General features: G+C 56.1%; 75 protein-coding genes and 1 tRNA gene (1 of these 76 running past the window's edge). 38 read left to right on the forward strand and 38 right to left on the reverse strand.

Annotated features, from left to right (window positions below; translation table 11 throughout):
• Together ACR0L4_RS16360 and ACR0L4_RS16365 are read right to left on the reverse strand one after the other, a co-directional pair.
• Nucleotides 1-600, reverse strand: partial view of a sulfatase-like hydrolase/transferase gene (locus ACR0L4_RS16360; protein WP_480514210.1) — the 5' portion only. Its footprint begins 1041 nt before the window's first position; only the first 600 of its 1641 coding nucleotides appear in the window; it begins with the start codon at nucleotides 598-600; the stop codon falls past the left edge of the window.
• A gap of 24 nt (nucleotides 601-624) precedes the next feature.
• On the reverse strand, nucleotides 625-867 hold the full coding sequence (locus tag ACR0L4_RS16365; protein ID WP_480514211.1) for a hypothetical protein: 243 nt from the start codon (nucleotides 865-867) through the stop codon (nucleotides 625-627).
• Nucleotides 868-1104: 237 nt separating this feature from the next.
• On the opposite strand from ACR0L4_RS16365, the gene ACR0L4_RS16370 reads away from it, so the two are divergent.
• On the forward strand, nucleotides 1105-2349 hold the full coding sequence (locus ACR0L4_RS16370; protein ID WP_480514212.1) for a tetratricopeptide repeat protein: 1245 nt from the start codon (nucleotides 1105-1107) through the stop codon (nucleotides 2347-2349).
• Between the two features lie 1561 nt (nucleotides 2350-3910).
• On the opposite strand, the gene ACR0L4_RS16375 is transcribed toward ACR0L4_RS16370, so the two are convergent.
• The gene (locus tag ACR0L4_RS16375; protein ID WP_480514213.1) at nucleotides 3911-6193 is read right to left on the reverse strand and encodes an adenosylcobalamin-dependent ribonucleoside-diphosphate reductase; all 2283 of its coding nucleotides are present in this window, start codon (nucleotides 6191-6193) and stop codon (nucleotides 3911-3913) included.
• A gap of 115 nt (nucleotides 6194-6308) precedes the next feature.
• On the opposite strand from ACR0L4_RS16375, the gene ACR0L4_RS16380 reads away from it, so the two are divergent.
• Nucleotides 6309-6740 carry a DUF1489 family protein gene (locus ACR0L4_RS16380; protein ID WP_480514214.1) on the forward strand — a complete coding sequence of 144 codons (432 nt, stop codon included), beginning with the start codon at nucleotides 6309-6311 and terminating at the stop codon, nucleotides 6738-6740.
• Here the strand turns inward: ACR0L4_RS16380 and hisG are convergent, their stop codons facing one another.
• The 3 genes from hisG to hisS are packed head-to-tail and all read right to left on the reverse strand — an operon-like array spanning nucleotide 6741 to nucleotide 10006.
• A complete protein-coding gene (hisG, locus tag ACR0L4_RS16385; RefSeq protein ID WP_480514215.1) occupies nucleotides 6741-7430 on the reverse strand; it encodes an ATP phosphoribosyltransferase in 690 nt (229 codons plus the stop codon).
• Nucleotides 7427-8515 (reverse strand): ATP phosphoribosyltransferase regulatory subunit, encoded by a 1089-nt coding sequence (locus tag ACR0L4_RS16390; protein WP_480514216.1) that lies wholly within the window; start codon nucleotides 8513-8515, stop codon nucleotides 7427-7429. Before ACR0L4_RS16390 ends, hisG begins: the two co-directional genes overlap by 4 nt.
• Before the next feature lie 3 nt (nucleotides 8516-8518).
• On the reverse strand, nucleotides 8519-10006 hold the full coding sequence (hisS, locus tag ACR0L4_RS16395) for a histidine--tRNA ligase (RefSeq protein WP_480514217.1): 1488 nt from the start codon (nucleotides 10004-10006) through the stop codon (nucleotides 8519-8521).
• Nucleotides 10007-10132: 126 nt separating this feature from the next.
• Here hisS and ACR0L4_RS16400 point away from each other — a divergent pair, with 126 nt between their 5' ends.
• Together ACR0L4_RS16400 and ACR0L4_RS16405 are read left to right on the forward strand one after the other, a co-directional pair.
• Entirely contained in the window at nucleotides 10133-10327 is a 195-nt protein-coding gene (locus tag ACR0L4_RS16400; protein ID WP_480514218.1) for a SlyX family protein, read from the forward strand.
• Nucleotides 10287-11024, forward strand: coding sequence for an imm11 family protein (locus ACR0L4_RS16405; protein ID WP_480514219.1), 738 nt, complete (start codon nucleotides 10287-10289; stop codon nucleotides 11022-11024). Before ACR0L4_RS16400 ends, ACR0L4_RS16405 begins: the two co-directional genes overlap by 41 nt.
• A 16-nt stretch (nucleotides 11025-11040) precedes the next feature.
• Here ACR0L4_RS16405 and ACR0L4_RS16410 read toward each other — a convergent pair whose 3' ends face one another.
• The 3 genes from ACR0L4_RS16410 to dnaE all read right to left on the reverse strand — a co-directional run bounded on the left by ACR0L4_RS16410 (nucleotide 11041) and on the right by dnaE (nucleotide 15209).
• Nucleotides 11041-11418 (reverse strand): hypothetical protein, encoded by a 378-nt coding sequence (locus ACR0L4_RS16410; protein WP_480514220.1) that lies wholly within the window; start codon nucleotides 11416-11418, stop codon nucleotides 11041-11043.
• Nucleotides 11415-11618, reverse strand: a complete 204-nt coding sequence (locus ACR0L4_RS16415; protein ID WP_480514221.1) for a glycine zipper 2TM domain-containing protein — start codon at nucleotides 11616-11618, stop codon at nucleotides 11415-11417. The genes ACR0L4_RS16410 and ACR0L4_RS16415 overlap by 4 nt, the downstream gene beginning before the upstream one ends.
• A 90-nt stretch (nucleotides 11619-11708) precedes the next feature.
• Nucleotides 11709-15209: a DNA polymerase III subunit alpha gene (dnaE, locus tag ACR0L4_RS16420; protein WP_480514222.1), complete on the reverse strand. Its 3501-nt coding sequence runs from the start codon at nucleotides 15207-15209 to the stop codon at nucleotides 11709-11711.
• A 342-nt stretch (nucleotides 15210-15551) separates the two neighbouring features.
• On the opposite strand from dnaE, the gene xdhA reads away from it, so the two are divergent.
• The 8 genes from xdhA to ACR0L4_RS16460 all read left to right on the forward strand — a co-directional run bounded on the left by xdhA (nucleotide 15552) and on the right by ACR0L4_RS16460 (nucleotide 25809).
• Nucleotides 15552-16910: a xanthine dehydrogenase small subunit gene (gene xdhA, locus ACR0L4_RS16425; RefSeq protein WP_480514223.1), complete on the forward strand. Its 1359-nt coding sequence runs from the start codon at nucleotides 15552-15554 to the stop codon at nucleotides 16908-16910.
• The gene (gene xdhB, locus ACR0L4_RS16430; protein ID WP_480514224.1) at nucleotides 16907-19309 is read left to right on the forward strand and encodes a xanthine dehydrogenase molybdopterin binding subunit; all 2403 of its coding nucleotides are present in this window, start codon (nucleotides 16907-16909) and stop codon (nucleotides 19307-19309) included. Before xdhA ends, xdhB begins: the two co-directional genes overlap by 4 nt.
• Nucleotides 19309-20244 carry a xanthine dehydrogenase accessory protein XdhC gene (gene xdhC, locus ACR0L4_RS16435; RefSeq protein ID WP_480514225.1) on the forward strand — a complete coding sequence of 312 codons (936 nt, stop codon included), beginning with the start codon at nucleotides 19309-19311 and terminating at the stop codon, nucleotides 20242-20244. Before xdhB ends, xdhC begins: the two co-directional genes overlap by 1 nt.
• Complete coding sequence (locus tag ACR0L4_RS16440; RefSeq protein WP_480514226.1) at nucleotides 20241-21758, forward strand: ABC transporter ATP-binding protein; 1518 nt, start codon at nucleotides 20241-20243, stop codon at nucleotides 21756-21758. Before xdhC ends, ACR0L4_RS16440 begins: the two co-directional genes overlap by 4 nt.
• A 36-nt stretch (nucleotides 21759-21794) precedes the next feature.
• On the forward strand, nucleotides 21795-22877 hold the full coding sequence (locus ACR0L4_RS16445) for an ABC transporter permease (protein WP_480514227.1): 1083 nt from the start codon (nucleotides 21795-21797) through the stop codon (nucleotides 22875-22877).
• A 2-nt stretch (nucleotides 22878-22879) separates the two neighbouring features.
• Nucleotides 22880-23800 (forward strand): ABC transporter permease, encoded by a 921-nt coding sequence (locus ACR0L4_RS16450; RefSeq protein WP_170753333.1) that lies wholly within the window; start codon nucleotides 22880-22882, stop codon nucleotides 23798-23800.
• A gap of 31 nt (nucleotides 23801-23831) precedes the next feature.
• Nucleotides 23832-24905 (forward strand): BMP family ABC transporter substrate-binding protein, encoded by a 1074-nt coding sequence (locus ACR0L4_RS16455; RefSeq protein ID WP_480514228.1) that lies wholly within the window; start codon nucleotides 23832-23834, stop codon nucleotides 24903-24905.
• Between the two features lie 145 nt (nucleotides 24906-25050).
• Complete coding sequence (locus ACR0L4_RS16460; protein WP_480514229.1) at nucleotides 25051-25809, forward strand: nuclear transport factor 2 family protein; 759 nt, start codon at nucleotides 25051-25053, stop codon at nucleotides 25807-25809.
• Between the two features lie 15 nt (nucleotides 25810-25824).
• On the opposite strand, the gene ACR0L4_RS16465 is transcribed toward ACR0L4_RS16460, so the two are convergent.
• Together ACR0L4_RS16465 and ACR0L4_RS16470 are read right to left on the reverse strand one after the other, a co-directional pair.
• Nucleotides 25825-27057: an HlyD family secretion protein gene (locus ACR0L4_RS16465; RefSeq protein WP_170753338.1), complete on the reverse strand. Its 1233-nt coding sequence runs from the start codon at nucleotides 27055-27057 to the stop codon at nucleotides 25825-25827.
• 3 nt (nucleotides 27058-27060) lie between these two features.
• Nucleotides 27061-27486, reverse strand: coding sequence for a hypothetical protein (locus ACR0L4_RS16470; protein WP_480514230.1), 426 nt, complete (start codon nucleotides 27484-27486; stop codon nucleotides 27061-27063).
• A gap of 158 nt (nucleotides 27487-27644) precedes the next feature.
• Here ACR0L4_RS16470 and ACR0L4_RS16475 point away from each other — a divergent pair, with 158 nt between their 5' ends.
• Together ACR0L4_RS16475 and ACR0L4_RS16480 are read left to right on the forward strand one after the other, a co-directional pair.
• Nucleotides 27645-28712, forward strand: a complete 1068-nt coding sequence (locus ACR0L4_RS16475; RefSeq protein WP_480514231.1) for an NAD(P)/FAD-dependent oxidoreductase — start codon at nucleotides 27645-27647, stop codon at nucleotides 28710-28712.
• Complete coding sequence (locus tag ACR0L4_RS16480; RefSeq protein WP_480514232.1) at nucleotides 28709-29362, forward strand: DUF938 domain-containing protein; 654 nt, start codon at nucleotides 28709-28711, stop codon at nucleotides 29360-29362. The genes ACR0L4_RS16475 and ACR0L4_RS16480 overlap by 4 nt, the downstream gene beginning before the upstream one ends.
• A 49-nt stretch (nucleotides 29363-29411) precedes the next feature.
• On the opposite strand, the gene ACR0L4_RS16485 is transcribed toward ACR0L4_RS16480, so the two are convergent.
• From ACR0L4_RS16485 to ACR0L4_RS16510, 6 genes are all read right to left on the reverse strand, one after another.
• Nucleotides 29412-31919, reverse strand: coding sequence for a GcvT family protein (locus ACR0L4_RS16485; protein WP_480514233.1), 2508 nt, complete (start codon nucleotides 31917-31919; stop codon nucleotides 29412-29414).
• A 136-nt stretch (nucleotides 31920-32055) separates the two neighbouring features.
• Complete coding sequence (locus ACR0L4_RS16490; protein ID WP_480514234.1) at nucleotides 32056-33294, reverse strand: hypothetical protein; 1239 nt, start codon at nucleotides 33292-33294, stop codon at nucleotides 32056-32058.
• A 92-nt stretch (nucleotides 33295-33386) separates the two neighbouring features.
• Nucleotides 33387-34796, reverse strand: a complete 1410-nt coding sequence (locus ACR0L4_RS16495) for an FAD-binding oxidoreductase (protein WP_480514235.1) — start codon at nucleotides 34794-34796, stop codon at nucleotides 33387-33389.
• Nucleotides 34797-34883: 87 nt separating this feature from the next.
• The gene (gene ggt, locus ACR0L4_RS16500) at nucleotides 34884-36677 is read right to left on the reverse strand and encodes a gamma-glutamyltransferase (protein WP_480514236.1); all 1794 of its coding nucleotides are present in this window, start codon (nucleotides 36675-36677) and stop codon (nucleotides 34884-34886) included.
• Between the two features lie 101 nt (nucleotides 36678-36778).
• A complete protein-coding gene (locus tag ACR0L4_RS16505) occupies nucleotides 36779-37174 on the reverse strand; it encodes a GFA family protein (protein WP_480514237.1) in 396 nt (131 codons plus the stop codon).
• A 20-nt stretch (nucleotides 37175-37194) separates the two neighbouring features.
• The gene (locus tag ACR0L4_RS16510; protein WP_480514238.1) at nucleotides 37195-38181 is read right to left on the reverse strand and encodes a 2-hydroxyacid dehydrogenase; all 987 of its coding nucleotides are present in this window, start codon (nucleotides 38179-38181) and stop codon (nucleotides 37195-37197) included.
• Nucleotides 38182-38352: 171 nt separating this feature from the next.
• Here ACR0L4_RS16510 and ACR0L4_RS16515 point away from each other — a divergent pair, with 171 nt between their 5' ends.
• From ACR0L4_RS16515 to ACR0L4_RS16525, 3 genes are all read left to right on the forward strand, one after another.
• A complete protein-coding gene (locus tag ACR0L4_RS16515) occupies nucleotides 38353-38841 on the forward strand; it encodes an SH3 domain-containing protein (RefSeq protein ID WP_480514263.1) in 489 nt (162 codons plus the stop codon).
• Between the two features lie 81 nt (nucleotides 38842-38922).
• A complete protein-coding gene (locus ACR0L4_RS16520) occupies nucleotides 38923-39912 on the forward strand; it encodes an NADPH:quinone reductase (RefSeq protein ID WP_480514239.1) in 990 nt (329 codons plus the stop codon).
• 93 nt (nucleotides 39913-40005) lie between these two features.
• Nucleotides 40006-40080 (forward strand) — tRNA-Gln (locus ACR0L4_RS16525).
• Between the two features lie 220 nt (nucleotides 40081-40300).
• Here ACR0L4_RS16525 and ACR0L4_RS16530 read toward each other — a convergent pair.
• Nucleotides 40301-40528 carry a hypothetical protein gene (locus ACR0L4_RS16530; protein ID WP_480514240.1) on the reverse strand — a complete coding sequence of 76 codons (228 nt, stop codon included), beginning with the start codon at nucleotides 40526-40528 and terminating at the stop codon, nucleotides 40301-40303.
• A gap of 288 nt (nucleotides 40529-40816) precedes the next feature.
• Here ACR0L4_RS16530 and ACR0L4_RS16535 point away from each other — a divergent pair, with 288 nt between their 5' ends.
• The 5 genes from ACR0L4_RS16535 to ACR0L4_RS16555 all read left to right on the forward strand — a co-directional run bounded on the left by ACR0L4_RS16535 (nucleotide 40817) and on the right by ACR0L4_RS16555 (nucleotide 54200).
• On the forward strand, nucleotides 40817-44659 hold the full coding sequence (locus ACR0L4_RS16535) for an SIR2 family protein (protein ID WP_480514241.1): 3843 nt from the start codon (nucleotides 40817-40819) through the stop codon (nucleotides 44657-44659).
• Between the two features lie 536 nt (nucleotides 44660-45195).
• A complete protein-coding gene (locus ACR0L4_RS16540; RefSeq protein ID WP_170753413.1) occupies nucleotides 45196-45837 on the forward strand; it encodes a hypothetical protein in 642 nt (213 codons plus the stop codon).
• A 272-nt stretch (nucleotides 45838-46109) separates the two neighbouring features.
• Nucleotides 46110-47585, forward strand: coding sequence for a hypothetical protein (locus tag ACR0L4_RS16545; RefSeq protein ID WP_170753415.1), 1476 nt, complete (start codon nucleotides 46110-46112; stop codon nucleotides 47583-47585).
• Between the two features lie 24 nt (nucleotides 47586-47609).
• Nucleotides 47610-50360 carry a hypothetical protein gene (locus tag ACR0L4_RS16550; RefSeq protein WP_480514242.1) on the forward strand — a complete coding sequence of 917 codons (2751 nt, stop codon included), beginning with the start codon at nucleotides 47610-47612 and terminating at the stop codon, nucleotides 50358-50360.
• Between the two features lie 15 nt (nucleotides 50361-50375).
• Entirely contained in the window at nucleotides 50376-54200 is a 3825-nt protein-coding gene (locus ACR0L4_RS16555) for a hypothetical protein (RefSeq protein WP_480514243.1), read from the forward strand.
• Between the two features lie 491 nt (nucleotides 54201-54691).
• On the opposite strand, the gene ACR0L4_RS16560 is transcribed toward ACR0L4_RS16555, so the two are convergent.
• Complete coding sequence (locus tag ACR0L4_RS16560; RefSeq protein WP_170753421.1) at nucleotides 54692-55354, reverse strand: GntR family transcriptional regulator; 663 nt, start codon at nucleotides 55352-55354, stop codon at nucleotides 54692-54694.
• Between the two features lie 121 nt (nucleotides 55355-55475).
• Between ACR0L4_RS16560 and ACR0L4_RS16565 the strand changes: the two genes are divergently transcribed.
• The 4 genes from ACR0L4_RS16565 to ACR0L4_RS16580 all read left to right on the forward strand — a co-directional run bounded on the left by ACR0L4_RS16565 (nucleotide 55476) and on the right by ACR0L4_RS16580 (nucleotide 59525).
• On the forward strand, nucleotides 55476-56474 hold the full coding sequence (locus ACR0L4_RS16565; RefSeq protein ID WP_480514244.1) for a TRAP transporter substrate-binding protein: 999 nt from the start codon (nucleotides 55476-55478) through the stop codon (nucleotides 56472-56474).
• A gap of 78 nt (nucleotides 56475-56552) precedes the next feature.
• A complete protein-coding gene (locus tag ACR0L4_RS16570) occupies nucleotides 56553-57038 on the forward strand; it encodes a TRAP transporter small permease (RefSeq protein WP_480514245.1) in 486 nt (161 codons plus the stop codon).
• 10 nt (nucleotides 57039-57048) lie between these two features.
• A complete protein-coding gene (locus ACR0L4_RS16575; protein ID WP_480514246.1) occupies nucleotides 57049-58332 on the forward strand; it encodes a TRAP transporter large permease in 1284 nt (427 codons plus the stop codon).
• 47 nt (nucleotides 58333-58379) lie between these two features.
• Nucleotides 58380-59525 (forward strand): alpha-hydroxy acid oxidase, encoded by a 1146-nt coding sequence (locus tag ACR0L4_RS16580; protein WP_480514247.1) that lies wholly within the window; start codon nucleotides 58380-58382, stop codon nucleotides 59523-59525.
• 24 nt (nucleotides 59526-59549) lie between these two features.
• Here the strand turns inward: ACR0L4_RS16580 and ACR0L4_RS16585 are convergent, their stop codons facing one another.
• The 13 genes from ACR0L4_RS16585 to ACR0L4_RS16645 all read right to left on the reverse strand — a co-directional run bounded on the left by ACR0L4_RS16585 (nucleotide 59550) and on the right by ACR0L4_RS16645 (nucleotide 70266).
• Complete coding sequence (locus ACR0L4_RS16585; protein ID WP_480514248.1) at nucleotides 59550-60029, reverse strand: methylglyoxal synthase; 480 nt, start codon at nucleotides 60027-60029, stop codon at nucleotides 59550-59552.
• Complete coding sequence (locus tag ACR0L4_RS16590) at nucleotides 59944-60462, reverse strand: 2,4'-dihydroxyacetophenone dioxygenase family protein (protein WP_480514249.1); 519 nt, start codon at nucleotides 60460-60462, stop codon at nucleotides 59944-59946. The genes ACR0L4_RS16585 and ACR0L4_RS16590 overlap by 86 nt, the downstream gene beginning before the upstream one ends.
• Nucleotides 60463-60472: 10 nt before the next feature.
• Nucleotides 60473-61174 carry an SDR family NAD(P)-dependent oxidoreductase gene (locus tag ACR0L4_RS16595; RefSeq protein ID WP_480514250.1) on the reverse strand — a complete coding sequence of 234 codons (702 nt, stop codon included), beginning with the start codon at nucleotides 61172-61174 and terminating at the stop codon, nucleotides 60473-60475.
• The gene (locus ACR0L4_RS16600; protein WP_170753437.1) at nucleotides 61171-61797 is read right to left on the reverse strand and encodes a 2-dehydro-3-deoxy-6-phosphogalactonate aldolase; all 627 of its coding nucleotides are present in this window, start codon (nucleotides 61795-61797) and stop codon (nucleotides 61171-61173) included. Before ACR0L4_RS16600 ends, ACR0L4_RS16595 begins: the two co-directional genes overlap by 4 nt.
• Entirely contained in the window at nucleotides 61794-62714 is a 921-nt protein-coding gene (locus ACR0L4_RS16605) for a 2-dehydro-3-deoxygalactonokinase (protein ID WP_170753439.1), read from the reverse strand. Before ACR0L4_RS16605 ends, ACR0L4_RS16600 begins: the two co-directional genes overlap by 4 nt.
• Nucleotides 62695-63384, reverse strand: a complete 690-nt coding sequence (locus ACR0L4_RS16610; RefSeq protein ID WP_058275456.1) for an RraA family protein — start codon at nucleotides 63382-63384, stop codon at nucleotides 62695-62697. Before ACR0L4_RS16610 ends, ACR0L4_RS16605 begins: the two co-directional genes overlap by 20 nt.
• Nucleotides 63385-63396: 12 nt before the next feature.
• Nucleotides 63397-64428, reverse strand: a complete 1032-nt coding sequence (locus ACR0L4_RS16615; protein ID WP_170753441.1) for a C-terminal binding protein — start codon at nucleotides 64426-64428, stop codon at nucleotides 63397-63399.
• Complete coding sequence (locus tag ACR0L4_RS16620; RefSeq protein ID WP_058275454.1) at nucleotides 64421-64915, reverse strand: lactoylglutathione lyase family protein; 495 nt, start codon at nucleotides 64913-64915, stop codon at nucleotides 64421-64423. Before ACR0L4_RS16620 ends, ACR0L4_RS16615 begins: the two co-directional genes overlap by 8 nt.
• A gap of 22 nt (nucleotides 64916-64937) precedes the next feature.
• Nucleotides 64938-65726, reverse strand: a complete 789-nt coding sequence (locus tag ACR0L4_RS16625; RefSeq protein WP_170753443.1) for an SDR family oxidoreductase — start codon at nucleotides 65724-65726, stop codon at nucleotides 64938-64940.
• A 1-nt stretch (nucleotide 65727) separates the two neighbouring features.
• Nucleotides 65728-66729, reverse strand: coding sequence for an ABC transporter permease (locus ACR0L4_RS16630; RefSeq protein ID WP_170753445.1), 1002 nt, complete (start codon nucleotides 66727-66729; stop codon nucleotides 65728-65730).
• Nucleotides 66726-68249 (reverse strand): sugar ABC transporter ATP-binding protein, encoded by a 1524-nt coding sequence (locus tag ACR0L4_RS16635; protein ID WP_480514251.1) that lies wholly within the window; start codon nucleotides 68247-68249, stop codon nucleotides 66726-66728. The genes ACR0L4_RS16630 and ACR0L4_RS16635 overlap by 4 nt, the downstream gene beginning before the upstream one ends.
• 87 nt (nucleotides 68250-68336) lie before the next feature.
• Complete coding sequence (locus ACR0L4_RS16640) at nucleotides 68337-69371, reverse strand: sugar ABC transporter substrate-binding protein (protein ID WP_170753449.1); 1035 nt, start codon at nucleotides 69369-69371, stop codon at nucleotides 68337-68339.
• A 25-nt stretch (nucleotides 69372-69396) separates the two neighbouring features.
• Nucleotides 69397-70266 (reverse strand): SMP-30/gluconolactonase/LRE family protein, encoded by an 870-nt coding sequence (locus ACR0L4_RS16645; RefSeq protein WP_480514252.1) that lies wholly within the window; start codon nucleotides 70264-70266, stop codon nucleotides 69397-69399.
• Nucleotides 70267-70375: 109 nt separating this feature from the next.
• Between ACR0L4_RS16645 and ACR0L4_RS16650 the strand changes: the two genes are divergently transcribed.
• From ACR0L4_RS16650 to ACR0L4_RS16675, 6 genes are all read left to right on the forward strand, one after another.
• Nucleotides 70376-71047 carry a GntR family transcriptional regulator gene (locus ACR0L4_RS16650; protein ID WP_170753453.1) on the forward strand — a complete coding sequence of 224 codons (672 nt, stop codon included), beginning with the start codon at nucleotides 70376-70378 and terminating at the stop codon, nucleotides 71045-71047.
• A 127-nt stretch (nucleotides 71048-71174) separates the two neighbouring features.
• The gene (locus tag ACR0L4_RS16655; protein WP_480514253.1) at nucleotides 71175-72737 is read left to right on the forward strand and encodes a sugar ABC transporter ATP-binding protein; all 1563 of its coding nucleotides are present in this window, start codon (nucleotides 71175-71177) and stop codon (nucleotides 72735-72737) included.
• A 2-nt stretch (nucleotides 72738-72739) separates the two neighbouring features.
• Nucleotides 72740-73726: an ABC transporter permease gene (locus ACR0L4_RS16660; protein ID WP_480514264.1), complete on the forward strand. Its 987-nt coding sequence runs from the start codon at nucleotides 72740-72742 to the stop codon at nucleotides 73724-73726.
• 51 nt (nucleotides 73727-73777) lie between these two features.
• Nucleotides 73778-74773: a substrate-binding domain-containing protein gene (locus ACR0L4_RS16665; RefSeq protein ID WP_480514254.1), complete on the forward strand. Its 996-nt coding sequence runs from the start codon at nucleotides 73778-73780 to the stop codon at nucleotides 74771-74773.
• 52 nt (nucleotides 74774-74825) lie between these two features.
• Nucleotides 74826-75722, forward strand: coding sequence for a hypothetical protein (locus ACR0L4_RS16670; protein WP_480514255.1), 897 nt, complete (start codon nucleotides 74826-74828; stop codon nucleotides 75720-75722).
• Nucleotides 75710-76519, forward strand: a complete 810-nt coding sequence (locus tag ACR0L4_RS16675; protein ID WP_480514256.1) for an NAD-dependent epimerase/dehydratase family protein — start codon at nucleotides 75710-75712, stop codon at nucleotides 76517-76519. The genes ACR0L4_RS16670 and ACR0L4_RS16675 overlap by 13 nt, the downstream gene beginning before the upstream one ends.
• A gap of 856 nt (nucleotides 76520-77375) precedes the next feature.
• Here ACR0L4_RS16675 and ACR0L4_RS16680 read toward each other — a convergent pair.
• The 4 genes from ACR0L4_RS16680 to ACR0L4_RS16695 form a co-directional block, all read right to left on the reverse strand.
• Nucleotides 77376-78353: a 2-dehydropantoate 2-reductase gene (locus tag ACR0L4_RS16680; protein ID WP_170753465.1), complete on the reverse strand. Its 978-nt coding sequence runs from the start codon at nucleotides 78351-78353 to the stop codon at nucleotides 77376-77378.
• A gap of 4 nt (nucleotides 78354-78357) precedes the next feature.
• A complete protein-coding gene (locus ACR0L4_RS16685; protein WP_480514257.1) occupies nucleotides 78358-79893 on the reverse strand; it encodes an acyl--CoA ligase in 1536 nt (511 codons plus the stop codon).
• Nucleotides 79894-79952: 59 nt separating this feature from the next.
• Nucleotides 79953-80636: a fumarylacetoacetate hydrolase family protein gene (locus tag ACR0L4_RS16690; protein ID WP_170753469.1), complete on the reverse strand. Its 684-nt coding sequence runs from the start codon at nucleotides 80634-80636 to the stop codon at nucleotides 79953-79955.
• 194 nt (nucleotides 80637-80830) lie between these two features.
• Nucleotides 80831-81511: a FadR/GntR family transcriptional regulator gene (locus ACR0L4_RS16695; RefSeq protein ID WP_170753470.1), complete on the reverse strand. Its 681-nt coding sequence runs from the start codon at nucleotides 81509-81511 to the stop codon at nucleotides 80831-80833.
• 141 nt (nucleotides 81512-81652) lie between these two features.
• Here ACR0L4_RS16695 and ACR0L4_RS16700 point away from each other — a divergent pair, with 141 nt between their 5' ends.
• The 5 genes from ACR0L4_RS16700 (at nucleotide 81653) to ACR0L4_RS16720 (ending at nucleotide 86395) form a co-directional block, all read left to right on the forward strand.
• Nucleotides 81653-82567 carry a fumarylacetoacetate hydrolase family protein gene (locus ACR0L4_RS16700; protein ID WP_480514258.1) on the forward strand — a complete coding sequence of 305 codons (915 nt, stop codon included), beginning with the start codon at nucleotides 81653-81655 and terminating at the stop codon, nucleotides 82565-82567.
• Nucleotides 82568-82685: 118 nt separating this feature from the next.
• Nucleotides 82686-83654 carry an ABC transporter substrate-binding protein gene (locus tag ACR0L4_RS16705; protein WP_480514259.1) on the forward strand — a complete coding sequence of 323 codons (969 nt, stop codon included), beginning with the start codon at nucleotides 82686-82688 and terminating at the stop codon, nucleotides 83652-83654.
• The gene (locus tag ACR0L4_RS16710; protein WP_170753476.1) at nucleotides 83651-84460 is read left to right on the forward strand and encodes an ABC transporter ATP-binding protein; all 810 of its coding nucleotides are present in this window, start codon (nucleotides 83651-83653) and stop codon (nucleotides 84458-84460) included. The genes ACR0L4_RS16705 and ACR0L4_RS16710 overlap by 4 nt, the downstream gene beginning before the upstream one ends.
• Nucleotides 84457-85329, forward strand: a complete 873-nt coding sequence (locus tag ACR0L4_RS16715; RefSeq protein WP_170753478.1) for an ABC transporter permease — start codon at nucleotides 84457-84459, stop codon at nucleotides 85327-85329. The genes ACR0L4_RS16710 and ACR0L4_RS16715 overlap by 4 nt, the downstream gene beginning before the upstream one ends.
• Nucleotides 85319-86395 carry an Ldh family oxidoreductase gene (locus ACR0L4_RS16720; protein WP_480514260.1) on the forward strand — a complete coding sequence of 359 codons (1077 nt, stop codon included), beginning with the start codon at nucleotides 85319-85321 and terminating at the stop codon, nucleotides 86393-86395. Before ACR0L4_RS16715 ends, ACR0L4_RS16720 begins: the two co-directional genes overlap by 11 nt.
• Nucleotides 86396-86437: 42 nt before the next feature.
• Here ACR0L4_RS16720 and ACR0L4_RS16725 read toward each other — a convergent pair whose 3' ends face one another.
• Nucleotides 86438-87115, reverse strand: a complete 678-nt coding sequence (locus ACR0L4_RS16725) for a GntR family transcriptional regulator (RefSeq protein WP_170467812.1) — start codon at nucleotides 87113-87115, stop codon at nucleotides 86438-86440.
• A gap of 9 nt (nucleotides 87116-87124) precedes the next feature.
• The gene (locus tag ACR0L4_RS16730) at nucleotides 87125-90130 is read right to left on the reverse strand and encodes an FAD-binding and (Fe-S)-binding domain-containing protein (protein WP_480514261.1); all 3006 of its coding nucleotides are present in this window, start codon (nucleotides 90128-90130) and stop codon (nucleotides 87125-87127) included.
• Between the two features lie 5 nt (nucleotides 90131-90135).
• Here ACR0L4_RS16730 and ACR0L4_RS16735 point away from each other — a divergent pair, with 5 nt between their 5' ends.
• Nucleotides 90136-91299, forward strand: a complete 1164-nt coding sequence (locus ACR0L4_RS16735; RefSeq protein ID WP_170753484.1) for an aminotransferase class V-fold PLP-dependent enzyme — start codon at nucleotides 90136-90138, stop codon at nucleotides 91297-91299.
• Nucleotides 91300-91411: the final 112 nt, after the last annotated feature.

The raw sequence follows: 91411 nt of genomic DNA on the forward strand, positions 1-91411 counted from the left end.
CATCAGACTCAGCTGAACCTGCTGATGCAAGGGAAAAGCCGCCCAATCGAAGCCCTGATTGTGGGGGTAGGCCTGTTCAATATCCCCCTGATGCCATTTCCCGACATGGGCGGTGTTGTACCCCTCTTCCTTCAGGATTTCGGCTATCGTCACCTCTTCGGACGCAAGACCTTCGCCGACAAGCGCGACTTTGACCTCTTCGACGCCCGCGCGCACGGGATGACGACCGGTCAGCATCGCCGTTCGTGTCGGCGTGCAGGAAGGTTCGGTGTACATTCTCATCAAAGACATGCCTTCCTCAGCAAAATCGTTGATGTTGGGCGTATCGTAGCCGGTGACATAGTTCATCGTCCGGTTGCCCATCTGACCAAAACTCACATCGTCGATCAGGATGTAAAGGATGTTAGGTGGCTTGCCGTCGTTGGCGTCACGGATGTCTGCAAGCTTTGCGTCGATTTCCGTATCCTGCGCCTCCCATTGCTCGCCGAACTGCGCGCGCAGAAACTCGAACTCTCCATCATGAATGATAGGTGCGTCCTGAGCAAAAGTCGCGCTTGCCATCAACATCATGGCCGAGGCGGTTTTCAAAATGGTTCTCATTGGTGTTCCTTCCCCAAAATCGAATTACATCTTTCCAGCGCGTCGCAGCGACTGGGCGATTTCATCCCGAAGACCGTCCAGGGTTTCGCGAATATCGCAGGTAAACTGGTATGATTGGCTTCCCGGAGCAGACTCCACTAAGAGATACTCGTCGCTGAGAAGCTGGTAGTCCCGGCAGATTTCATCGAACACCATGTCCGCACGCCGTAAGTCCGCAATCGCGGCTTGATGGTCAGGAAACAAGGTATCAAGTTTATAGCCTTTCAATTGCGACGGCCTGTTCGATGGATCAGCAGATTTCTTGATTGTTTATTGAATTCACTTCTCACAATAGGTTTATCAGGGCATAATACGGTGTAGTCAGCGACTTAACCTGCGGAAAAGATGGATTTATCCAAACGCACATCATCCCTGTTGAATGAGGGCAGTAGTCCCACTTCTAAGGATGTGCGAGCCGCACTTCAGCGGCTTGTCGGGTCTTCGACTTTCGCGGGTTCACGGCGCTTGCAGGACTTTCTTGTCTATGTGGTCGAGGAAACGCTCAACGGCAGGGCCGATAACATCCGCGCCAAAACAATCGCCATGGATGTCTACGGTGGGACCGTTTCCGAAATGGCGCGCCGTGAAAACGTGGTACGGGTGGACGCCGGTCGCCTGCGTCGCAAACTGGCCGAATATTATGTCGAAGATGGTCGCGATGAAGTCACTGTTTTCGATCTTCCAAAAGGCGGATACGCACCTGAGATTTCGACTAGGTCGCCCGGGACGGATCAGCGCAGAGTACCCGACACGGATACCAAGACGTACACCTGGCCGCGCCGGTTCATTGGGATTGTCGGGGTTTTCCTTATTATCTGTGTTGCTGTGGTAACTGCGTTAGTTTCGACAAATCGTGAGACTCCAGTCGGCCTGCCAATCGATAGCTTGAGCCAAGATGAGCGCAGCGCCATATTTGATGCGTCCCCCATGCGGCTTCAGGCCGTGAACCTGGCCAACTCGGGCCGCGATTTGATCTTTCCGGCCCTGCAGCCCGCGCGACTGAACGGAGCCCTGACAATATTCAAAGGGGCAATCGAAAACGACGACAGCTATTTCGGAGGCCATGCAGGGGCCGCGCAGGTTGCAGCAACGATAGCGCTGGTTGCACCAGACGCTGATCCGACCGGCGACATGCTGCGTTACGCAGACACACAGGCCAGCAGGGCGATTGAATTGGCACCTGAAACGGGGTGGAGCCAATCTGCAAAGGCCTGGGTCGAATTTGCCAAGGGGAATTGGCCTGAAGCTATGGAGTTTTCGTACAGGGCACAGCGTTTGGCACCAAACGACGTGCACGTGCTGGAGTTCGTCTCACTGATCCTGTTGTACTCAGGTGAGTTCGAAGAAGTCGTGGCGATCAGCGAAGATGCACTGTCGAAAATAGATTTGGACCGGGGTTATGTGTTTCAGAACGCAATGGGGTCTGCAAAGTTTCATCTGAAGGATTTCGAAGGGGCCGTTTCCGCCTTTGAGCAGGTGACCGAAAAGGGCGGCCCCGTCGGTCCTGTTTCTGTTGCCTATCTGATGGCAGCTCATCAGATGCTGGGCAACGAAAGTGAAGCTCAGGCCTTGTCGGACAAACTCTCGCGTGAGTGGCCTGACAGTCGGGTGGATATTTTGTTTCAGAGACTGTTCGCAAACCCGGAATACGGGGTTGAATTGGGCGACGCGATGAAACAAGCCAATTGGAAGCCAATTGTTAACGAATGAAGTCAATGTTTCGGCTATCGGAGCCTTTCCAGTATGAATTGACCACAGTGGTTGTTCGTCCATACATCATTCTCAGCGGCGTAGCGGTATAGGCCCCTGCTATACTGCCCGGTTCTCTAAAGACTCAGCCCGTTGCAACATGCGAACGACATTGCGCAGGCTCAAGCAATGCCCTCACTCCTCCATGGAATATTCGATTGCCCCTCAATTGCGGCCGATGAATCCTTCGACAAGCCCATTCGGGGAGCTCAATGGCGTGCAAATCCCTTCAGTTGACAACTTGAGAGTGCTTGTAACTCGATCACCGTGCATCGGTTGACCAAGGGCTCTGACACCCGAGAAACATCGTTGGCGGTCAATACCCAAGAAATGTAGGACATATCAAACTTGGTTCGGTAATACGGGCATTCCCAAGCAACAGCGGTCGCAGGTTCCAGAAAGCTCAGCAATGAATCCGAGAGTGCGTGATGGGCACCACTGTCTGACGTGCCTGATTGCGCTTTGCAGATTTCATCAACGACAATTAGAGGGTTCCCAACGCAGTGCTATAGGATCGTTTCAAGTGGCCTTCCTGGTTGTGCCGACGACCACCCCCTTTCCGTTCCCGCAACACTGAAACCCACGCCACCCAGGCTCGCATCAATCTCGCATCTGGGAACTTCAAGCAGTTCGGATAGCCTTCTGGCCCACACCGATTTACCAATTCCTGGCGGTCCATTCAGCAAGAGATTTGGCAACCGGATTGTACCTTTGGCACTAGCGATGCGCCGCAACGCATGCCAAACCTCATTAGTGGCGGCGGACATCCACGGCATTTCTTCATGTAATACAGATACTGCCTCGTCCACCCAGTGCTCACCTCTCGGCTCCACCAATGGAACCTCATTCATTAGTGGGCGCACTCGTTGGATTTCTTTTTCCGAGAGATGCCCAAGACCTGAGGCTTCAGTCTTGTGTTGTAGAATGCACTGAACTCGTTTTTTGATGCGCCGTTTGTCATCCCAAGTTAGCAAGACACCATCCGATAGTTCGCAAGCGACTTCATCGATATCATCTCCACCTAGGTCAGCCGAGTGCTCATCATCTCCGATGAGTTCTTTGGCCAGTCGCGTTTTGCGCAAATTTTCAAATATTCAGTAAACCGGTGCGTAAGAGCACCTTTTTCCAAGTTGGGATCAGTGGCGAGTAGGAGTTTGATGGTCCTCATAGCAGTTCCCTCATCTATCAAGTGAGACAAACCGACCGATAACGTGCCAAGGAGAAGAGAATTGAGAAGCAGCCAACGGTCGGCCCTAAAGGGGCAGATCAGAAAAACCGTATGAGAAAGATATGCTGCGATGTCGTCATAGATTAAGACAGCCCCATTACTGGGTGCACGTCAATACCTTCGATTTATTGATGCTGACAGAGAAAGCGTCCGATTAGAAAATCAGACGCTATCCCACCACTATGAAAACATGGGGATTTTGATGCTTGGGCGACAAAGACCTTGTATTTGGGCGAAAAATACGCCGAATTGGGTCTCAATTGCTTGGTGCATCACCAACCCCGCTACTGCCGTTCACCCACATTTTGAGTGTCCGCAGCTTCTGCACGTCATGCACCCCTCGATCATCACCATATCGTATTGACCACAGGACGGGCAGGCTTGGCCGCGGGGGCCTCCCAGATTGACCACTTGCGCCTGGGGGTCAGATTTCAGCCCCATCCCCTCGCCCTCGAGAAATCCGATATTGATCAGATGTTGCTCGATCACCCCACCTATAGCGGCCAAGATCGAGGGGATGTATCTACCTTTCACCCAGGCTCCGCCACGGGGGTCGAACACCGCCTTGAGCTCCTCGACCACAAAGGACACGTCCCCGCCCCGACGGAACACGGCCGAGATCATACGGGTCAACGCAAGCGTCCATGCGTAATGCTCCATATTCTTCGAGTTGATGAAGACCTCAAACGGGCGACGACGCCCGCCAATGACGATGTCATTAATGGTCAGGTAAATCGCATGCTCGCTGTCGGGCCATTTCAGCTTATAGGTCGAGCCTTCAAGCGATTGTGGCCGGTCCAGTGGTTCGGACATGTAGACAACTTCGCCGCCATCGACCTCGTGAGGTGCGTCAGCGCTTTCGCCGGGTGCTTTGTCATCACTCTCGGACACGGTCAGGACCGATCCCGTCACATCATTCGGCCGATAAGTAGTGCAGCCCTTGCAACCCTGATCCCAGGCCTGCATGTAGACGTCCTTGAACGCATCAAAGCTGATATCCTCGGGGCAGTTGATGGTCTTGGAAATCGAGCTGTCGATCCATTTCTGCGCCGCCGCCTGCATCTTGACGTGATCGGACGGAGGCAACGTCTGCGCATTGACGAAATAGTCGGGCAGTTCGACATCACCATACTTGTCGCGCCACATCTGAACGGCATAGTCCACGACCTCTTCTTCGGTGCGCGAGCCATCCTTTTGCAGCACTTTGCGGGTATAGGCATAGGCAAAGACCGGTTCGATCCCTGATGAGACGTTGCCCGCATACAGGGAAATCGTCCCCGTCGGGGCAATCGACGTCAACAGAGCGTTGCGGATGCCGTGTTCGCGGATCGCGTCCCGTACGTCGTCATCCATCTGCAACATGGTACCACTGGCCAGGTATTTCTCGGCTTCGAACAAGGGGAACGCCCCTTTCTCCTTTGCCAAATCGACCGACGCCAGATACGCGGCGCGGGCGATTGCGTGCAACCAGCGCTCGGTCTGACGCGCCGCCTCGTCCGAGCCATAGCGCAGCCCCAACATCAACAGCGCATCGGCCAACCCCGTGACGCCCAGACCGATGCGGCGTTTGTCTTGCGCCTCGGCCTCCTGTTCGGCCAACGGGAATTTCGAGGCATCGACCACATTGTCCATCATCCGAACAGCGGTGGCGACCAGTTCCTGCAACGCCGCCTCATCCAAACGGGCAGCCTCTTCAAAGGGATCGGCCACCAGACGCGCGAGGTTGATCGAGCCCAACAGACAGGCGCCATAGGGCGGCAAGGGCTGTTCACCGCAGGGGTTCGTCGCCGCGATGGTCTCAACATAGCTCAGGTTGTTGGCCGCATTGATCCGGTCGATGAAGATCACGCCCGGCTCGGCATAGTCATAGGTGGCCTGCATGATCTTGTTCCACAGATCGCGGGCCTGAATGGTGTGATAGACCTTGCCGTCAAACACCAAATCCCACGGGCCATCGGCCTTGACCGCCTCCATGAAGGGATCAGTCACCAGCACCGACATGTTGAACATGCGCAGGCGTGCGGGGTCGGATTTGGCGGTGATGAACTGTTCGATATCGGGATGATCGCAGCGCATGGTCGCCATCATCGCCCCGCGGCGCGAGCCTGCTGACATGATCGTGCGGCACATCGCGTCCCACACATCCATGAAGCTCAGCGGCCCCGAGGCATCCGCCGCCACCCCGTGTACATCCGCTCCACGCGGACGAATGGTTGAGAAATCATAGCCGATCCCCCCACCCTGTTGCATGGTCAGGGCGGCCTCTTTCAGCATGTCGAAAATACCGCCCATGCTGTCTGGAATTGTCCCCATGACAAAGCAGTTGAACAGGGTCACCCGGCGTGCGGTACCAGCACCGGCGGTGATGCGCCCGGCGGGCAGATATTTGAAATCCTCCAACGCCTCAAAGAACTTGTCCTCCCAATGGTCCGGGTCCTTTTCCACGCGCGCCAGATCGCGGGCGATGCGGCGCCAGCTGTCTTCGACCGTCTGGTCGATGGGCGTGCCATCCGCCTGTTTAAAGCGGTATTTCATGTCCCAGATCTGCTCGGCGATGGGGGCGGCAAAGCGGCTCATTGGTGATTCCCTGTGCTGAAAGAGGAATACAGACTACCACCCACTACACCTTGATGAAAGTGAATACCGAGCTACAATATCAAGCACGGCCTTGGGACGACTCTGTGGGAAAGCTGTGGATAAGTACATAAACCTCATAAAACTGTCAGTCGGATCAGAAAGCGTCGACTCGCTGATCGCATGGCAGGAGAGTCGCGCGCCTTTGTACGAGGACGGCTTGCCGCGTCACGTCACCCGCATGTGGCCCAAGCGCGAGGCCGAGATTTTGAATGGCGGATCAATCTATTGGGTGATCAAAGGCGTTGTGCAATGCCGCCAGCGCATCCTGCGAATGGACGAAGTGATCGGCGATGACGGCATCCGCCGCTGTGCCATCATTCTGGAACCCGAGATTCACCGCACCCAGAACGCTCTGAAACGCCCCTTTCAGGGCTGGCGTTACCTCAAACCCGAGGACACCCCCGCAGACCTGCCGAAAAACCGCGCGCAGGACGATGCCCTGCCCGATGATCTGAACCGCGCGCTGGCCGATATCGGCGTTCTGTGATCAGGCCAGACGGTCCAGCATCTCAGTCAGAACAGCCTTATCTTTGTCGGTATATTTGGCCACCCGGCTGCGCCACAGCGTTGCCTGCGATTGCAGGATCAGCCCGTCGGTCAGGATTTTCAGGTGGTTGGCCCGCAGGGTTTCCCCGGTTGAGGTGATATCGGCAATCGCCTCGGCGGTTTCGTTCATTACCGTGCCCTCGGTCGCACCCTGGCTGTCGACCAGCGTATAATCGGCCACGCCTGCATCGGTCAGAAACTCGCGCACCAACCGGTGGTATTTGGTGGCGATCCGTAGACGGTGGCCATGGGCCTTGCGAAAGGCCGCAGCCGCCGCGTCCAGATCGTCCAGCGTGTCCACATCCACCCAGCAGGCTGGCGTCGCGATGATCAGATCGGCCTTACCAAACCCCAGCGGCGCCACCTCTTCGACCTGCTGTTCCCAGCGCGGCAGTTTCTCATGCACCAGATCAATTCCGGTGACGCCCAGATGGATGCGACCAGCGGCCAACTCGCGCGGAATTTCCCCAGCTGACAACAGGATCAGCGAGACTCCCTCGATCCCCTCGACCTTACCGGCATATTCGCGGTCCGATCCGCTGCGCGACAGGGTGATGCCGCGCTTTTCGAACCAGGAGAATGTCTTTTCCATCAACCGGCCTTTTGAAGGCACGCCCAGTTTCAGGCTCATTGCGCGTCCTCCTCAATCTCCAGCATCAGGTCCGGGCGGATCACGCCGCCAACGGCTGGAATTTCTGCCCCTTTGCCCAAGTGTCGAGTCAGCGCGTCATAGCGGCCCCCGGTGGCAATGGGCGGCAGGTCGGGGCGGCCCTCGGCGTAGAACCCAAAGACGAACCCGTCATAATATTCCATCGAGGTCCGGCCATAGGCCGCCTCAAAATCCAGCCGATCCACATCAACGCCGCGCGCTTGCAGGGCGGCAATCCGCGCCTCAAGCCGGTCCAGCGCCGGGGTGATTTGCGGCAAGTCCACCGCAACATCGCGCAGCTGTTCCAGCGCAAAGGGCATTGTTTCGCGGACGTTCAACAAGGTTTCCAGCCCCGCCAGCTCATTGTCGGAAATCGGAGGCGTATCGCGATCCTCGCGCAGGGCATCGATCCGCGCCTCGATCTCTGACGCACGGCGCTTGCCGATCATCGGCGCGTCGGTTGCCAAGGGGTCGGAGGCCTCAAGCAGCGTGACGCGCCCCTCGGGGCCCGGTTTGCGCCCAGCGAAACGGTCCAGCAAAACGCGAAAACGGCGGGGCCGCCACAGATGGCGCATCAGTGCCGCCTTGCGCCGGTCGGTCGTCCGCAACCCCTGAACCGCAGCGGTCAGAATGCCAATATCGCCGGTCGCCGCCCGCAGGGGCAGCCCGCGCAGTTGCAGCGCAAACAGCGAGAATACCTCGGCATCAGCACTGGCCGGGTCGTTGCGATCAAAGACCTCATACCCGACCTGAATATATTCGTTCGAGCGGTCGGGGTCGTGTTCCTGCCGCCGAAACACCTCACCCGAATAGGTATAGCGCGCCGGTTCGGCACCGTCGGACATGTGCATCTGCACCACAGGCAGTGTGAAATCCGGGCGTAGCATCTGTTCGCCGCGCAGCGCATCCGAGGTCACGTAAGCCCGCGCACGAATGTCTTCTCCGTACAGGTCCAGCAGCGTTTCAGCCGGTTGCAGCAGAGGGGGATCAACAACCCGGGCACCGGCGGTCTCGAAACGCACGCGCATCATCGCGGCACGCGCCTGTATCTGAGTACGCTTGGCCATGGCTCAGTCCTGACTGTCCAGAATTTCGCGCACCTTGGCGACCAGATCGCCGCGCGGCACCTCGAACTGGCTGGGGCGTTCTTTCCATTCCTCCAGCGTTGCGCTTTCGGCGATCTTGGCACCAAGGATCAGGTCCTTGATCTGCACGATGCCGTTCGCCTTTTCGTCGCCGCCTTCGATCACCGCGATGGGTGAGTTGCGCTTGTCCGCGTATTTCAGCTGATTGCCGAAATTCTTGGGGTTGCCCAGATATACCTCGGCCCGGATGCCCGCATTGCGCAGCTCGGCCACCATGGCCTGATAATCCGCCATGCGGTCGCGATCCATGACGGTGACAACCACCGGCCCCTTGGCCTGTGCGTTGAGCCGCCCCTTTTCACGCAGGGCGGCCAGCAGACGGTCAACCCCGATCGAGACCCCGGTCGCGGGCACTTCCTGCCCGGTGAACCGCTTGACCAGATCGTCATAGCGCCCGCCGCCAGCGACAGAGCCAAACTGGCGCTTGCGGCCTTTCTCGTCAAAGATTTCAAAGGTCAGTTCGGCCTCATAGACCGGGCCGGTGTAGTAGCCGAGGCCACGCACGACAGATGGGTCGATCTCGATCCGATCCGCGCCATAGCCACCCGCATCCAACAGCGCGCCGATCTGTTCCAGCTCAGCAATGCCATTCGCGCCGATTTGGCTGTCGCCGACAGCGGCGCGCAAATTGGCCAGCGTTCCGGCGGTGTCCGCCGCTTTCGAGGTCAGGAAAGCAATGACCGGCTCGGCCTGATCATCGCTGAGACCAACGCCGTCGATAAAGGCGCCAGAGGCATCCAAACGGCCCTTGGTAAGCAACTCGCGCACGCCTGCTTCGCCCACCTTGTCGAACTTGTCGATGGTGCGCAGCACGTTGTCACGGGCGGCGGCGTCTTCGCCCAGGCCCATCGCCTCAAGCACGCCGTTCAGAACCTTACGATTGTTCACCCGCACCAGATAGTCGCCGCGCGGGATGCCGACGGTTTCCAGCGTGTCCGACAGCATGGCGCAAATCTCGGCATCCGCCGCCATCGAGGCCGTGCCCACCGTATCCGCATCACATTGATAGAACTGACGATACCGCCCCGGCCCGGGCTTTTCGTTGCGCCAGACCGGGCCCATCGCATAGCGACGATAGGGTGTGGGCAGATCATTACGGTGCTGCGAGTAGACGCGGGCCAAAGGCGCGGTTAGGTCATAGCGCAGGGCCATCCAATCGCCCTTGTCGTTTTCATCGAATTCCTGCCAGGCAAACACGCCTTCGTTCGGGCGGTCGACATCGGGCAAGAACTTGCCCAGCGCCTCGACCGTTTCGACCGCGCTGCTCTCCAAAGCGTCAAAGCCATAGCGATGATAGACGCCCGCGATGGCCCGCAGCATCTCGGTGCGCTGCGTGACTTCCTGGCCGAAATAGTCGCGAAACCCTTTCGGCGTTACGGCCTTGGGGCGGGGCTGTTTCTTGGGCTTGGCCATGTGGGGCGTCCTTGGGCGTCTAGTGTTCCGCGCGCGGTCTATCCCATGGCCCGCATCGGGGCAAGGCGCGCTTTCGCTGGTCTTGGCTTTGTAGGCCCGCTATGACCATCCCCGAAGGAGACCCCCATGCAGCATCTGGAAGAACAGATCGCCCATCTGACTCGCACGGTTGAGGAACTGAACACCGTGGTCACAAATCAGCAGGATGAGATCGACCGCCTGACCCACCGGGTCGAGATGCTGATGCGACGAGAAGGCGAACGCGAACAGGAGGGTTCGGGTGGCGTGGTTCTGGGCGACGAACGCCCGCCGCACTATTGAGGGATTGGGGATGGAGCGTATCGAAACGGAAAACGCCTGCGCGTGGATTGCAACCACGATGAACGGCATCAACACTCAGGCGGTGATCCGTAGAGAGTTTATGCGGAGTTGGAGGGAAAAACGCTCAGCGGAAGATGTCGAATGGTCCAAACGCATGGATCAAGAGTCGGATATCGGATGGAAACGTGGACATTCTTTGACGAAAGAGCAGGTTGGCGACGTCTGGCTTTTCAACTCCAAAGCCGAATACCATACAGATCCGTTCATCATTGGCGGGGGATACCCGCTTGTCTCCGAAACCACAAAAGCCGTTTTAGAGCAGTTCGATCTGGGTGAGACGGTGTTTCATGCCTTGAAGCTCTTGGATCCGACAGAAACGGTGCCGACGACATCAGAGCCTTACTACCTTCTGAACGTATGTAACACGCGGTCCATGGGAAACTGTGAGGCTTTGGGGCCTGAAGGAGAGCTTCGGGCACCTCTAAACTGTCGAGGGGGCGGCATTAGATATCTGCCGCGAGGCGGCCAAGAAAAGGAGTTGGTTGTTGTTCCCGAAGCTCTGGATGGCCCCGACATTTGGTTGGATCCTAAGGTTCCGGGAATTCTGTTTCTCTCCGAGACCCTCGTGTCCGGCTTAAAAACCGCCGGAGTGGACAAAGGCTGGGGTTTGGTCCGAGTGCCGGTCGGCACACTTTAGCGCCGCCGCCCCGAACTCATAACCCCAGAGCCGATTTCACTGCGTTGTCGACCACACCGCCCAACAGCGCATCCTTATCCTCGGCGCAGCCCTCTCTCAAAGCAGCAATGAAAGTCTCACGCAGCTGCGCATTATCCTCATCCGAGGTCGCGTGGTCATTGATGTCGATCTGACGATTGTAGATCGATAGGGCCGTCATTTTCTCGACCACATCCAGAACGTATGTGTCATCCCCGTCCGACTCTTCGATGACCGAAGCACAGGTGTGATACATCACCGGAAGCGCATCCTGAACCATCTGCTCGGCAGCCTCATCGGCGAATAGAGCAACAGGCATCATCACGGCAGCGACAAGTGTCACGGGTTTGAACATGTTAAATCGCATCGTGCTCATTTCCAGTTATGTCCGATGATCGCCCCGACAATCGCCCCGGCCGCCGCACCCTTGCCGTCATGGATCAAGGCACCGACACCTGCACCAATCAACGCACCCTCAATCGTATTCTTTTTCCTCTTGTCATCTGCCAGCCCCGCTGAAGCAGAGACCAAAGCAAGCGACGCCACCGCCGCAAATGTAAGCGTTTTGAAACCCATGAATGCAATCCTCATGCCTCTACTCTCTTGCTTTTGAGGTGATGCGTTCAGCCTAGCCGGGGCCTTGGTCCGAGGCAACAACCGGGTGGTTCAGATTTCCTCAACAGACATCACGCCTTCCAGAGATTTGATCGCCCCTTTGATCTGCGGGGTGATCGGGAAGGTCTGACCCAAATCCATTTCAACCTCGCCAGGCAAACCGGGATCCATCAGACACAATTGGATTGACCCTTTCGATGCCCCTTTGGCAGCACTGGTGGCATCTGCCAGAACTGTTGCAACTGTCGGCAAGACCTGCGGGTGTTCAACGAAAACGCGCAACCCTGTTGCACCCGCTTCGGCCACTACTGAATCGACCGGCCCAACAGAGCGCCCGAGCAGCTTGAGCTGATCCGCTTCCATCGTGGCTTCGGCGGTGACGACCACCTGTGCCCCTGTTTCCAGAAACTCACGGGATTTCTCCAGCGTCTCGGAAAACAGCGTAACCTCATAGGCTCCGGTCGGGTCAGACAGCTGCGCAAAGGCAAAGCGATTGCCCCGCGCGGATTTACGTTCCTGTCGCCCGGCAACAACGCCGGCCATCTTGGCAATCAGAGGGCCCGAGCGGGCCCTTTCGGTTACCTCGTCGAGTGTCAGCACCTGTTTGCGCCTGAGCGCAGGCATGTAGTCGTCCAGCGGGTGCCCGGACAAGTAAAACCCGATAGCCTTGAACTCTTCGCTCAGACGCTCGGCGGGCAACCAGTCCGGTGTTGGCGACAGGCGCGGCTCTGGCAGGTCATCGCCCGCCTCGCCAAACAGCGACACCTGGTTCGAGTTCTTCTGGTCGTGGATCGCAGCCGAATACTGGACCAGCGGATCAAGGCTTTCGAACACGCGGCGGCGGTTCTTATCGAGTTCATCAAACGCACCCGCGCGTGCCAGCATTTCCAATGGCCGCTTGCCGACCTTCTTCAAATCGACCCGACGGGCAAAGTCGAACAGGTTGACGAAAGGTTTGCCTGCACGTCCTTCGACCACAAGGTTCATCGCCTCGACGCCCACGTTTTTCAGCGCGCCCAGCGCGTAAACCAGATGCTGATCCACTACATCAAACGTGGACTGCGAGCGGTTCACGCAAGGCGGTATATAGGGCAGTTCCAGCCCTTTGCGGACTTCCTCGAAGTAAACCGCCAGCTTGTCGGTCAGATGGATATCGCAGTTCATGACCCCGGCCATGAACTCGACCGGGTGGTTCGCCTTTAGCCAGCCGGTCTGATAGCTGACCACCGCATAGGCGGCGGCGTGGGATTTGTTGAAACCGTAATTGGCAAACTTGTCCAGCAGGTTCCAGACCTCGGTCGCCTTGGCCTCGTCCACGTCATTCTCGGCAGCGCCTTTCAGGAATTTGGGCCGCTCGGCGTCCATCGCCTCCTGGATTTTCTTACCCATCGCGCGGCGCAACAGGTCCGCACCGCCCAGGCTATAGCCCGCCATTTCCTGGGCGATCTGCATCACCTGTTCCTGGTAGACGATGATGCCCTGGGTTTCGTCCAGAATATGGTCGATGGATGGGTGCAACTTGTCCCGCTTGCTCTGCCCGTTCTTGACCTCGCAAAACTTCGGAATGTTCTCCATCGGGCCCGGACGGTACAGCGCGACGAGGGCGATGATATCCTCGATACAGTCCGGTTTCATGCGCTTGAGCGCATCCATCATGCCCGAGCTTTCCACCTGGAACACTGCCACCGTCTTGGCTGCGGAATAGAGCTTGTACGTCGCCTCATCATCCAGCGGGATGGCGTTGATCTGGTTCTCGGCCCCGTCGGCGGGTTCATAAAGTTCGGTCCCATCAGCGGCGACATGCAGGTCCCGCCCGGACCTGAAGATCAAGTCCATCGCGTTTTGGATCACGGTCAGCGTCTTCAGGCCCAGAAAATCGAACTTCACCAGCCCGGCCTGTTCCACCCATTTCATGTTGAACTGGGTTGCAGGCATGTCCGAGCGCGGATCCTGATACAGCGGCACCAGTGCATCCAATGGCCGGTCGCCAATCACCACCCCCGCCGCGTGGGTCGAGGCGTTGCGCAGCAGCCCTTCGACCTGCTGGCCGTAATTCAGCAGCCGATCCACGACCTCTTCGTTGCGGGCCTCTTCGCGCAGGCGGGGTTCGTCTTTCAACGCCTTTTCGATGGAAACCGGTTTAACGCCTTCAACCGGGATCATCTTGGACAGGCGATCCACCTGCCCGTATGGCATTTGCAGGACCCGCCCGATGTCGCGCACCGCGGCTTTGGACAAAAGCGCACCAAAGGTGATGATCTGCCCCACCTTGTCGCGCCCATATTTCTGCTGCACATAACGGATCACCTCTTCGCGGCGGTCCATGCAAAAGTCGATATCGAAGTCGGGCATCGACACCCGTTCAGGGTTCAGGAAGCGTTCAAACAGAAGGCTATAGCGCAGCGGGTCAAGGTCGGTGATCGTCAGCGCATAGGCCACCAGTGATCCCGCGCCCGAACCCCGCCCCGGCCCAACCGGGATGTCATGGTCCTTGGACCATTGGATGAAATCGGCAACGATCAGGAAATAGCCGGGGAACCCCATGCCTTCGATGATGTCGAGTTCGAAATCCAGCCGCTCCTGATATTCTTCGGGCGTCACCGCATGCGGGATCACGGCCAGACGCTTTTGCAAACCGTCATTGGCGATGCGGCGCAGTTCGGCCACCTCATCATCCGCGAATTTCGGCAGGATCGGATCCCGCCTGTAGGCCATGAAGGCGCAGCGCTTGGCGATCTCGACTGTGTTCTCGATCGCTTCGGGCAGATCGGCGAACAAGGTCGCCATTTCCTGTTGCGATTTGAAATAATGCTGCGCGGTCAGGCGGCGGCGACCGTCCTGTTGGTCGACATAAGCGCCCTCGGCAATACAGATCAGCGCATCATGCGCTTCGTACATGTCCGTGGTTGGGAAGTAGACATCGTTGGTGGCCACCAATGGCAGGTTCTTGGCATAGGCCATTTCAACATGGCCACGCTCGGTCAGGCGTTCGGCCTCGGGCTGACCACCCTCGCCCGGGTGGCGCTGAAGTTCGATATAGAGGCGATCCGGGAACATGGCCGCAAGGCGATCCACCAAGGCCTCGGCCGCCGGGCGCTGACCTTGTTGCAACAGCAACCCCACCGGCCCATCCGGCCCGCCCGACAGGCAGATCAGGCCCTCTGATCGGTCAGCCAACTCCTCCAATGTGACTTGCGGCAACTGCCCACCCTTGTCGACATAGAGACAAGAGCTGAGCTTCATCAGGTTCTCATACCCGACCTCGGACTGCGCCAACAGCACCAAGGGCGCGGGTGACTTGGGCTTCTCGCCCGGCTGCGCCTGCACATAAGTCAGGTCAACCTGACAGCCCATGATCGGCTGAATCCCGGCACTGCTCGCCGAGACGGAAAACTCCAAGGCCGAAAACATGCTGTTCGTGTCGGTGACGGCGACTGAGGGCATCTCCATTTTCTCGCACAGGCCCGGCAGTTTTTTCAGCCGCACGGCGCCTTCCAGCAGAGAATATTCGGTGTGAACGCGGAGGTGAATGAATCGAGGAGTACTGCTCATGCCACCCAAGCTATCCCAGCCAGCAGCGCGGCAAAAGCGGGAACCGACACTTCGGGTCGCCTAAAAAATCAGCGCTGATTGTTCGGTTTTTTCAGAAGGTGCTTCGGGAGCCGCCGTGCAGCAAAATCAGAAAGCGCTTTAATTTCAACACCCTCAACACTACAAGAGGTCCATGTTTTTGCGCCGTCCAGACGTATTGGTACATCATATAGGCAGTTTTTCTTGCCAGAGAAGCCACCCTGTTCCTAACATCTGACGGCAAGCTATCCGCCCGCCTCTCTTTCTACGTCGCATCGAAGGAGGGCCAAAGGGCGCAACCGGGTAAGGCGACGGGTTTCTCGAATGAATATCACGTTTCTTCTGAACGGAGAGACAGTGGAGTTGGCAGACACTGATCCAACGGCCACCCTGCTGGACTGGTTGCGAGAGGATCGCGGCCTGACCGGCACCAAGGAAGGCTGCAATGAGGGCGACTGCGGGGCCTGCACCGTCATGGTGACGGATGAAGGCGGTGCCAAGGCGCTGAATTCCTGCATCCTGTTCCTGCCCCAACTGCATGGCAAAGCCGTCCGAACCGTCGAAGGCGCCAGCGGGCCACAGGGCGAAGCCCACCCCGTGCAACAGGCGATGGTGGACCTGCATGGGTCTCAATGCGGATTCTGCACCCCCGGTTTTGTGATGTCGATGGTCGCCAGCCACGCCAATGGTGCGACAGATCACGACACCCAGCTTGCAGGTAACCTGTGCCGATGCACCGGTTACGCTCCGATCATTCGTGCCGCCGAAGCGGCACAAGAACACCCGGTGCCCGTCTGGGTCAAAGACAAGCCTGTCGTTGTACCGGCTATACGGATGCTGCCGGGGTCGTCGGATGAACTGGCCGCTCTTTATGCTGAGAACCCCGACGCCACGCTTGTTGCCGGGGCAACGGATGTCGGGCTTTGGGTCACCAAGCAATTGCGCGATCTGGACCCTGTAATTTTCCTGAACCGCTGTGAGGATCTGAAAGACATCGCAATCAGCGATACCGAAATCCGCTTTGGTGCCATGGTTGACATGAACCGCATGGGGGACGCGCTGTCCGATTTGCACCCCTCATACGCCGAGATGATCCGCCGCTACGCGAGCGTTCAGGTGCGCCACGCAGCCACGGTCGGAGGCAACATCGCCAATGGCTCGCCCATCGGGGACAACCCGCCTGCGCTGATCGCGCTTGGAGCAACCTTGCATCTGCGCAAAGGCGACGAGCGCCGATCCATTCCCTTGGAGGAATTCTTTGTCGACTACGGCAAACAAGACCGCGCTCGTGGTGAGTTCGTCGAAGCTGTCAGTTTCCCGCGTCAGCCTGACAGGCTGAAGGTGTACAAACTCAGCAAACGGTTCGATCAGGATATCTCGGCCGTGTGCGGCTGTTTCAATATCACCGTTTTGGAGGGAACCGTCACCCAAGCGCGCATAGCGTTTGGTGGTATGGCGGGCATTCCGAAACGAGCACCCCATGTCGAGGCCGCGTTGATCGGCAAGCCGTGGGCGCGCGACACTATCCAAGCCGCGCTTCCCGCTTTTGCCGACGACTATTCACCACTCACGGACATGCGCGCCTCGGCCACCTATCGACTTGAAACCGCCAAAGCGATGCTTGAGAGGTATTTTCTAGAAGATCAGGGCCACGTGACCAACGTGCTGGAGGTGTCGGCATGAGCGTGACAAAACCTCTCCCGCATGATGCCGCACCTCTGCATGTCGCTGGCGCGGCTCGGTATGTGGACGACATCCCGACGCCAAAGGGCGCGTTGCATCTGGCCTTTGGTCTCAGCCCGATTGCCAAGGGCACGATCACCGCGATGGATCTGTCTGCGGTGAAAGCAGCTGATGGGGTCGTGATGGTGATGACGGCTCAGGATCTGCCTTTTGCCAATGATGTTTCGCCGTCGATCCATGACGAACCGCTGCTGTCGGATGGCACGGTTCACTATATCGGTCAGCCGGTGTTTCTGGTCGTGGCCAGCAGCCACCTTGCCGCACGCAAGGCCGCGCGGCTGGGCAAGATGGATTTTGACGAAGACACGCCGATCCTGACAATCGAAGAGGCACTCGCCGCCAACAGCCGGTTCGAAGACGGCCCGCGCATTTATGCCAAGGGCGACGCGGATGCGGCCATTTCAGGCGCGGCCCATGTGATCGAGGGGGCCTTCGAACTGGGCGGGCAGGAGCATTTCTATCTGGAAGGTCAGGCTGCGCTTGCGGTGCCGAATGAGGGCGCGGACATGCTGGTACACAGCTCGACCCAGCACCCGACCGAAATCCAGCACAAAGTTGCCGATGCGCTGGGTGTTCCGATGCACGCCGTGCGTGTTGAAACCCGCCGCATGGGCGGCGGCTTTGGCGGCAAGGAAAGCCAGGGCAACGCGTTGGCCGTTGCCTGCGCCGTGGCGGCGCGTGCGACGGGCAAAGCCTGCAAGATGCGCTACGACCGCGACGATGACATGATCATCACCGGCAAACGCCACGCCTTTCGGATTTCGTACAAGGCCGGGTTCGACAAAAACGGCCACATTCAGGGCGTGTCCTTCCTGCATCACGCCATCTGCGGCTGGGCACAGGACCTGTCTCTGCCTGTCGCCGACCGCGCGATGCTGCACGCGGATAACGCCTATTTGTTGCCCCACGCCCGGATCGAAAGTCACCGGTTGAAGACCAACACCCAATCCGCCACCGCCTATCGCGGGTTCGGAGGCCCTCAGGGTATGGTGGGGATTGAACGCGTGATGGACCATGCCGCACATGAACTGGGACTGGATCCGGTCGAGCTGCGCCGTCGAAATTATTATGAGCCCGCGCACAAAGCGGTTGAAAATGCCCCAACCGAAAAACCTCTGGGTCACCCTGATCCGCACGAAGACCTGACCAGCCGTGGTGCGGTTGCAACCGGGGATGCCCCGGTGCGTGCCCTGCCTACCGGCGGCAACACAACTCCCTACGGCATGGAGGTCAGCGACTTCGAGTTGCATGGTATGACCGCAGCGCTTTTAACATCCAGCAACTATGTCGCGCGCAAAGCGGCCATTGATGAATGGAACGCCACGAATGGCGTGATCAAAAAAGGCATCGCCTTCTCGCCGGTCAAGTTCGGGATATCCTTCACGTTGACCCACCTTAACCAGGCGGGTGCGCTCGTGCATGTCTATCAGGACGGCTCGGTCCATCTGAACCATGGCGGCACCGAGATGGGTCAGGGCCTGTTTCAGAAGGTTGCACAAGTGGCTGCTTCGCGCTTTGGCATTCCGCTGGATATGGTGAAGATCACCGCAACCGACACGGCCAAGGTACCCAATACCTCGGCCACGGCGGCCTCATCGGGCAGTGATCTGAACGGCATGGCAGTAAAAGCGGCCTGCGACACCATACGCGACCGGATGGCCGACTATCTGGCCGAGCGGCATCAGGCCGATCCGTCTTCTGTCACCTTTGCCAACGGCTGCGTCTCGGTTGGCGCGGAACGCTATACCTTCGCCGAAGCAGCCGCGCTGACCTATCAAGGGCGCATCAGCCTGTCTGCGACCGGCTTTTACAAAACCCCCAAGATCGAATGGGATCGGATCAAAGGCAGGGGGCGGCCGTTCTTCTACTTTGCCTATGGCGCAGCGATCACCGAAGTCGCCGTGGACACCCTCACTGGCGAAAACCGGATTTTGCGCGCAGATATCCTGCACGATGCCGGTGCCTCGCTGAACCCTGCGCTGGATATCGGTCAGGTCGAGGGCGGTTACGTCCAAGGCGCTGGCTGGCTGACGACCGAGGAACTGGTCTGGGACGGCACAGGCAACCTGCGTACCCATGCGCCATCGACATACAAGATTCCCGCCTGTTCCGACCGGCCCGACATTTTCAACGTCGCGCTGTGGGAGGCCGAGAACCGCGAAGACACGATCTATCGCTCGAAAGCGGTCGGAGAGCCGCCGTTTATGCTGGGGATTTCCGCGTGGCTGGCCCTGTCGAATGCGGTGGCCGCTTGCGGGGACGGCTACCCAGCCCTCAACGCGCCCGCCACCGCCGAAGAAGTCTGGCGCGGCGTCCAAAGGATCAAGGGAGACGTCTGATGGGGTTTGATCGAGAGGCTTTGAGGGAGGCGGTCAAAACCCACGGGAAAGTCACCCGCGTGGTCATTGCTGCAATCAAGGGGTCATCCCCGCGCGAGGTCGGCGCAGCCATGCTGGTCTGGGAGGACGGGCAATCCGGCACGATCGGCGGTGGCACGCTTGAGTTTCAGGCGGCTGAGGCGGCACGATCGCAGACCCTGCGCGCCAAACTGACGCATCACGCGCTTGGACCCGAGCTGGGGCAATGCTGCGGTGGTGCGGTGTCTCTTCTGAGCGAGCTATATGATCACAGCACTTTGGACACTCTGGATGACACGGTCATAGCGCGCGCGCCCTCGGGCAAGGATATGCCACTGACGGTCAAGCGCGTTCTTGCGGCAGCAAGAGGTCAGGGGATATTGCCCCAGCCGCAACTGATCGATGGCTGGATGATCGAGCCGGTTCACAAGCCTTCGCGCAACCTGTGGATCTGGGGCGCAGGCCATGTAGGGCGGGCTCTGGTCGATGTCCTCTCACCCCTGCCCGATCTGGCGATCACCTGGGTCGATACCGGGCCTGAGCGGTTTCCGGACTGTTCTCCAGCAGGTGTGATGGTGGTTCCAACAGCCAAACCAGCCGAACTGGTCCGTCACGCGCCACCTGATGCCGAGCATCTTGTGCTTACTTATTCACACAATCTGGATTTCGAGCTGTGCAACCGGCTGCTTTTGCATGATTTCCGCTTTGCGGGGCTGATTGGCTCGGCTACCAAATGGGCGCGGTTCCGGTCGCGGATGGCAGCGCTTGGCCATTCACCCGAACGGATAAGCCGGATCACCTGTCCCATCGGCGATCCAACACTGGGCAAGCACCCGCAGATGATTGCCGTGGGCGTCGCAGCGCAAATGCTGCGCCCGGTCGTGCAAAACACTTTGAAGAAGGACCTGAGCGCGTGACCACTCCACTGCTAAGCCTACAAGGGCTGACCAAAGCCTATCCCGGCGTCGTGGCCAATGATCAGGTGTCCTTTGACATCGGTGAGGGCGAAGTTCATGCCCTGCTGGGTGAAAACGGTGCTGGAAAATCCACGCTTGTGAAAATGATCTATGGCTTGGTCAAGCCCGACAGCGGCGCCATGCTGTTGCGCGGCCAACCCTTTGCCCCGGCCGAACCGCGCGCCGCGCGCGCAGACGGAATCGCGATGGTGTTCCAGCATTTCTCGCTGTTCGACGCGCTGAACGTGGCCGAGAATATCGCATTGGGGATGGAGAACCCACCGCCGATGGGCGATCTGGCCTCGCGTATCCGCGAAGTGTCCGAAACCTATGGCCTGCCGCTGGACCCGTTCCGCACCGTGGGCGATCTGTCCGCCGGGGAACGCCAGCGGGTCGAGATCATTCGCTGCCTGCTGCAGGACCCCAAGCTTTTGATCATGGACGAACCGACCAGCGTTTTGACCCCGCAAGAGGTGGAAATTCTATTTGAAACGCTGAACAAGTTGCGGTCCGAAGGCACCTCGATCCTGTATATCTCGCATAAGCTGGAAGAAATCCGCACGCTATGCGACCACGCGACGATCCTGCGACTGGGCAAGAATGTGGGCGAATGCGTGCCCTCCGAAACCTCGGCGCGCGACATGGCCGAAATGATGGTGGGTTCCACCTTGCAGACGCCCGAGCGGTCTGGTCGTGAATTTGGCGAGGTGGCGCTGGATGTCAGCGGCTTGTCGGTGCCGTCGCCTTCGGAATTCGGCACTGCGCTGAAAAACGTCCATATGACCGTCCGCAAGGGTGAGGTTCTGGGCATAGGCGGTGTCGCCGGAAACGGACAGGACGAATTGCTGGGCGTGCTGTCCGGTGAAATCACGACGGCAGCCGATGCGGTCAAGTTTAACGGCCAGCCAATCGGCAAGCTGGGCCCGACCGCCCGTCGCAAGCTCGGCGTGTTGACCGCGCCGGAAGAACGGCTGGGTCACGCTGCGGCCCCGGATATGAGCCTGACCGAAAACGCCCTGCTGACCGGGTCCGTCCGCGAAAGGCTTGAGAACAATGGCTTTTTGAAATGGGCCGATACCAAGAGCTTCGCCGAGAAGATTATCAGCGCCTTTGATGTGCGCACGCCGGGTCCGGAGAATGCGGCCCGATCTCTTTCGGGTGGAAACCTGCAGAAATTCGTAATTGGTCGCGAGGTCTTGCAAAACCCAGATGTGCTGGTGGTGAACCAACCGACATGGGGTGTGGATGCGGCCGCGGCAGCTGCGATCCGGCAGGCGATTCTGGATCTGGCAACCAAGGGAACCGCAGTCATTTGTATCTCGCAGGATCTGGATGAGTTGATGGAAATCTCGGACAGCTTTGCTGCCCTGAACGAAGGCCGCCTGAGCGCCCCGCGTGAAACCACGGGCCTGACGGTTGATGAGATCGGCCTGATGATGGGCGGTGCGCATGGCATGGAGGTGGCCCATGTCTGATGCAAAACAAAAAAGAAACGACGGGGGTGTGAGCAGATGATTGTGTTGGAGAAACGGCCTCAGCCGTCCAAAGCGTGGTCATATGCGACCCCTTTGGTCGCGGTTTTGGCGACAATGGTGTTTGGGGGCATCCTGTTCGCCATCCTGGGCAAGAACCCGGTTGAGGCGATTGGTACCATTTTCTGGGAACCTCTGTTCGGCGAATTTGCCTTTTATTACCGCCCGCAATTGCTGGTTAAAGGTGCCCCGCTGGTGCTGATCGCGATTGGCCTGTCGCTGGGCTTTCGCGCCGGTATCTGGAACATCGGGGCCGAGGGGCAGTATATCATGGGTGCTATCTTTGGCGCCGGTGCGGGTCTGGCCTTTTACCCCTTGGATGCCTGGTACATCTTTCCCATCATGGTGATGGCTGGTGCCGTTGGCGGCTGGCTCTGGGCCTCGATCCCGGCCTTTCTGAAAGTGCGCTTTGGCACCAATGAAATCTTGGTCTCGCTGATGCTGGTCTATGTGGCCGAGCAAATGCTGGCCTCAGTCTCGCTAGGGCTACTGAAAAACCCCGAAGGGTTCGGCTTTCCGGGCTCACGCAATCTGCAATCCTATGACAGCGCGCACAATGCCGAGCTGATCGCAGGATCAGGGATGCATTGGGGCGTCGTGACAGCGCTGATTGCGGTGATCTTTGCCTATGTCCTGCTGAACCGGCACATGCTGGGCTTTCACATCCGCCTGACGGGTGAAGCCCCGCGCGCAGCCAAATTCGCCGGTGTGAACCCGGCCCGCCTGATCCTGTTCTGTCTGGGCCTGTCCGGCGCTCTGGCCGGTCTGGCGGGGATGTTCGAAGTCTCAGGCCCTTCGGGTGTGGTCAGCATCGACTTCAACGTGGGCTATGGCTTCACAGCGATCATCGTAGCCTTCCTTGGCCGCCTGCACCCGGTGGGCATCTTGCTGGCCGGTGGTCTGATGGCGCTGACCTATATCGGCGGTGAAATTGCGCAGTCTCAGCTGGGCCTGCCTGCCGCTGCCATCCAGGTATTCCAGGGGATGCTTCTGTTCTTCCTGCTGGCCTTCGATCTTCTGACAAACTACCGCATCCGTGCGGCCCGTAGCGAGGTGGCGTAACCATGGACCTTGGTGAGATTAATCCCGTACTTCTGGTTGCCTCGCTCATGGTGGCCGCGACCCCCCTGCTGTTGGCCGCGATCGGAGAGCTGGTTGTCGAAAAGGCCGGCGTTCTGAACCTTGGCGTCGAGGGCATGATGATCGTGGGCGCAATCAGCGGCTTTGCGATCTCGGTCGAGACCGGCTCGCCGTGGCTGGGCTTTGTCGCGGCGGCCATTGGCGGGGCGGTACTGTCGCTGTTGTTTGTGCTGTTGACGCAGGTGGCGCTGGCCAACCAAGTGGCCAGTGGCCTGGCGTTAACCCTGTTCGGCCTTGGGTTCAGTGCGCTGATGGGTCAAAGCTATGTGGGCGTCAAACCCCCCAGCATGGGGGACATCCACATTCCGGTGATCAGTGATATTCCAGTCATCGGGCCGATCCTGTTCCAGCACGACCCGATCCTTTATGTCGGCATTGCTTTGACAGCGGCCGTCTGGGCCACACTGAAATACACCCGCGTCGGCCTGATCCTGCGCGCGGTAGGCGAAAACCACGATGCCGCACATGCGCTAGGCTACAAGGTCATCAAGATTCGCATCATGGCGATCCTGTTCGGTGGCGCCTGCGCAGGCCTCGGCGGGGCCTATATCAGTCTGATCCGCGTACCGCAGTGGACTGAGGGTATGACTGCGGGTGTTGGCTGGATCGCCCTGGCGCTGGTGGTCTTTGCCAGCTGGAAACCCTGGCGCGCATTGCTGGGTGCCTATTTGTTCGGCGGCATCACCGTGTTGCAGCTGAATTTGCAGGCAGCGGGCGTTGCCATTCCTGTCGAGTATCTGGCAATGTCGCCCTACATCATCACGATCCTTGTGCTTGTGATCCTTTCGGCCGACAAGAGCAGCGCACCTGCCTCACTGGGCCGGATTTTCCACGCCTCGCACTAGGGGCCAACTAAACCAACTTGGGGAGTAACACATGAAATTCACGACACTTCTGGCAAGCGCCGCCATGGCGCTGGGTCTGGCCTCAGGGGCCATGGCCGAAGACAAGACCAAGGTCGGTTTCGTCTATGTCGGCCCTGTCGGCGACGGCGGCTGGACCTATGAGCACAACAAGGGCCGTCTGGCCGTGGAAGAGCATTTTGGCGACAAGGTTGAGACCGTATTTGTCGAGTCCGTTCCCGAAGGTCCGGACGCCGAGCGCGTGATGACCCAGATGGCGCTGGAGGGTGCCGACCTGATCTTTACCACCTCGTTCGGCTACATGGACCCGACCATCAACGTGGCCAAGAAATTCCCGGATGTGAAATTCGAGCACGCAACCGGCTACAAGACGGCCGACAATGTCTCGGTCTATTCGGCCCGTTTCTATGAAGGTCGCGCGGTTCAGGGCCACATCGCGGGTAACATGACCAAGTCAAACATCATTGGCTACATCGGGTCTTATCCGATCCCCGAAGTGATCCGTGGCATCAACTCGGCCTACGTCCACGCCAAGAAGGTGAACCCGGATGTCGAGTTCAAGATTGTCTGGGCCTACACCTGGTTCGACCCTGCAAAAGAAGCTGATGCGGCCACCGTTCTGATCGAACAGGGTGCGGACGTCATCCTGCAACACACCGACTCGACCGCGCCGCAGGCCGCTGCACAAGAGGCAGGCAATGTCGTCACCTTTGGCCAAGCCTCGGACATGAGCGAGTACGCTCCGTTCCCGCGCGTGTCGTCGATCATCGATGACTGGGCGCCCTACTATATCGCACGGACCCAGGCCGTCATGGATGGCACATGGGAAAGCGCCAACACATGGGATGGCATCCGCGAAGGCATGGTTGCAATCGGCGAGATCTCGGACGCGGTTCCTGCCGACGTCAAGGAAGAGGCGCTGGCGCTGAAAGCAGCCATGGCAGCAGGTGAATACCACCCCTTCACCGGACCGCTGAAAAAGCAGGACGGCAGCGATTGGCTGGCAGAAGGCGAAACCGCCGATGACGGCACGTTGGCTGGCATGAACTTCTACGTCGAAGGGCTGGAAGGTGAGATTCCGCAGTAAGCCGGATCAGTCAGAACAAGGAAAAGCCCGCCCAGCGCGGGCTTTTTTGATCTATGCACCGCACTTATGGCACTCTTGATCCTCGATAGCCCGAGGTCAGAGCTATGTGCATAGATCGAAAACCCTAACGATTGACGAGGACCAGATGAGTTCCAAACGCAAGCTGCTTATGAAACTGCTGAAGGGTATCGAAACCGGGGACGCCGACGCGGCAGCCGTGGTCAACGAAGCGAAGTACGTCCAGCACAATCCCCAGACCCATGAAGGCAGCGAGGGTCTGGCCGCGTTGTTTGCCCGCCTGTCGAAAACCAACCCCAAGGTCAGGTTTGTTCGCGTATTTGAAGATGGCGATTTCGCTTTTGCCCATAACGAATACGACTTTGCCGAGGTCAAAGCCGCGTTCGAGGTATTTCGCTTTGAAGATGGCAAAGCGGTCGAACACTGGGACAATATTCAGCCCCTGCGCGGCCCCAACGCCTCGGGTCGTGCTATGCTTGATGGCCCGACTGAAATCACTGATCTGGACAGAACCGAGCATAATCGAGACTTCGTAAGCCGCTTTGCGCAAAAGGTGCTTGTCGATCGCCAGACCAACCTGCTGCCCGAGTTTATCGATGCAGCTCTCATTCAACACGACCCGGACAGCATAGACGGGATCGACGCCTACCGAGAACGACTGGAACACAAATCCGACGGGCAGCTATCCACGCTGTATCACCAAGTTCACCGCGTGCTGGCAGAAGGGAATTACGTGCTGAGCATGAGCGAAGGAAGCAGACAGGGAAAGCACACCAGCTTTTATGACCTCTTCCGCGTCTCAGACGCCAAGATCGTCGAGCATTGGGGCACTATGGAACCCATAGCGCCCCGAAGCGAGTGGAAAAATAACAACGGCAAGTTCTGACGTGCGCGGGCGAATTCAGTGCCCGCTCAGCACCAGCGTGTTCACCGGCATCAGGATCAGACGCAGTCGCAGTCCTGCCGCGTGGACCACACCGATTGTATCCACGACATGCAGGAAGGACTTTTCCCAGAACCCGAGGTTTTCATCCTCAAGCTTGTGATGGTTATCGGTGTAGACATTGGCCAGACAATTGCTGCCCGGCGGAATCTCATCGGCCATACCTTTGTAAAGCGGCTCCATATACACCAGAATCGAACCCGGCACTTTGTTATGCTGCACGTCTCGCAATTCATCCGACGGACGGATCTGGCCCGAGGGGATAACGTCCTGCACCTCGACCACGACCATCGGGATAACCGTAAAAGGTTTGGTCATGCAGCCAAGCTCTCCGATCATGCCCGGTTTGATCACCTGAGCCGAGAGCTGATTGAACGCCGCCTGGAACCGATCATGGCCCGAGTTTGAAGGCACAAGAATACCCGCCGGACGCAACAACGGGCTCACGTAGTCGCCGACCTGCAACCCGAACTGTTCGACCCGACCTGTCACACCGGCATAGATCACGGTCTTGTCCAGCTCGGTCAGCGCCGCGTCAAGTTGCGCATTGGCGCTGGCCAACTGGGCCGGGATCAGTTCTTCGATCTGCTGCACCACGGCTGCTCGCTGCGACTCGGCAGCTGTGACCTGTGCTTCGCGTTCGGCAACAAGATTCTCCAACCGTTCAATCTCGGCCAGCCGCACAGCGCTGGAGCCTTCGTCGCGCAGGGTGGTGTTCCGCTCAAGATCTTCGACCGACTGTGCCAGAGCGGCGCGCGCGCCAGCGATTCCGGCATCGGCTTCGGCCAGATCGGTTTCAGCCACCTTCAGCGAGGCCTGAACCTGAGCGACCTGCGCATGGGCCGCCTGAACCTGCGCCTGTTGAGAAAAATCCTCGATCCGGAAAATCGGCTGACCTGCGGTCAACAGCTCGTTGTTGCGGACATAAACCTCGGATACCCGACCCCCCAGTTGCGGCAGGATCGTTACGGTGCGGAAATACGATGCAGCATTGCTGGACGCCGGGTGAAAATAGAACAATGTGGTGATCACGGTCAGCGCCAGAATGGCACAGGTGGTCAGACCCCAGCGCAGCTCGTACCACATGGTAAACAACGTGATCTCATGCCCGATGCGCTTGCCTTGGACAAATCGACGGAACAGATAATCCGGCAGCACTGTGATCAGTGCGCAAAGCATTGTCTCGATCATGGATTATTGCTCCGACGCGTTGTTGGTATCCGCAACAGGCGCGGCTGGCGGGACGATTTCGGCTGCTGGTCTGGAACTCGGTGATTGTCCAAGCGACCGAATGGCGTCGGCGATGTTCTTCATCGGGGTTGCAAAATCGGGAAACTGGAACCCGGCAACCAGAATAGCCGCAATCCAGAATAACCCGTTATGCGTGAACAGGGCCAACAGCGCCAGAATACCGACCAGCTGAAACTGGGGGTGGTTGTTTTCGTGCGCCATTTTTTCCGGAACCGAATGCAGTGTCAGGTATCCGACACCAATCAACACGACGATGACAACAAAGAAGACGACCATCGCGGAAAACAGGTAATCACTCCCATCGGCCGCGACGATGTATCGTGGAATATGGCCCGTGGCCATTGGATGGAGGTCCGCTACAGTCACCATATTCTCCTTGTTGGCTTTGCTACTTCTTTGACCGGGTTGATACGTAAATTCAAGCCTGCTTATAGTCGCCGTGCAGTTCCAATGACTTTCCAGACAGGCTGACATCCGATGAAACTCAATCCGTTTCCAAAAACACCGGTCCCGTGGGCAACGGCCTCATGATAGATTTCCTCGTCGTCGGCGGAGGTATAGCCGGTCTCAGCGCCGGTGCTCGTTTGTCAGAACACGGTTCAGTCTGCGTTTTGGAGGCCGAAGACGCGCTGGGATATCACACCTCGGGTCGATCAGCAGCGATGTTTCTGGACAGCTACGGCCCCGCGACGGTCCGTGCCCTGAGCCGCGCCAGCTTTGACTACTACAGTAGTGGCGGATATCTGACACCACGCGGTTTGATGTTGATCGGAAAGCGGGATCAGGGCGAACAGTTTGACGCAGATGCTGCAGAGATGGGTTTGCCCCGCATTTCTGTCGCCGACGCGCTTTCACATGTGCCGATCCTGAATCCCGAGGTCGTTGGCTACGCCGCCTACGACCAGTCAGGGTTGGACATCGACACGGACCGGGCCCTGCAGGATTTTGCCCGCGCAATCCGGCGCAATCAAGGAAGGGTTCAAACCAAGACCAAGGTAACCGCTATACGGAAGGATCGACACTGGATTGTCGATGCTGGTGACGTGTTCGAAGCCCGCGTTCTGGTCAACGCCGCCGGGGCCTGGGCAGATGAGGTCGCTGCGTTGGCGGGTGTTGGCGCGATAGGCATCACGCCCCGCCGCAGATCAATGGCGCGCATTCCGGCACCGGGTGGACATGATGTATCTGGCTGGCCCATGATGCTGGGCGCGGGCGAGTCATGGTATGCCAAACCTGACGCAGGAAAGCTCTTGGTTTCACCCTCCGAAGCCGATCCCGTTGCCCCGCATGACGCCTATGCAGACGATATGGTGCTGGCCGAAGGGCTGGCGCGCTATGAAGAGGTTGTGACCGAGCCTGTAACACGACTTGAGGCCAACTGGGCAGGTCTGCGCAGCTTTGCACCGGACGGGACCCTTGTCTTGGGGCCGGACGCTAAAGAGCCTTCTTTTGTCTGGGCCGCAGGTCAAGGGGGGTATGGGTTCCAGACCGCACCTGCGGCGTCAGCCCTGCTGGCCAGCCTTGTGGCCGGAACACCATCTGAAATGGATGCCACCATCATCGCGGCACTGTGTGCGAAAAGGCTAGGCGCATGACGAAACGCGCACTGCCTGCAAGTGCAAGCGTCGCAACGCAGGGCGCAGGGTCTCGCCTGGTCGCCCCGGCCGCCACCCGCAACGCCGCAGCGCTCTGTGCGCTTTTGGTCGAAATGGCCCCCTCCTCAGGGCATGCACTGGAGATCGCCAGTGGCACCGGCCAGCATGTGGCCGAGTTCGCAAAAACCTTGCCGGATGTGACTTGGCAACCTACCGAAGTCGACCCTGAGCGCCGCGCCAGTATCGATGCGTACGCTGCAGACTATCCCAACATTGCGCCTGCCGCGGAATTGGATGCCAGCGCTCCGGGGTGGCACAAGCAATTCGGTGGGCAGGACCTGATCGTTCTGATCAATCTCCTGCATCTCGTCTCATGGCCCGAAGTTGAAGCCTTTCTGCAAGAGGCCGCTCTGGCCCTTGGCCCCGGCGGTCGTTTGATCCTGTATGGACCATTCATGCGCAATGGCGCGTTGACCAGCTCGGGAGATGAGAGATTTCATGCGGCACTCGCCTCGCAAGATCCAGATATCGGGTACAAGAACGATACCGAGATCAAAGCGCGCCTGCACCACCACGGTTTGCAGGTCCATCACATTGTCGACATGCCTGCAAACAATCTGGCCTTTGTCGCCGAACGGCCTTGGCCCTGAAAAAAGCCCGCCGAAGCGGGCTTTGATCTGCTGTTCTTAACCTTGCAGGTCAGCCGTCCTTGCGGATGACCTCGTTTTTCGGGTCATAGGGGCTGTCGCAGGTGACGACCGCATCCCACAGCTTGTCCTGAATTTTGACCTTCAGCTTGGTGCCTTCGACCGCCAGTTTCGGCGGCACATAGCCCATGCCAATGGATTTCTCGAAGGCCACCGAATACCCGCCCGAGGTCAGACGACCGACACGCGCGCCTTCCGGCGTATACAGCGCCTCGCGGCCCCATGGATCGGCATCCGCTGGTCCGTCGATCAGCAGCGTACAGCACTTGACCCGCACGCCGGTCTCTTCCAGCTTGGCCTTGCCGTAAAAGTCCTTGGACAGATCGACAAAGCGCGGCAGGTCAGCCTCGAGCGGGGTCGCGTCGCGGCCCAGTTCGGTGCCGAAAGCGCGATAGCTCTTCTCTTGCCGCAGCCAGTTCTGGGCGCGGGCCCCGACCAGCTTCATACCGTGCTTTTCACCGGCTTTTTCCAGCAGATCGAACAGATAGTTCTGCATCTCGATCGGGTGGTGCAGTTCCCAGCCCAGCTCACCCGTATAAGCCACGCGGATCGCATTGACCGGGCACATGCCCAGTTCGATCTGGCGCGCCGACAGCCACGGGAAGCGCTTGTTGGACAGTGCGGTTTCCGGATCGGCGTCGTTGATGACCTCTTTCAGAACATCGCGCGATTTTGGTCCGGCGATGGCAAAGACGCCCCACTGAGTGGTCACGTCCTGGATTTCGATGTAGCCGAACTCCTCCATCTTGTCCTCGGCCGCTTTGCGCAGATAGTCGGCGTCATACTCGGTCCAGGCACCGGCGGAGACGATGTAGTAGTTATTCTCGCCATTGCGGACGATGGTGTATTCGGTCCGGGTGGTGCCATGCGAAGTCAGCGCATAGGTCAGGTTGATGCGGCCGATCTTGGGCAGCTTGTTGCAAGTGAACCAGTCCAGGAACTGGGTGGCACCGGGGCCTTTGACGACGTGTTTGGTAAAGGCCGTCGCGTCGATCAGGCCAACGCCTTCGCGGATTGCTTTGGCTTCGTCGACCGCATGTTGCCACCAGCCACCACGACGGAACGACCGGCTGTCCTTGTCAAAACTGTCCGGCGCGTCCAGCGGGCCGAAGTAGTTCGGACGTTCCCAACCGTTGACCCAGCCGAACTGCGCGCCACGGGCCTTTTGCCGATCATAAGCCGGGGCGGTCCGCAATGGGCGGCAAGCCTCACGCTCTTCATCAGGGTGGTGCAGGATATAGACGTGCTCGTAGCACTCTTCGTTCTTGCGCGCTGCAAACTCGGTGGTCATCCAGTTGCTGCTGTAGCGTTTGGGGTCCAGCGAGGCCATGTCGATCTCGGCTTCGCCATCGACCATCATCTGCGCCAGATAATAGCCGGTGCCGCCTGCGGCGGTGATCCCGAACGAGAAACCTTCGGCCAGCCACATGTTGCGCAGACCCGGCGCCGGGCCAACCAGCGGGTTGCCGTCAGGCGTATAGCAGATTGGGCCGTTGAAATCGTCCTTCAGGCCGGATTCAGCGCAGGAGGGCACACGCTCGGCCATCGCCATATACTGATCCGCAATCCTGTCCAGATCCAGCGGGAACAAGTCCGCGCGGAAGCTGTCAGGCACGCCATGTTCGAACCGCGCAGGTGCGCCGTGTTCATAGATGCCCAGAATCCAGCCGCCACGTTCTTCGCGCGCATAGGATTCGTTGTCGGCATCACGCACAACGGGGTGCTCCGGGTTACCTGCCTCGCGCCATTTGACCAGCTCGGGGTCTTTGTCCATGACGATGAAGGTATGCTCGACCGGGATCGCGGGCATCTTGATGCCCAGCATCTTGGCTGTGCGCTGTGCGTGGTTGCCGGATGCGGTCACGACATGCTCGGCGGTGATCACCACCTTCTCGTCGCTTTCGACAAGGTTGCCGCCCTTTTCCACCATCTTGGTGCAGGTGACTTCCCAATGAGTGCCGGTCCAGTGGAAGGCATCGGCCTGCATCTTGCGCACGATCTCAACACCGCGCTGACGGGCACCCTTGGCCATCGCCTGGGTCACATCTGCGGGGTTAATATAGCCGTCCTCGGTGTGATAGATCGCGCCCTTCAGGTCAGAGGTTTCGATCAGCGGCCAGCGTTCCTTGATCTGGTCCGGGGTCAGCCACTCATAGGCGACGTCACAGGTCTCGGCGGTGGATGCGTATAGCATGTATTCGTCCATGCGTTCCTGCGTCTGCGCCATGCGCAGGTTGCCGACCACGGCGAAACCCGCGTTCAGGCCGGTCTCATCCTCGAGCTGCTTGTAGAAATCAACCGAGTATTTGTGGATGTGGGTCGTCGCATAGGACATGTTGAACAGCGGCAGCAGACCCGCCGCATGCCAGGTTGATCCGGATGTCAGCTCATCGCGTTCGATCAGCATGACGTCGTCCCAGCCTGCCTTGGCCAGATGATAGGCAATCGAAGTGCCGACGGCGCCGCCGCCAACAACCAGTGCTTTGACTTGGGTTTTCATAGCCGGGTGTCTCCCCTTGGAATCTGTTGCTGTCCATATGGCGCAATTGACGCCACACGCGCGACATTCATCCGACCAGTGATATGAAAAAAACGACCCGTGTCAGGCACAGGCCGTCGTTTTTTGCCGTGTTGGCTCAGTTGCTACCGATGGAACACCGCTTGGCATTGCCAATCACGGCGCAAGAAGAGCCGCCCGCCCCGCCTTTGCTGACGGTGACCGCCGAACTGACCGCAGCAGGCGTTTTCCGTTCACTCTTAAAAAATCGGGCGAAGAAGCCTGCGGCCGAGGATTTCGGCTGGAGTGCAGGATCGGACTCGGGCGCGGGATCCACGGCCTGCAACACTGAGGTCAGCAACATGTCCTGAGTGCGATTGTACGTCATCTGCATCAGGTCCTGATTTTCAAACACCTCGCCACCGGTGATGTCGACAATTCCATCGGTGTGATATCCCGACCCGGCAAGCGCGTTGATCAGGATTGCTGACGTGTCGATGTTCTTGATCTTTTTCTGCGCCAGTTCGTTCTGCTTGATCATCAACGCGTTGTACACCGACATCATCTGATCGGCGATTTCGGGCTGCCGATCCAAGGGGACCTCGATCCCATTGCCGACGACCGACGCAGGCAGGGCCAGCAGTGCGTTTAACCCTGCATAGTCGATTGCATTCAACATATCGCGGATCGCGCCATCTTCGGCGGTTGTGTGCAGACGGATGATCACCTCTTCATCGAACCCGATACGGCCCGTGAACGTACGATACTTCTGCGCTTCGTCGCGGTTTTCCAGGTGCTTTAGCTCTTCGACAAAGGCAACCCCGTCCACGACCGCATAACCCTCTTTCTTCTTCATCGATTCCATGACGGCGGTCTGACCGCTCATGGCCAGTCCGGCCACAGTATTGCGGGACGATTTCTTTTTGAGCGTGACGTTCAGCAAAACAAGATCGGATCCGTTGGCATAAAGCGTACTGGTTTGTTCCAACTTGCGCATCTTGCCTTCATTTCCGATCTCCATCAGCCGGACAAGTTCGGGCGGAACGTCATCGAACGAGATCTTGGTCGGCTGGAAAAACAGGGACCGTGCGGTCGCCACAACCTCTTGATCCCTGTCCGAAAGGGCGTATTGGGTCCAACCCGGCAGCGGTTTGGGGAAATAGGGCTTTGGCCCGTTGTCCCAGCGTTTCTGGCGCGCGCGGGCTACCTCTTTGGCCTGCTGTTCGTCCTGATGCCGGTCGAAACGATGATGGATACTGTCAACGTAGCCGTTCAGCGACAAACGCTGGTCAGTTTTTTTGTCCTGCTGAAAATAATCTAGTCCGAGCACAACGATCAGCGTGACCACTATGAATCCCAGTAAGCGAAAACCTTCCATTCTCCTGAACCTTTGGTGAAAACTGCTCGGGTACGGCTTTTGTCACGAGATTTGGGCGAGGTTATGACACCCTTGCGCCTCACGCGAAGATTTCACGTCACCGGCAGGTCGATAATCTTTCCTGGATTCATGATGTTATGGGGATCAATCGCTTGTTTGATCGCCGCCATATACTGCGTCGCAGCCCCCAGCTCTCGGATCAGATATGCGCGCTTGCCCTGTCCGATTCCATGTTCTCCGGTGCAGGTGCCTTCCATCGCAATAGCCAGATCATTCAACCAACCAACAAATTCATCGGCCCGACTGACTTCATCGTCGTTTTCCATGTCGATCAGTGGCAGGCTGTGGAAATTGCCATCGCCCACATGACCCACGATCGGAGCGATCAAACCCAGCTCGGCCGCTTTGGTCTGAGCCGCACCAACAGCCTCGGCCAGCCGAGAGATCGGCACACAGACATCTGTGGAGATACCTTTTGCACCGGGGCGCAGCTGCAAGCTGGCCCAATACATATCATGGCGTGCCTGCCATAGCCTATTGCGCTCTTCCGTGGTCGAGGTCGCGGCGAAATCAGTGCCACCGAAGTCCTCTGCGATCTGACCGAACGTCTCAGCCTGTTCGGCGGCGCTGGCGTCTGAACCATGAAACTCCAACAGCAGTAGAGGCGTTTCCGGCAAGGTCAGACCGGAATAGGCGTTGGCCGCCTTGACCGACAACTCATCCAGCAACTCTATTCGCGCCACAGGCACACCATACTGAATCGTCGTCATCACGGCCCGGCAGGCGGCATCAACGGTTGGGAATGAGCACCGCGCAGAGCTGATGGCTTCGGGGATGCCGTGCAGGCGCAGGGTCAGTTCCGTGATGATGCCTAGCGTGCCCTCTGCCCCAATCAACAGCCGCGCCAGATCGTAACCCGCCGAGGATTTGCGGGCGCGGTGGCCAGTTCGGATGATCTGGCCATCGGGCATCACGGCCTCAAGGCTCAGCACGTTGTCCCGCATGGTGCCATAGCGTACCGCGTTGGTGCCGGATGCTCGGGTCGCCGCCATACCACCCAGAGACGCATTGGCCCCGGGATCGATTGGAAAGAACAAACCCTGATCGCGCAAGTATGTGTTCAGGTCTTCGCGTGTAACACCGGGTTGCACGACACAGTCCAGATCCTCGGCGTGAACCTCCAGCACGCTATCCATTTGTGATAGGTCAATCGAAATCCCGCCCGCTGGTGCGTTTACATGACCTTCCAGCGAGGTGCCTGTGCCAAATGGGATCACCGGAACCCTATGCGCGGCGCAGGTTTTGACGATCTCGGCGACCTCCTGGGTGGACCGGGGAAACACAACTGAATCCGGGCTTTGGTTGGTGATCCAAGTCGTTGTGTGACCATGTTGTTCACGGATCGCACCACTGGTTTGCAGCCGATCACCAAACCGTTGCTTCAAAATACCTATGGCCGTTTCGATCCCGGCCTCGTTTCGCGGCAAAACCGTTGCCTGCACCTTTTTGATCCTCCCCTACCCGCCGCGACCTACGGGCCTTCCAGAACATGACTAAAAGGCCCACCAGGACAGGACAAGACCCAAGCGCTATTCGCCCAGCGCGATCCCCTCACGCCGATGGTCCGCGCCACCGCTGAGACCTTCGCCGATTTCAATGGCATGCAACCCCGAGGTCAGATCGCGGGGGTTCACTTCGAACCCGATCTCGGCCAAAGCGTCCGCATACCCTTCGGCAGCAGTGTCCAACTCGACGTCATAGGTGCCGAAGCGGTTGACCAGATGCGGCAGCGAGACCGCCTGCTGCACATCCATGCCCCAATCGGCCCAGGCAATGATCGACTTGGCGACGTAACCGATGATCCGGCTGCCCCCCGGCGAGCCGATGGCCAGAACCGGCGCACCGTCCTGCATGACGATGGTCGGGCTCATGGACGAACGTGGGCGTTTGCCCGGTTCCAGCCGGTTCGCGATCGGCACACCATCGCGATGGGTCCGGAACGAGAAATCGGTCAGCTCGTTGTTCAGCAAAAACCCGTTTGTCATCAGTCGCGAGCCAAAACCATTTTCAATTGTCGTCGTCATCGACAACACGTTGCCATAGCTGTCCACAATCGAGATGTGCGAGGTCGATGGCAGCTCAAGCGATTCATCGTCGGCCCAGTTGAAGGCATGGTCGAACTCGGGGTTGCCCGGAGCGACCTCGGTCAGTGCCCCTTCGGCATTCAACAACTCTGCCCGTTGCGCAAGGTAGTCAGGATCGACCAAGCCAGCCGTGGGCATTGGCACAAAGTCACTGTCGGCCATATAGCGGCCCCGATCTGCAAAGGCGAGGCGCGAAGCCTCTCCGATCAACCGCCACGCCTGCATACTGTCGGGGCCCATCGCGGCCAGATCATAGCCGTTCAACATGCCCAGGATCTGACCAACGGTCAGCGCACCGGAGGAAGGAGGGCCCATGCCGCAGACCTCATAGGTGCGATACGCCGCACAGACAGGATCGCGCTGAAGGACCTGATACAAGGCCAGATCGGTGGCGGACAAGACACCGGGATTGCCCGCCGCCGTACGAACAGTTCTCACGATATCTGCGGCAATCTCGCCGCCATAAAATCCTGCGGACCCTTGTGCTGCCAGGGCCCTTAGCGTTTCGGCATAATCCGGGTTCACCAGCCGCTGCCCCTGTTGCAAAGGCTCTCCTTCGGGCAGGAAATAGTCAGCTGTCGCCGGGAACCGCGACAAACGTTCGGCGTCGCTGGCAACCATACCGGCCAAGCGGGGCGAGACCAAAAAACCCTCATCCGCCAGACGGATGCCGTCGGTGAACAGGCCGGGCCAAGGCGAACGGCCCCAACGTCGGTGCGCCTCTTCCAGCAAGGCGGGCGTGCCGGGCGTGCCAACCGAAAGCCCTCCGACTACGGCATCGAAGAACTGCAAGGGCTCGCCCTTTTCATCCTGAAACAGCGTTGGTGTCGCCGCCAGCGGAGCAGTCTCACGCCCGTCCAGAGTGGTGAGCTGGCCGCTGCCCGCATCATACCAAACCAGGAATGCCCCGCCGCCGAGGCCAGAGGATTGTGGCTCGACCAGACCCAGAACAACCTGCACGGCAACCATCGCATCCGCAGCCGACCCGCCCGCGCGCAGCACTCTTGCACCGGCCTCGACAGCAAGGGGATTGGCGGCTGCGACCATCCAGTTCTCGGATTGCACGGGCACACCGTTTGTTTTTGCCTCAAGCGCAGCTATCACTTCGGCAGTCAGTGCCTGCACCTGACCCTCGGTCGCGCCTTCTGGTGCGACTGCGTCAGCGGTTTCCTGGGCAAAGACCGGGGCCGAAAAGGCAATGGCTGACAATACCAGTCCTGAAATCCGATGAACACGCATTCTATCCTCCAATTCAATTGGTGCATTGACACTGTACTGACCCGCCACCCGCAACCACTAATGAGCTGGGCAGCGGCAGAGTTTCGCTGTTTGCGCGCGCCCTACGCGCTGTGATCAGCTGTTCCATCGGGCCGGTCGCGCAGGAAACTTTGCATCTCCGGAAACTGTGGCAACCAGCCCTCGCGCCGAGACGACCAGCATTCGTAGGTTGGTGTCAACTGGTCGGGCGCATCAAGGCAACCGAGATGTATTTCAATCTCTTCGCCTGATTTGGCGAATACAGATGATCCGCAGGTTGGACAGAAGAACCGCCCCTCATAACTGCGTGTCTCTCCTGTAACGGTGGCCGCGTCGTGTGCAAAGATGGCCGCCGCGTAGAATGTCGCCCCATGGTGTTTGCGGCAATCCAGGCAATGGCAAATCCCGACCCGCAAAGGGCGACCCGTCACTGAAACACGTAGCTGACCGCACAGGCATCCGCCCTCTATCAGTTCCATCGCCGTCCCTTTCTGGCGAACTACAACATGGATGGCACCACCTGATCCGGTGGCCGGTGACCATCTTCGAAGGTTTTGATGTTGATGATCACTTTTTCACCCATTTCGATCCGGCCTTCCAAAGTGGCGGACCCCATATGCGGCAGCAAAACCACATTCGGCAATTGCCGCAAGCGCGGGTTCACTTGGGTGCCGCGCTCATATACATCCAGTCCGGCCCCGGCAATATCGCCTGACCGGATCAGACGTGTCAGCGCGTTTTCATCGATCACTTCACCGCGCGAGGTGTTGATGACCACCGCCGAGGGCTTGAGCAGCTTCAACCGGCGCGCATTCATCAGATGAAACGTCGAGGGGGTCGAGGGACAATGGATTGACAAAACATCCATCCGCGCAACCATCTGATCGAGACTTTCCCAATATGTGGCTTCCAATTCCTGCTCGATTTCGGGGCGCAACCGGCGACGGTTGTGGTAATGCACCTGCATCCCAAAGGCGCTGGCACGGCGCGCAACGGCCTGACCAATCCGCCCCATGCCCAGAATGCCCAGACGTCGCCCGCCGATCCGACCGCCCAGCAAAGCAGTCGGTGCCCAACCGGACCAGTCCCCTTGCTGCATCAGGGCAACGCCTTCTGGGAACCGCCGTGTAACGGCCAGGATAAGCGCCATGGTCATATCGGCGGTGTCGTCCGTCAAAACACCAGGCGTGTTCGACACCAGAATGCCGCGTTGCCGAGCTGTGGCGACGTCAATATTGTCAACACCAGCCCCGTAATTGGCAATCAGACGCAAGTTTTCACCGGCTTGTCCCAGCACCCCTCCGTCAATGGCATCTGTGACGGTTGGCACCAATACGTCGGCTTCTTTCACCGCATCAACCAGTTCTTCAAGGCTCATTGGGGTATCGTCGTCACGCAGACGGACATCGAACAGTTCACTCAGCCGGGTTTCCACCGCTTCAGGCAACCGTCGCGTAACAACAACACTCAGACGTTCTCTTGGCACTTCCGCCCTCCCACTGCTTTGCAATCGCGCTTGCGTCATGGCATCGTGGCGCAGGATAAGGCGGGGCACAAGAACCCCAAAGCCATTGAGGCGACCTTTTTTCGAAAGCAGATCAACAGGCACAAGAGCAGGCAGTCAGTGAGTGGTCTTCTACCGGTGAAACGCCTATGTTTGGCGATCCTAACCGTGTTTCTTGTTGCGTCCGCCCCCATCACGGTCGCGGCCCAAGACGCCCGTGGGCCGGTTACAAATCTGCCACTGCCACGTTTTGTCTCGATGAAAGCAGCTGAAGGAAACGTGCGCCGGGGTCCGTCCCTGACGCATCGAATCGACTGGGTGTTCAAGCGACGCGGGATGCCGCTGCAGATCACGGCGGAGTACGGAAACTGGCGCAAGGTGCAGGACCGGGACGGTGCCGGAGGCTGGGTTCACTACGCGCTTTTGTCCGGTGTGCGCACGGTCCTGATCGAATCCGAAATGCTGCCCGTTTACGCGCGACCGGACCCGAACTCGCAAATCAACGCGCATTTTGAAACCGGAGTCGTCGCCCGGCTTGGTGCCTGCTCATTGGACTGGTGCCGGATTTCGGCGGGCGGATACCGAGGCTGGACACTCAAGTCCAACCTGTGGGGCGTCGATCCCGCAGAAGTCCGCGAGTAACTTTGAGATCCAAGACACCGGCCGTTCTGGCATTCACGCTCGGCCAGGCTAAGGTTGCTGGTGCAAAGAAAAAGGGCTGACATGAAAGCTGTGACCTATTCATCCTTTGGCGACGCGGAGGATGTTCTCAAAATAGAAGAACTTGCGCCAATCCCACCAGGGCCCGGAGACGTCATGGTGGATCTCGCCTTTTCAGGGGTGAACCCGTCAGACGTTAAAGCGCGGGCCGGGTCCAGACCTGGGGTCACGAAGCCTCCTTTTCCCACAATTATTCCGCACAGCGATGGTTCTGGGGTCATTGCCGCAGTTGGGGACGGCGTATCTGCAGCCCGTATCGGCGAACGGGTCTGGGTTTGGAACGGCCAGTGGAAACGTGCCTTTGGCACGGCGGCGACACACATCACCCTGCCCGCGGACCAAGCTGTCCCTCTTCCGCGGGACGTGTCGCTTCAAACGGGTGCGGTACTGGGCATCCCAGGGTTGACCGCCAGCCACGCGGTCTTTTCGGGTGGCGACCCCGCGGAACAAACTGTCCTTGTTCACGGCGGTGCCGGCACGGTAGGGTTTCTGGCGGTACAATTGGCAAAGTGGGCTGGTGCGCGGGTGCTCAGTTCCGCCAGCCGCGACAAATTCGATCTTGTGCGCGCGGCAGGTGCCGAAGCAGTTTTTGACTATTCCGATAGCAACCTTGCCGCGCATGTCCTCGCAGCCAATGGCGGGAAACCCGTTGATCGAATCATAGATGTCGAGTTTGGCCAAAACGCCGAAACCAACGCTGCAGTCATTGCCGAAAATGGTCGCATCAACGCCTTTGGTTCAGCCCGGAACATGGCACCTACTCTGCCCTTCTACCCGCTTATGTTCAAAGCCGTCACGCTTGAACTGATCCTGATCTACATCCTACCCAAACCAGACCGCGCGCGCGCAATCGAAAAACTACACCAAGCCTTGGCAGCCAAGGCCCTGATTTGCCCGGTTCAAGATGTCTTTCCCCTAGAGCAGTGCGCGACCGCCCATACATGCGTGCAAGCGGGAAAGCGCTCTGGTGCAATCCTGTTGGAAACCACGTGAGAACCCGTCCGAAAAATTTTTTCAGCGGGCCGAAATTTTTACCCAAAAGCCCTTGAACCCCGCCGACAACAATCGTAGACAGCCGCTCACCGTTGGGGTGTAGCCAAGTGGTAAGGCAGCGGTTTTTGGTACCGTGCATCGTAGGTTCGAATCCTACCACCCCAGCCAAAACTTTCCTATTTTTTACAATACCTTATGATTGTCGCTTTTGTGCGACCTCTCGAATCCAAGCGGAAATTACTGTGGAAAACTGTGGAAAAACTGTGGAAATGGCCAAAATTTTTCCGAAATTATACCATTAACACATTGTTTTAATTATAAAAATAAAACCTACGATGCACGGTAACTAGAAACGCTACCCATAGTTTGCCCATCCCTAGTACGTCCACTAGCGATCAGCGTCGCGATACCAACGCATTATCATCTTCTCCAAAACGTCCTCACGAATTCGGCGATACTTCCCAACTTTTGTGCAAGGTAGTTGCCCCCGGTCGATACGGTTATTGACCCAAGTCACGTTGACATCAGTCATCCCAATCCCGTGCAATTTTTCCAAGACTTGGTCCGCGCGCAGTAGCCGGACTCCTTTTAGATCGGCATTCTTTTTGTAGCTCATGGTAAATCGCCTCCTTGCAATTTACCCACATCAAAGCTGGTCTCGGCGTTATCATCTAGGTAAGTCTCGCTGACACTACAAAGTGAAGCTTGAGGGACACACAGGCATCTATCGCTATCACCAAAATAAACACTTGGGGCATTCCAGCCCGCGCGTCGCGGCATTTTGAATCACTCCGAGTTTAATGGCCTTGGCGGTTCGACATCTCGGCCTTACAGTACTTGAAAGCCCCTATAACACACGGCAAACCTTAAGTTTTTTCAAATCAAGATATCCGCGAACGTTGAAATGCGATTTATACAAAATGGCCCAAACATCCCAGACGAACTCTTGCACGCTTTGGACGAAGGAAGAGTGGTGTTTTTTTGCGGGGCTGGTGTCTCTAGAGCCAAAGCCCAGCTTCCCGACTTTTTTGGGCTGGCTGAGCAAGTCCTTGCGTCTCTCGGCGTAGGGGCCGACAGCCCAGCGACCAAGATTCTAAAAGCTGCGAAGGATATGGAAAGTCAAACTGGGGTGCCGGGTCTCATCTCTGCGGACAGGGTTTTCGGTCTTTTGGAACGGGATTTCCTGTCGGCTGACATAGATCGAGCCGTGGCGAAGGCTCTTATCCCGAAAGATGACGTGGACCTGTCAGCACACGAGCTCCTTCTTGATCTTGCCACATCAAACGGGGGGGTGACAAAACTTGTCACCACTAACTTCGACAGGCTTTTCGATGATTGCGGACGTGAACTTGAGGTCTGGCAACCTCCGCGCCTACCAAATCCGGCGCGCCCCGGCGAACTCAATGGTGTCGTGTATCTCCACGGTCGCGCAACAGAAAGGTATGACGGGTCAGAAGGTGATGGGTTTGTTCTGTCTAGCGCTGAGTTTGGAAGAGCCTATTTAGCAGAGGGGTGGGCAACAAACTTTTTCAAGGATGTAATCGATCGCTATGCAGTTGTCTTTCTTGGCTATGCCGCCGACGATCCACCCGTGCAATACCTGCTTGAGGCTTTGAATAAGTCACGTGGACGCTTGGACGAAGTTTATGCATTCCAATCGGGCACGGACGACGACGCTAATGCGCGCTGGCAGCACAAGGGCGTGGCTGCTATCCCGTACGCAAGTGACAACCAACACGAGGCGCTTTGGATCACTCTCTCAGAATGGGCCAACCGTGCGAGGGAACCTGAAGCATGGCAAGACCGCACAGTTGAGCTCGCTCTGCGCGGTCCAGAAGCACTAACGCCGATTGAACGCGAGCGAGTTGCGCACTTGGTCTCGACAAAAGAAGGCGTCAGAAAGTTCTTTGAAAGCGATCCGACCCCGCCAGCAACTTGGCTGTGCGTGTTTGATAGAACGATCCGCTATTCTCCGCCTCGCAGAGTCCGCTTCGGTGATGACGAAGGCAAGTTCGTTGATCCGTTCTTGTTGTATGGTTTGGCCACGGATCAGGTTCCACCCCCAGTAGATCCAGATGAATTAAGCCCGAAACGAGAAGTCCCTTCCACGGCATGGGACGCGTTTACGTTGAACCGGAAGGATAGAGCTGGGCTTAGAGACGATCATGTAACTTTGCTGCGTGGTGGAGCTTCCCTTAAAGCAGGCCTCTTACCCGACCGGATAAATCTGTTGGGCCTTTGGTTGTCCAAGGTATCCGATCAGAACGCGGCAGTTTGGTGGGGCGCAAGGCAATATGGATTACATGAATGGATTCAACAAAAAATCCGGTGGCACGTTGGGAGTGCTCAAACGAAATGTGAGCCGCACATTTTTCAGGCTTGGTATTACCTTTTTGAGCACTGGCGTTTCGCGAGCGACGACGACAGGTTGGATTGGTATAGGTTCTCAGATGAATTGAAACTCGTCGATTGGAGCAAGGCCACCGTACGGAAATTCGAAACCCTTTCGCGCCCCAGATTAGCCGCTACGCACAATTACTTCGGGTCGGTGGTACCCCCTCAAATCGAGGAGAAAACCAAACTTGGTGATCTGGTTCGGTTAGAGCTCAAATACCTTGAGGACGCTCCCGAACTTGACATCCCGGACGAGTGGCTTGCTGACGTAGTCTCCGCTTTGAAACGCAATCTAGATATTGGCATTCAGCTAGAATCCGAGAGAGGTCACTACAAGTGGCTAGACATTCCTCCGATTATCCCATCTGAGGACCCAGACATCAGTGGCTACGCAAGAAACGAAGGTTTTCGGGGCGCGGTCTTAAAATACGCAACCTTGTTTCAACGACTGGTCGACCTGAACGCTCAAAGGGCACGCCAAGAGGTGGCGACTTGGGCTACCGAGGATGACACAACGTTTGCTAGGTTACGGATTTGGGCCAGCCGATTTAGTGAAGTCGTTCCAAACGATGAATTCGAAGACTTTTTCGAAAAAGTGACTCGAAAAGCCTTTTGGGACATTCATCATCAGCGAGACCTGCTTTTGGCTCTGAAAGAGCGATGGGCTTCGCTACCCATACCAGCGACGAGAAGAATTGAGCAGCGAATTGTTGAGGGGCGAGAACGTTGGGAAAATGAGCCCGATCATGAGTTTGTAGTTCGACGCGCTTGGGGAATCGCCGACAGAATTCACTGGCTGCGCTCCAATGGATGCAATTTAAACCTCAACTATGAAGCTGAGATCGAACGACTACAAAAGATAGCACCAGAGTGGTCTCCAGAACGTGGAGAAAGGGCTGATGAATCTCTCGAAAGCCGTGGTGGCATGGTTCGCACGCATACCGATTTTGATGAGCTATTGGCCGAACCTTTGACCAACATTCTGGCCAAAGCTCAGGAATTGTCGAATAAGTCCGCGTTTGGTCTTGATGAACGAGACCCATTCTCAGGCTTGTGTACAAAACGGCCAGTCTTAGCGATTTCTGCTCTTCGTCTAGAAGCTAAGAAAGGTATCTTTCCTGAATGGGCTTGGCGAAGGTTCCTAAATCGAGAGAGCCGGAAAGAGGACTGTATTCGGCTTAAGAACATCATTTCCGAAGTCTTGTTAACGGCCAACGATGAAGCTCTAGGAGGTGTCATTTATCCTGTTTCCGACTGGCTGCTAAATGCCTCGAAGGAACTTTCCCACGAATGCGTGCCGATTTTTGAACGATTGACTTCAAGACTATTAGATACCCTTACCAATCACCCCGATGTAGGCGGTTCTGGTATTGTGAGGAGCGGCAACGAACCAGATTGGGCATCTGAAGCGCTAAACTCGCCAGCAGGTAAAATCGCTCAGGCTTTGTACAACGATCCACGGCGAAACGACTTGGACGTAGGGCAAGGGCTACCTAACGAATGGAGGGTGCTTGTTGAAAGAGCATTGTCCTTGCCCGGAGACGACGGTTGCCTTGCCTTGGTTTTTGTCAGCAACATGCTGCATTGGCTCTACGCTATTGACCCAGAGTGGGCGGATGAAAAGTTACTAAGTGTTTTGAATGGGGATTCCACTGCCAAAATCGACGCTTGGTGGACAGGCTATCTTTGGGGCGCCAAGAGCATTCCCAGCTTCGAATTATCCGAAAAACTTAAACCTCACCTATTTGAGAAAGTGGCCAGTAGAGCGACCGACGATCAAGAAAACAGAGACGGTTTAGTGGGACTCGTACTGGCGAGCTGGGTGTACTCAGACGGTGCCAAAGGGGAAGTGCGGATAAGCGACGCCGAACTTCGTCATTTGTTACTTAGCGCAGGGGATTCATTTCGAGCGCAAGTGCTTTGGCAGTTGGAAAGACGTGGCAAGGGTGATGACGACGATTCCAAGCATTGGAAGTCTATGCAAGAGCGCTTCCTGCAGAACGTCTGGCCAATTCAAATAGCCGCTCGTACACCAAAAAACACAGCGAGATTGATTGAGTTGGCTTTCTCCAACTCAGATACTTTCATGGAAACATCCAAAGCTATCTTACCACTCATCGGCCCAATCGAACGCGACCATATCATCCTGCCTTCTATTCGACGAAGCGAAGGCAATATCGTCGACAAGCACCCTGAGCGAGTTCTAGAAATCCTCTATATCGCCCTGCCCGAGGACGCCAACTCATGGCCTTACGAGATTGATGCCGTATTGGAGCGGATAGTAGTGGCGAATTCAGAACTACGCGCCAGCCCTAAGTGGGTTGAGTTAATGCGTCGTTGGAATTCGAGGTAACGTCATCGAATAGGTCAGGCAGGTGAATAGAATCGGCCACGCAACTGTGGAAAATTTCCACAGCAATGGACGGCCTGTGAGGATTTGTGATGTGCGCTGCAATGGAAACACGGCACGATCTACAAAAATGTAAGTAAAAGTGCACAAAGCACGTCTTTTGACCATGCAAGCTTCTGTACTTAAAGTAAAAAATGTAAGGCAAAAGTAGCACCCGGTAAGGCATTTTTGCATTTTGGTACCGTGTATCGTAGGTTCGAATCCTACCACCCCAGCAACGATTTTCCCATAACATTTTGATTTTCAATGTTATTTTCCAATTTCGCTTCGTAATTGTTGCGGGATGACGCAAAGTCCCGCAACAATTTTATAGTTGCTTGCACCCGGCGCTTCCACCAAGGCTTTGAAATAATTGAGTAGTCCTTTTTTGTTCGAGGCAATATGAAATACGTTTCACCGTCGATTGAAGAAACCGCATTCAACTGCCCACACTGCAGCGTTTTGGCCAAACATTTTTGGTATACGCATACGCGGATCCAATGAGAAAAGACGATTCACCTCAGATTTGGTCGGATGAAGAGGCAAAGAGCTTCGATCTGAGCGAGGAAGACCCTGACGAGCGGGAAAAAATTCGCTCTCGTTTGATACGTTTCGCGCAAGGTATTCCTTATATTGAAAGTGGACGCGCTAGCCGGGAAGGCTTGGTATCCAATTTATGGTTATCCAGATGTTTTGACTGCGAAAAGGTAGCAATTTGGGTTTACGACAAACTACTTTACCCAATCTCGGGCGTAGTAATTGCACCAAACCCAGACCTGCCCCCAAAAATACGCCGAGACTATGACAAGGCCGCAGCGATTTTGGATAAATCTCCGCGAGGGGCGGCGGCACCAATCAGACTTGCTAACCGAAACATAGTAGACCGGGTGCGCACTCGCCACGACATGAACCCTGAGCGGCTGATCGCAGACACGGCCTATGGTTCTGGACTGATGCTGAGTTGGCTCGTCGACTTGACCTTTGGCGCTGAAAACGATGCCTATACTTGTCCTGCTGGCAAGGAACTCAAACTGTATCGCCGAGCCTACAAAAAAATGAAGGAGCCCAAACCGGACAAGGACGGCATACTTCACTACCACGCTCGTAAACTCGACTGTGAGGCCGGTGCCTTGAAGAGCTGATGCTGTCAGAAAGAGCCACAGCGCAAGATGGCACGGTTCATCCATGAACCATCCCGAAACATTGCTCGTACCTTCGCTCAAGTCTAAGGTTGATTGCCCCTAGAAGCGAGCTTTGTCAGGGAAACCGAGAGAAAACCTGAATTTTAAGTGTACTTTTCTCTCAAAAACTTCAAACTCATTAACATTGGTAAGTGTATTGGTTACCAAGTGCTGTCGCAGGTCTTGCCTTCCGTCGGCACCGTCGCGTTAAAGAGCGCTTGGGGAGGCACAGGATGGGTCTGGACAAGGTCCAACTCAAGGAATTGACGGGACAGATTTCGGCAGCTCGAAAAAGGGACCTGAATTTCGCAATCTGTCTGGGTAAAAAGACGGATACCACCGTATTTTTGCTAGACCGGATAAAAGCCCCGGACCTACTTGGCCGGAACGCCAAAAAGTCAGGAGATACCGCCAAGATTGCCTTCGGAACGTGCAATGCAGACGGCAACAAGCTCAATCTGACCTGTCAATCTGATGTACTTGCCGGGCTTGCCAAAAAAACACGAGCCTTTCTTACGCTCGTCAAACTTCCCATGAAGGTATGCGTGTTTGATGCCCAGGGCATCCTGATTGAAGAAGATGGGGCCCGTGAAGATGCAAAGGTTGAAGATGGTAAGGCCGCAGCCCTCGATCCGCTGCAAGCGAAATGGGAACAGTTGAAATCGACCGTTGAGCCCAAAGTGCTGCAGTTCCTCAAGACCTCGACCGGCGACGTGTCCAAGATTAGGGCCGCCTGGACCTATGCGGTGCGGATCGGCGATGAAGAAACGGATTACGCAGGGGCGATCAAAGTCACCAAACGCGTGATGCAGTCGATGGCCGCCGCAGATCAGCAACGCAAGGAAGCGCCGGCATCCATCGATCTGAACGAAAAGAAATGGCAGATCGGCTCGGCCAAATTTGAGCCCGTCCTGAAAAAAGCGATCGAGGCGGGCCGTATCGACGGCGGCAAAGCCAACGCGGCCTGGGCCAAAGCGATGGCCGAAGGCGATGCGCGCAATTTCGAGAAGGCGTTGAAAATCCTCAAGGCTCTGTCCAGCCAGATTCAGGCGGGGAGTGCTGCCGCGCCCGAAGCCAACCAGGCTGGGGCACCGGCCGACAAGGAAAAATATGAACAGGAACGCGCCCGGATTGCGCCAATGCTGGCAGCGGCCCTGAAACGGGATGCGACACAGTTCGCAAAGCCCAAAAAGATATATGCGCAGGCAGTTGCGCGGGCCGAGGCCGGGGACTACCCGATTGCGCTGAAGGCGCTGGCGATGATTGAACAGGAATTGGCCCGCAGCAATACGGCCCCAGCGGGCCTTGATCCCGGCCCGATTGGTCGGGAAACCGCCAAACGCGTGCGCGATATCTGGGACGCGGCTTGCACTCAGGCCAATGGACAGATCGAAGCCTTGCGGCAGGAGCTGGCGGGTTTTCCAGATCCGAATTGCCAGATCCTCGCTGATAATGGCCTGACCGGATTTTCAAACAACCTCTATACCCGGTTGAACGCCGCCTTTCTGGGCCTTGAAGGCGCGAATGAGGACAAGCTGTCCGATGCCAAAACGGATGCGCAGAGTGTGTTTGACGATATGGGCCAGTTCCTGAATACGAACGAGGCCATTCAGATCATGGACGGTAATGATCTGAGCGTACCAATGAGTTTGGCCGATACGCTGGGTGGGGCGGTCGAAAAGATGAAACAGGCCTTGAGCACCAGTTAAAAAGGTCCGTTGGGGGGAAAGCAAATGGCCGATGGCGCAGAAGTTCAGGACGTTGATGAACAAATAGACCAGAAAAAAGCCGAACGGGCGCGCGACTTTGCTGCCAAGTTGATGGCCGCCTTAAAACTGAAATCCGTTGTCGTGCCTGATCGGCCCGACGGAACGTCCATCGAAGAAAAAATTAGTCAGGCGGCAGCTCAGCTTTACGGGATGACCCAAGAGAAAGCCAACCTGTCCGAATTCGATTCCGAGCTGTTCACCTTCACCGATCACGAGTTGGAATCATTCAAGCTTTCCACCCAGGAGGTCAAACTGCTCAAGGCCTGGCGGCATCCGATAGATTTCCGCGACCACCAAAAGGACAAGAAACTTCGCGACAAGAAAGTTGCAGCGCTCAAGGCCTCGATCGACCTAAAGCTAAAAACTCTGCGCAGCGATCTGGCCGATCTGAAAGACCAAAAGGCGAAAAAGGGCGACGATGACGACGATCATGACAAGTTCGCCCGCCGGGCGCAGCGCGTTCTGAAACGGGCGGCAATAGTGGCCGAGAAACTTTGCGCAAAAGGGGAATATTCTGATGCCCAAGCGGTTTTGAATGGTCTGCTGTATCTTGAGACGCTGGAAAAGATTGCCCTGTCCGAGAAACAGGCTGCCGAAGCCCCGAAAGGCGAGATTTTGGGGAATGAGGATCAGGACTTCGAACAGGCGGTCTCGGACCGGAAATCGACCGAGGATCTGGCCGAAGAACCCGATGCTGCCCGGCTGGAGCGACTGGCGCGCGAGGTGGTCGAAACTTCGGCGCATATGAAGGATATGATGTCTACGGCAAGCTCGATGCGTGCTAGATACAAGCGCAGATATGAGGGCAAAAAGAACAAGCCCTACGAGGCGCTGGCCAAATTTGACGAGACTTTGCCCAGCTATGTGCGCTTGACCAAGACAAGCAAAGCCAAGTCCGAATTCAACAACGATGTAGACAAGATCCTCGCCTGGCAGAAAAAGGCAGCAAAGGAAGTTGCCGCAGCCGAAAAACTGCTGAGCGCTTTTTTCAAGGAATGTGCCAAATTTCATGAGAAAAAGCTGGCCAAATATCTGGCCATTTCCGGTCACGAGGTCGAACAGGAAGGCGCCGATGCCACCGGCCACGGAGAGTTGCAGACCCGGCGCGCCATCCCACTTATCCGGCGCGGCTTGACCGGCGTTCCGCAGGAAGTGCTGCGCCCGCTGGCCGCAAACCTCGAGGTCATGCAGCTAATTGCAGGTTCCGAAGAATTGGGCCGGGCGGATCTGGAGCTGTTGCGGACATTCGAACACGAGATGGCAGGTGATCTGGACGTTCTGGAAGAAAACGTCGATGACTATATCGCTTATGAAAAATGCGCCCAGCGGTGGCAGACTCTGTTGGATAAGGGTGTTTTGAAATACACTGCGGCCTTGAAAGAGCATTATCAGGACAAGTTTGATGATGCGAATGAAAAGGTCAAAGACCCCGCAAACCTGCCCGAGTGCCTCAAAACCCTGAATTATTTTGAAAAGCATCTTAGTGCTCAAGTCGATACTGCGGAAGGTCATCGCAAGCTCTACAAGGATTTTGAAAGCCGCTTCAAATCTGCGCGAAAGGACAAGACCAAGGCCTATGTAAAGCAGTTCAAGGCCACGTTGCAGGCTTTCGCGAAAAAGCTGGATACCAGTGGCAAGGGCGACAAGGTCGAGGGTCTAAAAATCGACGCGAGTTTGCTGAAGTCGTTAGAGGCCGCCGCCGATCGCAAAGACTATGTCGGAACCTTCGATGTCGAGTTTGCAAGAATTTGGGGCATGGTCGAGATCGGCGATCACACGACCTACGAATACGATGCCAATCCCGAGTTGAACAAGCTCATCGCCCGAATTGACCGCCAAATCAATTTTCTGAGCCAGGCGGAAAAGGCCTTCAAAGGAATTTCGGACAAGGACACCGCCTCAGGTCTGGTTGCCGAGATAAAGGGATCGGGCAGCACAGCCTTCAAGGAGGCGCTTCAGGATCTGCACTCATCGGGCGATCAAAACGAAAAGACCGAGAAAGCCAAGGCCCGCTACAAGCAGGCCCGCGACCGGTTCGACAATCTTATCAAGACGGAGAAAAAACACCTCAAAGGGGCTGCGCGGGACAGTTTCGAAAGCAATGAGACCCTACTGAAAGCGCTGAAAAGCCGCGCGAAATCTGCGGTCTCGGCAGATGACTGGGACGAATTACGCGACGAAGCGCTGCGTCTGATGGAAGAGGCGCGCGAGTTTGCGGACGCAAATGTCACGCTGGACCTGAGCGGCAAGCCGCCCGCCGAGAAATTTGAGATGATCCTGACCCGGCTGATCGACAGTCTGGCGCCTTATTTTCAGGGAATGGACGACTTCTATGGCAAGCATGTCAAGTCTGTTGCTGCCAAGGCCCGCAATGCGGATGATGAGGATAAAACGGCCCAAAACGTCGTGGCCCTGATCGACAACAACGAAAAAACGATCACGTCCGTCGCCAAACAGGTTAGCTTGAAGATGGATCTGTCGGACGAGTGTCGCAAGTTGATTGCTACTGCCAAGGATGCGGAAATGCCGGAACTGATTGCGCTGCGGGAACAGGCCTTTGCCATGATCCGCCGCAACAGGCGGTTTCTGGACGAAAGCAAGATCGGCGCGCTTTATAAGACCAACCCGTTTGACGATGGGCGACCTGTGCGCAGGTTCCTCTATTTCCTCGAAAAAACCGAAGCCGATCTTCTAGCCGAAGTCAAACAGACGTAACCGGGGGCCACGCAAATGGCATTTGAAAAAGAACATGAGTGGCTCACGCAAGTTTGCGGTGACAATGACACTTTGGCCCCCGATCTTGCCAATGAGCTGCACGATTTCGAACAGCGTCAGAAATTCATTGATGCGACGTTGAACACAGAAGAGTTCGACAAGATCAAGGCCGACCTCAAGGCGCAGCTGTCGCAGATGGACTTTGTCATCAAGACCCATGACAAGGATCTTGCAAAAAAGCTGGGGATGAATCCGGTGGTCGACTTTGCCTGGAAGAAAGCGGGTATCAAAACGCCCAAACGCATACAGGTGCTTGCCAATGTGGGCGACAAGAAGATCCCGGTCGAGATCGAGAATACAGAATGGGACAGCTATGCCGACCGCGCGGGTGAGTTCAAAAGGCTGAAACTGGGCGATGAGGAGTTCTCGTTTTCGTCACCCGAGGCGGCAGCAGCCATCCGTGATATGTACGCCATGCTTGAACCGCTGATCGAAAAATCCAATGATTTGGCCAAGCTGCTTGGCAAAGATGGCAAGCGGTTGTTCAGCGACCGCGATATCGAGAAAGAGCTTTGGACCCCTTTGGTGCGCGAAGGGGTTATTCCCTCGAACCTGGTGCCCGACAGTTTCTCCGAAGGGCTGAACGCATTCAGCAACGCCACCGCGATCTATACAAGGTTGATGGCGGAAGAAGACGGGCAGGAAATGGGTGGCTCAAAGCTGGGTAAGGGTCTGAGAAATGCGAAATTGCTGATCGGTGCAGCCAATCTGGCGTCCTCGGAGGCCTTGCACTATGCCAATCTCTCAATCACCGAGGCCAGCCGCGACGATTTGGCAGAATTCATGAAGTTCAAGGGCGCGGATGTGATCGAAGGCAATGTCGTGCCGGTGGACGATATGCCCGACGAATATGATGATCTGGTGATTGACGGCAAAACCATCGCCGAGATCAGAAAGATGGACGAAGAAGATCAACCCGAGATCACCCAGTCCGACCTGACCGAAGCGCGCTATGCCAAGGCCCATCCGGACGGAGCAACGAGCTACGAGGATTGGCTGGCGCAGGAGGAAGAAACCCTTGTTGCGCAGATCGCGACGGAAAAAGACGAAGAAAAACTGCTTGAGTTGCGGAATGAACTGGACGGCGTGTCTGTCGAACAGAACAAGCTTGAATACAACGCCCTTGAGATCAGGGACGGCATGACGCTGTCCGAACTGGCCGAGGACGAGGCCAAGGTTACGCAGTTGCAGCTGACGCAGGCGCAGTTTGAAGACTACAAGGCAGGCGGCGGCGACGAAGATTACGACGACTGGCTGGCAGACGAAGAAAAGCGGATTCTGACCGAGATGAAAACCGCATCGGACGCTGACAAGGCTCAGCTGGAGCGCGATCTGGAAAACATCAAGGCCGCCCAGATGACACAGTCCTACGGTGAGTTCGTGCGGCAGGATGCCGCCCGTAAATGCGCCGTCGCGGCCGCAATCGGTTTGGTCGATGCGGTCGAGGGTGCGCGGGACAAGAAGAAAAAGAAACGCGAGGTGGCGATAGGTCTGGCCGGGGCAATTGCGGATTCCTTTGCCGCAGGCATGACCGCCGACAGCACCGCCAAGGAACTGACCAGCGACGCCGATACGCAGAACCGCGAACACAAGACCAAGTTCGGGATTCTGGCGGGAAAGGCCGGGATGCGGGCGGTGTCGAAGCTGAGCGAGCTGGCCGAAGCAAAGGCCAAGGGAACTCTGCGAGACCCGCGTGCGCTGGTGGTCGAGGCCGTTGCCGATCTGTGTGATGCGGCGGGTGAAAGCATGTCAGCCAGTGGCACCAAAGGTGAAGATGGGGGCTGGGGCGATACTGGTAAGGACAGCCGGGACGAGGCCGCCTCGTGGGGTATGCTGGCCAAGGCCGTCGGGATGTCGACCCAGATGATTGACAAGATGGTGGCTGCCGCCCAGAAGGGCGATTGGGACACGTTCGCCAAGGAATTGGCCCTGTTACCTGTGGCGGCCAGTTTCGCAGGCACCGCTGGTTTGCAGGGGGATGCATCGCGCGTCGACAGAGATGCCCGTGATATCGAGGCCGGTTGGGGCGGTCACGGCAGCGACTCGCCCTTTGCCACCAACCCGTTCGAAGAAGAACTCCATGCCGGGGGCCAAGCCGATTTTGGCATGAGCGGCAACATGGCAACCGTAGCCGATCAGCGCGCCGTCATGGACGAAGCGCGCGAGCTGTCTCAGCAAATCGCAGACGAAAGCTTCATGAAGGACCGGGCCAATGTGAAGGCTGCAATGGATAAGTGCCGTGACATGATCGACAAATACAAGCTGCCTGCCGACCAGAAGGATGTGAAGCTCTTCCTGGCGCTGGACCCGGACAAGGTCGAGCCCGAGGCGGTGATGAATGCACTTATGAATATCGACCGGATTTTCGAAAGTATGGTGTCGCCGGATGTTCGCGAAGTGGCCGCGCTTGGCTTGTCCTCAGAAGAAGAAGAGGAACTGGACAAAAAACTGTTCTCTATGATCGACAAGATCGACGCGATTGAGGAACGGCCTGCCCGGAACAACAATAAGCTCGAAGCCGAGGTGCGGGTTCTCTATGACGACGTGACCGACACCCTGTTGAAAAACCCCAAATTTGTCGCCGCAGTCGAAGCGGATATCGACGAAGAGGACGAATGGCTTGAAAAGCTGAAAAAACAGGCCGATCTGACCCGATTGGACCAGTTCACCGATCCAAAAATCTATGCCGAAGAATATGAGCGGGCGATGTCGGCGGTCGAGGAACTGACCTTGCAAGTCAAGAAAACCGAACAGCGCATCAAGATGATTGATCAGGCGACCAAAGGTGCAACCGGCATCCTGCTGGCCGCCGTACCGGGTGCGGCGCTGTTGGGCAAGATCCGAACCCTTGTGGCGGACAGCATCAAGCTGCATCGCCGCCGCAAATCGCTCAATAAATGGAGCCGTGAGATGAAGGCGATTGCCGGAACTTATAGCCCATACGAGCCGGCCGTTGTGGGCGAGCGCGACGTGCTGGCGGCCGGAACCCTGCATGATGCGGCGCAGGTCGCCGCCGATGCTGCGGGCGTCGGGGCCGAGTTCGCTCGGCTGACCGATGCGACCCATATCGGCGCAGCGGTCCTGACCAGCATTGAGAAAATCGGCAAATTCCTCAACAGTTTCTGGTTCGAACACCATTCGCGCGAACAGGTGAAAGAAGGGTGGGAGCTGTTCGTTTTGGCGAGGGAACAACCCAAGAACCGTCGCCTCGCGCGCGAGGCGATCAAGGTCAATACCACTCTTGGTAAATGTGTTCTGGCCTATGGAGCCTGCATAGACGGCGATGCACAGGCCAGACGGGCTTTGCAAAGTTGCGGACTAACACCCAAAGTGTTCGAGGATCGCGCGGATGTTTGTCAGGGAGTTGTCGCCTATTTGCGCGAAGCTTTGCAGGACAAGGAATTCGAGACGATCGGATCGCACGCGGATGTGGATTGGTTGCCTTGTGACGTCGAACTTAACTTGAAATCATGGTCCATGATCAAGGCAAGCGCAGTGAAATCAAAACCGGGCATGGATCCGCGATATTTCAAGACCCCCGATATCAACAAGTTGCTTGATGGTTTTCTTGTGCCCGACGACACCGCCAACCAAAGAGAGCTCAGGGCTTTCACTGTAAAAGGCAAAGAGCTTTCGAAGGCGCTGAACGGGTATCGTCCTCTGGACACTGAAAAGAACCCCCATGCGGCGATGATTGTTGTTGCGCAGCAGCTCAAACACCAGGTCGATGTGGCCGGTGATCAGGCTGCGACAAGGCTGGCAAAAGACTTGGCCGGTTAGAATTCGAGCGGATGATCACTGTTCTGGTCTTGAGTTGTTTGAGAGAATTGGAGACCACGATGAACTCTTTCTCGAAACAGGCGCTGACCTTGCCAATGACTCGTTCATTCGATTGGATAAACCAACGGTAGCATCACCCGCGATTGGTGAGTTCGTTTATCTGATAATTTCGCACTCGCGGCAAATGTCTGAACTGCGGATGCAGTTGCAGGTACTTCTCGAGACCCCGATAGCCTCCGGTTCAGTAAGTTTGACCAATCAGTACGAAAACGGCCCACTACGACATTCATACTAGATTCAGTTCACGACTGTTCCGAGACCTACTCGGAAGTTCCTTTATTTTCGCGAGTACGCGTACCCCAGCCTCACGTTAGTTCACGCTGCTCAGCAGAAAAAAATTCGGCCAATCAGGCCAATCGCAGCGACATTTGCCCACGCAGCAGTCGGGCCATAGGCAAACTGGAATCTTACCGCTTCTTTTGCGGTGGCAGTCAGCTGCCCCCCAGATCCGAGTAAGAGCGTTCACCGCGCGTGATTTGCCGACCCAAGATGTTCTTTGCAGCTTTCACTTTGCCCTCACGCAGATGCGCAGTGATTGCATCATGTTCTTTCAAAGATTTGGCAGTGCGATCCGGGCGCTTTGATAAATACGTGCGCATTGTGCGGACGATGTCACTGACTTTCTGATATCCGTCCCGCAGGTAGCTGTTGCCACAATGTCTGAAAAATGTGTCGTGAAAAGCTGCGTCCAACTCGAGATAGCGTTCGAAATCATCGGTCTTCCGCGCGTCAGTCATCTCGGAAACTAAATCCGTAAGTTCATCAAGCAAGGCAGAAGGGTTTTCAACAAGCGCCTGATCCATAGCCGCTGTTTCGAGGATCAACCGATACCTACAGAGTTGCACGACATCCGCGTGAGACAGAGTGAAAACAAATGCTCCGCGCCGCGGAACGATCTGCACAAGACCCTGAAGGTTTAACGCTGCAAGGGCCTCGCGAATCGGCGTCTTACTGATGCCCATGGCCGTTGAAAGTTTGGCTTCCTGCAGCGATTCGCCCAACCCAAAGACACCCTGCACGATGTTTCTCCGGATTTCCGCCTCCGCAATTTTGCTCAATGAATCCGGTCGCTTAAGTTGCATATTTCCTGCCATGTTTAAGGTATCTGACCACTCTACTGCTTCAGGGTATCACGTCCAGCATTGATTTATATATTGTATCTGATATGTCAGATGAAAGATCGTAAAAAGACTGAACAATTTATGGGAGGAAACCTTGTTCAACAAATCCACATTCGCGCTTGCCGTCGCCATGTCGACCGGACTTGCCATCGCGGCCTCGGCTGAAACAGTTATAAAAGTTGGGCACGGTGCCGCCGAAGCATTCCATATGCATCGTGCGCTCCTGAAATTCGAAGAACTGGTTGAGACCGGTTCGAATGGCGAGATCGATGTCCAGATCTTTCCATCCTCGCAGATGGGCCCGGATCGCGAGATGATCGAAGGTGTTCAAACCGGCGTTCTTGAAATGGCCATTCCCCCGTCTTCGTTCTTCGCAGGTTGGGATCCGGCTTTTGCGGTGATCGAGCTTCCCTACATGTATGCCTCCAAGGACATCGCCTTTGACGTTCTGGATGGTGAGGCCGGAGACGGAATGCTCGGACGGGTCGAAAATCAGGGGCTCGTCGGTCTTGGTTGGCTTGAATTGGGCGTGCGCAACGTGACCAACAATGTCCGCCCGGTTGAAACACCCGAAGACCTTGAAGGCGTTAAGCTGCGCACGATGAAGGTTCCGGCGCATGTGGCAACATTCGAGACACTCGGCGCCAACCCGACACCGATGAACTTCGGCGAGGTTTACTCTGCCCTCCAGCAAGGCGTGATCGACGGGCAGGAAAACCCGCTGGCGATCATTACTTCGCAGCGTTTCTACGAGGTGCAGAAGTACCTTTCGACCACGGGCCATGTCTTTGCGGTCTACATGCCGGTCATCTCCAAACCATTCTTTGACTCGCTGCCCGCGGAGCATCAGCAACTGGTCCGGGACTCGATGGCCGCCGCACGAGATTATCAGGCCGAACTGGTCGCCAGCGAAGATGCAGAACAGCTGGAACAGATCCGTGCTGCTGGTGTCGAGGTTCTGGAACTGACTGCAGAGCAGAGACAGGCTTTCGCCGACAGAACCGAGAGCGTTCGCCTGAAATATCGCGATGAAGTTGGCGCAGAGGCCTACGACGCTTGGGTCGCTGCGGTATCCGCTGCAAGCGGAAGCTGACCCACGCAATACTCTGTCAATTCGGGCACCCGGGCCATCCGGGTTCAGGTGCCCCTTTCGTTCAAGGGGAGGTGAACGATGTCGGCTATCAAATGGATTGATATGAATGCCGAAAAAGTCCTGGCCAGTGCGCTCCTGGCCGCGATTGTCGTGTTGATTTTCGGCAATGTGTTCATGCGCTACATCATGAATGCCTCTCTTTCATGGGGTGAAGAGCTAACGCTTTGGCTATTCGTCTGGTTTGTCTGGCTTGGTGTCAGCTATGCCTTCCACACCGGCGATCATGTGCGCATTACAGTCCTGCGTGATGTCCTCAGCGAGCGGGCGAGGCTTTATGCGGATGTTGTGATCGCGCTTCTGGTTCTTGGGTTTCTGATCGTTCTGACAATTGAATGCATCAAGCTGATCCTGCAGCCCTTTGTGGCCAGCCAGACCTCGGTTGTTCTGGGGCTGCCAATACCGATTCTGTATGCCTCAGCGCCGGTTGGTGCCGGCTTGTCCGCGATCCGCGTCACTCAACATCTGATCCGCACCCTGCGCCTGATCGCAGGGACCAAAGCGTGAGGAGCCCGGCATGCTTGCAACAACGCTTTTCCTGACACTTTTCGCCCTTCTGCTCTTCAGCGTGCCGATTGGCATCTGTCTGGGTCTTGCGACCATGATCGTGATGGTCTTCGTGGATGGCACGCCACCGATGGTTCTTCTGGCGCGCTCAGTGGTAACAGGCGCGGACTCATTTCCGCTGATCGCCGTTCCCTTGTTCATCCTCGCGGGCGACCTGATGCAGCACGGCGGAATGTCGCGCCGTCTGGTTGGGTTCGCCAATGCACTGATCGGTCATATCCGGGGTGGGCTGGCTTATGTGAACGTGCTCGCCTGTGTTTTCTTTGCCGCCATATCCGGCTCGTCTCCTGCAACTGTAGCCGCCATTGGATCAAACATGATCCCCGAGATGGAAAAGGTCGGCTATACGCGCAAATTCAGCGGCGCATTGACGGCGTCTTCGGGGATGATCGGCGTGATGATCCCGCCAAGTATCCCCTTCATAATCTATGGTGTTACTGCCGAGGTTTCGATTGGAAAGCTGTTCCTGGCGGGTGTTGTTCCCGGTATCCTTTTTGCCCTCGTGTTCATGTTGGTCGCCCGCGTTCTACTGCGAAAGGACACGGTTGTTCAGCAATCGACAACCACGTTCTCAGGCCCGGGCGTCTGGCAGAGTTTCCGGTCTTCGATCTGGGCGCTTCTGGTGCCAGTAATTATCCTTGGGGGCATCTATAGCGGTATCTTCACCCCGACCGAAGCCGGTGCCGTGGCTGTGGTTTATGCCGCCTTCATTGGCATCTTCGTCTATGGAGACATCACCCTGAAGGACCTGCCAGAGGTCTTGGCGGGCAGTGCAAAGACCAGCGGCACCATTCTGATATTGGTGATCATGGCGACCGCCTTTGGCAGACTGATCACGCTTGCAAGAATCCCGACAGAACTCGCCACAACGATCACCAGCCTGTCTGACAATCCGATCATCATTCTGTTGTTGATCAATCTGCTTTTGCTGGTGATCGGCATGTTCATGGAGACGATTTCGTCGATCATCATCATGACGCCGATCCTGCTGCCGGTTGCAACCGCGCTGGGTGTCGATCCTATCGTCTTTGGCGTCATTTTGACGGTCAATCTGGCCATCGGATTCTGCACACCACCTCTGGGCGTAAACCTTTTCGTGGCCAGCAGCATTTCGAAGGTCTCCATCGAAAGCCTCAGCCGGGCGATCCTGCCATTCTTTGCCGGCATGCTGATCCTGTTGATGTTCATCACCTATGTGCCCGCAATTTCCCTGGCCCTGCCATCCCTTTGGTGACCGGCTGAGGCGTTTCAAACGTTAGACAACAAAACCAGAGGAGCCGGATGGATCTGGACCTATCCCACCCGTCGATAGAAGATCTTCGGAAAACTGCGCAAAAACGCATCCCGAAGTTTGCCTTCGAGTATCTCGACAGCGCAACAGGCAGAGAGCTGGGTAAAAGCGTGAATCGTGATGCGCTTGATGCTATCGGATTCATGCCCAGCGTGCTGTGTGGACGAACCAAAGCGAACCTCCAAACGACACTGCTGGGGCAGACGTACGATCTTCCGTTTGGAATTGCACCTGTCGGTATGTCTGGATTGTTGTGGGCCGGTGCGGAACGGATGCTGGCGCAAGCAGCCGTCGCGCACAACATCCCGTTTTCACTGTCCAGCGTCGCGGTCGCCTCACCGGAGGATGTCGCCCCTTACATCGGCCAAAACGGATGGTTTCAGCACTACCCAGTGAACTCTGCAGAATTGCGCCGGGCAATGCTGCCACGGATCAAGGCCGCTGGTTTTCACACACTCATTATGACTGTCGATGTCCCGGAAGAAAGCAGGCGAGAACGCCAGAGACGTGCAAACCTGACCGTCCCGCCCAAGGCCGACTTGCGCACGCTTGCTGAAATGGCCGCGCGGCCGGCTTGGTGCCTTGCCCATATGCTTGAAGGTATCATGCCGCGCATGCGGTTCTTTGATGACTATGTGCCGCAGCGCGGTCGCGAGAGCTTTACGCACGCGGGCGCTCTGATCCGTGGCATTCCCGATTGGCAATATCTGCGAGAATTGCGCGACGAATGGGATGGTCATTTTGTCGTCAAAGGCGTTTTACGGTCGGAGGATGCTGTAAAAATGGTGGCCGAGGGCGTAGATTGCATTTGGGTTTCAAATCATTCCGGCCGCCAATTCGAAGCTGGACCTGCCGTAATTGACCAGTTACCAAAAATCCGAGATGCGGTCGGACCGGATGTCCCACTCATATACGATTCTGGTGTGGCCTGGGGCCTGGATATCATGCGCGCTTTGGCCAAAGGGGCCGATTTCGTCATGGTCGGGCGGGCATTTCAGTATGCGGTCGCGGCTTTTGGTGCACCGGGCATAGATCACCTCGTGCACATTTTGCGAGCTGACATGACAGCCAATATGAGTCAGTTGGGCGTTGAAAATCCTGACCACCTTGCCCGGTTCCTTCTGAACAGCGACTGAACAATCCCCTGGAACCGGAGAGCGTTAGGAATGCGTGTCGCCTTTGTTCCCACGCAGACCCTGGACGATCAAATCAGCCGTTGACCGCGAACACGCCATCGGCAAATCGTAAACTGTGGCAAGTCGCGTCAAAGCCTTTACATCCACATCGTGCGGCATAGGTGAGAGTGGATCGACGAAGAAAATCAAAGCGTCGAGCATGTCTTCGCAGATCATTGCACCAATCTGCTGGTCGCCACCAAGCGGACCGCTTTTCAAACAAGTCACATTCAACTCAGGAAAGGCTTCTTTGATACGGCCGCCGGTCGTACCTGTTGATACGATACTAACTCCTGATAGCCGGGTCTTCTGAAGGCCAACCCAAGCTACGATCTCGTCTTTTCTTGCGTCATGCGCAACAAGCGCAAAACACGGACGGTCACCGGATGAATTGTTCAACGTAGTCCTCCCCAAGACCAACTTCTGCGAAGTGCTTTCGACAAAGTTCGATCTTTGTGAACACATCCTCGTAGCCTTGCACCTTGCCCCACGGATCGACATAGCACATCACACCGTTGACCTGGAAATAGGTGATCATCTCTTCAACGTCATCCGGAACAACCAGCGTGTGTGTTTCACCCGGTGGTTCATAGACATAGCCGCCCTCTTCGGCGACCCAGTCATGTTCCAAGTAGTGCCAGCGTCCTTTCAGAACAAAGCCGTGGACAGGTTGCGGGTGACGATGGCGCGAAAGGACACCAGCCTTTCGGACCTTCAGCAGGTTCATCCAATAGCCTTGTGACCGATTGAGGCAGAGGGGTCGGAACCACACGTTTTCGGCCTGCGGCACCCAGAGCCTTTCGTCCTCGGAGACCGCGTTCGGTATTACAATCTCTTCCTGTGCATCTTTTGGGAACGGCAACTGATACGGCATTCGGGCAGTGTCGTCGTTTTTCATTGGCCTCTCCTCACATTGCCAGATAGCCACCGTCGACCGGATAAACCGACCCGGTGACAAAGCTGGCATCTTCACTCAGAAGCCAGCGTACCAGCGCGCCAACCTCTTCAGGTTTACCCCATCGTTTCATCGGCGTACGCGCCATGATACCTTCGGTTCGATCTGGGTCGTCCCGAAGACCTTGGGTCATTTCCGTCTCGATCCAGCCCGGTGCAATGGCATTTACTCTGACGCCGTCTTCGGCCCAGCGACCTGCCAATGCCTTGGTGAGTTGTGCGACCCCACCTTTTGAGGCGGAATAGGCCGGGACCAGTGGGCCGCCAAACGTGCTGAGCATGGACGCGGTGTTAACGATTGCCCCACCCTGCTTGACCAAAAGCGGTTGCGCGGCGAGGCAGCAGCGCATCGTCCCGGTCAGGTTGACATCAAGAACCCTGGCAAAGACGTCGATATCATATTCTTTACCCCTGAGCAGAATCCCCGCGCAGTTCACTAAAGCGTCGAGGCGCCTGAGGTTGCCGAACACAGCATCGACCGAAGCCTGATCTGTCACATCGAGAAGCTGTGTTGTTATCCCGGCTTGAGGAGCAAAGGCGTCCAACTCGGAGTCCGACACGGATGCGGCGATAACGGACCAACCAGCATCGACAAGCGACCGCGCCACACCCGCGCCGATACCTCGGGTGCCTCCGGTGACAATGGCTTGTTTCATCTTTGATCTTTCAGTGCTTGGGTGAAAGCACGCGCACGTGCGCCAATATCATCCAATGCACGGCCCGGCTTGAACAGGGCCGATCCCAATCCGAACCCGTTTGTCCCGGCTGCCTGGTACGCGGCCATTGTTTCAGGTGTGATCCCCCCCACCGCAGCAATGACAGCTTCTTGGGGCAAAATCGCACGCATGGCGGCGATAGCGGTCGGCGGCACCATCTCAGCTGGAAAGAACTTTAGAACAGAGGCACCAAGATCCAAGGCGGCAAAGGCCTCGGACGGGGTCACGACGCCCGGGCACCAATATAGATCCCGCGCAACCGCGGCACGCCCCACATCCGGGTTCATGTTCGGTGAGACTATGATCCGCCCGCCTGCATCAGCAACCGCATCGACTTGCTCAGCGGTCAGGACTGTGCCTGCCCCTACGACGGCTTGCGCGCCATAATGCTTGGCAATTCGAGCGATCGACTCCAGCGGATCTGGAGAGTTCAGCGGAACTTCGACGATACGAAAGGCGGCCTCAATGAGCTCACCCGCAACTGGTAAAGCGTTTTTTGGTTCCAGCCCGCGCAAGATTGCAATCAGTGGGTTTTCGGCCAGCGCCGCGGTGAGGTCGATCATCCCAAAAGCCCCGCTGCGCGGGCAATAAGAAAATGCCCTTTGGCGACGATATCATCCGGCGCACGGCGGGTTTCCAGCCCCGCGGCCCGTAGGGCAATATCATAGCGGTCTGACAGGTCGCTGCGTCCCACAAGGGTGACGGTGCCGATGTTTTCGACAGCGCGGGTCGCAGCCGCAACCTCCGCACCTATCAGAAGGCCGGACAAGTAATCAGCCGTAGCAACCTTGGGGATTTTGCCCATGAGTGGAAGGGTCCGAACGTGAAACAAATTGTGCAATAGATTAGAACCCCCTTCGAGGCCCGCAGCTACGCCGGTTTCAAAGGCAGCTACGTCGAAGTCGTGATCCTCCATCAACGTGCCAAGGATCGTGTGCCCCTTGAGAGCAGCAAAGATCTCGCCCGTCATATAGGTTGAGAAATCCACGATCTGCCCATCCGCAACCTGGACCCATTTGCTGTGCGTGCCCGGCATTACGAAAGTACCGTCGTTCAGGCCAAGCGCGGACGCGCCAATAATCTGCGTTTCCTCGCCGCGCATCACGTCCGGGCCGCCCGCGTGCTCGATGGATGCCCCCGTCACAAAGTGAATCCGGGCTCCGCTATCGGCATCATGTGGCACCAAAGCCCGCGCAAGACCACAAGCGCCAAGCGGCATTTCGGCATAGGGCGTTTCAACCCATCCGTTCCGGCTGGTTATCATGCCAGATGCAAGGATCGGCAGATCAATCTGAGCAACCCAAGGACCAATGAGACGATCAAGGACCGCCTCGAAGGTCTTTCCAGAAACCTGCATGATGCCTTCGGGTGAAGAGACACCGTCAATGACCTCACCCTCCGCACCAATAAGAAAAGCACGGAGAGAAGACGTTCCCCAATCGACACCGATAAGGGCTGGTTCAGATACGACCGAATTCATTTAAAAGATCCTCGACGGTTTTTCCCTTGGCGACCCACTTGCGGGTTTCTTCTTCGCGGTCAGCCTGTTCCTGGGCAAGGCGCACGGTTTCTTCGGCCAGTTCCTGTGGAACCACGACCACACCCATCAAATCGGCCACGATGAAGTCCCCCGGGTTTACGACCACGCCACCACAGGCAATCGGCACGTTGATCGAAAGCTCGTCCTTGCGCCCAGAAAACATCGTGTGCGTTCCGCGCGGGGTGATCGCCCGTGTCCAGATGGGCCAGTTGATGTCTTCCAATTCGTCCGTATCGCGTCCCGTACCATCTACGATCATGCCGCGAATGCCCCGGTTCTGCGCCAGCCCGCCCATGAGTCCGCCGCAGACCGACGTATTGACGTCACCGCCCGCATCCACAACGATCACGTCGCCGGGTTGGCCCATCTCCAAGGCTTTCAGAGGGTCAACGAGGTCGCCTTTGGAAAGCTGCACAGTGACGGCCTGACCCGTAACCTTGGCTCGAAATGCGGGTTTGATAGCGCTGTCCATCACACCGGTGCGGTACTGAACATCGGCAAAGATGGCTGCTGCTGAATAGGCCTCGAGCACCTTGTCGAATTTCTTGAGCAGATCCGGGTTTCGTTCAAAGTCATTGAAGACCCTGAGGTCACTACTAACGTCTGGCATTCTTGTCTCCTGTTATGCGGGTGTTGCGGCCAATGCCTCGGCATTGACGGTGTAGTCTGGCTTTTGCCCTGTGAGCACCTTGGCCACCTGCGTTGCTGCGGTGACCCGGGCGGCACGTATGGATTCTTCGGAGTAGTAGGCGGCATGTGGTGTCACGAGCACGTTGGGCAGCGTGAAGAGCGGGTTGTCATCCGGGCTCCAATTGGCACGCTTGGCCGGTTCTTCTTCGGGGTCATCGAGGCCGGCGGCGGCCAGATGGCCATTGGTCAGAGCGCGGTAGAGGGCCTTGTTGTCCACCGTTGGGCCGCGACCCGTGTTCACCAGGATTGCGCCCGGCTTCATCGAAGCGAACTCCGCATCCGACAAAAAATGATGGGTATCAGGCGTCATAGGCGCCTGCATCAGGACATAGTCGGAGCGTGCCAGAAGATCGGCCTTGGACACCAACTCCACTCCCAGCGACGTGGCGACATTTGCCGGCAGGAAGGGATCATAGGCAATGACATTGACGCCGAAGGCCCGCGCCCGTGCCACGATGGCCTGTCCGATCTTGCCCAGCGACACGACACCCATTGTGCGTCCGCGCAAGCGAAAAACCGGTTGCCCACTTTGCCATTGCCAGATCCCCGCATGCGTTGCGCGGTCATAGTCTGGCAGTTTGCGGGCAAGTGTCAGCCATAGGGAGATCGCATGATCTGCGACCTCTTCGGTGCAGTAGTTTTGCACATTGGTCACCAGAATGCCTCGTTCGGTGGCCGTGCCGACATCGACAATATCGACACCAACACCATAGCGCGCGATCACCTCACAGCGTTCCATCCGCGTGATCGTTTGCTGCCCGATTTTGGCATATTGGTTCATCATCGCAGCGCAGTGCGGCGCGACCTCAAAAAGGTCTTCTTCGGATTTGGCCTGAAGCGCGATGACTTCGGCGCCGGCCGCTTCGAGGATCTCGGTTTCCACATCGACATTGCCAAAGTCGTAGTCGGTGATAACGACTATCGGCCGATCCGTCCGTGGAACGAATGTCGGCTGATCAGACATAGGCACCCGCCGAATATGTCAACTCGTACGAGTGGCTGTAGAGTTCGAAAATGTTGCCGAACGGGTCTTCCATGTAGACCATGCGATATGGCTTTTCGCCTGGATAATACTTACGCACCTGTTCCATGCGCTGGCGACCGCCCAGTTCCTCGATGATCTTGATCCGCCCCTCCAGATCCGCATCCTGCACACAGAAGTGAAACAGACCCCGGCGCCAATACTCAAACGGGCGTTCTTCTTCGATCGTCTTGGGAAATTCGAATAGCTCGATACCAACGCCGTCGCCCATCGATAGGTGTGCGATACGGAATTTGCCCCAACCTTCGCCAAAGACGTCGTCGCACATCTGGCCGATGGCGCTTTCGTCATGGAGGATTTCTGTAGGCTCCATCAGCACGTATAGATCGAACGCCTTGGAATAAAATTCCACAGCTTTTTCCAGATCCGGAACCGTGATGCCGATGTGAGAGAATGTAAGTGCAACCATGGGAGGCTCCTTTGTTAGAACGTCAGAGAATGTTGCGAATGATGCCGCCTTCGATCCTATGCGCAGAACCATTGGAGGCGGTGCTGGCCGAGATCGTGACGATCATGCGGGCGACTTCGTCCGGTTGAACGAACCGCTGGATCAACGAGGTGGGCTCGTCCGACTTGAAGTAGTTGTCCACGATTGTGTCGAGCGATTCGCCTTTTTGAGCTGCAAGACCATCGAAGTAGGCCTCTACCCCTTCGGTCCATGTCGGACCGGGCAGGACGGAGTTAACCCGAACCTGCGTTCCCTTGGTGAGCTCTGCCATGCCACGGGTGAGACCTAACATGGCAGTTTTAGTGACTGAATAGTGCACCATCTGAGGCAGAGGCTTTACCGCGGCTTCGCTTGCCATGTTGATGATCGACCCAATGCCACGTTTTAGCATAGCAGGCAGGAAAACCCGGCTCATCCGAACTGCAGACAGGACGTTGATGTTAAAATAGTGCATCCAGTCATCATCAGTCAGGTCTTCGAATGGTTTGACCGAAAAGATGCCGACATTGTTAACGAGGACATCAACATCACCCTGCATTTGTGCGAACTCTGCCAGCGCGCTTGATTCAGTTGTGTTCGTCAGATCCGCCGCCATCCCTGTAACGTCGCCCAAGGTGGCAAGGTCGTCCACGCAGGCACTCACTTCGGTCTCCGTCAGACCGTGGACAATGACACGTGCGCCTTCCTGCAAATAGACTTTCGCAGTCGCCTTCCCTATCCCAGAGCCAGAGCCGGTGACGAGGACAAGCTTGTCTTTCAGCCCAAGGTCCATGTCATGCTCCCTTTTTCACACTGGATGTCTGAGCGGACGACGCGCGCCCGAAAATGCGGGCCATCAGGGCAGAAATCTCAGCCCGCCACATGTCGATGCCAACGGCCAGAAGGATGATCAGTCCCAGCACGATATTCTGAACAGATGACGGTGCTGCATTCAGGTTCAGGCCGTTCTGGACAATCACGATGGTCATGGCTCCCATCAGAGTGGCGAGGATGTTGCCGCGCCCTCCAGCGAGACTGGCACCTCCGACCACAGCTGCGGCTATCGCCTGCAATTCAAGCGTTTGCCCATAATTAGGGGAGCCGGAGTTCAAGCGTGCTGACATCAGGATCGCGCCTACGGCGGTCATGAACCCTGCAATAACAAACGTTGTTGTCTGTACCTTACGCACGTTGATGCCGGTCAGAACGGCGGCGGCCGGGTTGCCGCCGACGGCATAGATTTCGCGGCCCAGCTTTGTGAAATTCATCGTAAATGCCGCAAGTGCATAGAAGAAAACGAGATAGAAGAAGGGCAGCGGAATGCCAAACAACTTACCGTAAAAGATCGGCTCAAGCGCGGGATCGAGCGAAAAGATCGGTGAGCCATTGTTGAAGGTCAGCGCGAGACCACGGAATGCGATCAGCGCCGCCAACGTTGTGATGAAAGATGGTATGCGCCCGTAAGCAGTTATCAAGCCGATGAAGAGTCCCAGCAATCCACCGGCGAAAAGGATAAGCGGGAGTGCCAGCACGAGCGGAATGCCGAGGAACTTCAGCATTTGAGCAAGAATCATGGTCAGCAAAGCGACCATGGAACCGGAACTCAAATCGATTCCAGCCGCGAAAATCACAATCGTAGAACCGATGGCAATGAGCGCCACGATGCTGACCTGCAAGGAAAGGTTTGAAAGATTGCCAGGATTCAGAAACCGCTCTGTTGTGAGCGCGACAATCAGTGCGACGATCACCATGGCCGCGAAGGGTCCGATCAGTTGAGTGTCAAAGATCCGCTTCATGCGAAAACCTCCTCTGGCTTAAGATGTGGGACGTCTGCGGAGGCCCGAACCAGGTCATCATGGGTCAGTTCCGACGCATCCACGGTGCGCGTGATCGTGCCGTGCTGCACGATGGCGATCCGATCGCTCATCGCCAAAAGCTCATCGTGGTCCGAACTGATCAGGATGATGGATTTACCCGCGCGGGTCAGCTTGTTTATCAACTTGTAGACCGCGATCTTGGCGCCGATATCGATCCCTTGTGTGGGTTCATCAAGGATCAGGATCTCCGAATCCGAGAACAGCCAACGCGCGATCACAATCTTCTGCTGGTTCCCTCCGGAAAGGAAGTTGACTGTCTTTTCCTCAGCCTGAGTTGAAATCTCCAGATCGCGGATCAGGTCGTGCGTAGCGTGTTCCTCAGCCTTTAGGTCCAAGACACCAAACCGGCTCAGACCGCCAAGCGACGCCGCGGTAATGTTACCGCTGGCCCGGAAATTGAAGAACAAGCCATCATATTTGCGGTTCTCCGGAACCAAGGCCAAACCAGCGCGGATCGCGTCGATTTCCCGGCCGAACCGGACTGGATTGCCTTTTAATATGACCTGACCGGCAACAATCTCATCTGTTCCAAACAGGGCCCTTGCAATTTCCGTGCGCCCGCTTCCCAACACGCCGCCCAGGCCCAGCACTTCACCTTTGTGGAGCGCAAAGGATGCATCCGTCACTCCGGCATTGGTTGCAAGCCCGCTCGCTTCGAGAACAACTTCGTGGGTTGCATTCTGCTCTTTTGGGTAGTGTTCACCTATGTCTTCCCCGACCATGGCGCTGACAATTTCAGAGACGTTGATTTCCGTCTCGCCACTGGCTCGCACGACGCGCCCATTGCGCAGGATCGTTACTTCGTCGACGATCCGCTCCACCTCATCCAAGCGATGGGAAACATAAAGAATAGCTGTTCCGCGGCCGCGCATGTTGCGCAACAACTGGTGCAGGCGTTCGATTTCGTCCTCGCCCAGCGCAGCCGTGGGCTCGTCGAGGATGATCATACGGGCGTCCATCGCAATAGCCTTGGCAATCTCGACAAGCTGCTGCTCACCCACTGAAAGCGTGCCGGTGATGGCATTGGGTGAAACATCGACGTCCATCTCTGCCAAAACACGGGCGGCTTCGTCGTGCACCTTACCCCAGTCTATTACCCCCAATCTCGACCGGGGCATGTTGCCCAAGAATATGTTCTCGCCAACAGACAGTGTTGGAACGATCGAGAACTCCTGAAACACCGTTGCTATGCCCAAATCGCGTGCGACCTGTGGGTCACCGACTGTCACCGGTTGCCCGTTGTGAAGAATCCGGCCGCTGTCAGGTTGCTGCACGCCGGACAGCGTCTTAATCATCGTGGACTTGCCGCAGCCATTCTCGCCAAGCAGCCCATGGATCGAGCCGGGCATAAGCTTGATACAGACTTTGTCATTCGCCAAAACGCCGGGATAGGCCTTGGTGATATCGACAAACTCCCAAAGGGGCATTTCTGTTGTCATCTTGGGGGCCTCAACTTGAACGGGAAACTTAGCTTAATTGCGCCCCCGGCAGCACACGAAGATGCCACCGAGGAGCAGGGAGAACGCTCAGTATTCTTTAGACGGCTGCGGGAAGAGCTTTTCAGGCTCCTTTAGCACGGCGACAGCACCGTCTTTATCTTCGATGGAGGTTGGCGTTTCGATCCATCCTCCGGGATAAGTGCCGTTCAATGCATCAATCGTCGCCTGCATAGCCGCCCGCCCCATAAGGAACGGTGAGGTATTAACGGTCGCAGTAATGTTGCCCGCTGCGATTTCCTCCAGACCCGAGGTATCGCCATCGTTGCCGAGCAAAACAATGTCGGAGCGCCCGAGCGCCTTGGCCGCAAATGATGCCCCGATGATCATATAGTCATTTGCCGCGAAAATCATGTCGAGGTCGGGATGCGACTGTAAGATATCCATACCAGCGGTATTGCCACCTTCGACATTCCACTTGCCGTCAATGGACACGACCACTTCGAAGTTCTCGTTGCCGTCGATACCGTCCAGGAAACCACCCACTCGCTCGGTCGAGTGATACCCGGGTTGACCTTCGATGATGCCAACCTTCAGTGGCTTGTCTCCGTAGTTCTCAATAGCCCAATCAGCGATGTTGTGTGTGCCGTTTCGCTGCGAATACCCGACCACGCCGTGGATCGGCGTCGGAAAGTTCGGGATATCCGAGTTGATCATCAACACCGCCATACCCTTGTCGACCGCCTGCTTGAGAAGGGGCGCGGCGGCAAATTCATCGTGGGTGCCAAAGATGATCGCATCCACATCCTGGGTCAGCACGTCCTGGATCATGCCCATTTGGCCGTTGATGTCAGCACCCGATTGTGGGGCCAACATGAAAACTTCAACGCCCGCTTCAGCCGCAACCGCTTTGATACCCTCGCCAATTGCGATGTAGTAGTTGAACTCGGTTGCGGGCGGCATGTAGGCGATGCGGAACTTTTCGTTTTTTGGAGCAATCGCATCAATTGGAGCCTGCGCACCGTCTTCGAGCGGGACAGGTGTCGGATAGTCTTCCGCATGGACGACAGAGGCGAGCAGGGCGAAACCAGCGGCCATTGTCGTATTTATAAGTGTTTTCAGCATCTTATTCTCCTCCAGAAATTTTTTATTATCCGTTGAATGGCGTGTCGAGCACGCCGCAAACGCCGGGTTTGACTGCAAACAAGCCGCCAGATTCCGGTTCTCTTGATAGAGCGTCCTCGTCACTCATCAGGCGCGAGGTCGTAATGAAGAGCGTGTCGAGTTCCGGGCCACCAAAGGCACAGCAGGTGGGCTTCCAGACAGGAATTTCTATGACCCGGTCAATCGCGCCGTTCGGGGCGACGCGAACAACGCGGTGACCTTCCCACTCGGCGTTCCAGACACCACCTTCGGCATCGACACAGGACCCGTCGGGCAGCCCCGGTTCGTTCTTGAACGAAGCGTGAATGCGTCGGTCAGAAACCGAACCAGTGGCGGGGTCGTAGTCAAAGGCTACGATTTCCCGGTCTGGTGTATCCGCAAAAAACATCGTTTCGCCATCTGGGGCAAAACAGGCAGAGTTTGCACAAGACACCTTTTCGATGATTGTCCGCACGGACAAGTCTGTGTCGATGCACAAGACTGACGAATCGTGGGCTCCGGACACCTCGTTCATCCCACCGACGATCAGCCTTCCCTGCCGATCTGTCCGTCCGTCGTTCAGTCGCGTCTCAGCGTTGGCAGGTTCGAAGCGGGCAACAAGCGTCTCCGCTTTCGTGTCCAGATCAAATAGAACGACTCGGTCTGCATAGGCAACGATCAAGCCCCCTTTTGCGCGAGGAGCAAAACAGCAGACGCGCTCTGTCATAGGGTGTTTGGCGCTCTTCAAAGTCGACGGATCGTAAGACCAAAGCGCGCGGCCTTCGATATCGGTCCACCAGACAAGCTCATCGGCAGAGTTCCAGAAGATCCCCTCCCCATGCTTATTCCTGCAATCAAGAACTAACTCTGCACGCATTTCAAACTGGCTCCCCTCCAGTCAATCTGATATCTGATATTCCAGCTTGCCTTATCTGGTGTATCAGATATCTTCTGTCATGCAACACATTTTTTTGGAGACCCCGATTATGGCCCTTGAACGACCCAAATCTCTCCGAGAACTTGCCTTGGAGCATTTGAGGAACAGTATCATCGACGGCTCGCTAAAGATGGGCCAGATACTTTCTGAGCGTAAGATATCCGAGGAACTTGGTGTCTCCAAATCGCCGGTTCGCGAAGCGTTGGCCCAACTGCGTGATGAAGGGCTCGTTAGTATCGAACCGCAAAAAGGTGCACGCGTATTCTCCCTTTCCGGGTCTGAAGTAACGCAAATCTGCGACTTCAGGCAGGCCATCGAGACCGCCGCATTTGAACTGGCGCTATCAAGGGACCCTGATGGGCTGGCCGACAGTATGGAGAGAGTTGTGAAAGACATGGCGCACGCACGATCCCGCCGCGATGAACGCGAGTACCTGGCTCTGGACACCGCTTTTCACCAATTGATCTTTGAGCATGCCGGGAACGACTATCTGACCGCAAGCTATACGCGCTACATTGGTAAGATCGCCGCATTGCGGACCCATTTATCCAAGCTACCGCAGCACACAGAGCTTTCATTCGAAGAACATCAGAAAATCGCGGTCGCGGTGCGTAAAGGTGATATGGCGAAGATAAAATTGCTTCTGGTGGAGCACATTGATCGAACTCGGCAGGCCTATGAAAGTGCTTCGATCGTGCTTGAGGGCGCGAAGGCCTCCTAATCAACGCTAACTCGTTTCAAGGGGCAGTCCTGCGAAGGGCTGCCCTTCTTCATGCCGTACTTAGCTTCTCCATAAAATAATTGACATCTGATATCTCAGATGTCAATCAAGCGTTGGGAGGAATACAATGACGTCAGTTTCGATTCTTGATCCGAGGAACACGCCACCCCTGATCCGATTGGATGCGGTTAGCAAAAGCTTCGGTGCAAACGTTGTTCTTAATCATTTGGAATTCGAACTGCGCCCAGGTGAAGTGCATGCGCTTTGCGGTGAAAACGGAGCAGGCAAATCCACGTGCTTGGGTCTGCTCTACGGGCTTCATCAACCGTCAGCGGGAAGAATTCTGTGTGACGGCAATGAACGCCGAATTGAAAATCCGTCGCACGCGCAATCGCTTGGCGTCAGTTGCGTGTTTCAAGAACTCAGCCTGGCTGGCGCTCTTTCTGTCGCTGAAAACATCTATGCCGGACGAGCTCCGACCCGTTTGGGTGTCGTTGACTGGCCGGAACTGCGCCGCCGTGCCGAAGCGCTTTTGGCAGAGTTCGGACTGGTTATCGACGTTTCGATCCCCGTCGACAGCCTGCCAATCAGCACCCGCCAGATTGTAGAAATTGCCAAGGCGCTATCCCTGAATTCACGCGTTCTTTTGCTGGATGAGCCGACATCAGCGCTGGCTCCTGACGAAGTGGACGCGTTGTTCGACGTACTTCGCGGGCTTACAAAAAAGGGTATCGGCATTGTCTATGTCAGTCACCACATGGACGAGATATTCCGAATTTCCGATCGAATTACCGTTTTGCGGGACGGACGCCATATCAGCACTTTATCGGTGAGCGAAACCTCCCAGGAACAAGTCGTTGCGGAAATGATTGGCGGCGGGCACCCGGGTGACGTCTGTAGATCAGTCAACACTTCAGGGAATGATATCCTTACCGTCAAAGGCCTGACGCACCCAGGTGAATTCGAAGACATCTCCTTTTCGATTAGGGCCGGCGAAATAGTCGGCATGGCCGGGCTAATGGGCGCCCGCCGAAGCGAGATTGTCCGCTCGATAGTTGGATTGATGCAAGGAGCCGAAGGGATTGTCGAGTTGCGTGGGGTACCCGTGAAACTCAAGTCGCTACGCCATGCCATGCGCTTTGGCGTAGGTTTTGTACCGGAAGAACGGAAGACCGAAGGTTTGTTTCTCGAGCAATCGCTTAGCGACAACTTGATCGCCGCAAGTCTTTCTGAACACGCGAGCTTGGGCATCATGCGCAAGGCGTCAATAAAGAAAGCCAGCAACGCTGCCATTGATGTATTTAGCGTCAAAGCCAGTGGGATCACTGAAGACGTCGGCGCTCTGTCGGGAGGAAATCAGCAAAAGATCATGCTGGCCAAATGGCTCAAGCGCACGCCTGACCTTCTGATAGTGGAAGAACCTACGAAAGGCGTCGATGTGGGGGCGAAATTTCAGATCCACACAGAGCTGCTCCGCCAAGCGGCAGAAGGAATGGCGATTCTGGTGGTGTCGTCCGATTTTCCGGAATTGGTTTCGCTGTCCTCGCGCATTCTTGTCGTTCACGAGGGTCGTCTGATGGGCGACATCGCCGCCGAAGACGCCAGTGAAAGCGTACTTCTGCAAATGGCCGCCGGGAACGCCAATCGCTCGGCTGCCCAGCCATCCCAACACAATGGAGTCGCGTCGTGACCATGGTCGCTCAAGCCAACATTTCCGAGAAACGGTCACTTATGCGGCGCGTCCTGCAGGCATTCGTTGACATCCGTGAGCTGACACTGATCGTTTTGATCGCCGCGATCATCATCGTGATGGCCAACGTCAATCCCTATTTCTTCAGCTTTTCGAACTTTCGGGCCGTGGCTGTGGGCATGGCCCCGACTGCAATCATTGTGATCGGCATGGCAATCCTGCTGGCATCAGGCGGGTTCGATCTTTCGGTTGGATCAGTCATGGCACTGTCTTCCACAGTTGTTGCCATGTTGCTGCTGACTGGCATGCCTATCCCGCTTGCGGTGATCTGCGGTCTGATTCTTGGTGGCGTCATCGGGGTTGTGAATGGTTTGCTTGTCACGGGACTCGGGATCAACCCATTGATCGCCACACTTGGGACAATGTCGATCGCGCGCGGCATCGCGCTGGTTCTGACCGAGGGTTTCTCAGTCTCCAGTCTGCCCGCATCATTCGGCTGGATTGGCAAGACCGACATTGGCGGCTTTCCTGTGATCGTGTTGCTGACCCTCGTTTTGGTGATCCTTTTTGACCTGGCAGTGCGCCACACCCGGTTCTTCAGGCAGGTCTACTTCATAGGTGCGAATGAAAAGGCGGCAATGCTTTCAGGCATCCACGTAACACGCGTTCGCATCATTCTTTATGCGCTGACGGGTGTTTTAGCGGCCGTGGCTGGGGTCCTGCTGGCCTCCCGCTTGATGAGCGGCACGCCAACAGCTGGCAATGGGATCGAACTGCAGGTGCTGGCTGCGGCCGTTATCGGTGGTGCGTCGTTGCGCGGAGGCGAAGGCACAATTCTCGGCGCATTCCTCGGCGTCGTGTTCGTTGCCTTGATCAACAACACAATGACCATGCAAGCCGTTTCGATCTACTGGCAAATGATTGTCATCGGTGGCGTGCTCGTCTCGGCCGTGGCATTGGACATGCTGATCCGCAGCAAACGGGGCTGACCTCAATCAAAAGAAACCGAAAACTACTAATCATCCAAAAGGGAGATCACGATGACTGAGATGACTGTAAATCGGCGCAGGCTGCTAACTGCGGGCACTACCGCAGGATTGGCTGCCGCCTTCGGACTACCAATCCTGTCGAAGGAAGCCATGGCACAGGCGGCTGGTAAGGAATATGTATTTCTCTCCATCGTGACTCAGGTGCCGTTCTGGGTGGATTACCGCAACGCGATGGAAGACCTCGAAGAACTGATGGGTATCAAGGCCACGTTCACCGGTCCGCTGGACTTCGACACAGCAGCACAGGCGCGTCAGCTGGATGAACTGATCGCCCGCCGCCCCGCTGGCATCCTGATCTTCCCCGGCGATCCCGCGACCTTAGCACCCGGCGTGGAGCGTGCGGTCGAAGCTGGCATCCCAGTTACTTGCTGCATTGGCGACATCCCCGACAGCCCCAGATCAACGTTCCTGGGCATCAACGGCGTTCAGGCTGGCCGCGTCGGCGGCGAGATGCTGGCCGAAGCCATTGGTGGAAAGGGAAAAGTCATCCTTGGTACATTCCCAGCGCCGTCGACCCTGGAGCGTGTCGAAGGGTACAAACAGATCTTTGCAGAGAAATATCCTGACATTGAGGTGGTTGACGTCGTCAACGACAAAGCCGACCCGTCATACGCTCCGACGGCCTATCTTCAGGCTATCCAGGCCAACCCTGACATTGTTGGCATTGGTGGTACGGACGGCGACAGCGGCAAAGGCGCAGCCATCGCGGTGACCGAGGCAGGTCGCAAGGACATCAAGATCGTCGCGATGGACCGCAACGATGACATGCTGCCCTATATCGAAGACGGCACGATCCACGGTGCGGTAGCTCAAAAATCCTACCTCGAGATCTTCCTCGCCTTCCACATGATGCACTGGCAGAACACGGACGCACTGAAGGTCTTGCCGGATTGGAAGGCGGCAGGGATCAATCCACTGCCGGAACGCGTCGAAACTGGGGTTATGCCGATTACGGCGCAAAACGTCGCCCAATTCAAGCACGTCTAAACGTTTTCCCGGCGCAAAAGTCTTGCGCCGGGTCACCGCTCGGGAACCCCTCATGTCTGATCGATGGTCCGTTCTACAGTTAACAAGAGGCGAATTGGAGCTTGTTATCCTGCCCGGAATTGGTGGCCGTTTGTGGGGTGTTACTTTCCAAGAGCGATCGCTGCTTTTTCAGAATCCGGACTTGGTACACTTGCCGGTTGATGAAATTGATCTGGCCGACTTGCCAACACGCTCCCCGCAGTTTGGTTTCCCCCTCTGGGGCGGAGAAAAAACCTGGATAGCTCCGGACACGGCCTGGAAGGATAGTGCCCCGTTTACGGCACTCGACAGTGACCCTTTTCTGGTCACCTCACGAGATGAGGATCATGTCGAATTGACAAGCCAGATCTGTCCTGTCTCGCACCTGTCCGTGGCGCGGCGCATCACCCTGAAGTCAGCCGCTGTGTGGAGCATTGAGCATAGTGTGACCAATCACGGTCACGTTTCCAGGGCAACAGGCATTTGGTCAGTCATGATGATCAATACGCCCGCCACAATCGGGATTACGATGGGCGCTCCCGTAATCTATCCCGTTTTCGGGCACTCTGGATCAATGGTTGAACTGGCGGCAAACTGCGTCATTGCAGATTGCGCCAAACAACAAGAATTCAAGGTTGGACTTCCTAACCCAGATGGGGAAACGCTTATCAAGATCGGCAAAGCTGGCCCCTGGATACTCTGTACAACACACCCGCCAGCACCGAGCGACAGCTTTATGCATCAGTATCCCGTCGAGGTATTCAATTCGGGCGACTATTCCTATTGTGAGGCCGAATGGCATTCGCCAAAATCTGATTTGGCGCGGGATGAGACGCTCAGGTTTCGTCAGGACTTTGAAATTTGGCCAAACAGCAATCCACCAATTCTTGGCTCGAAAAGGAATAGGGAGTTACTATCATGCATGTCCTGATTACAGGTGCAGGTGGGCACCTGGGTCGAAAACTCTTCGACGTTTTGGAGGCGGATCCTGACTACAAAGTGTCAGGGATCGACATTCGCCCGGTTGATCACCCGGATATTCATATCGCGGATCTGTCTGGCGACCCTATCTGGATCAAACTTCTGGAAGGCGTGGATGTGATCGTCCATCTGGCCGGAGACCGTGAGCCTGCCGCAAGCTGGTCATCGGCGATCAAGCACAACATGGACGCGACGCTGTCGCTCTACCATCATGCCGTAGCGATGGGCGTTAAACGTGTGGTTCTCGCCAGTTCGAACTGGGTCCACGGGGACAAGCGTTTCACCACTGATGCGTTGAACAGCGACACGCCTCCAGGGCCCGTGAATGCCTACGGCATGTCAAAGCTGTTTTGCGAACGGACCGGCGCTTACTTTGCGCAACATCATGGGCTTTCGGTCATCTGCCTACGCATCGGCTGGACCCAATGGACCCATGGCAACAAGCCTGGACTGCATATGGCGATGGGTCGTTGGGGACAGGAGATGTGGCTGAGCGATCGGGATTTCCTAAACGGCATGCGCGCAGCGATAGACGCAAAGGACGTCGCGTTTGCCGCCCTAAATCTTATGTCAGACAACCCTGGCATGCGTTGGGATATCGCCGAAACAAAACGGAAAATCGGGTACGATCCGCAAGATGGAAGCACCGCAAAAATGACATCCGCCATCGCAATTAGAACCTCGATCAAAAGGCTTTTCTCATTTCACATCGTTAAGTTTTTTGAGAAGCGACTTCCGCATTGGTAAAAGCGGTACGTTGAAGTTTTTGATGCTCTGCGTTCCGGGCAGTTCGAGAGTAGTTGCGGCCCTCATCGCCGCGTCATTTCCACTTCATAATTCCAAAGCAATTCAAAACAGAGAAGTGCTACACAATACTGGACTCAAACCGATTTCCGAACGCTGCCCATTAGCTACATTTCCTTTATTTTTTTAAATTTCAACATGTTGACAGAAAATCCCACCACACCAGCCATAAAAATCCATATAATACAAAAGTTTATCGGCGCTACCTATTTGGATAGAGAGCCCCTTTCTGATCCCGACTACCGGTTTTTTGTGGTAGATTCTCGCTTGCAACAATCCGGAACGTCTAGATTCAGCCGCGTTCAACTGAAATTTGGCACTAGAAAATGGATCACGGTTCCGCTAAAGCCTGCCGGCCGTACCACCCCTATCGAATAGCATTGCCTCGCCCCTTCCCGCTTTCGCCACGTGGCAGATTCGCAGAAACAAACAGCTTCACTGTCTGACCTCCAAATCAACCCTGATTTTCCAAAGGGGAAGTCAGATCAAACGAAACTTACTGCGGGAGTCTGAAATGGGGTTTTGGATCAGCTGGTGACGCAAACTTTAATTTCGTCTGACGACTTGCAAAATTTTGGAACGTCCCTGATATTTGACCCAATCGGCTGCCAAAAACCTCAATAAGTCGGTCAATCGCTTCATTCATTTCTGTCCCAATCTTCAAGCGCTGTTTACTCAAAACGAGCGACTGCTTGTTGCAAACTTGCGGATAAACTCTCGAATGTTCTGTATGACACTTTCGAAACGGCGTCATTTGTCCGTCCCAAGCCAAGCTCTTGTAACAATGCCTAAAGAAACTTTAGTAGAGGCCCGCGATCTTTGCCCTCAGTTTGACCAGTGACGCTACGGTGTCGATTATGGGCGTTGAGATCCCTGTAAGTTGACCCAGTTCTTGCACTGAAGTTACCAAGGCATCAATTTCCATCGGTCGGCGCAACTCCAAATCCTGCCACATAGAGGTCTTGTGCGCACCGACAGCTGCTCCGCCATCGAGCCGTTTTTCAACGTCGATCGGAAATTTTACACCAAGTTTCTCACCGATTTCCTGAGCCTCAAGCATCATCCCGCGGGCCACGGAGCGTGAGCCTTGGTCGGTACACAAGACATCAAGTGTTGAGTGCGTAAGAGCTGAAATCGGGTTGAACGACAGATTACCCCATAGCTTCAACCAAATTTCATCCCGAATTCTCGGCCTTACGGGCGCACGGAGTCCGGCGGCGGATAGCGCAGCCGAAAGCTTGGCAGCACGGCTTGATTTAGAACCATCGGGCTCGCCCAACGAAAAACGATTACCTTCGATATGCTTGATTGATCCCGGAACAATGACCTCAGCGGCTGGATAGACGACACATCCGAGGACTCGATCTGGTCCAAAACCGTCCCATTGAACGTTACCCGGATCGACTGACGCCAGCCTCGTCCCCTCGTAGGGGCCGCCCAGTTTGTGGAAATACCACCAAGGCACCCCGTTCACTCCACTTACAATCGTTGTCTCATCCCCGATCAACGGTTGCATTGAGTCTACAACCGCCGGAACGGAGTGCGCTTTCAGAGTGATGAACACATAATCTTGTGGGCCGAGATCGGCAGCATTGTCGGAAGCACGTATTGGGACGGTTTTTGGATTTTCCCCATCCTCCAATAGAGTCAGTCCTTTTTCCTGAATGGCGTCCAGATGGGGCCCTCGCGCGACGACACTGACGTCCACGTCTGTCTGTGCGAGTTTTGCGGCGACGTAACCTCCAATAGCTCCGGCACCAAAGATACAAATTTTCATGTGCCTATGCCTCCGCCAGCCCCAGCTTTGCGGCCAGCCCTATTCTTTGTATTTTACCTGTTGCACCCTTCGGAATCTCATCGAGAACAACTACTGAACTTGGGACTTTGAATTTAGCGAGCCGAGAACCTACAAAATCTCTAACTTCATGACCCGCGATTGAGGCACCTTCTGCGAGCACGACCGCCGCGGCAATATCTTCGCCCAGTTTATCGTGGGGCACAGCGAAACAAACTGCCTGAGCAACGTCCGGATGACTCAATAGAATGGTGTCAACTTCAAGCGGGCTGATTTTCTCGCCACCTCGATTGATGAGCTCCTTTAGGCGCCCAGTCAGTCGCAGATAGTTCTCTTCATCGAATGACCCTTGGTCACCTGTGCGAAACCAAGTTTTTCCTTCCACTTCAAAGAAACTGTCTGCATTTGCCTGCGGGTTGCTCTCGTATCCCGGTGTCACGTTCGAACCACTGATAACGATTTCACCGACCTCCCGCGAAGCGATCAATACATTTTCTGTCTCGTCTGCAATTCTGACTTCTGGACCTGCTGCCATTCCAACGGATCCAGGCTTTTGCTTTTGGGGTGGAAGCGGGTTGCAACACATTTGATGTGTGGCCTCAGTCATACCGTAGGCTTCGATGACAGGCGCATTAAACGTTGCCACCAACTCTTCCATTACCGGGCCTGGCAACGAAGCAGAAGAAGATCGAAGAAAGCGCAACCGCGATTGATCAATGATTGATTGGTTTCGGGCAGCTCGGGTCAGAATTGCTTGATGCATCGTCGGAACTGCCGTGTACCAAGTCGGATCGACTTCAGCGACCTGTGAGAAAAAGCTGAGAGCGTTGAAACCATGGGCGCAGCTAATCTGAGATCCAGCGCCTAGTGAAGCGGCAACAGCCGCAATCAGCCCATGGATGTGAAACAGCGGCATAATACTTAGACAACGATCATCGATTGTCAGTTTCAAAGACAAAGCCACATTTAGGGCGGATGCGTAGATATTAGCCTGCGTCAGAGGGACGATCTTGGGGCGCGACGTTGTTCCTGATGTATGGAGTATCAGGGCGACGTCATCTTCACCCGGCGCTGACGTATCAGCCACTCCGATTGGGTCACAGGCCAAAAGGGAAAACTGTCCAGCTGGACGAGAACTATCACTAGTAGAACGCAATACGGCCACACCCAGTTCAGTCGCCGCTTGAACGGCTGGGCCATTTTCGTTTTCGCTGACAAGAAGAGCCTTGGCTTTCAGGTCTTTTAGATAGAAGACGTATTCTTCGAAAGTATACGCGGGGTTTAGAGGTGCTGTCGTCGCCACTTGGGCGACGGATATGAAGGCCGTCGCCATCTCTGGTCCGTTGGGCAACACAATTGCCACCCTGTCGCCGCGTCCTATTCCGATCTGATGGAGATCTGCTTTGACCATTGCGCAAAGTTCGCGGAGCCCAAGATAGTTCAGCCAAGATCGGCCAGGAGCACCGATAGCATTTGCAGTGCCAGAATGGGGTGCAATCAATTCAGCGACTAAGTGGGGCATCCGGGTTCCGTTCACAAAAGCATCGGCCTAACGTGCAGAAAGGGTTTGCATAGTACTTGCTAAGTTACGTTGACGTTCAGGCTGCCCAGCTTGTCAACGGCCAAGACCATAACATCCCCTCGGTTGACGGGACCAACACCAGAAGGTGTCCCCGAAAGGATAACGTCACCGGCCGCAAGCTCGAAGTAGTCGCTCAGGTAAGAGATCATCTCGGGGACTTTCCAAATCATCTGGTTCAAGTCGCCTTCTTGCCGAACATCACCATTCACGGTCAGAGTAATCGGACCTCTGTCGAGATGCCCGACCTCTGATGCCTTGTGAATTGGTCCGCATGGCGCCGAACGCTCAAACGCTTTCCCAATTTCCCACGGACGACCCATTTTTTTCATCTGTCCTTGCAGGTCGCGACGGGTCATATCAAGCGAAAGGCCGTACCCAAAGACATGATCCAATGCATCGTCCACCGAAATATGCGTGCCGCCGGACTTGAGCGCGACGTACATTTCAGCTTCGTGATGCACATCAGAACTGTGCGGAGGGTATGGGAATTCCCCTGAAGGGTCCAAATTGTTCGGGTTCTTTTGAAAGAAGAATGGAGGTTCCCGGTTCGGGTCATGGCCCATCTCGATAGCGTGCGCCGCGTAGTTGCGCCCAATGCAGTAAACGCGACGAACTGGGAATGTGCCGCCTCCCGCTACGGGTATAGTATGCACCTGCGGCGCGGGAATGACATGATCGGACATCGCTTTCCTCCAGAACATTTGGTTGCCAAAGATCGGAGATCCAAACCGTCAGACATCTTCCGATCAATGCCACGCCCCATAGAAACGAGCGTGGCCGCTTACCAAGTCATCGCCAAAGTCTACGCTAGTTTGCAAGGGTTGTGGCTTCCATCTAGCCCGACCATTTCCAGAATTGGTTGTGCATTTGTGCTGCATCAACCGTCCGACTGGATGCTCGTGGGTAGTACACGCGAATAAACGGATTTCAGGTGATCCACCATGGCACTGGCCGCAAGTTCAGCGTCGCCCTTTGCTATGGCAGATACGATCACATCATGCTCCCGAAAACTGGAGTAGTCCTCGGCTGGCTTTAGGGTTTCCCGAGGCTGCCCCCAAACAATGGATCTTCGGACCGAATTCAAAGTCTCAAAAAAATACAAAAAAAGCTGGTTACGAGTAGAGCGAGCTATAGCGTAATGCAAATTGTTGTCCCAGGCTTCGTATGTGCGCCAATCCTCTGCGGTACGGCACTTGTCCGCGCAGAGCCTCATTTGCTCTCGATCAGAACGAGTGGAATGGAGCGCCGCCAGACGGCTAAGCTGCGGCTCGATCGTAAACCGTACTGAAACTACCTGTTCAGGTTTAATTTGATTGCCTAGATAAGTGACGTCTGTGAGGTTTAGAACCGGCCTCGAACCGACGAAAGTTCCTCGACCGACATGGCGCCAGATGAGCCCCTGCGCCTCAAGCTCTGCCAATGCTCTTCGCAATTGATTGCGGGTTGTCCCAAGCTTCGAACAGAGTTCGCGTTCAGGAGGGAGCCTGTCGTTATGCCTGTATCCGGCATTGTTAATCAGGTCGCGTACGCGGTGCGCGAGTTCGGTTGGTGCGCTCATATCTCCACCCAATTTGGTGATTGGTTGATTGATTGAAACGCCAAGTCGGAAAAAACTCAAGGGCAAGAGGAAAGCAAGAAACGAGTCGCAGGACAGGGTCCGTGACCAAAGCTTGACATAAGCACGAGGGAGGAGTGCCGAGTGCGGTTAGCAACTGTTTCCGTAGAAGGCCACGCCGTTTGCGTGGCAATACTTGAAGATGGCAGCAAGTTGCACATTTTGCGCGCAGCGCAAATGATTGGCAAAACGCTGAACGCCGGTTCAATGCAGCAATTGATCGCGGGTGGAGAAGATACGCTTGGAGTTTTGAGATCCCTCGTTTCATCGGCTGAAGCAGGTAGTCTAAAGGACGCACTGGTTTGGGATGACGCGCCGTTTCTGGCGCCAATTCCCAGTCCGAGTAAGAACGTGTTTTGTGTAGGGCGCAATTACGCTGAACACATTGCCGAGGGCGAACGGGCACAAAATCAAAAAATTGGTGTAACAGAGCATCCGGTTTTCTTCACAAAACCGCCGACCTCGATTGTGGCACCAGAGGCAAACATTCTGATTTTCCCATCGGTCTCACAAGCCATCGACTACGAAGTGGAACTGGCAGTTGTGATTGGAAAACCGGGGCGAAACATAGCCAAGGCTGACGCATACGACCACGTATACGGCTATACGATCCTCAACGACATCACCGCACGCGACATCCAACGCCGACATGGTGGGCAGTATTTCAAAGGCAAAGGTTTAGATGGGTCTTGCCCATTGGGTCCCTGGATTGTGACTGCTGATGCGGTCAGCGATCCGCAGTCTTTGTCAATTGGAATAACCGTCAACGGCGAGCAGCGCCAAAACGGAACTACGTCGGACATGATTTTCGACATTCCGACGCTGATCGCATCCCTATCAGAAGGCCTGACCCTTGAGCCGGGCGACGTACTCGCGACCGGCACGCCGTCTGGCGTCGGATACGCAATGGACCCACCTCAATTCCTGAAAGATGGGGACACGGTGGTTTGTGAAATTTCAGAAATTGGCACGCTCAGGAATACCGTGCGCGCCGTGTAAGTGGCTCCTGCATCTCTGAAGCTGCTGGAAGCCAACCATGCAAGGGAGGAAGACTAAAATGATGAACAGAAGGACTTTCACAGCGTCCTTGCTTTCGGCAGTTCCGGTAGCGGGAGCAATGGGAACGAAAGGTTTTGCGCAGGATTTGCGTAAGATCACTTTTGTGCAGCCGAGCCCATCGGCGATCAACTCATTTCCTGTTTTTGTCGCCATTGGAGAAGGTTACTTCGCAGACGAAGGTTTGGACGTGACCGTCGAGGCGATCAACGGTTCGGGAGCCGTGCTTCAGGCTTTGTCTGCAGGGCAAGCGCATTTCGGTCGCCCCGGACCTGGTCCCCTAATCGCAGCGCGATCGCGGGATGTGGACGCAGTACATATCTACAACGTTGCGGCACGCAGCAACTTCGGCATCGCCGTGCCAGAAGACTCTGACATCCAAAGTGTTGAAGAGCTTCGAGGTAAAGTTATCGGAACAGGTACGGCTGATGGCGCCGAAGTCGGCTTTGCGCGCAATGTGATGACCGGAGCAGGCATGAAAGAGGGTGAAGACTTCACTTTCCTGACCGTCGGCGACGGTGGCCCGGCAACTGCGGCTTTCCTGAACGGTGAAATCGACGCGTATTCTGCTTCTACTGCTGACACGGCAATTCTGAACCAGCGCGGAATGGCAGTGCGCGACATTACGCCGGCAGAATTTGGGCGTTTCTTCGGGAACGGCATCGCCACTATGGCTGACACAATCGCCAATGATCGGGAACTGGTCGAGGCCTGGAGCCGCGCATTCGCTCGTGGCCATGCCTTTGCGCTCGATGATGCCAACCGCGAAGCCGTGTTGAAGCACCTGGCTGACGGCAATCCGCAGGAAGGCGAAGACAAGGAGTTCCAGTCGGCACTGTTCGATGCCGTGCGTTCAAAAACCATAGCGGCGGATCCAAGCAATGGTCTGGGATGGTATCCCGCCGAAGTCTGGCAAGAATGGCAAGACGCGCTGGTCGCAGGCGGCGAAATTCCGGGACCACTTGATGACCTGAGCGCTGCGTGGACCAATGAGTTTGCTGCCATTGGCAACGAGGCTGTCAGTAAATGAACGCTGAAGTCACCCATGAGTTTTCCGGCGCGCCCTTGGGCACGCCGGTTTATGAGTTGACCCATCTGAGCAAGACCTATGCACGCAATCTTGTGGTTGCGCTTGAGGACATAAACCTGACGTTACGGAAGGGAAGTTTCACTTCTGTCATTGGGTCTAGCGGGTGCGGCAAGTCAACTCTGCTCAAGATCATGGCGGGTCTGATTCCACCCACCAAAGGGCGTGTGATCCTACAAGGCCTTCCAGTGACAGGGCCCCGTCGAGATATTGGAATGATGTTCCAGCAGGCGACACTATTTCCCTGGAAAACAGCAGTGGAAAACATCGTATTGCCAATTGAGATCCGCGACGGCAAGGCAGCCGCCAAGCAAGCAATGGGCAAAGCTCACGAACTCTTGGACGTCGTGGGTTTAAAGGGTTTCGAAAACGTATACCCGAACGAATTGTCGGGCGGCATGGCTCAGCGCGCCTCAATTTGCCGTATGCTGATCACTGAACCAGCCGTGCTTTTGTTGGACGAACCATTCAGTGCGCTGGACGAGCTGTCGCGCGACATGATGAACATGGAACTACAGCGGATCTGCCATGAACAGGATGCGACTGCTTTTCTTGTTACGCACTCTATTCAGGAAGCCGTGATTTTGTCCGACGAAATTGTCGTGTTGAAACCACGCCCGGGCAGGATTGCCGAAATCGTGAAGGTCGACCTGCCGCGTCCACGTACGTTGGATATGATGACCACGCCCAAGTTTGGCGCTATCGTAGACTACATTCGCAGCCTCCTGGATAAGGGAGAAGAAATGTGAGCGACGTTCATAACTACTCACCTTCCCTAAAAAACGCCGACACCGCAGAAGACACGGTATGGGAACAAAAAGTTCACTTTATCGACTCGGTCCCACGCTGGCTGGCGATGACCTTTGTCTTCGTAGTTTTCGTAGGCACTTGGCAAATTGTGACGAGCCTTGGGCTGGTTTCCCCAATTATTCTACCTACGCCGTTAGAAACCCTGAAAGATATGATCTTCGTGGGACAAAATCTGTTGACTGGCGGTTATATGCTTGGAGCGCTGTGGATCACAATCAAAGAAGTTATCTATGGTTTTGCGCTGGCAATCGCGATCGGTTTTTCGCTGGGCGTATTGGTGGGGGAGACGGCATTTGGTGAAAAGGCGGTGATGCCTTACCTGGTGGCCATAGATACCATGCCAAAGGTGGCATTTGCCCCACTCTTTGTAGCTTGGTTAGGCTTTGGCATTGAATCGAAGGTCGCGCTGGCCGCCTTTATCGCGACATTTCCGATCGTTGTTGGTACTGCGGCCGGGCTTCACGCAGCCGACGAAAACGCGCGCATGCTTTTCAAGACGATGGGCGCAAGTCGGATGCAGACGTTGATCAAGATGAAACTGCCGACTGGCCTGCCGCAAATTTTTACCGGCCTCAAGATTGGAGCAGTCGGCGTAATGGCTGGTGCGATTACAGGAGAATTCCTGGGTGGTGGCAAGGGATTTGGCGAACTTATCCGTGTTGCGGCCTCGCAGCTCAACACGCCGCGCGTTTTTTCGTTGATCCTGTATCTCAGCCTTGTCGGTCTGGTGGTATTTGCGTCGGTGGTTTGGACACAGCGTAAATTGGTGTTCTGGCACAAGGAACAGGTGGGAAGAGATGACTTCTGAGCCTGTGAAAATAGACTGCCTCGCCCTGCGTGAATTTGTGGCGGCCGCACTCGAAACTCAAGGCGTGCCAAAATCAGATGCGGACAAGGTGGCATCGACGATGGTTGAGGCCGACATTTATGGTTACGGCACACACGGTGTATTTCGCCTGCGCCAGTACCTAGCGCGGCTGGCGGGCGGCGGCTCTAATCCTACGCCAAAGGTCACTGTAGAACATGAGACTGTCGCAACCGCTTTGATCGACGGAGATGACGGCCTTGGACATTTGGCTATGTCGGCGGCGCGCGATCTTGCAATTGAAAAGGCAAAAGCGGCCGGAATCGGATGGGTCGGTGTTCGGCGCGGCAACCATGCAGGACCACTCGCACTTTATGTGCGCCCGCAGGCCGAGGCTGGGTTGCTTGGCATGGCCGCAGCGGTGGGCAGTGCGAACCACGTTCCGCCCTATGGCGGAAGCGACCTGCTTCTTGGCACCAATCCCATCGCTTTCTCTGCGCCTGCCGATGGCCCCGATCCATTCGTATTTGATATGGCGACGACTGTTGCCGCGATGGGCAAGATCAAGACCCTGTTGCAGCAAGGTAAGCCTATGCCGGAGGGTTGGATGGTCGGGCGCGATGGAAACCCATTGACGGACCCTGCCCGCAAGTCTGAAGGATTTCTTTTGCCGATAGGCGGTCCAAAAGGCTTCGGTCTTTCCGTGGCCATCGGGTTGATGGCCGGGGTGCTGAATGGTGCGGCATTCGGCTCAGACGTGGTCAACTTCACCTCAGACACGACCTCATCCACAAACACAGGGCAATTCGTAATGGCGCTTAATCCGGCAGCGTTTGGGATGGAAAAAGACTTTGCTTCCAATGCGGCCCGCGTCTTTTCCGAAATGCGCGCATCAGCCCCACTGCCCGGTCATGACCCGGTGCGCTTGCCCGGAGACGGCAAAACGGCCGCAGCTGAAGCCCGTCGTAAAGACGGTGTAAGGCTTAACCCCGCTCTTTGTCGTGATCTCAACAAACTAGCCCTGGACTGTGGGCTGACACCCCCATTTCCAAGTCTCAACACTGACTAGCGGCCGATCCAGGAAAAGTTTGTAAGCGCTTTGGAACAGAAGTCAGCGAAACGCCTCATCCTCAGCCTCAAGCGCTTTCACAAGTGCCGAAAGCTTGTTCATCATGTGTAGCTTCATGGTTTTGCCAAGCCCATCCGCATCGCGAGCCTTAAGCAACTCCATCATAGCTTCATGTTCGCGAATTGCCTGCGCCCAGCGTTCGTCTGACAGATTGGCCACAAAACGTGCTCGGCGGACCCGCGCCGCCAACAGCTTGTGGTGGGTTTCAAGAATGTCGTTTCGCGCGCCACGTATCAGTGCCTGATGGATGTCCTGATTGGCTTTAAAATAGGCCTGCCGATCACGTGACCTATAGGCTTTCAACATATCGGCGTGTCGACGTTCAATCTGTTTAATTTCCGTGGAGTTCATGCTCTGACACGACAACTCACCTGCCAGTTGCTCAAGCGTCGCAAGAACTGGAAACGTATTCTCCAATTCCTCTCGCGTGACACTGGCAACTCGCGCACCTCGGTTGGCTTGGAGTACCACAAAGCCTTCTGATGCAAGCACCTTTAGGGCTTCCCGCAATGGTGTCCTTGAGACCCCCAACGAGTCGCAGAGCTGTTTCTCGGGCACTTTCTCTCCCGGCTTCAGAACATCTTCGACAATCAGGTTGCGCAGACGTTCGACCAGTTCTTCATGTAGTGTTGTGCGCTTGATGCCATCCGTTAGATTCATAACCACGTCCTAATCATCAAGTACCATTTCCAGCAAGCGAGCGACATGCATGGGCTGCCGTCGGGTACCCTCAGTGATTTGGTGCCGACATGATGTCCCATCTGCCACAACAATTGCATTCACTGGTGCCGCGTCCAAAGCTGGAAATAGGTCTAGCTTTGCCATCTCGATCGAGACATCGACAGTTTCCGGGGCATATCCAAACGCCCCAGCCATACCACAACAACTGCTTTCGATCATGTTAACCTGCGCCTCAGGAATACGTTCCAGGAGGTTGAGCATAGGCGTGACGACGTCATGTGCCTTTTGATGACAATGTCCATGGACGTAGATCGGTCGATCTATCGGCTTCAAAGGCAAGCTCGGCTGTTCGACCAGAAACTCCTCAATTGTATGTGTGGCCTTCGCCAACATCTCCGTTTGCGGTCCCGGGCAAAGAGCCAAATACTCGTCCCGGAAAGTGAGGATAGAGGAAGGTTCAAGTCCGACGACAGGTATGCCTTTGGCAACCATATCTCGTGTCGCATCAATCACGCGCTGAGCCTCGTGTCGCGCTTCTTCCACACAACCCGCAGCCAACAAGGTACGCCCGCAATCCAACGCTCTTTTAGTGTGGTCATCCCGTGCTACGGCGACACGCAGTCCCAGCGCACGCAGAACCCGGACCGCGGCGCGCAGATTGTCAGGCTCGAAATAACGGTTGAATACATCTGTAAACAGAAGAACCTGCGGATCCCTATCTTGGGCCTCGTCATCTCGGAACGGAACGGAAGACCATTCTGGAAGATCACGTCGCGCGGCAATACCGGTCGGGCTTTCCAACAGCTTACGCAAGGGTCCAATTTTGTTTCGAATATTCATAAGCCACGCGACTTTTGCAGCTTTTGGCGCATATCTGGGCAGGTAAGCTATCAATTTATCTGCCAATGTCAGCCCATCTTTTTTACGTTTCGCTGACAGTACTTCGATCTTCATTTGCGCCATGTCGACACCAGTCGGGCACTCCCGAGCGCACGCCTTACAGGATACGCAATACTTCATCGCGTCCAACATTGCATCGGATTCTAAACCGCCCGGCAACTGCCCGCTGATCACGAAACGTAAAGTGTTTGCACGCCCACGCGTGGAATCACGCTCGTTTCGGGTGGCACGGAAGGAAGGGCACATAACTCCGCCCTTGAGCTTGCGGCACGCACCGTTGTTATTGCACATCTCAACGGCACCCTGAAATCCTCCTCCGGTACCCGGCCAAGCTGACCAATCCAGCGCTGTTTCGAAATCCGGGACTGAATAGTCCTGGCTATAGCGGAATAGACGGCGATCATCCATTGAAGGCGCATGCACAATCTTTCCAGGATTGAGCATCCCGATTGGGTCAAACCGGTTCTTAACCTCTTCAAAGGCGGAAATAATACGCTGACCGAACATCTTTTCATGAAATTCGGAACGTACCATCCCGTCACCGTGTTCACCTGAATGAGAGCCCTTGTATCGCGTAACCAGATCAAATGTTTCTTCGGCAATCGCCCGCATTGTGCTGACGTCTTTGTCCTGCCGCATATTCAGGACAGGACGAACATGTAGGCACCCTACGGAGGCATGCGCGTACCATGTTCCCTTGGTGCCATGCCGGTCGAATATTTCGTTTAGGCCCGCGGTGTAGTCGGCGAGGTCGGACAACGGAACAGCGCAATCTTCAACGAAGGATATCGGCTTGCCTGCCTCCTTCATCGACATCATGACATTCAAGCCGGATTTCCGGTACTCGGCGATAGAATTCTGCAGCTTGGCGTCTGTAATTGAAACAACTCCACCCCACCGGTTTTTCGTTCCGGTAAAAGACAAGCCGAGATCTCCGATTAGTTGGGAAAGCTTAACCAGTTTTGCGGCATTGTCCTCAGCGTTGCCCTCGGCGAATTCCACTAGTAGCAGGGCTTCGGGATTGCCTTTGACAAAGGCCTCTATAGTGTCGCGAAACAATGGGATATCGCGCCCCAACGCGATCATTGTCTCGTCGATCAATTCTACCGCCTGCGGATTGAGCGTCACGATGTGCTGGGTGGCCTCCATTGCAGCACGAAAGGTCGAAAAATGACACACGCCGGTAACTTTCTCACCCGGTAACTGTGCCAAATTCAATTCCAATTCAGTGAAATAAGCCAGCGTGCCTTCTGACCCCACCAACAAATGGGACATGTTGATGTCGTTACCGACGAGCGCGTCGATATTGTACCCGCCCACACGGCGCTGGACCTTGGGAAAACGGGCGTCAATTTCAGACGCCTCACGACGCCCAAGTGCGCGCATGTCGCCAACAAGATCCGCATAATCGCTAGATCCGGGCGTTTCAGCGCTGAACCGCGCTTCGCTTCCGTCAACCAGAATTGCGTTTATTGCACGGACGTTATCTCGCATGATCCCGTACCGCAGAGACTTTCCGCCTGAAGAATTGTTTGCTGCCATCCCCCCAAGAGTGCAACGAGACGCTGTTGAGGGGTCCACGGGAAACCAAAGGCCATGCTTCTTCAACGCTTCGTTCAATTGATCCAACACAACACCTGGCTGAACGCGCGCAATACGTTTCTCAACGTCTATGTCTAGAATACGATTCAAGTTTTTTGTGTTGTCCAGCACAACACCCTGATTGACCGTTTGCCCGCATTGCGATGTGCCGCCACCGCGAGGAAGGACCGAAAATCCTTCGTCCCGCGCGACAGACATCACCGCTTTCACATCTTCTGTGGATCGGGGGATCACAACAGCGTCAGGTATCATCTGATAGATTGAGGCATCGGTCGAGTATCGCGCAAGCGACGCCGGATCTGACATCACCTCTCCCCGCACATCAGACAACAGTCGGCGGTATAACGATCCATTCTTTACCATCAGGTTCGCCTTCCCTTCCCAGTAAGCCCAATTAGAGGCTCCACTTGCCCATTGACTGAATAATGAATTCATAATTAACTTTTGCAACGGTAAATAGCACCACTCTTTTGGCACCAGCATAAGGATCATTTCAAATGCGTCAGGCGGGCAGGCACTTTTTGCAGATTCCAGGGCCAAGTGCTGTGCCAGAGCGCATCCTGAAGGCCATCAGCACGCAGACCATTGATCACCGGGGGCCCGATTTTGCTGAAGTAGGGAACAAGGCCCTCAGTGGGATAAAAACCATTTTCAAGACAAAGCAGAACGTCTTTATTTACCCCTCATCCGGCACCGGTGCATGGGAAGCAGCACTTGTGAACAGTGTTTCGCCAGGCGAAAAAGTTCTCATGTTCGAAACAGGACATTTCGCCTTCATGTGGTGCAACTTGGCAGGAAAACTGGGATTGCGGCCAGAACTGATTGAAGGAGATTGGCGTGGCGGTGCGGATCCAAATCAGATCGAAGACCGCCTGCGCGAAGATAGTCAGCACGAGATCAAGGCGGTATGCGTCGTTCACAATGAAACTTCTACCGGGTCAGTCTCGTCGATTGAGGAAGTGCGCAGAGCTATAGATGCGGCAAAGCACCCTGCGCTCCTCATTGTTGACTCCATTTCTGGCCTAGGGTCGATCGATTTTAGGTTCGACGACTGGGGCGTTGACGTCTGTGTCTCTGGTTCGCAAAAAGGACTGATGCTACCGCCTGGTCTGAGCTTTAACGCTGTAAGCGACCGTGCACTGGAACATTCGAAATCCGTGGGTATGCCACGAAGTTATTGGGATTGGCGTAACATGATCGAACCCAACCAGAAAGGGTTCTTCCCTTATACGCCCGGCACCAATCTCCTCTATGGATTAAATGAGGCCATCGATATGTTGCACGAAGAGGGGCTGGAGAATGTGTTCGCCCGGCATACCCGCCACGGCGCCGCGACTCGGGCCGCAGTGCAAGCATGGGGACTTGAGGTATTGTGTGCTCGCCAAGGTCAGCAGTCGGGCGTACTGACCGCTGTTAAAGTGCCTGAAGGACATTCTGCTGATGTCTTTCGCGCGACTACGCTGGAGCACTATGATATCTCACTTGGAAATGGCCTGTCCAAGGTGGCCGACAAAGTATTTCGAATAGGTCATTTGGGCGACTTCAACGACCTGATGTTGATGGCCACACTCTCAGGCGTAGAAATGGGGCTGGCCAAAAGCAGGATGCCTCACAACGCAGGCGGCACCCAAGCCGCCTTGGAACGCCTCAAGGCTGCTTAAAGCAGGACTGAGTGTCCAAAAAAACCAACCACGACCCTTTGATCTGACTGCCTCACCCTTCGAACTGCCAACTCATCAGGAGCTTCACCATGACCCGCATGACGGCAAAAGA

The organism is Ruegeria sp. AB5 (assembly GCF_056542645.1).

Bases quoted from the DNA above. Each gene is read 5' to 3' on its own strand.
- ACR0L4_RS16375 (WP_480514213.1), bottom strand. From the start codon at position 6,193: ATGAGCCGCTTTGCCGCCCCCATCGCCGAGCAGATCTGGGACATGAAA.
- hisG (WP_480514215.1), bottom strand. From the start codon at position 7,430: ATGAGCCTGAAACTGGGCGTGCCTTCAAAAGGCCGGTTGATGGAAAAG.
- ACR0L4_RS16390 (WP_480514216.1), bottom strand. From the start codon at position 8,515: ATGGCCAAGCGTACTCAGATACAGGCGCGTGCCGCGATGATGCGCGTG.
- hisS (WP_480514217.1), bottom strand. From the start codon at position 10,006: ATGGCCAAGCCCAAGAAACAGCCCCGCCCCAAGGCCGTAACGCCGAAA.
- ACR0L4_RS16400 (WP_480514218.1), top strand. From the start codon at position 10,133: ATGCAGCATCTGGAAGAACAGATCGCCCATCTGACTCGCACGGTTGAG.
- ACR0L4_RS16410 (WP_480514220.1), bottom strand. From the start codon at position 11,418: ATGAGCACGATGCGATTTAACATGTTCAAACCCGTGACACTTGTCGCT.
- ACR0L4_RS16415 (WP_480514221.1), bottom strand. From the start codon at position 11,618: ATGGGTTTCAAAACGCTTACATTTGCGGCGGTGGCGTCGCTTGCTTTG.
- dnaE (WP_480514222.1), bottom strand. From the start codon at position 15,209: ATGAGCAGTACTCCTCGATTCATTCACCTCCGCGTTCACACCGAATAT.
- xdhA (WP_480514223.1), top strand. From the start codon at position 15,552: ATGAATATCACGTTTCTTCTGAACGGAGAGACAGTGGAGTTGGCAGAC.
- xdhB (WP_480514224.1), top strand. From the start codon at position 16,907: ATGAGCGTGACAAAACCTCTCCCGCATGATGCCGCACCTCTGCATGTC.
- xdhC (WP_480514225.1), top strand. From the start codon at position 19,309: ATGGGGTTTGATCGAGAGGCTTTGAGGGAGGCGGTCAAAACCCACGGG.
- ACR0L4_RS16445 (WP_480514227.1), top strand. From the start codon at position 21,795: ATGATTGTGTTGGAGAAACGGCCTCAGCCGTCCAAAGCGTGGTCATAT.
- ACR0L4_RS16450 (WP_170753333.1), top strand. From the start codon at position 22,880: ATGGACCTTGGTGAGATTAATCCCGTACTTCTGGTTGCCTCGCTCATG.
- ACR0L4_RS16455 (WP_480514228.1), top strand. From the start codon at position 23,832: ATGAAATTCACGACACTTCTGGCAAGCGCCGCCATGGCGCTGGGTCTG.
- ACR0L4_RS16460 (WP_480514229.1), top strand. From the start codon at position 25,051: ATGAGTTCCAAACGCAAGCTGCTTATGAAACTGCTGAAGGGTATCGAA.
- ACR0L4_RS16465 (WP_170753338.1), bottom strand. From the start codon at position 27,057: ATGATCGAGACAATGCTTTGCGCACTGATCACAGTGCTGCCGGATTAT.
- ACR0L4_RS16470 (WP_480514230.1), bottom strand. From the start codon at position 27,486: ATGGTGACTGTAGCGGACCTCCATCCAATGGCCACGGGCCATATTCCA.
- ACR0L4_RS16475 (WP_480514231.1), top strand. From the start codon at position 27,645: ATGATAGATTTCCTCGTCGTCGGCGGAGGTATAGCCGGTCTCAGCGCC.
- ACR0L4_RS16480 (WP_480514232.1), top strand. From the start codon at position 28,709: ATGACGAAACGCGCACTGCCTGCAAGTGCAAGCGTCGCAACGCAGGGC.
- ACR0L4_RS16485 (WP_480514233.1), bottom strand. From the start codon at position 31,919: ATGAAAACCCAAGTCAAAGCACTGGTTGTTGGCGGCGGCGCCGTCGGC.
- ACR0L4_RS16490 (WP_480514234.1), bottom strand. From the start codon at position 33,294: ATGGAAGGTTTTCGCTTACTGGGATTCATAGTGGTCACGCTGATCGTT.
- ggt (WP_480514236.1), bottom strand. From the start codon at position 36,677: ATGCGTGTTCATCGGATTTCAGGACTGGTATTGTCAGCCATTGCCTTT.
- ACR0L4_RS16505 (WP_480514237.1), bottom strand. From the start codon at position 37,174: ATGGAACTGATAGAGGGCGGATGCCTGTGCGGTCAGCTACGTGTTTCA.
- ACR0L4_RS16520 (WP_480514239.1), top strand. From the start codon at position 38,923: ATGAAAGCTGTGACCTATTCATCCTTTGGCGACGCGGAGGATGTTCTC.
- ACR0L4_RS16530 (WP_480514240.1), bottom strand. From the start codon at position 40,528: ATGAGCTACAAAAAGAATGCCGATCTAAAAGGAGTCCGGCTACTGCGC.
- ACR0L4_RS16535 (WP_480514241.1), top strand. From the start codon at position 40,817: ATGCGATTTATACAAAATGGCCCAAACATCCCAGACGAACTCTTGCAC.
- ACR0L4_RS16540 (WP_170753413.1), top strand. From the start codon at position 45,196: ATGAGAAAAGACGATTCACCTCAGATTTGGTCGGATGAAGAGGCAAAG.
- ACR0L4_RS16545 (WP_170753415.1), top strand. From the start codon at position 46,110: ATGGGTCTGGACAAGGTCCAACTCAAGGAATTGACGGGACAGATTTCG.
- ACR0L4_RS16550 (WP_480514242.1), top strand. From the start codon at position 47,610: ATGGCCGATGGCGCAGAAGTTCAGGACGTTGATGAACAAATAGACCAG.
- ACR0L4_RS16555 (WP_480514243.1), top strand. From the start codon at position 50,376: ATGGCATTTGAAAAAGAACATGAGTGGCTCACGCAAGTTTGCGGTGAC.
- ACR0L4_RS16560 (WP_170753421.1), bottom strand. From the start codon at position 55,354: ATGGCAGGAAATATGCAACTTAAGCGACCGGATTCATTGAGCAAAATT.
- ACR0L4_RS16570 (WP_480514245.1), top strand. From the start codon at position 56,553: ATGTCGGCTATCAAATGGATTGATATGAATGCCGAAAAAGTCCTGGCC.
- ACR0L4_RS16575 (WP_480514246.1), top strand. From the start codon at position 57,049: ATGCTTGCAACAACGCTTTTCCTGACACTTTTCGCCCTTCTGCTCTTC.
- ACR0L4_RS16580 (WP_480514247.1), top strand. From the start codon at position 58,380: ATGGATCTGGACCTATCCCACCCGTCGATAGAAGATCTTCGGAAAACT.
- ACR0L4_RS16585 (WP_480514248.1), bottom strand. From the start codon at position 60,029: ATGTGTTCACAAAGATCGAACTTTGTCGAAAGCACTTCGCAGAAGTTG.
- ACR0L4_RS16590 (WP_480514249.1), bottom strand. From the start codon at position 60,462: ATGAAAAACGACGACACTGCCCGAATGCCGTATCAGTTGCCGTTCCCA.
- ACR0L4_RS16595 (WP_480514250.1), bottom strand. From the start codon at position 61,174: ATGAAACAAGCCATTGTCACCGGAGGCACCCGAGGTATCGGCGCGGGT.
- ACR0L4_RS16600 (WP_170753437.1), bottom strand. From the start codon at position 61,797: ATGATCGACCTCACCGCGGCGCTGGCCGAAAACCCACTGATTGCAATC.
- ACR0L4_RS16605 (WP_170753439.1), bottom strand. From the start codon at position 62,714: ATGAATTCGGTCGTATCTGAACCAGCCCTTATCGGTGTCGATTGGGGA.
- ACR0L4_RS16610 (WP_058275456.1), bottom strand. From the start codon at position 63,384: ATGCCAGACGTTAGTAGTGACCTCAGGGTCTTCAATGACTTTGAACGA.
- ACR0L4_RS16615 (WP_170753441.1), bottom strand. From the start codon at position 64,428: ATGTCTGATCAGCCGACATTCGTTCCACGGACGGATCGGCCGATAGTC.
- ACR0L4_RS16620 (WP_058275454.1), bottom strand. From the start codon at position 64,915: ATGGTTGCACTTACATTCTCTCACATCGGCATCACGGTTCCGGATCTG.
- ACR0L4_RS16625 (WP_170753443.1), bottom strand. From the start codon at position 65,726: ATGGACCTTGGGCTGAAAGACAAGCTTGTCCTCGTCACCGGCTCTGGC.
- ACR0L4_RS16630 (WP_170753445.1), bottom strand. From the start codon at position 66,729: ATGAAGCGGATCTTTGACACTCAACTGATCGGACCCTTCGCGGCCATG.
- ACR0L4_RS16635 (WP_480514251.1), bottom strand. From the start codon at position 68,249: ATGACAACAGAAATGCCCCTTTGGGAGTTTGTCGATATCACCAAGGCC.
- ACR0L4_RS16640 (WP_170753449.1), bottom strand. From the start codon at position 69,371: ATGCTGAAAACACTTATAAATACGACAATGGCCGCTGGTTTCGCCCTG.
- ACR0L4_RS16645 (WP_480514252.1), bottom strand. From the start codon at position 70,266: ATGCGTGCAGAGTTAGTTCTTGATTGCAGGAATAAGCATGGGGAGGGG.
- ACR0L4_RS16650 (WP_170753453.1), top strand. From the start codon at position 70,376: ATGGCCCTTGAACGACCCAAATCTCTCCGAGAACTTGCCTTGGAGCAT.
- ACR0L4_RS16655 (WP_480514253.1), top strand. From the start codon at position 71,175: ATGACGTCAGTTTCGATTCTTGATCCGAGGAACACGCCACCCCTGATC.
- ACR0L4_RS16660 (WP_480514264.1), top strand. From the start codon at position 72,740: ATGGTCGCTCAAGCCAACATTTCCGAGAAACGGTCACTTATGCGGCGC.
- ACR0L4_RS16665 (WP_480514254.1), top strand. From the start codon at position 73,778: ATGACTGAGATGACTGTAAATCGGCGCAGGCTGCTAACTGCGGGCACT.
- ACR0L4_RS16670 (WP_480514255.1), top strand. From the start codon at position 74,826: ATGTCTGATCGATGGTCCGTTCTACAGTTAACAAGAGGCGAATTGGAG.
- ACR0L4_RS16675 (WP_480514256.1), top strand. From the start codon at position 75,710: ATGCATGTCCTGATTACAGGTGCAGGTGGGCACCTGGGTCGAAAACTC.
- ACR0L4_RS16680 (WP_170753465.1), bottom strand. From the start codon at position 78,353: ATGAAAATTTGTATCTTTGGTGCCGGAGCTATTGGAGGTTACGTCGCC.
- ACR0L4_RS16685 (WP_480514257.1), bottom strand. From the start codon at position 79,893: ATGCCCCACTTAGTCGCTGAATTGATTGCACCCCATTCTGGCACTGCA.
- ACR0L4_RS16690 (WP_170753469.1), bottom strand. From the start codon at position 80,636: ATGTCCGATCATGTCATTCCCGCGCCGCAGGTGCATACTATACCCGTA.
- ACR0L4_RS16695 (WP_170753470.1), bottom strand. From the start codon at position 81,511: ATGAGCGCACCAACCGAACTCGCGCACCGCGTACGCGACCTGATTAAC.
- ACR0L4_RS16705 (WP_480514259.1), top strand. From the start codon at position 82,686: ATGGGAACGAAAGGTTTTGCGCAGGATTTGCGTAAGATCACTTTTGTG.
- ACR0L4_RS16710 (WP_170753476.1), top strand. From the start codon at position 83,651: ATGAACGCTGAAGTCACCCATGAGTTTTCCGGCGCGCCCTTGGGCACG.
- ACR0L4_RS16720 (WP_480514260.1), top strand. From the start codon at position 85,319: ATGACTTCTGAGCCTGTGAAAATAGACTGCCTCGCCCTGCGTGAATTT.
- ACR0L4_RS16725 (WP_170467812.1), bottom strand. From the start codon at position 87,115: ATGAATCTAACGGATGGCATCAAGCGCACAACACTACATGAAGAACTG.
- ACR0L4_RS16730 (WP_480514261.1), bottom strand. From the start codon at position 90,130: ATGATCCTTATGCTGGTGCCAAAAGAGTGGTGCTATTTACCGTTGCAA.
- ACR0L4_RS16735 (WP_170753484.1), top strand. From the start codon at position 90,136: ATGCGTCAGGCGGGCAGGCACTTTTTGCAGATTCCAGGGCCAAGTGCT.